This is a genomic window from Streptococcus sp. 1449 (assembly GCF_013276805.1).
In the GTDB taxonomy this organism is placed as follows: Bacteria; Bacillota; Bacilli; order Lactobacillales; family Streptococcaceae; genus Streptococcus; species Streptococcus pseudopneumoniae.
In genome coordinates this window covers 1-84,099 of record NZ_VMLS01000012.1, presented here as the reverse complement: position 1 = coordinate 84,099, position 84,099 = coordinate 1, and the positions used below count along the sequence as shown (strand labels likewise).

77 protein-coding genes, 5 pseudogenes and 1 other annotated feature are annotated in these 84,099 nt (G+C 40.5%); of the genes and pseudogenes, 10 read left to right on the top strand and 72 right to left on the bottom strand.

Going from position 1 to position 84,099, the window contains the following annotated elements; all coding sequences use genetic code 11:
* Nucleotides 1-13 precede the first annotated feature (13 nt).
* Nucleotides 14-183 (top strand): annotated as a pseudogene (locus HT687_RS04165) (AraC family transcriptional regulator).
* A gap of 51 nt (nt 184-234) precedes the next feature.
* Here HT687_RS04165 and HT687_RS04160 read toward each other — a convergent pair.
* Entirely contained in the window at nt 235-906 is a 672-nt protein-coding gene (locus tag HT687_RS04160; protein WP_023937542.1) for a CPBP family intramembrane glutamic endopeptidase, read from the bottom strand.
* Between the two features lie 218 nt (nt 907-1,124).
* On the opposite strand from HT687_RS04160, the gene HT687_RS04155 reads away from it, so the two are divergent.
* Nucleotides 1,125-1,934, top strand: coding sequence for a Cof-type HAD-IIB family hydrolase (locus tag HT687_RS04155; protein ID WP_023932748.1), 810 nt, complete (start codon nt 1,125-1,127; stop codon nt 1,932-1,934).
* Nucleotides 1,933-2,596: pseudogene (locus HT687_RS12315) on the top strand (choline-binding protein C); the annotation flags it as partial. The gene HT687_RS04155 and the pseudogene HT687_RS12315, both read left to right, overlap by 2 nt.
* 111 nt (nt 2,597-2,707) lie before the next feature.
* Here the strand turns inward: HT687_RS12315 and HT687_RS04140 are convergent.
* Both HT687_RS04140 and HT687_RS11790 read right to left on the bottom strand, forming a co-directional pair.
* Nucleotides 2,708-3,242 (bottom strand): annotated as a pseudogene (locus HT687_RS04140) (transposase); the annotation flags it as partial.
* Nucleotides 3,243-3,298: 56 nt separating this feature from the next.
* A pseudogene (locus HT687_RS11790) lies at nt 3,299-3,479 on the bottom strand (hypothetical protein); the annotation flags it as partial.
* Between the two features lie 203 nt (nt 3,480-3,682).
* Between HT687_RS11790 and gdhA the strand changes: the two are divergent.
* The gene (gene gdhA, locus HT687_RS04135; RefSeq protein WP_023937544.1) at nt 3,683-5,029 is read left to right on the top strand and encodes an NADP-specific glutamate dehydrogenase; all 1,347 of its coding nucleotides are present in this window, start codon (nt 3,683-3,685) and stop codon (nt 5,027-5,029) included.
* A gap of 418 nt (nt 5,030-5,447) precedes the next feature.
* On the opposite strand, the gene rplL is transcribed toward gdhA, so the two are convergent.
* The 28 genes from rplL to HT687_RS03995 all read right to left on the bottom strand — a co-directional run bounded on the left by rplL (nt 5,448) and on the right by HT687_RS03995 (nt 32,878).
* Entirely contained in the window at nt 5,448-5,816 is a 369-nt protein-coding gene (gene rplL, locus HT687_RS04130; protein ID WP_001196965.1) for a 50S ribosomal protein L7/L12, read from the bottom strand.
* A 72-nt stretch (nt 5,817-5,888) separates the two neighbouring features.
* Nucleotides 5,889-6,389, bottom strand: a complete 501-nt coding sequence (rplJ, locus tag HT687_RS04125) for a 50S ribosomal protein L10 (protein WP_001287278.1) — start codon at nt 6,387-6,389, stop codon at nt 5,889-5,891.
* Nucleotides 6,390-6,427: 38 nt separating this feature from the next.
* Nucleotides 6,428-6,563 (bottom strand) — a sequence feature (ribosomal protein L10 leader region).
* A gap of 75 nt (nt 6,564-6,638) precedes the next feature.
* Nucleotides 6,639-7,898, bottom strand: a complete 1,260-nt coding sequence (locus HT687_RS04120) for a TRZ/ATZ family protein (protein WP_000862496.1) — start codon at nt 7,896-7,898, stop codon at nt 6,639-6,641.
* A 256-nt stretch (nt 7,899-8,154) separates the two neighbouring features.
* Nucleotides 8,155-9,903 (bottom strand): ABC transporter ATP-binding protein, encoded by a 1,749-nt coding sequence (locus tag HT687_RS04115; protein ID WP_001254298.1) that lies wholly within the window; start codon nt 9,901-9,903, stop codon nt 8,155-8,157.
* A gap of 1 nt (nt 9,904) precedes the next feature.
* Nucleotides 9,905-11,629 carry an ABC transporter ATP-binding protein gene (locus HT687_RS04110; protein ID WP_023936095.1) on the bottom strand — a complete coding sequence of 575 codons (1,725 nt, stop codon included), beginning with the start codon at nt 11,627-11,629 and terminating at the stop codon, nt 9,905-9,907.
* A gap of 57 nt (nt 11,630-11,686) precedes the next feature.
* Nucleotides 11,687-12,625 carry a peptide-methionine (R)-S-oxide reductase MsrB gene (gene msrB, locus HT687_RS04105; RefSeq protein ID WP_000818203.1) on the bottom strand — a complete coding sequence of 313 codons (939 nt, stop codon included), beginning with the start codon at nt 12,623-12,625 and terminating at the stop codon, nt 11,687-11,689.
* 60 nt (nt 12,626-12,685) lie between these two features.
* Nucleotides 12,686-12,853, bottom strand: a complete 168-nt coding sequence (locus HT687_RS11785; protein WP_007285050.1) for a hypothetical protein — start codon at nt 12,851-12,853, stop codon at nt 12,686-12,688.
* Nucleotides 12,854-12,928: 75 nt separating this feature from the next.
* Entirely contained in the window at nt 12,929-13,798 is an 870-nt protein-coding gene (gene thrB, locus HT687_RS04095) for a homoserine kinase (protein ID WP_031233548.1), read from the bottom strand.
* A gap of 1 nt (nt 13,799) precedes the next feature.
* Entirely contained in the window at nt 13,800-15,086 is a 1,287-nt protein-coding gene (locus tag HT687_RS04090; protein WP_023936093.1) for a homoserine dehydrogenase, read from the bottom strand.
* 152 nt (nt 15,087-15,238) lie between these two features.
* Nucleotides 15,239-15,976: an adaptor protein MecA gene (gene mecA / locus HT687_RS04085; RefSeq protein WP_000782675.1), complete on the bottom strand. Its 738-nt coding sequence runs from the start codon at nt 15,974-15,976 to the stop codon at nt 15,239-15,241.
* A gap of 201 nt (nt 15,977-16,177) precedes the next feature.
* On the bottom strand, nt 16,178-17,212 hold the full coding sequence (locus HT687_RS04080) for a hypothetical protein (RefSeq protein WP_000461506.1): 1,035 nt from the start codon (nt 17,210-17,212) through the stop codon (nt 16,178-16,180).
* The gene (locus HT687_RS04075) at nt 17,205-18,674 is read right to left on the bottom strand and encodes an O-antigen polysaccharide polymerase Wzy family protein (protein ID WP_023936092.1); all 1,470 of its coding nucleotides are present in this window, start codon (nt 18,672-18,674) and stop codon (nt 17,205-17,207) included. Before HT687_RS04075 ends, HT687_RS04080 begins: the two co-directional genes overlap by 8 nt.
* A gap of 15 nt (nt 18,675-18,689) precedes the next feature.
* Complete coding sequence (locus HT687_RS04070; RefSeq protein ID WP_023936091.1) at nt 18,690-19,676, bottom strand: glycosyltransferase family 2 protein; 987 nt, start codon at nt 19,674-19,676, stop codon at nt 18,690-18,692.
* A 1-nt stretch (nt 19,677) separates the two neighbouring features.
* Nucleotides 19,678-20,781, bottom strand: a complete 1,104-nt coding sequence (locus HT687_RS04065; protein WP_023936090.1) for a glycosyltransferase — start codon at nt 20,779-20,781, stop codon at nt 19,678-19,680.
* Entirely contained in the window at nt 20,771-21,616 is an 846-nt protein-coding gene (locus tag HT687_RS04060; RefSeq protein WP_023936089.1) for a phosphorylcholine transferase LicD, read from the bottom strand. Before HT687_RS04060 ends, HT687_RS04065 begins: the two co-directional genes overlap by 11 nt.
* Before the next feature lie 250 nt (nt 21,617-21,866).
* Nucleotides 21,867-23,141, bottom strand: coding sequence for a polyisoprenyl-teichoic acid--peptidoglycan teichoic acid transferase Psr (gene psr, locus HT687_RS04055; protein WP_000032344.1), 1,275 nt, complete (start codon nt 23,139-23,141; stop codon nt 21,867-21,869).
* Complete coding sequence (pheA, locus tag HT687_RS04050; RefSeq protein ID WP_000686437.1) at nt 23,138-23,986, bottom strand: prephenate dehydratase; 849 nt, start codon at nt 23,984-23,986, stop codon at nt 23,138-23,140. Before pheA ends, psr begins: the two co-directional genes overlap by 4 nt.
* Nucleotides 23,983-24,459, bottom strand: a complete 477-nt coding sequence (locus HT687_RS04045; RefSeq protein ID WP_001151365.1) for a shikimate kinase — start codon at nt 24,457-24,459, stop codon at nt 23,983-23,985. The genes pheA and HT687_RS04045 overlap by 4 nt, the downstream gene beginning before the upstream one ends.
* Entirely contained in the window at nt 24,452-25,735 is a 1,284-nt protein-coding gene (gene aroA, locus HT687_RS04040; protein WP_000769893.1) for a 3-phosphoshikimate 1-carboxyvinyltransferase, read from the bottom strand. The genes HT687_RS04045 and aroA overlap by 8 nt, the downstream gene beginning before the upstream one ends.
* Before the next feature lie 90 nt (nt 25,736-25,825).
* On the bottom strand, nt 25,826-26,164 hold the full coding sequence (locus HT687_RS04035) for a YlbF/YmcA family competence regulator (RefSeq protein ID WP_000065969.1): 339 nt from the start codon (nt 26,162-26,164) through the stop codon (nt 25,826-25,828).
* Between the two features lie 53 nt (nt 26,165-26,217).
* Nucleotides 26,218-26,505 carry a hypothetical protein gene (locus tag HT687_RS04030; protein WP_000421417.1) on the bottom strand — a complete coding sequence of 96 codons (288 nt, stop codon included), beginning with the start codon at nt 26,503-26,505 and terminating at the stop codon, nt 26,218-26,220.
* A gap of 156 nt (nt 26,506-26,661) precedes the next feature.
* Nucleotides 26,662-26,811, bottom strand: a complete 150-nt coding sequence (locus tag HT687_RS04025) for a hypothetical protein (RefSeq protein WP_001124152.1) — start codon at nt 26,809-26,811, stop codon at nt 26,662-26,664.
* Nucleotides 26,812-26,821: 10 nt separating this feature from the next.
* Nucleotides 26,822-27,925, bottom strand: coding sequence for a prephenate dehydrogenase (locus HT687_RS04020; RefSeq protein WP_172924088.1), 1,104 nt, complete (start codon nt 27,923-27,925; stop codon nt 26,822-26,824).
* Nucleotides 27,926-27,934: 9 nt separating this feature from the next.
* Complete coding sequence (gene aroC, locus HT687_RS04015) at nt 27,935-29,101, bottom strand: chorismate synthase (RefSeq protein ID WP_172924087.1); 1,167 nt, start codon at nt 29,099-29,101, stop codon at nt 27,935-27,937.
* 9 nt (nt 29,102-29,110) lie between these two features.
* Entirely contained in the window at nt 29,111-30,178 is a 1,068-nt protein-coding gene (gene aroB, locus HT687_RS04010; RefSeq protein ID WP_000702126.1) for a 3-dehydroquinate synthase, read from the bottom strand.
* Nucleotides 30,179-30,196: 18 nt separating this feature from the next.
* Entirely contained in the window at nt 30,197-31,051 is an 855-nt protein-coding gene (locus HT687_RS04005; RefSeq protein WP_023932792.1) for a shikimate dehydrogenase, read from the bottom strand.
* Entirely contained in the window at nt 31,041-31,718 is a 678-nt protein-coding gene (gene aroD / locus HT687_RS04000) for a type I 3-dehydroquinate dehydratase (protein WP_000767767.1), read from the bottom strand. The genes HT687_RS04005 and aroD overlap by 11 nt, the downstream gene beginning before the upstream one ends.
* Nucleotides 31,715-32,878: a class I SAM-dependent rRNA methyltransferase gene (locus HT687_RS03995; RefSeq protein WP_031233545.1), complete on the bottom strand. Its 1,164-nt coding sequence runs from the start codon at nt 32,876-32,878 to the stop codon at nt 31,715-31,717. The genes aroD and HT687_RS03995 overlap by 4 nt, the downstream gene beginning before the upstream one ends.
* A gap of 149 nt (nt 32,879-33,027) precedes the next feature.
* Here HT687_RS03995 and HT687_RS03990 point away from each other — a divergent pair, with 149 nt between their 5' ends.
* Both HT687_RS03990 and HT687_RS11780 read left to right on the top strand, forming a co-directional pair.
* A complete protein-coding gene (locus HT687_RS03990) occupies nt 33,028-35,145 on the top strand; it encodes an LTA synthase family protein (RefSeq protein WP_031233544.1) in 2,118 nt (705 codons plus the stop codon).
* A 16-nt stretch (nt 35,146-35,161) separates the two neighbouring features.
* A complete protein-coding gene (locus HT687_RS11780; protein WP_023932766.1) occupies nt 35,162-35,422 on the top strand; it encodes a hypothetical protein in 261 nt (86 codons plus the stop codon).
* A 153-nt stretch (nt 35,423-35,575) separates the two neighbouring features.
* On the opposite strand, the gene HT687_RS12310 is transcribed toward HT687_RS11780, so the two are convergent.
* The 3 genes from HT687_RS12310 to HT687_RS03975 all read right to left on the bottom strand — a co-directional run bounded on the left by HT687_RS12310 (nt 35,576) and on the right by HT687_RS03975 (nt 38,272).
* Nucleotides 35,576-35,836, bottom strand: coding sequence for a hypothetical protein (locus tag HT687_RS12310; RefSeq protein ID WP_000590367.1), 261 nt, complete (start codon nt 35,834-35,836; stop codon nt 35,576-35,578).
* A 71-nt stretch (nt 35,837-35,907) separates the two neighbouring features.
* Entirely contained in the window at nt 35,908-37,542 is a 1,635-nt protein-coding gene (locus tag HT687_RS03980; protein WP_001237593.1) for a hypothetical protein, read from the bottom strand.
* Complete coding sequence (locus HT687_RS03975) at nt 37,523-38,272, bottom strand: ABC transporter ATP-binding protein (RefSeq protein WP_000569210.1); 750 nt, start codon at nt 38,270-38,272, stop codon at nt 37,523-37,525. The genes HT687_RS03980 and HT687_RS03975 overlap by 20 nt, the downstream gene beginning before the upstream one ends.
* Before the next feature lie 179 nt (nt 38,273-38,451).
* Between HT687_RS03975 and HT687_RS03970 the strand changes: the two genes are divergently transcribed.
* On the top strand, nt 38,452-39,906 hold the full coding sequence (locus HT687_RS03970; RefSeq protein ID WP_001181039.1) for an alpha-amylase: 1,455 nt from the start codon (nt 38,452-38,454) through the stop codon (nt 39,904-39,906).
* Between the two features lie 89 nt (nt 39,907-39,995).
* Here the strand turns inward: HT687_RS03970 and alaS are convergent, their stop codons facing one another.
* From alaS to HT687_RS03900, 14 genes are all read right to left on the bottom strand, one after another.
* Nucleotides 39,996-42,614 carry an alanine--tRNA ligase gene (gene alaS / locus HT687_RS03965; RefSeq protein ID WP_000811774.1) on the bottom strand — a complete coding sequence of 873 codons (2,619 nt, stop codon included), beginning with the start codon at nt 42,612-42,614 and terminating at the stop codon, nt 39,996-39,998.
* 21 nt (nt 42,615-42,635) lie between these two features.
* Nucleotides 42,636-43,121, bottom strand: coding sequence for an LURP-one-related/scramblase family protein (locus HT687_RS03960; protein WP_000847069.1), 486 nt, complete (start codon nt 43,119-43,121; stop codon nt 42,636-42,638).
* A 303-nt stretch (nt 43,122-43,424) separates the two neighbouring features.
* The gene (locus tag HT687_RS03955) at nt 43,425-43,760 is read right to left on the bottom strand and encodes a hypothetical protein (protein ID WP_000661302.1); all 336 of its coding nucleotides are present in this window, start codon (nt 43,758-43,760) and stop codon (nt 43,425-43,427) included.
* Nucleotides 43,761-43,845: 85 nt separating this feature from the next.
* A complete protein-coding gene (locus HT687_RS03950; protein ID WP_000129156.1) occupies nt 43,846-45,000 on the bottom strand; it encodes a GIY-YIG nuclease family protein in 1,155 nt (384 codons plus the stop codon).
* A complete protein-coding gene (locus HT687_RS03945; RefSeq protein WP_000203246.1) occupies nt 44,993-46,924 on the bottom strand; it encodes a DEAD/DEAH box helicase in 1,932 nt (643 codons plus the stop codon). The genes HT687_RS03950 and HT687_RS03945 overlap by 8 nt, the downstream gene beginning before the upstream one ends.
* Nucleotides 46,921-49,713, bottom strand: coding sequence for a DNA methyltransferase (locus HT687_RS03940; protein ID WP_023936086.1), 2,793 nt, complete (start codon nt 49,711-49,713; stop codon nt 46,921-46,923). The genes HT687_RS03945 and HT687_RS03940 overlap by 4 nt, the downstream gene beginning before the upstream one ends.
* 268 nt (nt 49,714-49,981) lie before the next feature.
* Nucleotides 49,982-51,052: an ABC transporter substrate-binding protein gene (locus HT687_RS03935; protein ID WP_000737940.1), complete on the bottom strand. Its 1,071-nt coding sequence runs from the start codon at nt 51,050-51,052 to the stop codon at nt 49,982-49,984.
* The gene (locus HT687_RS03930; protein WP_000712740.1) at nt 51,049-51,822 is read right to left on the bottom strand and encodes an ABC transporter permease subunit; all 774 of its coding nucleotides are present in this window, start codon (nt 51,820-51,822) and stop codon (nt 51,049-51,051) included. Before HT687_RS03930 ends, HT687_RS03935 begins: the two co-directional genes overlap by 4 nt.
* Nucleotides 51,819-52,625, bottom strand: coding sequence for an ABC transporter permease (locus HT687_RS03925; RefSeq protein WP_000753801.1), 807 nt, complete (start codon nt 52,623-52,625; stop codon nt 51,819-51,821). The genes HT687_RS03930 and HT687_RS03925 overlap by 4 nt, the downstream gene beginning before the upstream one ends.
* The gene (locus tag HT687_RS03920) at nt 52,606-53,763 is read right to left on the bottom strand and encodes an ABC transporter ATP-binding protein (protein ID WP_023936083.1); all 1,158 of its coding nucleotides are present in this window, start codon (nt 53,761-53,763) and stop codon (nt 52,606-52,608) included. The genes HT687_RS03925 and HT687_RS03920 overlap by 20 nt, the downstream gene beginning before the upstream one ends.
* Before the next feature lie 159 nt (nt 53,764-53,922).
* Complete coding sequence (murB, locus tag HT687_RS03915) at nt 53,923-54,828, bottom strand: UDP-N-acetylmuramate dehydrogenase (protein WP_023936081.1); 906 nt, start codon at nt 54,826-54,828, stop codon at nt 53,923-53,925.
* Between the two features lie 111 nt (nt 54,829-54,939).
* Nucleotides 54,940-55,692: a YhfC family glutamic-type intramembrane protease gene (locus tag HT687_RS03910; protein ID WP_023936079.1), complete on the bottom strand. Its 753-nt coding sequence runs from the start codon at nt 55,690-55,692 to the stop codon at nt 54,940-54,942.
* Nucleotides 55,693-55,701: 9 nt separating this feature from the next.
* The gene (budA, locus tag HT687_RS03905; RefSeq protein WP_023936077.1) at nt 55,702-56,433 is read right to left on the bottom strand and encodes an acetolactate decarboxylase; all 732 of its coding nucleotides are present in this window, start codon (nt 56,431-56,433) and stop codon (nt 55,702-55,704) included.
* Between the two features lie 482 nt (nt 56,434-56,915).
* The gene (locus tag HT687_RS03900; protein WP_000342870.1) at nt 56,916-57,290 is read right to left on the bottom strand and encodes a hypothetical protein; all 375 of its coding nucleotides are present in this window, start codon (nt 57,288-57,290) and stop codon (nt 56,916-56,918) included.
* A gap of 563 nt (nt 57,291-57,853) precedes the next feature.
* Between HT687_RS03900 and HT687_RS03895 the strand changes: the two genes are divergently transcribed.
* Complete coding sequence (locus HT687_RS03895; RefSeq protein WP_000744852.1) at nt 57,854-59,125, top strand: PLP-dependent aminotransferase family protein; 1,272 nt, start codon at nt 57,854-57,856, stop codon at nt 59,123-59,125.
* Between the two features lie 19 nt (nt 59,126-59,144).
* On the opposite strand, the gene HT687_RS03890 is transcribed toward HT687_RS03895, so the two are convergent.
* From HT687_RS03890 to hprK, 21 genes and pseudogenes are all read right to left on the bottom strand, one after another.
* Entirely contained in the window at nt 59,145-59,960 is an 816-nt protein-coding gene (locus HT687_RS03890; RefSeq protein ID WP_023936075.1) for an ABC transporter substrate-binding protein, read from the bottom strand.
* A gap of 118 nt (nt 59,961-60,078) precedes the next feature.
* Nucleotides 60,079-60,552 carry an NUDIX domain-containing protein gene (locus tag HT687_RS03885; protein ID WP_042758449.1) on the bottom strand — a complete coding sequence of 158 codons (474 nt, stop codon included), beginning with the start codon at nt 60,550-60,552 and terminating at the stop codon, nt 60,079-60,081.
* Between the two features lie 84 nt (nt 60,553-60,636).
* Nucleotides 60,637-61,290 carry a phosphate signaling complex protein PhoU gene (gene phoU / locus HT687_RS03880; protein WP_000946465.1) on the bottom strand — a complete coding sequence of 218 codons (654 nt, stop codon included), beginning with the start codon at nt 61,288-61,290 and terminating at the stop codon, nt 60,637-60,639.
* A gap of 11 nt (nt 61,291-61,301) precedes the next feature.
* Nucleotides 61,302-62,060, bottom strand: a complete 759-nt coding sequence (gene pstB, locus HT687_RS03875) for a phosphate ABC transporter ATP-binding protein PstB (protein WP_000128635.1) — start codon at nt 62,058-62,060, stop codon at nt 61,302-61,304.
* Nucleotides 62,061-62,072: 12 nt separating this feature from the next.
* Nucleotides 62,073-62,876, bottom strand: coding sequence for a phosphate ABC transporter ATP-binding protein PstB (pstB, locus tag HT687_RS03870; RefSeq protein ID WP_000109215.1), 804 nt, complete (start codon nt 62,874-62,876; stop codon nt 62,073-62,075).
* Nucleotides 62,877-62,886: 10 nt separating this feature from the next.
* A complete protein-coding gene (pstA, locus tag HT687_RS03865; RefSeq protein WP_023936070.1) occupies nt 62,887-63,771 on the bottom strand; it encodes a phosphate ABC transporter permease PstA in 885 nt (294 codons plus the stop codon).
* Nucleotides 63,761-64,678: a phosphate ABC transporter permease subunit PstC gene (gene pstC, locus HT687_RS03860; RefSeq protein ID WP_023936068.1), complete on the bottom strand. Its 918-nt coding sequence runs from the start codon at nt 64,676-64,678 to the stop codon at nt 63,761-63,763. Before pstC ends, pstA begins: the two co-directional genes overlap by 11 nt.
* The gene (gene pstS / locus HT687_RS03855; RefSeq protein ID WP_000746334.1) at nt 64,678-65,556 is read right to left on the bottom strand and encodes a phosphate ABC transporter substrate-binding protein PstS; all 879 of its coding nucleotides are present in this window, start codon (nt 65,554-65,556) and stop codon (nt 64,678-64,680) included. The genes pstC and pstS overlap by 1 nt, the downstream gene beginning before the upstream one ends.
* A 685-nt stretch (nt 65,557-66,241) precedes the next feature.
* The gene (locus tag HT687_RS03850) at nt 66,242-67,546 is read right to left on the bottom strand and encodes an RsmF rRNA methyltransferase first C-terminal domain-containing protein (RefSeq protein ID WP_023936066.1); all 1,305 of its coding nucleotides are present in this window, start codon (nt 67,544-67,546) and stop codon (nt 66,242-66,244) included.
* Entirely contained in the window at nt 67,547-68,320 is a 774-nt protein-coding gene (locus tag HT687_RS03845) for an inositol monophosphatase family protein (RefSeq protein ID WP_023936064.1), read from the bottom strand.
* Complete coding sequence (locus tag HT687_RS03840; RefSeq protein WP_023936063.1) at nt 68,310-68,588, bottom strand: UPF0223 family protein; 279 nt, start codon at nt 68,586-68,588, stop codon at nt 68,310-68,312. The genes HT687_RS03845 and HT687_RS03840 overlap by 11 nt, the downstream gene beginning before the upstream one ends.
* Nucleotides 68,588-68,989, bottom strand: coding sequence for a Spx/MgsR family RNA polymerase-binding regulatory protein (locus HT687_RS03835; protein WP_000631259.1), 402 nt, complete (start codon nt 68,987-68,989; stop codon nt 68,588-68,590). The genes HT687_RS03840 and HT687_RS03835 overlap by 1 nt, the downstream gene beginning before the upstream one ends.
* 210 nt (nt 68,990-69,199) lie before the next feature.
* Nucleotides 69,200-69,817 (bottom strand): TIGR01906 family membrane protein, encoded by a 618-nt coding sequence (locus HT687_RS03830; RefSeq protein WP_023936061.1) that lies wholly within the window; start codon nt 69,815-69,817, stop codon nt 69,200-69,202.
* Nucleotides 69,807-70,580 carry a TIGR01457 family HAD-type hydrolase gene (locus HT687_RS03825; RefSeq protein ID WP_023936059.1) on the bottom strand — a complete coding sequence of 258 codons (774 nt, stop codon included), beginning with the start codon at nt 70,578-70,580 and terminating at the stop codon, nt 69,807-69,809. The genes HT687_RS03830 and HT687_RS03825 overlap by 11 nt, the downstream gene beginning before the upstream one ends.
* 10 nt (nt 70,581-70,590) lie before the next feature.
* Nucleotides 70,591-71,328 carry an acyl-[acyl-carrier-protein] thioesterase gene (locus HT687_RS03820; protein WP_023936057.1) on the bottom strand — a complete coding sequence of 246 codons (738 nt, stop codon included), beginning with the start codon at nt 71,326-71,328 and terminating at the stop codon, nt 70,591-70,593.
* A gap of 4 nt (nt 71,329-71,332) precedes the next feature.
* On the bottom strand, nt 71,333-72,463 hold the full coding sequence (gene hemW / locus HT687_RS03815; RefSeq protein WP_023936055.1) for a radical SAM family heme chaperone HemW: 1,131 nt from the start codon (nt 72,461-72,463) through the stop codon (nt 71,333-71,335).
* A 175-nt stretch (nt 72,464-72,638) separates the two neighbouring features.
* Nucleotides 72,639-76,736, bottom strand: a complete 4,098-nt coding sequence (locus HT687_RS03810) for a YSIRK signal domain/LPXTG anchor domain surface protein (RefSeq protein WP_023936053.1) — start codon at nt 76,734-76,736, stop codon at nt 72,639-72,641.
* 358 nt (nt 76,737-77,094) lie between these two features.
* The gene (locus HT687_RS03805) at nt 77,095-77,490 is read right to left on the bottom strand and encodes a YtxH domain-containing protein (RefSeq protein WP_000517395.1); all 396 of its coding nucleotides are present in this window, start codon (nt 77,488-77,490) and stop codon (nt 77,095-77,097) included.
* Nucleotides 77,463-77,889 (bottom strand): annotated as a pseudogene (locus tag HT687_RS03800) (DUF948 domain-containing protein). The gene HT687_RS03805 and the pseudogene HT687_RS03800 overlap by 28 nt, the downstream one beginning before the upstream one ends.
* Complete coding sequence (gene lgt, locus HT687_RS03795; protein ID WP_000886657.1) at nt 77,890-78,678, bottom strand: prolipoprotein diacylglyceryl transferase; 789 nt, start codon at nt 78,676-78,678, stop codon at nt 77,890-77,892. It abuts the pseudogene before it with no gap.
* Nucleotides 78,671-79,606 (bottom strand): HPr(Ser) kinase/phosphatase, encoded by a 936-nt coding sequence (gene hprK, locus HT687_RS03790; RefSeq protein ID WP_000115147.1) that lies wholly within the window; start codon nt 79,604-79,606, stop codon nt 78,671-78,673. Before hprK ends, lgt begins: the two co-directional genes overlap by 8 nt.
* A gap of 96 nt (nt 79,607-79,702) precedes the next feature.
* On the opposite strand from hprK, the gene HT687_RS11775 reads away from it, so the two are divergent.
* On the top strand, nt 79,703-79,894 hold the full coding sequence (locus HT687_RS11775) for a hypothetical protein (RefSeq protein ID WP_023936048.1): 192 nt from the start codon (nt 79,703-79,705) through the stop codon (nt 79,892-79,894).
* A 38-nt stretch (nt 79,895-79,932) separates the two neighbouring features.
* On the opposite strand, the gene rpsU is transcribed toward HT687_RS11775, so the two are convergent.
* Nucleotides 79,933-80,109, bottom strand: coding sequence for a 30S ribosomal protein S21 (rpsU, locus tag HT687_RS03780; RefSeq protein WP_000048054.1), 177 nt, complete (start codon nt 80,107-80,109; stop codon nt 79,933-79,935).
* A gap of 138 nt (nt 80,110-80,247) precedes the next feature.
* On the bottom strand, nt 80,248-80,955 hold the full coding sequence (locus HT687_RS03775) for a glucosamine-6-phosphate deaminase (protein ID WP_000864588.1): 708 nt from the start codon (nt 80,953-80,955) through the stop codon (nt 80,248-80,250).
* Nucleotides 80,956-81,105: 150 nt separating this feature from the next.
* Here HT687_RS03775 and queA point away from each other — a divergent pair, with 150 nt between their 5' ends.
* On the top strand, nt 81,106-82,134 hold the full coding sequence (queA, locus tag HT687_RS03770; RefSeq protein WP_172924089.1) for a tRNA preQ1(34) S-adenosylmethionine ribosyltransferase-isomerase QueA: 1,029 nt from the start codon (nt 81,106-81,108) through the stop codon (nt 82,132-82,134).
* Between the two features lie 615 nt (nt 82,135-82,749).
* Here queA and HT687_RS03765 read toward each other — a convergent pair.
* Nucleotides 82,750-84,099, bottom strand: a 1,350-nt coding sequence (locus HT687_RS03765) for a PspC-related protein choline-binding protein 1 (protein WP_172924086.1), incomplete at its 5' end; no start/stop codon positions are given.

Sequence of the window (84,099 nt, the reverse complement as noted above, 5' to 3'; positions counted from 1 at the left end):
TGATAAAGTCGGGATTATACCATATTTTAGAAGTTTTCCAAAAAGGAAAAAAGAACATCCTATTCTTCTTAACCTTCTTAACTATCTTCACTATCTGCCTTTCTCAAGCCAACCTTATTTTCAAAATCAATTCAAAAAATAACTGGATACACACCACTCCAATATCGAAAAGAAAAACGTTGACTATTTGTGAAAAAAGAAAATGCCGGAAAGTTCCGACATTTTTTTAGTAAGCTAACTTCCTGAAAATAGGAGTAACCATACATTCCAGAAGGCAGTGATATTGATGAGAATATGAACTAGTATTGGATAGTAGAGATTTTTTGTCATGCGATACAGTAGAGCTAAAATGAGACCTCCACTAGCATAAATGAAAAAAGCAAGAGGAGTTAAAGCAAAATTGATATGAATATAACCGAAAATAATAGCAGAAAGCAAGACATCTCCGTACCAAGGCGAGTTTTTGAAAAAGGTTGTCATAAGCACACCGCGATAAATCAATTCCTCAGCAATAGGGCCGATGAAGCAAGCCATGAGCAAGAAATAGGGTAATTCCTGTCTCCCTATCATTTCTATCGTTTCATTCAAAGAAATTTGATTTGAAGACGAGGGTATGAAATAAGACAAGAGGACGTCAGACATATACAAAATGATGTAACCCAGTAAAAGGTAGATAAAGTGCCTCAGCTGCCATTTGAAATGAAAAGTCTTCTTTCCTGCAAAAACTAGTAGATAGATGACCGCTAATAAAAGAACTCCACTCTCCATCAAAAGCAGAATCTGAAAAAATTCACGACTTGCTGGTAGATAGGGCTTTGCGAGATAATTGAAAAGCCCCCAAAACCAAGTTGATTTGTAATAAATTAAGGACAATGCTAGTAAAATTTGAATAGCCCGTTTTTTCATATTGAATCCTCTGTTTTCCTTGACTAGCTTATTGAATAGAATGGTTTGCTTAATTGAATCACAAGTTTAGTATAGCATATCTTGGCCAAATATCCTCTTCAAATCATGAATTGTCATCAAAACATCCTAAACTGTAAAATCAATTAGCCCCAAGCTTCCTATCAATTTCTTCTCCAAAATATGCTATAATAATACCAAAAGATAAAGAAGGAAGTCTTATGATTAAACTACTAGCCTTGGATATGGACGGAACCCTCCTCAATGAAGCCAAGGAAATCCCACAAGCTCACATTATTGCTATTCACAAAGCCATTGAAAAAGGTGTCAAATTGGTTCTCTGTACGGGTCGCCCGCTTTTCGGTGTCCTCCCCTACTACAAAAAACTGGGGCTTGATCTCCAGAATGAGTATGTGATTGTTAACAACGGTTGTTCAACTCACCAGACTAGCGACTGGGGCTTGGTTGACTGGCAAGAACTTAGTCCAGCAGACATCGAATACCTCTATGACCTAGCTGAAAAAAGTGATGTTCAGTTGACTCTTTTTGATGAGGAACATTATTTTGTCCTCGGTGGCAAACCTAATGAAATCATTCAAAATGATGCCAAACTAGTCTTTTCAGACCTGACTGAAATTTCTCTTGAGGAAGCGACTAGTGGCAAGTTTCGTATGTTCCAAGGTATGTTTTTAGGAACAGAGAGCCAAACAGACGATTTTGAGCAGCGTTTTGCTGAAGAGCTTTGCCAACGATTCAGTGGAGTTCGTTCGCAGCCTGTCATTTATGAAGCAATGCCGCTTGGAACGACAAAGGCTACTGCTCTTTCACGACTAGCTGAGATTTTGAAGATTGATTCCTCAGAGATTATGGCCATGGGCGATGCTAATAACGATATCGAAATGCTCCAATTTGCAGGGCTTGGGATTGCAATGGGAAATGCCAGCGATTATGTCAAATCTCTTGCGGATGCCGTTACCTCAAGCAACGAAGAAGACGGCGTTGCGCGTGCTATTGAGAAATATATTCTATAAATCTCGTAGCGGAGCAAATGTCTCTGATCAAACTGGACACTACGAATCCTTAATCAATCCAGAATTGACCTATATGGGTTTGGCAGCCTTTGAAAACCCTGTTACTCAAAATGGATGGATTACCGTTGCACAAAGTTTCGGAACATCATCTGGTGGCTCTGAAGAATTAGCTGGTGGTTATGGAAAAGCCATTCAATACATAGAAGCCTACTCTTCTCAGATTCAAACATTTGCGACTAAGGCGAATCTTTTTGACAAAAATTTGAAGGCTATCGGAACTCATAAAATCAAAAATGAAAATAAGAGTACAACGAATAATTCCTACAATTTCTTTAACCAAATGCAAGAAGTAGGTAAAAGTATGGGTTTTTGGCGACAAGCTGGCTCGCGTTGGTAGTTTATGCAACTTGATGGGATCTTACCCTTACAATCAGTGGGCAAAATTAGATAATATCTGGTATCGCTTCGATAGTTCAGTCTGGATGCAAGCAGGTTGGTTGAAAGACGGTGAGACTTGGTACTATCTCGACGGTTCAGGTGCTATGAAAACAGGCTGGATGAAGGTATCTGGCAAATGGTACTATGCTTATAGCTCTGGTGCTCTAGCAATCAATACGACTACACCAGACGGTTACCGTGTTAATTACAATGGGGAATGGGTAGGATGGTTTAACTACAACAAAAATACTCTATACTATCTCACAGTGAGTAGTCTTCACTTTCAAATAGTATAGAGATTTTTATTTACCTAGTATAGCTCTTATCTTAGGTGTTTATAACAAACTGAAACAAGAGTGGGACAAAAGAGCCTCGTAAAAGGTATTGCAACTTGGTAATACCTTTTTGAGGTGCTTTTTGATATGAGCACATGTCTTCTCAATAGGATTGTACTCAGGTGAGTAGGGAGGAAGGGGTAAAAGTTTATGCCCAAACTCTTCACACAAGAATTCTATCCTAGCTATTCTATTGGAATCTTGCATTATCCATAATAATAACTGAGGGTGTGGTTAATGTTGGTAAGAGAAATTTCTGAAACCATGCTTCAAAAAAGTCGCTCGTCATCGTCTCTTCGTAGGTCATTGGAGCGATTAAGTCACCATTTGTTAGACCTGCAACCAAAGAAATCCCCTGATATCTTCTTCCAGAGACTTTACCTCCTATTAACTGACCCTTTGATGAGCGACCATATTCTCGATAAAAGTAAGTATCGAATCCTGTTTCATCAATATAAACAGGTGCTAAGTGCTTTAAACTATTAAAATTCTTAAGAAATAAGGCTACTTTTTCTGGGTCTTGTTCATAGATAGTATAGTACTTTATGGTTACCGAACAAGTCTAATGAAAAAATTCTGATGATAGTTCTAAATCTCAATAACCGCTTGGGTTCCATGATCCAACTCCAGCAAGACATCTATACTTGTATAGAAAATCCTGCCCTGAATAAGGAGATGTAAATATTTCTTTCCTCCAAAATGGTCATAGTTTTGCTGGCAAATCTAACATATCATGGATAAATTAACAAGTGATTTCTGAATTGCTAAACATTTTCTTTTCTTATAGCATATTTTCAGATTTTCTCTTTGAGAAAGATATTTACAAGAAAAAGGTTCGTTTTTTGTCTATTTTCAAAAAGTCTTAAAACTAAATTGAAAGAATTTTTAGAAAATTTTTGTTTTTCTCTTTACAGTTTAAAAAAATTCTGCTATAATAGCTCATGTAATAAACTATGACAACAAAAGGAGAACGATATGACATCTGCTAAAGAATATATCCAAAGCGTGTTTGAAACTGTAAAAGCTCGTAATGGGCACGAGGCTGAATTCCTCCAAGCTGTTGAAGAATTTTTCAACACTTTGGAACCTGTATTTGAAAAACACCCTGAGTATATCGAAGAAAATATCTTGGCACGTATTACTGAGCCTGAGCGCGTAATTTCTTTCCGTGTTCCTTGGGTTGACCGTGATGGAAAAATTCAAGTAAACCGTGGTTACCGTGTTCAATTCAACTCAGCTGTTGGACCATACAAAGGAGGACTTCGTTTCCACCCAACTGTAAACCAAGGGATTTTGAAATTCCTCGGATTTGAACAAATCTTCAAAAACGTCTTGACTGGACTTCCAATCGGTGGAGGTAAAGGTGGATCAGACTTCGATCCTAAAGGTAAAACAGATGCTGAAGTGATGCGCTTCTGCCAAAGCTTCATGACTGAGTTGCAAAAACACATCGGACCATCACTTGACGTACCTGCTGGTGATATCGGTGTTGGTGGACGTGAAATTGGTTACCTTTACGGTCAATACAAACGTCTTAACCAATTTGATGCTGGTGTCTTGACTGGTAAACCTCTTGGATTTGGTGGTAGCTTGATTCGTCCAGAAGCAACTGGTTACGGTTTGGTTTACTATACTGAAGAAATGCTCAAAGCTAACGGTAACAGCTTTGCTGGTAAGAAAGTCGTTATTTCAGGTTCTGGTAACGTTGCTCAATATGCTCTTCAAAAAGCAACTGAACTCGGTGCAACTGTTATTTCTGTTTCTGACTCAAATGGTTATGTCATCGATGAAAATGGTATCGACTTCGATCTTTTGGTTGATGTTAAAGAAAAACGTCGTGCTCGTTTGACTGAGTATGCAGCTGAAAAAGCAACTGCAACCTACCACGAAGGTACTGTATGGACTTACGCTGGAAACTATGACATTGCTCTTCCATGTGCCACTCAAAACGAAATCAACGGTGAAGCAGCTAAACGTTTGGTTGCTCAAGGCGTTATCTGTGTATCTGAAGGTGCCAACATGCCGAGCGACCTTGATGCCATCAAAGTTTACAAAGAAAATGGTATCTTCTACGGACCTGCAAAAGCTGCCAACGCTGGTGGTGTAGCCGTTTCAGCTCTTGAAATGAGCCAAAACAGTCTTCGCCTCTCATGGACTCGTGAAGAAGTTGATGGCCGTCTCAAAGACATCATGACAAACATCTTCAACACAGCTAAAACGACTTCAGAAACATACGGTCTTGATAAAGACTACCTTGCAGGAGCTAACATTGCTGCCTTTGAAAATGTAGCAAACGCTATGATTGCCCAAGGTATTGTTTAAGATTTATTTGCTTAATCCTCAATCACTACGATTGGGGATTTTTAGTTGAGTTAGACAGTTGGGAAATTCTAATTAAATGAAATAAAAACTGAACAAATTGATTGCGGAATTCAAACCAATTTCTAACAATGTTTTATAAAACTCAGTGGACTATTCTAAATTCAATCTATTTTATACTTTTCGAAAATCTCTTCAAACCACGTCAGCGTCGCCTTACCGTAGATATGTTACTGACTTCGTCAGTTCTATCTGCAACCTCAAAACAGTGTTTTGAGCAGCCTGCGGCTAGTTTCCTAGTTTGCTCTTTGATTTTCATTGAGTATTACTTACTCGCCAACTTCTTAAACAAAAAGAAAAACCACTACTCCTAAGAATAGCGATTTAATCATGTTTTTAAGCTACTAATGTAGTCGCTCTATTATTTAAGAGTAACTGAAGCTCCAGCTTCTTCCAATTTAGCTTTGATTTCTTCAGCTTCTGCAGTTGCAACGCCTTCTTTAACAAGTGCTGGTGCACCGTCAACAAGTTCTTTAGCTTCTTTAAGACCAAGACCTGTGATTTCACGTACAACTTTGATAACGCCAACTTTTTTGTCGCCTGCAGATGTCAATTCAACGTCGAATGAATCTTTAGCAGCACCAGCGTCAGCAGCACCAGCTGCAGCAACAGCTACAGGAGCAGCTGCAGTTACACCAAATTCTTCTTCGATAGCTTTTACAAGGTCGTTCAATTCAAGGATTGAAGCTTCTTTAATTTCAGCAATAATGTTTTCAATGTTCAATGCCATTGTTATTTCCTCCAAATATGTTTTAAATTTATAATAGATTTTCGTAGCTAGGCTACGCTACGTAGCTTAAGATTAAGCTGCGTCTTCTTTGCTTTCTGCAACCGCTTTGACTGCAAGAGCAACGTTGCGCACTGGCGCTTGAAGTACAGAAAGGAGCATAGAAAGAAGTCCTTCGCGGTTTGGAAGAGTTGCAAGTGCAAGAATCTCTTCTTTAGATGCGACAGCGCCTTCGATTGCACCACCTTTGATTTCAAGTGCTTCAGCGTTTTTAGAAAAGTCGTTCAAGATTTTCGCTGGTGCAATAACATCTTCGTTAGAAAATGCTACTGCAGATGGTCCAACGAATACTGATGCAAGATCTTCAAGACCAGCTTTTTCAGCTGCACGACGCAAGATTGAGTTTTTAATGACTTTATACTCAACTTCGCTTCCACGAAGCTCACGACGAAGAACTGTATCTTGCTCAACTGTCAAACCACGAGCGTCTACAACGACGATAGATGCAGCAGCTTTCATTTTTTCAGCTACTACGTCAACTAGTTCCGCTTTTTTAGCAATAATTGCTTCACTCATTAGTGTGTTCACCTCCGTAATTATTTTGCTTGGGGAATTTTTCCAAAAGAAAAACGCGCCCAAACCTAGACACGAAAGTACAATACGCTTCTTTTTACATGATACGTTTTGTCCTCGGTAGGATATTTATGAGTCGAGCTCCCCTACTGTCTTAGGCAGTTTTTTCAAACCGTATATAAGTATAGCATAGTCAAAAAAAGAATGCAAGATTTTTACAAACTTTTTTTAAAATTTTTCGTGATTTTTCTTCTAAAGTTCTACTGTCAGAACTTGACCTTGCTTAACAACCTGTTCTCCAGCAATATAGACATCATCAACATCACTGGATTTGACAGCATAAACTAGGTGAGAGAGCATATTTTCTTGAGGTTGGAGATGGATTTTGCCTTGTGGTTGAATAACGAGAAAATCTGCCTGCTTGCCGACTTCTAGACTTCCTATCTGATTTTCCATTCCTAGAACCTTAGCCCCTTCGATTGTCAGTGCCTTGAGAGCTGTTTCGATAGGAAATTGGCTGGCATCTCCACTTTTCATCTTCTGAAGAAGGGCTGCAGTCCGTCCCTCCTCAAACATATCAAGATTGTTATTGGAAGCGACCGAGTCAGTCGCAATTCCGACTGCTACTCCTGCTTTTTGGAGCTGGATAATTGGAGCAATTCCTGATGCCAGTTTGAGATTACTGATAGGATTGTGAGCAATAGCCACTTGAGAAGTTGCCAAGCGTTCAATTTCTCGCTCGTTTAATTCGACCCCATGAGCAAAGACAGACGGATGATCTAAGTAACCCAGTTCTTCTAGAAAGGCGAGGGGGCGTTTGCCGTATCGTTTCAGGATAATGCCTGATTCTTCCTTGGTCTCCGCCACATGGATATGGATTGGAATAGCAAGCTCTTTTGCCATTTCCAAACTCGCTTCCAGCAAGTCTCTACTGCAGCTATAGGGAGAATGAGGTGCTACCATAACCTTGAAATTTGGATTTTTATATTTTAAGATTTCGTCTATGATGGATCGAGTTCTGCTTATAGTCTCAGCAGTTGTTTCTGTCTCTGAAGAAAAAAGAGTCGGAGAAAAATAACAACGCATCTTGGAATCTTTCACTGCCTGATAAATCTGCTCAATATTCACACCATTGGGATTATACATATCATTAAAGGTTGTTGTTCCTGACTGGAGTATCTCTGTCAGAGCTTCTTTGACCGCCTTAGTAGTCATGTCGGGAGTAAACTCAGCTTCTGCTGGCCAGATATAGTCATTGAGCCATTCATGGAGATTGCTATCATCCCGAATTCCTCTCAAACCTGTCATAGCAGAATGGGTGTGGCAATTGACCAACCCAGGCATAATCCAAGCTCCCTGATAGTCTATAATCTGCTCAGCTTGCTCTAAAAACGCTGGCTTATCTTGACCGACATAGACGATTTGAGAATCCTTGACTGCTAAGATTCCATCAAGATAAACATGGAAATCTTGATCACAAGTCACGATATTTACATTCTGAAAGACTTTCATTATAGGCTCCTTTTCTAAAAGACAAGTTATACTCTCTTCAAACTACTTCAGATTCACTTTGCCGTAGGTGTGGTTACTGACTTCGTCAGTCTTATCTACAACCTTAAAGCAGTGCTTTTAGTAACCTGCGGCTAGCTTCCTAGTTTGCTCTTTGATTTTCATTGAGTATTACAGTGAACAATTTTTCTAGCTATTGTAACAAAAAAGTCACCCGAAGGCAACTTTTTTCGTCCATAAACTTTCAAAAGAGAATGGCTTATTCAGAGCTAAAAGCTGCTGCTTGCTGCATTTGGTAATACTTACCCTTTCTAGCCATGAGATCCTGATGATTGCCATGCTCCACGATGTCGCCATCTACCAAGACAAGAATCAAATCCGCATCCTGAATGGTTGACAAACGGTGGGCGATGATAAAGCTTGTGCGCCCCTTCATGAGTTTTGCAAAGGCATCCTGTACTAGCACTTCTGTCCGTGTATCGATGGAGGAAGTTGCCTCGTCTAAGATAAGAATCTTTGGAATAGCCAAAAAGACTCGCGCTATAGTCAAGAGCTGGGTCTGACCGACAGAGAGAGATTCTCCTGCATTTTCTAACTTGGTATCGTATCCCTGTGGCAACTGTTGGATGAAAAAATCTGCATTGGCTGCTTTGGCAGCAGCAATCACCTGCTCCCGACTGGCTTCAGGATTTCCAAAAGCAATATTGTCATGAATGGTTCCTTGCTTGAGCCAGGTTTCTTGGAGCACCATGCCAAACTGCTGTCTCAATGATACTAGGGTATAATCATAAATGGATTGCCCATCCAGCAAGATATCTCCTGAGTTAATAGGATAGAAACGCATAAGAAGATTGATAAGGGTTGATTTTCCTGCACCTGTCGGACCAACGATGGCTACCTTGCTACCAGCTGGAATATCAATAGATAAATCCTTAATCAAAATCTTTTCAGGATGGTAACCAAAAGAGACATGTTTAAAGGAAATAGCTCCCTTAACTTGGTCACTGGTCAAGACTTCCTTGCCTGTTTCAGCAACCTCAGGACTTTCTAAGACAGCATAGACGCGCTCTGCGCAAGCCAGAGCACTTTGCAACTCAGCTAGCACTGAAGAAATATCGTTAAAGGGCTTGGTATACTGTTGGACATAGTTCAAAAAAGTCACTAAACGCCCAATGGTCAAGGTTGACCCCATCATGATACGATAAGCTCCTACTCCAGCTAGAATCGCATAAATGAGCGCATTGACAAAGCGAGTCGAAGGATTGACCGTTGAAGAATAAAAGATGGCCGACTGCGAATAGCCTGCGTAGTTGTCATTAGCCTCACACAGTCTTTTGATAAACTCTACCTGAGCATTAAAAGATTGAATAATAGTCTGCTGGCTAAGCGATTCTTCAATCAACTGAGTCTGAATTCCCCTTGTCTCTGTTTGCTTCTGGAAGAGATGATAGGAGCGTTTGGCAATAAAGCGTGAAACCACCATGGAAAGTGGCGTCAACAGCAAGACTAAGAGAGTCATGAGGAGGTGAATTTGCAGCATGGCTAGAATGCTAACCAAAATCATCAAGACACCAATGAAAAATTGGTTAAAAATCATGGTCAAGCCAGCTGCTAACTGTTCGATGTCCGTGGTTACCCGACTGACCATCTCTCCACTTCCTTGCCGCTCCACAAAAGCAATCGGTAAACGATGGAGCTTATAGATGATTCGCTCTCGCAAGTCTCTGGTATAAGAGAAGATTAGGCGATTATAAAGAAGAGGATTGGCCCATTGTACCAGAGTATTTCCTATAACTACCAAGATCATCTGGAGAAAAATCTGCCAAAAAACTGGTGAAGAACCAGCCACTAGGACTTGGTCGATGACCTGCCCAATCAAGATAGGTAGGTAGATTGATAAGCCAACCTGGGTAATAGTTCCTAGAAAGGCTAGGAAAAGGAGGAAGGGATTGCTTGCTAAATCTTTTGCCAAGCGTGTGAGCGTCTGGTTTGCAGTTTGTCGTCTCATGCTAGTCCTCCTTTCCATGTTGGGATGCATTGATTTCGCGATAAACTTGACTAGATTTCATCAAGTTCTCGTGCTTGCCGATAGCTAGGAGCTCTCCTTTTTCTAAGAGGAGAATCTGGTCAGCCATCTGTAAAGTCGAGGTTCGTTGAGAGATCAAGATTAAGCTCGTATTTAGCAAATTTTCTCGGATAGCTTTCAAGAGCTTAGACTCGGTAATGGTGTCGAGGGCCGAGGTCGCATCATCTAGGATGAGAAATGGAGCTTGGCGCAAGACTGCGCGAGCAATAGACAGCCTTTGTTTTTGTCCACCTGAGAAATTTCGACCTCCTGCCTCAACAGTGGCATCCAAGAGCCCTTCCTTTTCACTAACAAAATCCTTAGCTTGCGCAATCTCCAAGGCCTGCCAGAGTTCCTGGTCAGATACTTCTTGATGTAAACCTAGAGTCAAGTTAGAACGAATGGTTCCCTTAAAGAGTTCGACTTTTTGGGGCACATAGGCAATCCAAGACCGCCACTGCTCCAAATTAAGAGGACTACGTCCATTTCGATAAAGGTCTATACTCCCCTTGTCTGCTGGATAAAGTCCAAGTAAGACTTGCACCAAGCTTGATTTACCAGAACCAGTTCCTCCGATGATACCAAGGATTTGCCCTTGCTTCATATTAAAGGAAATGTCTCTCAGAGAAGGCTGGGCCGCATCAGGATAGGTAAAGGTCAGTTCTTGAACTTGTAAAACCTGATCACTGCTAGCTTGCTTTTGTTCTAATTCTGAATGAATATCTTCTGGAGCCTCAGCAAAAACTTCCTCGATTCGCTTAGCTGAGATGTAGGACTGGTTGAGGGAATTGATCAGCATGGCTAGCTTGACCAATTCCACCAAAATCTGTAAGAGGTAATTGATAAGAGCAATGAGAGCACCTTGACTGAGCACTCCTCCTTGAATTGAAATATAGCCTTGCCAGATAATAACGAGAAGAGTTCCATTGACAATCAGATAGGTCAGAGGTGTTAATAAACTAGACCAGAAACCTGTCTTTTCTTGTAATCTAGCATAAACTTGGTTAAGGGTTTGAAAAATCTGTAACTCTCGTTTTTCTTGACCAAAAGCACGAATAACCCGCATCCCTTGCAATTGCTGGCGCGTTTCCTGAACCAGTTGGTCCGTTTTCTTTCTGAGACTACTGTAGAGAGGATTGACCAATCGAGATAACCCTACAATGACAATGGTCAAAATGGCAACCATGACTAAGAACCAGAAAGTCAACTCAGCTGAGATTCGATAAGCCATAAAAATGGCACCAAAAACGATAATGGGCGCTCGCAAAAAGAGACGCAGGAATTGATTGATACCAGTCTGAATCTGGTAGGTATCCGAAGTCAAGCGAGTGACCAAACTAGAAGTTGTCAGACGGTCTCTGCTGTCCTTGGACAAGGAAAGAATATGACGATAAAGATCGTTTGTCAATTCCTTAGCAAAGCCTACTGCTGCCTTTGCTGAGTAAAATTGAGCTATCAAGGCCACTAAAACGCCAATTACTGCAAAGATAAGGAGCAGGCCAATCTGCATCCAGAGATGACCTTGATCTCCCTGAGGTAAAGATTGGTCAACAATCCCAGCAATCACCATGGGAACCAAGAGCTCAAAAACAGCTTCTAACAGCTTGAACAAGGGGGCTAAAATTGATTCCTTGATGTAGGGTTTGAAGTAAGATAATAGGTGTTTCATAAATCCCTTCTATTCATATTCTAGAAATGAAGAAAGTGGGAAGCCCCACTCTCTGTTTTATTTGTTTAAGTAAGGCAATAGATAGCCATATCCTGCTTTTTCCATCTCATCCTTGGCCACAAAGCGTAAAGAAGCAGAATTGATACAGTAACGGAGGCCGCCTAACTCCCGCGGTCCATCTGTGAAAACATGACCCAAGTGAGCGCTGCCTGAACGAGAACGAACTTCAATTCGCTCCATTCCATGGCTCAGATCCTTGTAATAATGAATCAACTCTTTGGAAATCGGACGGCTAAAACTTGGCCAACCACAACCTGAAGCAAACTTATCCTTGGCAAAAAAGAGTGGCTCACCCGTCGTAATATCTACATAAATCCCCTCTTCAAAGGTTTGGTCATAGGCATTGGTAAATGGAGCCTCTGTAGCAGCTTCTTGTGTGACACGATAAGACTCTTCAGATAGACTGGCCTTCAACACCTCTTGACTAGGCTTTTCATAGTTTGCTGCATCAATCAATGGCTTATCAGCATCGGTCACATCGATATGACAGTAACCTGAAGGATTCTTCCTGAGATAATCTTGGTGGTAGTCTTCAGCCAGAATGTAGTGGCGTAATTGCTCCACTTCTACTGCAATCTTTCGACCCAGCATGCGTTCCTGCTCCTGTACCACTGTGTAGATAGCTGGCAAATCTGCTTCATCCTGATAATAAATCCCAGTTCGATATTGGCGACCACGGTCATTCCCTTGTTGATTGATAGATAGAGGATCGATAACTCGGAAATAATAAAGTAAAATCTCTCTGAGTGACACTTCCTTCTCATCGTAAATCACTTGGACCGTTTCTGCATGGTCTGTTTCCTTGATCAACTGGTAATTGGTCGTTTCGACTTGACCATTAGCGTAGCCAACACTGGTTTCTAGCACTCCAGAAATGCGTGAAAAATATTCCTCTAGGCCCCAAAAACAACCACCTGCTAGATAAATTTCTGCCATCTTTATTTCTCCTTTATCACGTTTTTAACTAATACTCTTCGAAAATCTCTTCAAACCACGTCAGCTCACATCTGCAACCTCAAAACAGTATTTTGAGCTAACTTCGTCAGTTCTATCCACAACCTCAAAACAGTGTCTTGAGCTGACTTCTTCAGTTCTATCCACAACCTCAAAACACTGTTTTGAGCAGCCTGCGGCTAGCTTCCTAGTTTGCTCTTTGATTTTCATTGAGTATAAACTTCTTTTCACAAAAAGGATATGAAACCCTCTGGTCAAGAGTTTCCCCATCCTATCTTCTATTCTTTATTTTGCTTCTACACGGACACCTTGGGTATCAACTCTCAAGTCATGCAGTTTTCCTTTGAAAGGTTGCTTTTCCAATTCTGACTTAATCCTTGGCATCTTGTCATGAGAAGCCAGAACCATAACTGTCGGCCCAGCACCAGAAAGGTAGGTTGCATAGGCCCCATTTTCTTTGGTCACTTGCTTAATCATCGCAAATTCTCTTACCAAGTCCTGACGATAGCGCTCATGGAAGAGGTCTCCCTCGATTGCTTGCCCAGCGGTCACCATGTCTCCTGCCAACAAGGCAGCAACCGCTACATTGGCGATAGAACTTGCAGCAACAGCTTCCTTATAAGACAATTTTTTAGGCAAGACACTACGGCTGTCGCGAGTACGTAATTCATAGTTTGGAATGTAAGCTAGAAAATCACACTCTGGAAAGTCTGCTACGATAGCAGAGACTTGCCCTTCAACAGAACTTGCAATAACGAGATTACCATAAATGGCTGGAGCCACATTATCAGGGTGTCCTTCAATCTTGGTCGCTAACTGCAATTTTTCATGATCAGACAAGTCGAGTTGCCCCAATTGGTTGGCTAGTTCAATCCCAGCCACAATAACTGAGCTGGAAGAACCCAAACCACGCGCCAAGGGAACATCACTGGTCATTTTCAAGCGTCTAGGTTTCAAATCTGGTACAATTTGCAAAGCGATTTTGAGCAAGAGATTACGCTCATCATGTGGAATCCATTTGCCAATCTGGTGTTCAATCAACCACTCATCTCCTTCTTCGCAGACCTCAATTTGAAGATACTTGGTTACAGCTACACCGACCGAGTCAAAACCTGGCCCGATATTGGCACTGGTTGCAGGTACAATAATCTTCATCTTATTCTCCTAGCACCTTGAAGGTATTCAAGAGGTCGAATTCTGAAACCTTCTTCAATTCAGCTGAGACATTTTCAAGCTGGGCTTTATTAATCTTGTGTGTGATGATAACGACACGCGCCTTGTCACCCTCTTTGCCATCTTGAAGGATTTGCTTAAAGGAAATATCTTGAGCATTGAAGATTTCAGCCAACTTCAAGACCTGACCTTTTGAGTCTGGAGCCAAGATTGAGAAATAGTAGTTTGCTTTGACATCTTCAGGATTTGCCAAGACCAAGTCACGGCTATATTCGTTGAAGTCTTTGCCAATAGTACCATCATTCAAACGACGAACGATACGGACAATATCAGCTACAACACTTGTTGCAGTTGGTTTTTGACCCGCACCTGGTCCGTAGTACATAGACTCACCAATACCGATAGATTCTACAAAGACAGCGTTCATTACGCCATTCACACTAGCAAGTGGGTGCGCTTTAGGTAGGAAGGTTGGAGTCACTTCTGCAGCAATACCTGAAGAAGTTTCCTCAATAGAACCAACCAATTTCACTACGTAACCAAGCTCTTGAGCTACAGCTACGTCTTCTGGTGTGATATTGCGGATTCCCTTGTGGGCTACATCATCAAAGGCAATCTTCATGCCAAAGGCAAATTGGCTCAAAATAACCATCTTGTAGGCTGCATCAATCCCATCTACGTCATTCGTCGGATCGCTTTCTGCAAATCCTAGACGTTGTGCTTCCGCAAGAGCATCATCGTAAGACCAGCCTTCTTCCACCATCTTGGTCACCATGAAGTTGGAAGTTCCGTTGACTACTCCAAGCACGCGCGTAATTTTATCAGAAGCCAAGGAATTTGCTAAAGTACGAAGAATTGGAATCCCACCAGCAACTGCTGCTTCGTAGTAAAGTGCTACCTTGTTAGCTTGAGCGATTTCTAGCAATTCTGCGCCATGGACAGCCAAAAGGTCCTTGTTAGCAGTAACAACGTGTTTTCCAGCTTCCAAGGCACGAGTGATAAAGGTTTTAGCAGGTTCGATACGCCCCATCAATTCCACTACGATTGTAATGTCTTGATCTGATAAAATATCATCCACATTGGTTACAAAGTTAAAGTCATTCCCTGCTGCAAGTAAGCGATTCTTTTCATCTTCATCCTTGACCAATACCTTAGCAACTTCAATCTCTGAATGTGCTGATTGATTGATTTTTTCTCCATTTTCCTTTAGGAGGAAAGGCACACCACTTGCAACGGTACCAAATCCTAGTAAAGCAATTTTAACTGTCATCTTTATCTCCTCGAAATTTTCTAATATAGCCATTATAACAGAATTTTGTGAAAATTCCTATCATAGTAAATCACTATTTCAGTCTAGAAAAGAAAAAAACGAATCTGATGATTCGCTCTTCCTAAAATCTAGAAATAATTTTCCAGAAGTGATTATCCAATCTTTTGCAGATTGGTCACTGCATCGTGATTCATCAAGACTTGGCCATACTCCTGCAAGACTGAACGACTGATGTCACTATCGTCCGCAAACTCGCGCATACGGGCCAACAGCCAAGCTGGATATGGACTTGGATGATTTTCAATATCCACTAAAATGGTCAAATAATAGCGCTCATTCATCTTGTAGAGTTCAGAAGTTTCCATCTCAAAAGTCACTGTCTTAGCAAAAGCCACCAAGTCAGCCAACTTAGCAAAAGAAAGGATGTAGTAGATGTAAGGTTCTTTCTTACTCTCAGCTTCTTGTTCAGCCTGCTCCTGCTCTTCTTCCTTGGCTTCGACTTGCTCTAAAGATTGAATCGCTTCGATATCATCCTTAGTTTTGTCTGCGATGCTCTTTTCTAAGGTTTTAATAAACTCATCTGGCGACATTTGAGCCAATTCTTCCATATCTGGTAAATCCGATAAATCTTCAAAATCTAGATTTTGGTCAATCTTTGATTTGGTTACAAAGACATCAACCTTATCAGGTTTTGGAGTCACACGGAAGCTCAACATACCTGTATCTAGAAAGCTATCAGGCATCTCTAACTCATCCAAGATAGCATAAAAAAACTCTTCTGTTTTTTCTTGAGGGACAAGAAAGTCAGCAATCTCCATGCCACGATCCATCAAATCCTCTAAAGACATCGTGATTTTCAAAGTTGTATCACTAATTTGTTTCATTTTCATTGCTAGTAACCTCATACTTTCAGTTCTATCTATTATACTAGATTTTTACGATTTTATCAAAAGAAGGCTCCTCTATACGGATAGATTTTCCCTAGGGTCTTTCTATAGGAGACTCCAAGAGAAAATTTCTGCAGACAGATAGAAAAAGCCTTCAAAATCAAACTTCTTGTTCGACTTTGAAGACCTAATACATCAGAAAGCTTATAGTTTAAAGGTTGCTACACCGAGGATAGAACGATTTAAGTTTCTAAGAATTTGAAGACTTTGTTCAAATTTCTTATAACGAGTCACTCCGTACTCTTCAACAAGAAGGACTGTATCTCTTTCCAAAAGAGATGATACATCCTGTAAATCTACAAAATGCATTCCTTTTAAAGCCTCTTGACTCTGTTTCAATTTATCTAGGATAGCTTTATTTGAGCTAACGATTGTTAATTCTTGTCCAGCATTTTTGTATGACAAGACATCTGCTAGGTTAGCAATTGTTGTAATCTCTGTTACAAAATCAATTTGATACTGAGAAAAATCACCTGCTCTATTGATTGTTGGATTAAAGAGATAAATCAATACATTCCCCATCACAACCAAAATCACACAAACTACTCCAATAACAGCTAAACGGAGAATCAAGTTTTTCACATTCAATCCAAGTGCTGTCTCACCATTTGCATTCAATTCTTTAGAGTTGATGGTTTCCAATTTTTCAATTTTTACATTTGCAAAAGTGTGTTTAAATTTCTCAATCAATCCATCAATTTTTCGCTCTAACAAATCATTAGCATCTTTACTTGATGTCAAAATTTTCACACCAACCCCTGCATCGTCAATCATATAGTAGACGGTCAATTTTTTCCACCAATAATCATTCGTTGAATTTTTCAAGGTTGTTTCTGTCGTGTCTAATTCACTGGCAATTTTTTTCAACTCACTGGGTTCTACATCATTGAAAAGATAAGCTCCATTCAAATTCCCATCAATCAATTTCCCATAAAAATCACTATAACCACCAATTTGATGATTCAAAATTGTTTTAGCTGAGTCTTCTGGAGGAGTGATTTTATAGCTAAGATAAGTTGAATAACTTGTTGTATCTTTGACAGTGTTTTTATTCCTAACTGCTTTAATTGTAAATGGTACAGCAATGAGAGCAAATAAAGCGATGAGAGCTAAAATATTTGCTTTTCGTTTTTTGTAAAGATTTGCAAATAAATCAGCTACTGAATAATGTTCAAACATGATTTTTTTCCCCTTTGTTTAGTAGATACTGGTTCTCTTTTGTAAGCATTTTTGCTACAAATATAATCACAAGAACAATTCCCCAGAATTGCATTGTAAATAAATTGAAGAAACTTTCTGAAAAGCTACTTCTAGGCATAAAGAATAGATTATTCAAGATGAGTAAAGACAAGGCAAATAGGATTGTTTTTGAACGATAGGCTACTTGCAGCATGGCTATGAATAACATACCTAGCAAGAGACTAAGTAGAAAGACTCCTATCATACCATAGTCTGTATACAACTCCATGATATAACTACTTCCGATACCATGTCCTTTCAAATATTCCTTGTTCAAAACAAGATAGGATAGATTGTGGGCATAACTATTACTATCAATAGCTAGCTCTACACTATTGGTTGTATGCTCAAAGGCTTTTCCTCCGAAAATGGCCCCCAAACTTCCCCTTGCAAAATAATCAAGAACAGGACCAAAAGTAAAATTACGGAAATCTCTGTAAGGTAGGCTACTGTTAAATAGAAAACCTCGAGCCAGAACGCCAAAACTAGTCCCTTGTTTATAGATAAAGTCAAGCAGGATATCCCAGAAACCTGTATGGGAAACTTGAACATTATCCCGTACATAATTGAGCACTCCCATCGCTAACATGAGAATAGGAGAACCTACAAAAATCGCTAACTTTTCTTTAAACCCAATCCATTTTCCCTTTTCTGTTTGCTCCCGCATAAAGTAATAAACAAAAGCAAATAAAATACTTAAAATAAAGGGATTGCGTGTCCCAATTGCCAAATGAATAGTATTAGCTGCAATAAAGGAGACAAGCACTGCTGTTGCCTGCAATTTCTTTGGCTTGGTTGCCAAATACATACACATTGCGTAGACCGTAAATGTTGATAAGATATAGGTAAAATAAGGAAGTTTACTTTCAAAATTTGCATAGTAGGCATAGTAGGAAGTCTGCAAGCGATACAGGAGTCGTTCAAATAACCGAATGAAATAGAAAGGATAGGTGAGAAGAAAAACTCCTAGCGAAACAAAGCGTAACCGCTTGATATAAACCTCTTTTAGAGAACTTCCTATATTTGCTACTTTTATTTTCTTCCTAGCTATGAAGTAACGAGCCAGTACGCCTCCTGTGGTCAAGCCCAGAATCGAAACCATGACAACTATAAAGGCAAAACGATAGGCTATGGGATGATAGGTATCCAAAGCACCATCCCTAAAATAATCAATGGTTGGCCTTGATACCAGAAAAACAAAAATGGTTAAATAGAAAATAAAATGGATTAAGTAATACTTGATATCATTCCAACAAGCAATTAAGCTACTAACCAGTAAGAACAATAAAGTAGAAAGCAAGCTAACATTGTTATTATTAAACAGATATACAATTCCACTTACTAGCGTCAAGGCATAACTGACTATGGTCAAACTAAATAACAATCGTTTTCCATCAATCACTTGCTCACCCCCGTTCTAATGTAATTTTTTAGATTTTTCAATATTTTTTAGTAATAAGAATCGGTATAAGGAAATATTTATGAATAGAGCCAAAGCACTAATTCTTCTCCCCTTACGGAAAATTGAATTCCTAGCAATAGCAAAGGCATGGCCTTTTAAAAAACGATGAATCTGAGAATAGGCTTCAAACTGTTTATACTGATCATCTAGCAACATCTTATCCAGAATAAAAAAGTAGGCATAGGCTAATCTGAAAAAAGCAACCTCTTTCAAATCTGGATAGTTTTTCACAACTTCATTGTAAAACCTTTGGTAGATATCAATATAGGCTAAATCCTTCTCTACATAGGGTTTGGTCGTAATACTATCCCCTCTATGGAAATAGTAATAATAGGGTTTAGTATTAACCACATACTTCTTGGCCAACTTGATTAAATCAAAATGGTAATAGGCATCTTCGTAAATCAACCCCTTAGGAAAGGATAGGGCAGTTGCAATCTGTCTCTTGATTAGCTTATTGCAAATCGTCCCAGGTATTTTTTCACCTATGAGGTATTCCTTTAGAAATGTTTGAGAATCACAGACAAAATAGTCATCCTGATTGGCTGACTGTGGGCTTTCATCATTAGCATAGACATTCATGACACCACAGCTTGAAACATCCGCATCTTCTTGAACTAATTGCTCATATAAGCTCTGAATCATTTCTGGATGGATATAATCATCTGAGTCAATAAAAATCAGATAATCCCCGTGAGCCTGCTTCATCCCATCATTTCGTGCTTGCGACAATCCTTCGTTCTTTTTATGAAGCACTGACACCCTATCATCTAGTTCAGCGATTGAATCACACAAGCGACCACTTTCATCCGTTGCTCCATCATCAACAAGAATGATTTCCAGATTTTGATAAGTCTGCTTCTGAATGGAAGCTATCGATTTTTCTAGGTACTGCGCCACATTATAGACTGGCACAATGACACTAATTAATGCAGTTTCCATGCTACTCCTCTAATAGTTTTTCTACTTGTTCGATTTGTTTTGTAATTGTAAATTGTTGAATGAATTGGCTAGCCTCATCGACATCAAAGTTTGAGGCAGAAGTCATGTAATTAGTAATCGCCTGAGCTGCCTCTTGATTGCTCTCAATGATTTGTCCAAATCGTCCTTCTTGGGATAATTCCTCAGCCCCTCCAACGTCCGTAGAGATAAAAGGGAGTCCCAGACTCAAGGCCTCCACATACACTCCAGGAAAACCTTCTTGTTTAGACATAGACAAGAGAACTTTCGTCTGAGATAGATACTGATAAGGATTTTTTTGATAACCAAGGAAATGTACATAGTCCTCAATCCCATACTCTTTGACTCGTTTTTTCAGTTCCTCTTCCATATCACCAGCCCCGATAAAATAGAGATGATAGTTTTTTCCCTCTTGGTGTAATAATCGTATCACTTCCACTACACGGTCAGAACCCTTATTTTCCTCAATCCGTCCGATAGTACAGATACTTTGAGGAGCAATCTCGATATCGATCTTCTCTTGAGATTTTTCTAGAATAGTCTGAAAATCATATCCATTGTAGATTGTCTGTAATTTAGAAGCATAATCTGGATAAACTTCCTTGATAGAATTGCTGGTCTTTTTTGAAATCCCTACAATTGTATTCGCAGCATCCAACTGGCTTCTATGTGATTCTCTTTTAGAGCTATCCTTAAGAAGTTCTTCGATACTTCCATGAATCCAAGAGATTTTCTTGACTTCTTTTCTTTTAGAAAACAACAGTGGTGGATTCATAATGGTAAAAGAAACTTCAACATCATAATCATCTTTTACAAGCAAACGACGAGTCAGTCTTGGAAAATAAATTCTCATTCTCCACAAAAAAGCTCGTAACCATCTGGTTTGGCGATAATCTTGAAGGGATTTTAAAATGCCTACATGCTTTGGAACAGATTCATATCCCTTGTCAAAGTGCTCCATTTCAAGAATATCAATATCATACTTTTCTGGATCCAGATTTGAAACAATGGTTGATAGAATCTTCTCTGCACCACCTCCAAGAGAAAAAGACCACATAAAAAATAAGATTTTTTTCTTAGCCACCATATTCTCCCTTGTATTCTGTATAAGACTTATCCATATCAGCGATGACAGCATCATGATGCGGTAGCTGCTTATCTGCTGGTGGAGGCGTCATATAATCCCCAAAAGCAGTTCTGAGATAGACATCATAGCCGATTGGAATAGGCATCTCTGTTCCTTCAAATGGCAAGAAAAGATTATCTTCAAAAGATTCGATTAGGTACTTGTTTCTCATGTAGCCAGGACCTGAGCATAGTTCCGTGATTCCATCGCTCTCAGCCAAATCATACTTAGTCATTTCTTTCTCAGCTTTTTTCCAGATGCGATAACGGAGAGATTTTGGAGTCAAACCCAGTAAAATGCGACTTCCCCATTTCATGAGAGCACCATGCTTTTCTGGAATAGTTTGCGCACAAAAGAGTGAATAAATCAAGGCCCAACGAACCTGTTTTTTCCGCTCAGCTGAATCTTTCGGATAATAATCCAAAGGCAAAACATCCAAGGCCAGACCATGTGGCAAATCCAAATCCTGCTGATAAGGCTTGATACAGGTGGTTTCCTTGTCACGAATGGTAATAAAAAGATTACGATCAACAAAATCCTTGTAACTCTTTGACAAGAAATAACGTTCATCTGCATAACGAGGCCATAATTCTGCTAATTTCTCATAATCTTTACGAGGCATAAAAAAGTCTAGGTCGTCGTCCCAAGGAATAAATCCCTTGTTTCGAAGGGTACCAATAGCGCCTCCGCCACAGAGATAACAGAGCAAATCATGTTCTTTACAAAAGGCCACAAAATATTCAGCCATCTCCAGACTACGAGCCTGAATTGCTTTTAAATCAGTCATATTGTTCATTATTCTTTCTATCGTATCGTTTCATTATACCACAAACAAGGGGTGAAAATCTATTGCAGACTGTAAAAAATCAAAGCCTGACTGCTATCCAAATAGCTATCAAACTTTGATTTTTCTGTCTTATACTCTTCGAAAATCTCTTCAAACCACGTCAGCTTCACCTTGCCGTAGGTATNNACCTCAAAACTGTGTTTTTAGCAGCCTGCGGCTAGCTTCCTAGTTTGCACTTTAATTTTCATTGAGTATTATCTTATCTCAAGCCCATTTGAGCGAGCTTGGTTTGATATTTGTTTTGATCAACCAGCAAGCCCAAGCCTCCATAAACATCATAGGCATCTACCCAGTCACCCAGTTCTGGAATCGTCAATTTTTCAATACCATTTTTTGCTCCATCCAAAACAGATAAACCGTTTGTTAGGAGGAAAGTATAGGGTACGTTGGTTGAGGTCATAGCAAAAACCTTTCCAAGAGCTTCAGAACCAGTGAAAAGTTTAGTGGGATCTTTAATTTGCTCTAAAATTGCTGTTAAAACTTGTTGCTGTCTTTTTGTACGGCCGTAATCCGCCTCATCATCATCACGGAAACGAGCATAATTGAGCAGGGTCGAGCCATTCATCTGCTGTTTTCCGACTTTAATGGTTTGGGTTGGAGACTCAGTCTCGGTAGCATATAAATCATCTCCGACTGTAGCTTCTGTTAGGGGACGCCCATTCAATGTTGAAAATTGAGCATCAATCGTCACCCCATCAGGGAAAAGCGTGTCAATCGCTGTGGCAAAGGCCTGGAAATCAACCAAGGCGTAGTACTTAATGTCCAAGTCAAAATTATCTTTCAAGACTTGGCGAACCATTTCTGCCCCTTTTTGCCCCTCTTGTTCTCCTAACTCGTAGGCTACGTTTAACTTGTTATCTGTCTGTTTTCTACCATTAATCACTTGACTATAACCATCTATATAGACCAAATTATCACGCATGAAACTGACTAGCTTCATTTTCTTATCTGAGCCCCCGACATTTAATACCATAATAGAGTCAGTTCGTGTCTCAACACTATTTTGACCGATTCGACCGTCTGTCCCCATGATCAAAATATTAACTCCATCTCTAGTGTCCTGACCATTAAAGACTTGAACCTGTGCTGCCTTAGCATCAGCAGTTTTCTTTGCGCTAGCATCTTGGTAACCACGCAAAAACATGAATACCATGGCCAAAGCCACACAGACCAAAAGTGAAAAAATCACCATAAAAATTCGTTTAAGACGGAGCTTCCGTCTTTTCTTTTTTGGAGGGAAAGAGAGTGCTTGTGATTTGGATTGTGAGCGACTCCGGTTCGCATAGCTTGGTAAGTCAACCTGCTCTTCTCTTTCTTGTTCCAAGCTAGAGCTACTATTTCCCCTAGCAAGAGTTAGCTTTTCTTGCAAATAGGCAAACTCATTTTTTTCTCTCTCATTGAGATAATGAATATTTTTTAGCAAATAATCATAACGCAACTGCTCATGATGACTTAAGGGATTTTCTTTACTCATCTTCTCTCCTTTCCATGGTCTGATATTGGATAAATAGGATAGGCACCCAGAATTTTATACTGGATTCCAATCGCTTCTAATTCTTTTTGGGCAAAGTGGACCAAGTCCTTATCGGTATAATCCACATCGATAATGAAAAAGTATTCACCCAGTGCTGTCTTGAGTGGACGACTTTCAATTTTTGTCAAGTCAATTCCTCGCCAAGCAAAGGTCGACAGGGCCTTATAAAGTGCACCTGGAAGGTTGTCAGGTAATGTCAAGGCCAAACTCATCTTTTCAGTTTGTGCTTGCAAGGGAATAGAAGGCTTTTCAGCTCCTAGAACCCAGAAACGTGTGAAATTGGCTTCCATTTCCTGAATATCCTCGGCAATCAGTTCCAATCCATATTCTTCAGCAGAACTTCTAGGTGCAACTGCTGCAAAGGGCTGGTCTGGATGTTCGGAAATAAAACGGGCCGCATAAGCTGTACTAGCTGTTACCTCGATTTGAGCCTCTGGATATTGTTCATCGATGAATTTCTTTCCTTGAGCCAAGGCCTGTGGATGTGAAAAAATCTTTTCAATCTTAGTATGGCCTGGAACCACCATCAACTGCTGATGAATAGGCTGAACGATTTCTGCTACTGCTTGGATGTGAGCCTGATGAAAAAGATAGTCCAAGGTTTCATGAACACTACCCTCAATAGAGTTTTCAACTGGCACCACAGAATAGTCCACTAATCCTTGCTCATAAGCCTTGATGACATCTGTAATGTTGGCAAAAGCCTGCAATTCCTCATTAGGAAAAGCTGTCTGCACAACATGGTGTGAAAATGATCCCTTGGGACCTAGATAAGCAATTTTCATCTTAGTTCCTCTATAATTTCCTCCGGACTTAGCTTGGTCACATCCAAAATCCGACTAGCCACTTCCTCATACCAAACCTGTCTTTCTTGGAAAATAGCTGCAAGTTCTTCCTTGCTATTATTTAGAAAAAGCGGGCGCTGATTATCCTTATCAGCTGCGATACGTTGGTAGAGGGTTTCAAAATCTGCTTTCAGGTAGATGTTATCTGTATTAGTCTTGAGTAAGTCACGATTTCTCTGAGAAATAACCACTCCTCCTCCAGTTGACACGACTTGGTCTGTTTGTAGTAAATTAGCTAGGACTTCTGACTCTACCTGACGAAAGGCCGCTTCGCCCTTTTCCGCGAAAAATTCCGCAATGGACATACCTAAACGCTTCTCTATCAGAGCATCCATATCAAGGTAGTCTGGGTCTAAACCTCTTGCAATAGTCGATTTGCCAGCACCCATAAAGCCTAGTAACACCTTAGCCATGAGTCAAGTTCTCCAAATCATCAAAGAAGCTAGGATAGCTGGTATTGATGGCTTCTGCCCGATCAAGTTCCACTTCTCCATCTGCAACCAAGAGAGCTGCGATGGCTGTCATCATGCCAATTCGGTGGTCTCCAAACGTATTGACTCTAGCACCGTAAAGAGCGGATTTTCCTTTGATAATCATTCCATCTGCTGTAGGTGTGATATCTGCTCCCATACTATTCAGGGCGTCTGCCACCACCTGAATGCGGTCTGTTTCCTTGACCTTAAGTTCCTCAGCATCCTTGATAACTGTTACACCTTGGGCTTGGGTCGCAAGTAGAGCGATAATGGGCAATTCATCAATCAAACGTGGAATCAAGGCACCGCCAATCTCTGTTCCTTTCAAGTCTGAAGACTCAACAGTCAAGGTAGCAGATTTAGCGACTGGGTCAATTTCAGTCATTTCCAATTTTCCACCCATGGCGCGAATGACATCAATAATACCGGTGCGCGTTTCGTTGATACCCACATTCTGCAGCACTAGACGAGAGTTTGGAACAATCAAACCTGCGACTAACCAAAAGGCTGCACTGGAAATATCTCCTGGTACGACCACCTTCTGTCCTGTCAATTTTTGTGGCCCTTGGACTGTGATTTTCTTGCCCTCCACACTTAAATGGCCACCAAATTGTTGCAACATATCTTCAGTATGATTACGGGTGCACTCTTTTTCGATAATCACTGACTCCCCCTGAGCCTGCAAGGCCGCAAAGATCAAGGCTGACTTGACTTGGGCAGAGGCAATTGGCAACTCATACTGAATAGGTCTTAGGGTTTTCGTCCCTTTTAAGTGAAGAGGAGGCAGGTCTCGCTCAGTTTGTCCCGAAATGCTAACGCCCATTTTTTTCAGAGGAATCGTCACACGATCCATAGGACGTTTGGAAAGACTGTCGTCTCCAAACATTTCTACTTCAAAATCTGCACCTGCAAGGACACCTGAAATCAGGCGAATCGAGGTACCAGAATTTCCCATATCAAGGGCATTTTGCGGAGCTTTTAAGCCTTCCATACCCACACCTTGAATGGTAATAACCCCATCTTTGTCCTCAATTTCAACACCAAGGTCACGAAAAACCTGCATGGTCGAAAGAACGTCTTCACCTCGCAGAATATCATAAACCTTGGTCTCACCCTCAGCCAAACTTCCAAAGATAATGGAACGGTGGCTGATAGACTTGTCACCTGGAACGCGGATACTGCCATGTAAGTGGCGAATGTTTGTTTTTAGTTTCATACTGGACCTCATACTTGCAATACTTTTACCTATTTTATCATAAAAAGCCAGAAATTCCTTAAAAATTCTGACTTTAGGATAGTTCTTTTCTTATTTTAGCAATTCTGAAACTGGTTCGAAAACAATTTTTTCAATGTCAGAAAGGTAAATGGCCAATTGTTGTTGCTTAGTAAAGAATTCTGACAAGAGGCTGTTCCCTTGAATCTGTTTACCAAAGCCTTCCATTTTCGCTTGGAAGGATGCGTCTGGCATTTGCCCTGTCTGGGCTAGTCTTTGAATTTCTTCTTGGAAGGCAACATATTCTGTAAAGATTTTACTTGCCTCAGCATCTGCTGCAATCGCATCTTTAGCTGCTTTAACAGCCTTGTATTCTGGTAATTCGCGTAAACCGCGACTGAGTTCGTTTGCACTATCGTAAATATTTGACATGATTTTCTCCTTATTCATTTCTTTTTAAATTACTAGTCACTCTGTGGTCTTTATTATTGTGCAATCACTTTTATATGACCTCTTGAATGTCCATTGCTTAATTCCTTATCTGGTATATACTCTATCTTCAAAGTTCCTAAATTAGAACCTGTTTTTATTTCATTTGACATAAGATTATCAAAATAGTTCTCTATCTCATCATCAGATAAGGATGATTCAATCGATTTAACAATATCATGAAATACTTCTTTCATTCCTGCAACACCAGATTCACTATTTTCATTTGTCTGATTTATTGTTACATTGATTTTATCAGTATCATTTGCATGTAAAAGCTCCAAGTAGTATCCGTAGCTTGATGCGAAATATTTACTTTTATATTTTATTTTTATATTTCCTTTTTTGATATTTTCTAATGGGCTATTAGAATTTTGATTATAGCTATTGATAAACTCATTAATAATTCTATCGTCTACATACTTTGAATTGGTTTTCTCTTAACTTATTTCCTTGTTGGATGGTTCATTTTTTGTCTCAACACTGGCTTCTGAAGTAGTTTTCACATCTTTTTTAACAGCGTAAGCTCTAAGTAAGATAAAAGAAATAAAGATAACACCAAATATGAATTTAAGCTCTATTTTAGGCATATTTTTCTCCTTATTTGATGACGACTGTGTGGTCGGTATTTTCTATTATGAGATGCTCGGCTCTTTCCAAGTCTTGAGCATTTTTAAATGAAATTTGTAGGATTCCGTGAATATCTTCACGATTTTCCTCGTTGATGTGGATGTTAACCAAGGAAGTTCCACGTAGCAGTTCCAAAATCCGCAGGATGACATCTTCTTCATCAGGAACGTCAACATAGAGGTCGTAAGAGCTATCCACACCACCACGCTTATGGATTTCCATGGTCTGGCGTTGTTCACGCGCTTGGTTAAAAAAATTCCAAATTTGCTCTTCATCCCCCTTACTAATGGCCTGACCAATCGCTTCCAAACGTTCCTTAAAATCCTCAATTCGGTCTAGAATAGTCTCACGATTGGACAAGAGAATAGAGGTCCACATACCCGGCTCGCTTTCCGCAATTCGGGTCATATCTCGAAAACCACCGGCCGCAAAGCGCCTTACCATCTCATGTTCTTGAGCATAGACCGCAGTCTGCTCCATGAGACTAGAAGCCAGAATATGAGGGAAATGGCTAATCTGAGAAGTCACACAATCATGCTCCTGGGCATCAATCTCGATAAAACGAGCATGAAGACCTGAAAGCAGATCCTTCATTTCCTTAAGCGTGTCCTGACTTGTCAGCCTCGAAGGTGTGAAGATATAATAGGCGTTTTCAAAAAGATTGACATCCGCAGAAGCTGCCCCTGTCTTGTGACTACCAGCCATGGGATGGGCCCCGACAAAGCGAACAGACTTGCCAGCCAAATACTGCTCCGCCGCATCCACAATGGCTGACTTGGTCGAACCAGCATCTGAAATAATGACCCCTTCTTTCAAGTTCAAACCTGCCAACTCCTGTATAAAAGCAATGGTCTGCTTGATTGGCAAGGTCAAAATGATGACATCAGCCAGAGGAGCAAAACTGGCAAAATCATCCGTTGCTCGGTCAATCATGCCTTCTTTCAAGGCAATATCTCTCGAAGCTTGACTGCGATTATACCCTAAAATTTCATAATCTGGATGATCGCGTTTGATACCAAGTGCCATAGAGGCTCCAATCAAACCAAGACCTGCGATATAGATTGTTTTTGCCATAGGAACTCCTTAATAGTTCTTTGTATAATCTCGGTGTTGGGCTACCGCTTCTTTTAATTCCTCTAGATTGTCTGATGAGAATTTTTCAAGGATTTCTTGTGCCAGAACCGTTGCCACAACGGCTTCCATAACCACTCCTGCTGCTGGAAGAGCGGTCGGATCACTTCTTTCGACTGTTGCCTTGTAGGGTTCATGGGTTTCGATATCCACACTCATAAGTGGTTTGTAGAGAGTAGGGATGGGCTTCATCACGCCGCGAACAACGATGGGTTGCCCATTAGTCATACCACCTTCAAAGCCACCTAGATTATTGGTACGGCGGGTATAACCGTCTTCTTTAGACCAGAGAATTTCATCCATGACTTGGCTGCCTTTACGATAACCAGCTTCAAATCCAAGACCAAATCCCACCCCTTTAAAAGCATTGATAGAAACAATTGCTTGGGCCAATCTTGCATCCAATTTTCTGTCCCATTGGACATAGGAACCAAGACCAACTGGAACACCTCCAACGACTGTCTCCACAACCCCACCGATGGTATCACCGTCACGTTTGATTTGGTCAATGTAATCCTTGATTTCCTGTTCCCGTTCTTGGTTGACAATAGAAACGTCAGACTGGGCAGCTCGTTTCTTAATCTCAGCAACTGTGAGATTCTCAGGAACATCGATTTCCTTGCCACCAAAAACCACGACATGATTAGCAATCTCCATACCCAGCTCAGCCAAGAGGCGTTTGGCCACTGCCCCCACTGCTACCCGCATGGTGGTTTCACGAGCTGATGAACGCTCCAAAGAATTTCTTAAATCATCAAAACGGTACTTGATGCCCCCAACCAAGTCGGCGTGACCTGGACGAGGATGGGTGATTTTTCGTTTGCTTTTAAGGCGGTCTTCAATGTCCTCTGCAGACATGATGTCCAGCCATTTCTGGTGGTCCTTATTGACGACATCCATGGTAATAGGCGCCCCTGTCGTCTTCCCGTGGCGAACGCCCGAAGTAAAGATAACTTGGTCGCTCTCAATTTTCATACGACCACCGCGGCCGTAGCCACCCTGACGGCGTTTAAGGTCGCCATTGATATCCTCAGCTGTCAAAGGAAGCCCAGCTGGAATTCCCTCAATGATAGCTGTCAGACGGGGGCCGTGTGATTCTCCTGCAGTTAAATATCTCATACACTCTCCTTATTTTACCAAGTAGTCTTTCATCTCTTCCAGAGAAACTGGGTGAATGGTCGCTGAACCAAGCTCTGGCACCAAGACCAATTTCAAGATGTTGCCACGCGCTTTCTTGTCATGAGTCAAAGCCTGATAAAGCTTGTCAACATCCCAGTTTTCATAGTCAACAGGCAAGCCAAATTTCTGACACATAGCTGTAATGGACTGAGTTATTCCTTCTGGCATAAGGCCTTTTTCCTCAGCCACCTTGGAAATCTGCACCATTCCCATGGCAACAGCTTCACCATGCATGACTTTCCCATACCCAGCCGTCGCTTCAATGGCATGACCAATGGTGTGGCCAAAATTGAGGTAAAGGCGAACACCATTGTCCAACTCATCCTCAACTACCATCTTGCGCTTGACCTGACAAGAATGTTCAATCAAGGTCTCTGCATGTTCCAGAATGCTCTCAACAGAACCATCCAGCTCCGTCAAAAGAGCCCACAGTTCTGGATCCTCAATCAAGCCATACTTGATGACCTCCCCCATCCCTTCAATCAACTCTCTTTTTCCAAGCGTTTCAAGGACAAGCGGGTCAATCAGAACCCCATCTGGTTGGGCAAAGGTACCCACCATATTCTTAGCAAATGGAGTGTTAACGCCTGTCTTTCCACCGATAGACGAATCCACCTGGGCAGTTAAACTGGTCGGAATCTGAACAAAGTGAATACCCCGCATATAGGTAGAGGCTACAAAACCAGCCAGGTCCCCAACGACACCACCGCCGAGAGCCACGATTCCATCGCTACGAGTCAACCCCTGCTTAACTAGAAATTCATATACTTTCTGAACAGTAGTTAAATTCTTTCTTTCTTCCCCTTCTAAAAAGTCAAAAACAGCTACCTGAAAACCAGCATCTTCTAGGCTGAGTTTGACCTTCTCAGCATAAAGAGAAGCTACATGGTTGTCTGTTACGATGAGCACTTTTTGTGGTTGCCATAGTTCTCGCAACCATTGACCAGCCTGAGCCAGACAACCTTTTTCAATCTGAATATCATAAGGATGATGAGGAATATCGATTCTGATTTTCATAGGAGAGTCTCCCTTTCTTTATTGGTATTTTTCTGTTAAAGACTGCCAAATCTCTTCTGTCGGCATTTCCTTGCCTGTCCACAGTTGAAAAGCTTCTGCAGCTTGATAGAGCAACATTCCCAGACCATTGACTGCTGGATTGCCCTGACTTCTAGCCCATTTCAAAAATGGCGTTTCAAAGGGTTGGTAAATGATATCTGCGACCAAGAGAGTCTCTGTCAGATTGATGTTTTCTGGAACTGGGGATGATTGACCATCCATGCCCACACTAGTCGCATTGACCAGTAAGCCCGAATCGGCAATCCTTGCTTGCAGTTCCGAAACATCTTCTAAAGCATACAAGTCCACTTTAAAGCCTGTCTGCTCCTGTAACTTGTCTAGGTGAGGTCTTGTTTTTTCCATAGAAACGGAACGAACAAAGACCGAAATCTGACTGACACCATCCAAAATGGCTTGCGCTATAATGGACTTGGCCGCACCACCTGCACCCAGCAGGGTCATCTTCTTACCTGTAATTGTAAAAGAAGGCAAACTCTTAAAGAATCCCTTGCCATCTGTATTATATCCAATCAAATTCCCATTCTCATTGACAACCGTATTGACCGCACCAATCAAGCGCACCTCATCGCTCAGCCCGTCCAAATAAGGAATCACCTGCTCCTTATAGGGCATGGACAGATTGATGCCAAACATCTGGTAGCGACAAATATTGGCTACTGTTTCTGCCAAATCACCCGCTTCAATCTCCCAAGCAACATAAACACCATTGGTAGCTGTCGCCTCAAAGGCCCTATTGTGGATGAAGGGAGAAATAGAATGTTTAATAGGATTGGCAACAACTGCAGCTAAACGTGTATAGCCATCAAGCTTCATCCAAAATCTCCCTGATTTTTTTCATGCTAGCTAGAGAAATCTGACCAGGGGCACTAGCCTCATCCAGACTGGCAAAAGACCAACTCGAACCAGTCACATCCGCAGTGATACGAGAAACCTTGCCCACCTTACCCATAGAAATAGTTACATATTCCTGCTCAGGATTGAGAGTTTTAAAGCCCCGTGTATAGTTCATCAAGTCTAGCACATCCTGCTCCGTATGAGCCATCACCGCAACCTTGACAAGTTTTGGATTTAGGCTCGTCAACTCTGACAAGATTTCCATCATATTTTCAGGTGTTTCTTGGAAATTGTGGTAACTCAAAACGAGATTTGGGAAGTCCAGCATTTCCTCAAAAACATCCTTGTAGCTATAGTACTCAAAATCAATATAGTCTGGTTGATAGAGTTGCACCACTTCCTTGATTAAATGGATATATTCTTCTGAAGAAAGGTCAATTTCTCCCCCTTCAGAGCGAGTTCGTAGCGTGAAAACCAACTCACGACCTGCGAATTTTTCAAAAATAGCTGGAGCCACCTGCAAAATCGCTTCTTTAGGCAGATAGTCGGCACGCCATTCAATGATGTCGGCATCCAGGTACCTCGTGGCATCCAGAGCCTGGGCCTCCTCTAAACTTCTTGGCATTACTGAAACGATTAATTTCATTTACTAACCTTCATACTAATCACCTTGAGGTAATTACTACTTTCATCTTTTTTATTATAGGCGAAGTCTGCTGGAAGACCGTATTTATTTAAAATCTGGTAACTTCTTCCTGCAAAGCCTTTATCAATTTGTTCTGTAAATTTCTGACGGGAAACATTGGCAGCATTGGTACTGGCAATGATAATCCCTCCAGGATTTAAAATCTCAAGACTCTGGGAAATCAACTTGTGATAATCCTTGGCCACAGAGAAGGTTTGTTTTTTGTTCCGAGCAAAGCTAGGCGGATCTAGGACAATCACATCGTAGGTCAAGCCTTTTCGTTTGGCATACTTGAAATATTCAAAGACATCCATGACCACAAAACGATGGTCGTCTGTGCTGATTCCATTTGCCTGAAAATGCGCTTGAGACAATTCTCGTGAACGTTTGGCTAAATCAACCGAAGTTGTCTGGTTTGCTCCTCCCATGGCCGCAGCTACTGAAAAAGCTGCTGTATAAGAAAACATATTGAGCAAGGATTTACCCATAGCCAATCCATCCACCAAGCTACCACGAACCTCGTGCTGGTCTAGGAAAATCCCTGTCATCAAGCCATCATTCATAAAGACTTGATACAAGACACCATTTTCCAAAACAGTGAAAAAGTCAGGTGCTTCTTGACCATAAACATGGGTAGATTCATAGTCCAAACCCTTAAAGCGGATCTTCTCATAGGCCCCTAAAACCTCAGGAAAAACCTGTCTAAAGGCTTCTGAGATGGTCTGACGAATCTGATAAACATAAGAGTTATACCAAGAAAAGACAGCATAGTCGCCATAAAGGTCCACTGTCAGACCCCCAAAGCCATCTCCCTCTTGGTTGAAGAGACGAAAGGCAGTTGTCAAATCATCTTGATAGTAGGCGCTTCTCTTTTCTTTGGCTTGTCTAAACAGCATTTCAAAGAAAGCTTGATTGAAGGCCACCTTGTCCTTACTAACAAACCAGCCCAAGCCCTTGTTTTGCTGAGAAAGGTAGGCAGTCCCAAGAAAGGTTCCTTCTTGACCCTGCACTTCTACTTCCTGATCCTTAAGATTGACATTCTCAAGATCACTGGCTTCTAGTAAAACTAGCCCCTTAGCAAGCTTCTTTTCAACCCTTTTGCTAACTCTTATTCTATTCATAACTACCATTATATCAAACTTTTAGCCAATTCTCAAAAAAGAAACTACCCTTGCTTTTTTACTCTTCTTTTAAAAAATGGTATACTAATACTAATAAAAATTTAGGAAGTAAATGTGTGAGAATTAATTTTAACAAAATCCAAAAAGCCATGGGTACCAGACTGGGTTTTGTCCTAACCCTTTTAATCCTCTATTGGCTCAAAACCTTATTAGCCTATGCCGTTGACTTTAATTTAGATATTCAAGTGGGCAAGTTGCAGGGAAATTACCTTGCCTTTATCGCCTTTTTCAATCCCCTTCCCTTGGGATTACTCCTGCTAGCTCTAGCCCTCTATGCTCGGTCAACCAAAATCTTTTATGGTCTGAGTATAGCTATTTATAGCCTGTTATTCATTTGGCTTTATTCCAACGTCTTTTACTATCGAGAATTTAGTGACTTTATCACGGCTAATACCATGAAGGTGGTCAGCAAGGTGTCTGTTGGTACTGCAGAATTAGAGTTACTGCGCTTTTGGGATTTCATCTATTTTATGGATTTCCCACTGCTGGCTTTCCTTTTCTATAAAAAATTCATCCAGCTGGATAGGAGACCTTTCAAATTCCGCTCCAGTGTTGCCATCACTGCTCTCTCTGCCCTGCTCTTTTCAGCTAACCTTTTCTTGGCTGAAATTGAGCGTCCCGATCTCCTATCGCGAGGATTTTCGAATTATTATGTTGTTCGCGCCCTTAGTTTACCCGCCTTTTTAGGCTATAGTGCCAACCAATCATACAGTGCCAACAAGGAACGTGCCAAGGCCTCTGAGACCGACCTGCAACCTATTACAGATTATATTCAAGAACATTCGGCTAAACCTAATCCAGACTATTTCGGCTTAGCCAAAGGGAAAAATGTGATTTATCTCCACTTGGAGAGTTTCCAACAGTTCCTGCTGGACTATAAACTCAACCTAGATGGAACTGAGCATGAAGTCACTCCCTTCCTCAACTCCCTCTACCATTCGCAATCAACCCTAGCCTTTTCGAATATCTTTAACCAAGTCAAGGCTGGTAAGACCTCAGATGCAGAAACCATGCTGGAGACTGGTTTGTTTGGACTTGACCAAGGTTCCTTTATGGTCAACTATGGAGGTACCAATACCCAGCAAGCTGCGCCTTTTATCCTATCAAAAAATGGCTACCAATCCAGTGCTGTCTTTCACGGCAATATTGGGACCTTCTGGAACCGAAATACGACCTACAAACAATGGGGCTATCAATACTTCTTTGATGCATCCTACTTCACCAAGCAAGACAGTAGCAATTCTTTCCAATATGGTTTAAATGATAAAATCATGATGAAAGATTCTATTCAGTATCTGGAGCATTTGCAGCAGCCTTTTTATGCCAAGTATATCACGGTGTCCAATCACTATCCCTATGCTAGCAATCTGACTGGCGATGAGCTTGGTTTCCCACTGGCTAAAACCAAAGATGAAACAATCAATGGCTACTTCCAAACAGCCAACTATCTGGACAGTGCCATTAAAGCCTTCTTTGACTATCTCAAAGAAAGTGGCCTCTATGAAAAATCCATCATCGTCATTTACGGAGACCATTATGGTATTTCCAACTCCCGCAATCCTGACCTGGCACCCTTGATTAGCAAGACTTCTGAGAACTGGTCGAATTACGACAATGCCATGTTGCAACGAGTGCCTTTTATGGTGGTCATGCCTGGCTATGAAAAAGGACAAATCATCAATACCTACGGTGGACAAATCGATATCTTACCGACTCTCGAACACCTCCTTGGTATTGAGTCCAGTTCCTTCCTTCAAGTTGGGCAAGACCTTCTGTCTCCAGACCATCAAGAAATCGTTGCCTTTCGAACTGCCAATTCCTTCGTCACACCCAAATATACCAGCTACGACGGACGAACCTACTACACTGAAAGTGGTCTTGAAATCAGCAATCTTGATGAACAAACTCAGACTGAACTAGAAATTGTTCGTCAAGCAGCTAGTCAACAGCTGAAAATCAGCGACCAGATTCAAACTGGCGATTTGATCCGTTTCTACCAAGCAGATCATCTTGGAAAAGTTGATACAGAAAGTATTTCTTACCTCAATTCCTTGCCCATTCTGCAAAAGATTGAGCAAGAAAAAGGAAGTCAGTCAACCAGCCTCTTTAGCCAACGACAAGGCAAAACTAGTACTGACCTTTTCAAGGCACCAAGTTACCAAGAACTCCACCCAGAGTCGGCTGAAACCGAATCAAAATCACAATAAAAAATGCTCTTCCGTCTTGGAGGAGCATTTCTTTTTATCAACAAAAATCAAAGAGCAAACTAGGAAGCGATCTGCAGGCTGCTCAAAGCACTGCTTTGAGGTTGTAGATAAGACTGACGAAGTCAGCTCAAAACACTATTTTGAGGTTGTGGATAGAACTGACGAAGTCAGCTCAAAACACTGTTTTGAGGTTGTGGATAGAACTGACGAAGTCAGTAACCATATCTACGGCAAGGCAAAGCTGACGTGGTTTGAAGAGATTTTCGAAGAGTATTAACTTTGAGATTGTAGCTGGAGAGGCTGTACCTGCAATATGTGTCTGTCAAGTTTAGTGACGTAGATAGTAGAATAAAGATGAGAAGGCATAGAGAGAAGATAAATCAGCCTCAGCAGGTATCTGGAAAATTTGATTCTATAGAGAAGACTTTTGTTACAAACTCAATATACTATCAATAAATAATATCATAGAAGCAACAATAATTAAAATTTCACCTATTTGCATCATTCTATTTCGAACTTTAAATATATGTTCTATCAAAAATACTTGGATCACACACATTATAGGAATGAAAGTTTTTGAAATTGAAAAATATCCCAATAAATAAACTATAAACAACAAAAATAGAACTATGTTATATTTCTTATTCAAAACATTCCTCCCTATATATTTTTGATTACCAATCTTAATCATTTACAACTACATTCTAACAAACTATAAAAGCGTTTGTCGAATTGAATTTATCAAGCAAGCGACCAACTAGCTCATCTTTTTTCTATTTCTGCCAATATGCGTGACAGGTAGTAATGATAGCCAAAAATAGCAAGAGCAAGCAAGAGGATAAGAACTCCTACTCCCAAGCTGATGGCAAGGACAGGGACGAGAGACCGAACCAAGAATAAGCTCCCTATTACAAGGGCCATTAAGATTGCACTATAAATAAAAATCAAAACTATTGCTACTATACGATTTGAACGGTTTACCAGGTCCGTAATGCTACTCCAATTGGTTGACAGATTTTTCACGTCCTTAAAGTAATTGTGGCAAGAAAGGATGACACTGGCAAGGATCCATGCCACAAGGAGGTAAATCATCGAAAGGATGGGCAAGCCTAGATATAGAGAAAGTCCAAATAAAGTCAGAACTGGTAAAAAGGACTGGACAGCAAATATAATCCAAAATTTCACTTTCACATAACAAGCAAAATCAAAGGGTAAACTCTTAAGAAAATCAACATTTTCTCTCTCCAAGGACAAGGCAATTGAATGTAGGCTGGTGATATTGTTATTGACAACTGCTATAAACACTCCTACAAAAAACAAGGGTAACCAGTATGGAGGATGAATGTCTGGAACTATCTGAGAATCTCGGATTTTGGAAATCAGACCGATCATCATGAGATAAGGAAGGAAAGCACTTGTAAAAAGCACTGTAATCACGCCAGTCCCCTGTCCCAAGAGGGTGAGGTGGTAGCGTAAAACCATACGGAAAAATCCCTTTTTAGTAGTTGAAATTCTCTCCTTACTGCGACGTTCTTTCTTGACCTTCTCCTCACTGTTAAGCAGAATCACGTCATAAAAACGAGGAAAAACCTTCTTTTTGCTCAAGTAAAGCACGAAGACAGTTAGTCCTATCCAAGCGAGCAGACCCAGGATGGCTTCTGTCGAAAAAGGCTCCACTGCTATTTTGTAAAAGAGATGAATAGGATAAAGGAGAAATGGAATGTCTCTAACTTTGTCAACAATACGTCCAGAAGTCGACTGTAGAAAGAAGACATATATTAAAGGTATGAGAACTCCTATCCCAATCATCACATTCGAAAAAATAGACTGATACTTTCTGAAGACCCTAGTCTGAGCCAAGAAATGTACTGCCACTACCATCACTAAAGTAACAGAGACAAATAATAGGGTCAAGGACAGTAGCATCAAAGGCAAACCCAGCCATAGAGAAGGAGCTAGCCTAATATAGAGGACTAGAAAATAAGCTAGGATTGGTACAATTCCAGTTAGAGCTGGCAAGAGAACAGACAGTCCTTTAGCAATTATAATCTCTGATTCTTTAAAGGCATAGGGCCTATACGATGCCAAGTCCTTACTCTCATAAAAGACATTGTAAAATGCAGTGAAAGAAGTTGAAAAGGCAAGCACCAGTAAAATAGCAACCATGCTACTAAAAAAACTTGGTATTTCCTCAAAAGGAAAATGAATGGCTATATTTATAAACATGATGAGCATCAAGAGACTGGAAAAAATGTAAGAACTTAGGACTCTAGCGGAAACATTTACTTTTTTTCCAGGATTTTTAGCTTGCTTCTTTCGTAGGTTAGCCAGATTAGCTTCTTGAGATGAATAGAGGATATTGATATCAACTAATTTTTTAATGACCTTGAGACGCATCTGAAACCTCCTCTTTTCTACCAGCAAGGCTAAGATAGATACTTTCTAAAGACTGGTCTGGATGGTCTTTTCTCAAGTCCTCTACGCTACCACAATAAATCAAATGTCCCTTTTTCAAAATGGCAATCCGATCACAGACTTGCTCAGCTACCTCTAGGACATGGGTTGAAAACAAGACCGTCTTGCCTTTTTGTACATGTTCCTTCATCATTTGCTTCAAATCAAAGGCAGCCTGGGGATCCAAACCAGTCAAGGGTTCGTCCAAAACCCAAATATCAGGATCAGACAAAAGTGCCCCGATGACAAAGACTTTCTGACGCATTCCGTGAGAAAGGGTTTCAATAACCTGATAGCGATTTTCAGCAAAATCAAAAACGTTCAATAGCCTAGCTAGATTAGCCTCCAAGTCAGAGCTAGTCAGACCATAGGATGAAGCAATCAATTCCCAAAATTCATTGGCCGTTAAACGTAAAAATAAGTCAGGCGAGTCTGCTACGTAGCCAATCTTTCGTTTAATAGCCAAGCGATTTTCCGATAACTCCTGACCATCTACCAAAATACGACCACTGCTGGGCGAAATGATACTGACTAGGGATTTTATGGTGGTCGATTTCCCAGCACCATTATGGCCAATCAAGCCCATAATCTCCCCATTTTCAATCTGCAAATTGAGATTGCTCAAAGCCTCTTTATCACCATACAACTTACTAACATTTTGAAATTCAATCATGGGATGACTCCTATCTTTATCTATATCACATACTATTATACTAGCACTTTGATACAAAAAAATCAACACTTTATTTTAAGTAGATACAATAGTTTCCTTCTATTCTTACGCAAACGTTTGCGCCAAGAGATACTTTATGATAGAATAAAGAACAAGATTGACAAGTAAGAGGAAACATCATGCAAAATCAAACACTCATGCAATACTTTGAATGGTATCTGCCCCACGACGGTCAGCACTGGACGCGTCTGGCTGAAGATGCTCCACACCTAGCTGATCTCGGTATCAGCCATGTCTGGATGCCACCAGCTTTCAAGGCTACCAATGAAAAAGATGTCGGCTATGGGGTCTATGACTTATTCGACTTAGGAGAGTTTAACCAAAAAGGAACTGTCCGCACCAAGTATGGTTTTAAAGAAGACTATCTTCAAGCTATTCAAGCTCTAAAAGCACAGGGAATTCAACCTATGGCTGATGTAGTTCTCAACCACAAGGCTGCTGCCGATCACAGGGAAGCCTTTCAGGTTATTGAGGTGGATCCTGTTGACCGTACAGTCGAACTCGGAGAACCCTTCATCATCAACGGCTGGACTAGCTTTACCTTCGATGGTCGCCAAGATACCTATAATGACTTCCACTGGCACTGGTACCACTTCACCGGTACAGACTATGATGCCAAACGCCGAAAGTCTGGGATTTATCTGATTCAAGGGGATAACAAGGGCTGGGCTAACGAGGAATTGGTCGATAACGAAAACGGTAACTACGACTACCTCATGTATGCTGATCTAGACTTTAAACATCCTGAAGTCATCCAAAATATCTATGACTGGGCTGACTGGTTCATGGAGACGACTGGTGTAGCTGGTTTCCGCTTGGATGCCGTTAAGCACATTGATTCTTTCTTTATGCGCAATTTTATCCGTGATATAAAGGAAAAATACGGTGACGATTTCTACGTTTTTGGTGAATTTTGGAACCCAGACAAGGAAGCCAACCTAGACTATCTTGAAAAAACGGAAGAACGATTCGATCTTGTCGATGTTCGTCTCCACCAGAATCTCTTTGATGCTAGTCGAGCAGGTTCCAACTACGATCTTCGTAGCATTTTCACAGATAGCTTGGTTGAACTCAAACCTGACAAGGCTGTGACTTTTGTCGACAACCACGATACACAACGAGGTCAGGCTCTTGAGTCTACCGTTGAAGAATGGTTCAAACCAGCAGCCTATGCCCTCATTCTGTTACGCCAAAATGGCCTTCCATGTGTCTTTTACGGCGACTACTATGGGATTTCAGGGCAATATGCTCAACAAGATTTCAAAGAAGTCCTTGACCGTCTCCTAGCCATCCGAAAAGATTTGGCCTATGGAGAGCAAACAGACTACTTTGATGACGCAAACTGTATCGGTTGGGTACGTTCAGGTGCTGAACATCAATCCCCAATCGCAGTCCTTATCTCAAATAACCAAGAAAACAGCAAGTCAATGTTTGTCGGCCAAGAATGGGCTAACCAAACTTTCATAGACTTACTTGGAAACCACCAAAGTCATGTTACAATCGATGAGGAAGGTTATGGACAATTCCCAGTCTCAGCTAGATCCGTAAGTGTCTGGGCAGTCAATACCATCTAATAGTTCATAATAACCAAGCCAGGTCCAATCGGATTTGGCTTTTTTGCATTCACAAAAAGACCTACCCAAATGGATAGATCTTTACTCAATTACAATTTACCTGCTACTGCATCCAACAATTCTTGGATTTTAGCTTGGTTGCTTCCTCCTGCCATGGCCATGTCTGGTTTACCACCACCACGTCCATCAACGATTGGTGCTAATTCTTTGACAAGGTTTCCTGCATGAAGGTCTTTTGTCTTGCTTGCTACAAGGACATTGACTTTATCACCAATAGCGGCAACTAGGACAAGAAGATCAGAGTAGTCTTTTTGTTTCCAGTTATCTGCAAAAGTACGAAGGGCACCAGCATCAGATACAGACACTTGACTAGCAATGTAACGGTGACCGTTGACTTCCTTAACATCCTTGAAGATGTCGCCTGCGGCTGCAGCTGCGGCCTTTTCTTTCAATTCAGCATTTTCTTTTTGCAATTGACGAAGTTGTTCTTGAAGTCCTTCTACCTTGTGAGGTACTTCTTTAAGTTGAGGTGCTTTAAGAGTTGCTGCGACTGCTTTAAGAGCATCTTCTTGTTCACGGTAGGCTTCAAAGGCTTCCTTACCAGTCACTGCCAAGATACGGCGAGTTCCTGATCCAATCCCTTCTTCTTTGACAATCTTGAAGAGGCCAATTTCAGAAGTGTTGCCAACGTGGGTACCACCACAAAGCTCGATAGAGTAGTCACCGATAGTAACAACACGGACTTCTTTACCGTATTTCTCACCAAAGAGGGCCATAGCTCCCATTTCTTTGGCAGTGTCAATATCCGTTTCAACTGTCTTCACTTCAAGAGCTTCCCAGATTTTCTCGTTGACTTGCTGTTCAATCGCGCGCAATTCTTCAGCAGTCACTGCTTGGAAGTGGGTAAAGTCAAAGCGAAGGAATTCAACTTCGTTAAGAGATCCTGCTTGTGTCGCGTGGTTTCCAAGGATATTGTGAAGGGCAGCGTGAAGCAAGTGAGTCGCAGTGTGGTTTTTCATGACACGGTGACGGCGATTGCTATCAATTGCCAAGGTATATTCTTGGTTCAAGGCAAGCGGTGCAAGGACTTCAACTGTATGAAGGGCTTGACCATTTGGGGCTTTCTGAACATTGGTCACAGTAGCCACAACCTTACCTGACTCATCCAAGATTTGTCCGTGGTCAGCTACCTGTCCACCCATTTCAGCATAAAATGACGTTTCCGCAAAGATAAGAGAGGCAGTTCCTTCTGAAACAGCTTCTACTTCTGCATTGTCCGCCACGATAGCTACCAATTTAGAAGACAATTGGCTAGCATTGTAGTTGAAGACACTTTCTACAGTGATGTTTTGAAGAGTTTCATTTTGCATACCCATTGAGCCACCCTTGACAGCTGACGCACGCGCGCGTTCTTGCTGTTCTTTCATGGCTGCTTCAAAACCTTCACGGTCCACAGTCATACCAGCTTCTTCAGCAATTTCTTCAGTCAATTCAACTGGGAATCCATAAGTATCATAGAGTTTGAATACATCTGAACCAGCGATGACCGATTGACCTTTTTCTTTCAAGTCAGCTACAATGCTTTGGGCAAAGTGTTGACCTGAGTGTAGGGTACGAGCAAATGACTCTTCCTCGCTCTTAACGATTTTTTCAATAAAGTCACGTTTTTCAAGCACTTCTGGGTAGTAGCTTTCCATGATTTTTCCAACAGTTGGAACGAGTTTATAAAGGAAAGGCTCGTTGATGCCCAATTTTTGACCATGCATAGAGGCACGACGAAGGAGACGACGAAGGACATAACCACGACCTTCATTTCCTGGAAGGGCACCATCACCGATGGCAAATGACAAAGAACGGATGTGGTCAGCGATAACCTTAAAGCTCATGTTATCGCCATCTTGGTCATAGACCTTACCAGACAATTTCTCCACTTCACGAATGATCGGCATGAATAGGTCCGTTTCAAAGTTGGTCTTAGCCCCTTGGATAACCGCCACCAAACGCTCCAAACCAGCGCCCGTATCAATGTTCTTGTGTGGCAATTCCTTGTATTCGCTACGAGGAACAGCAGGGTCTGCGTTAAATTGTGACAATACGATGTTCCAGATTTCGATATAACGGTCATTTTCGATATCTTCTGCAAGCAGGCGAAGACCGATATTTTCTGGGTCAAAAGCCTCTCCACGGTCAAAGAAAATCTCTGTATCTGGTCCAGAGGGTCCCGCACCAATTTCCCAGAAGTTATCTTCGATTGGAATCAAGTGACTTGGATCCACTCCCACTTCAATCCAGCGGTTGTAAGAATCCTTATCGTCTGGATAGTAGGTCATGTAAAGTTTTTCAGCTGGGAAGTCAAACCACTCAGGGCTTGTCAAAAGCTCATAAGCCCAAGTGATAGCTTCATCACGGAAGTAATCCCCGATTGAGAAGTTACCCAACATTTCAAACATGGTATGGTGACGCGCAGTCTTTCCTACGTTTTCAATGTCGTTGGTACGGATAGCCTTTTGGGCATTGGTAATACGTGGATTTTCAGGAATGATGGTCCCATCAAAGTATTTCTTAAGGGTTGCTACCCCAGAGTTGATCCACAAAAGTGTTGGGTCATTTACAGGAACCAAGCTAACTGATGGTTCTACAGAGTGACCTTTGGTCGCCCAGAAGTCAAGCCACATTTGGCGTACTTGTGCACTAGATAGTTGTTTCATATTGTCTCCTTATTTACTTGTTTAATGTGATTGGCTTTCCAGCATTTCCACATAGTCAATCGCGACACAGAGGGAAATGACTAGGTCTGCATAAGTGTCCTCAAGAACCGTTACGGTATAGGTAGAGGTCAGATGGAAGAGTTCCTTCTTAATTTCTGCAATCATCTGATCACGATCATCCAGCAATTTGAAATTCAAGTCCCAGATATTGCCCTCAATACGAAGACCCAGATTATCAAACTCATACTTATTTCGCCAGAAGGTCAACTTCTTACGAATAACGAAATTTGAACCGTCCCTAAGCTGAATCTCGAAACGTGGAAGCAAGGTCAAGATTTCTTTACTGATCTGACTGACTTGTTCACCATTAACATCATAGATGGTAAAGGTTTTAGGAATCTTAAAGAATGATCCCTCCACCTGATAGGCGATTTCTCCCCTGTCATCCTTGATAGCGAAGCGTTCGCCTCCAAGACGAAACTTTTGTTTGACAAGAAATGTTTTCATCAACACCTCCAAAAACTAAAAGACAAGCTCATATCACGAAGGGCGAAAAACCGCGGTACCACCTTCATTCAATGAACTTGTCATTCTCTTATTCTTATGCAATTGTTAAATTGAGTAGCATGACTTTCTAGCTTAGATGGCTCGCAGCACCGCCATTTCTCTGGACTAAGACAAGTGAAAATCAATTCTCAACTTTCTTATTATAACGTTTTTTTAAGCTTGCGTCAACTGGAAATGATCTTAACTAATAGCACTTTTATTCTAATACATCTCAGAAGGCTCTATTTTGCCTTCTAACACTGTTTAATAGGTTTCCCCTATACTCATACGTTTCCACTCAGAAAACTCTACCTTGAACAATTCTGGAGCTTTTGTAGTCTTATCATACACCACAATATAGTAACCTTTTTTATTCCAGAACTTACCCAAAATCTCAGCGTCTTCCAGTTCAGCCTCATAGTCTAACATCTCATATCGTTGTGTCTCTTTGGCTGTTTCTACCTTTTTACCTATTTGTTGCTCTGTTTCTATTTCATTACTTCTTTGAGTTCCTAAGATATAACCCCCAAAGCTTACCCAAAAGAAGATAAAAACCATAAATACAATTGTAGCATATTTCAATAATTTCAGTTCTTTCATTTTCCTATTATTCCTTTTAGTTTAATCAGTCTAAAATATTTTGTGTTCTCTAAATATTAAATAATCTTATAAATAGTGTCTTTCTTTATTTGAATCTAATTTCAAATCCAATTTTTTCAATCACTTCTTGGATTTCATCTAGCGATACTAAAAACCATTCTTTAGGAACAAAGCTCTCTCCATTTGGTGCTATTAATTCTATGTCTAACTGTTTGTCTGCAAAATAATGATGAAGAGTCGTTTCTAATTTTAGAGCGCTGAAATTCTGAACCTCAAAACTAGCTACTAAACGGACAGGAGCATAAAGATAGGTTCCTTCTTTTTCTGCATTTGCTAACCGTTTTTCAATTTGATCCTGTGTAAAACCGATTTTATAGAGATTACGGATGTTAGCAATTTGAGGATTGCTACTCAAGGATTTCACTACATAGATATATCCAGTTGTAATGCGTTCACTCGGACTAATGCCAGTCATCACATCTTCTATCAATTCTGTTACCATTCGTCCATGTCGGGTTCTATCGTGTAAATTTGAGACAAAAGAACGGAGTAAGGCCTTCTTATTTTCTGTACCATTTTCATATACGAGATGAAGTTCAGCGTTTGTATAGCCATTCTTGTCAGTGAAGTCTTCTCCTTTAGAAGCAACATAAACCATTACTCCATTATCAACATAGAACATACCAGGTTTAATTTCTTTTTCTTTTATTACATCAGAATTTCTGACTTGACGGCGACCTTCACTAATTTCATCATGAACACGAGTAAATAATCCTTGATAATCTTCAAAATTGCCCATCCGTTTACGTGTTCGTATTTTATCACGCGCTTGAATCGTTCGTTTATAACGTGAGACATCAAATAACGATTTTTCAGCACTATTTACCGACTCAAACAATTCATCTGATAAAATATCTGTTAAACTAGCAGGACTTGAAATAGGGGTCTCGGACTCAACGATATCTATTTTTAGTAGCCCAAATTCATCATAAGGTTCTAACTTTCGGATGCTATCAGGAGATTTTCTAATACCATTCAATCGAGAAAATAAACTGCGTTCTTTAATATTTCTAGACTTTTGTGGCTCTTGCCCATTATTTTCTCTCACCCAATCTATAATTTCTAAAAATTTCTCTACTTCATGATCTGTAACTATTTTTTTCTTAGGTTTTAAAGGAGCTATTAAATGTTCAAAATCAGAATCGTTAAATATGTCATTTAAGTTTTTAAAATCAGTCATTACCACTCTCCATCTTCAGCTTCATCTGAGACAATTGTAACAAAGCATAAGCAAGTCTCTGTTCGTACTTATCATGACTTGATTTATCTGGATGACGACCATTTTCATTTAAAAACTGCTTAATTTGAGGATAAAGAATTAACAGTTCTTCTTCAGAAAACTCCATCTTCTGACCATCCATATAATCTTGTATTAGACGCAAAGTCGGAGCATCAATTTCACGTGATATAACTTCGTAAGCTCTCTGGAAAGGATTAATCTGATCAATCAAATCAATGGATAAGTCATCAATATTCACAAATTTATCTGCCATTTTTAGAAAGTCTGTTTGCCCTACTCCCTCTTTCCGTTCAGCTGATTGAACTACCGATTGACTAATAAACTGTTGACGAACTTCTTCAACTTCAGCCCCACTTAAGTCAGGATAGATTTGTTTAATGATGGCTGGAATCATTTGCTTATTAATGACTTCTGCATCCGTTCCCGCAGCAATTGCAGTTTGGATACGCGGTTCTTGCAATATACTAGCACGTAAGTCATTCAAATCATTTTCTATGATATCCTTTGTTCTTTGAGTGCTAGGCTCTTTTAAGCCTTTCACAAACATTTCGGCACCAGAAGATTTCTGATCTTCTCGATCTTTTCGTTTGAACTTAAAATTTGGTGCTAAAACAGACTCCATCAATAGGCTAGCTGTAATAACCTTCATAACATTATTCACAGCAAAGAAAACTTCATCATCTTGAGCATCTGGTTGAGAAATGAGATTGGTAAATTGAGCATGTGACTTATTGGAACTATCCCGTGTTACTCGACCTATAATCTGAACAATTTCTGTCAGCGACTGACGATAGCCAATCGTTAAAGCATACTCAGCATAAGGCCAGTCAAAACCTTCTTTAGCCATACCAAGTGCGATAATGATATCGAGATCATCTAAACTGGTCATCTTGTTTAGATAATCCTGTACTTTTTCACGCCCTTCTTCTGTGACAAGGTCAGCGACCTTCAATACACGACCTGTTTCCTCAGTAACCAACCATAATCCAGTCTTAGGGTCTGGAACGGCTTGCCCCAGTTCGTCTAAAATTCGGTCAACTTCATCATACTTATCCTTGGTTGATTCACCTGAGTTTACATTGGGAATATGAATAATAGTTTTCTTGCTTGTGTCCAGTACTTCGTGCAAAGCATCCGTGTAACGACCACGATAAAAGTTATAACCCATAGCAAAACTTTTCAGATATTTGTACCCCTCCAACTGTTCATAATAAGTATAGGATACCTTATCAAATTTTTGCTCATCTTCAGGTGCCAAAATAGGGACAGAATCTCCACGGAAGTAAGATCCTGTCATAGCCACTACATGAGCTGTTGAATTGGCTAATATGTTTCTCAAAGCATTCCCTAAAACTGAATTATCATCTTGAGATACATGATGAAATTCATCGATAGCTAAAAGAACATCATTAAAATCACTATCAGCCAGCTGTTCAAAGGCAAAACGCAAGGTGGCATGCGTACAGATTAGAACTCTATCGTCAGGCGACTCTGAATGCATAAAGTCTACAAACTGTTTTACCTTACTTTTGCTGGTTCCTTGTTCAGTCAAATTATTTTTTGGAAGCACTTCCCAGTCCCAGTAAAAACCATATTCAGTCAATTTTGTTGAACGAAAGGATTTTCCGATAGATCTTTCTGGGACTGCTATAATAGCTTTTTTCAGGCCTTGAGCATGTAGTTTATCAAGAGCAATAAACATCAGAGCTCTCGACTTACCAGAGGCAGGAGGAGCCTTAATCAATAAGTGTTGAGAAGTTCTCTTAGCATATACACGCGCCTGCATTTCACGCATTCCAAGTGCATTATTTGATTGACTAGCACCTGTACCATTGTAATTGATTTCAAATATATTTGAGGTCATTTCGCTTCCTTTTCTGTCATTTCTTTGTACAGATTCAATAAGACACTGAGCCTTTCTTCATCTGATTCAAAAGTTTTTTGCTGGTAGGCACGTTCTACGATACCATCAATTTTTTCATGTGCTTGGCGAAGACGTTCGTTCATCGGCTTATTGGCTCCACCGTACAATTCAGCCAAGGTTCCACCTTCTTCTTCTCGAACATCCAGCATTTCAAAAACAGCATCCTCAAGCATACTTTTCCGAGATTCCGAAAGTTCTGGAATTGGGAATGTATTATAGACCAACCCAGCTGAATAACGATAATCTGTCTTTAATTTACCACCAATTGAACGAAGCCAAACCATGTGCATTTTGGATTCTAAGATACCAAGAAGCCAGATAGGAGCATTGTAAATAACCATGGCAGAATCTGATACAATTGTGTCATCTTCAATAAATCCCATAGGTACATAAGTACGAGATTCTGATGATACACGTGGAACAATAATGGCTTGACAACCTTCTATATCGCCTTTTTCATATGCTTCGTCCCATTCACCTCGTTGTACAAATTTCCATGGTGTGGATGCAGTTTCTCTTGTTCCAGCAGCCTGAGAATTCAGGCGTTCTTGTCTTACATTTTCAAATAATTGATGGAATTCCTGGATCTTATCTAATTTAGTATATTCATCTTGATCAATCCAAATAGTATATCTAAAATTTCCATTGATATACTCATCTGCTCCAATATACTTTTTAAAATACACTTCAGTTTCAGGATATCTTTGAACTAATTTATTTTTATCATCATTTGTCAGTATTAGATATTTACTTCTTGGCATATTCCCAAAGACTATTTTTGGAAAATTATTTAACTTCTCTGCATCATTGTGATTAGATACAATAATATCATCTGCAAAAGTTAGGTAGGGATTTATATTCTTTCCATAACTTTCTCCCTTATCACTATATATAATTCTTTTCTTATCATTTTTATTTGAAAATCCAATAATCGTAACTGTAACCCCTGCATTATGGGCCGCGCTATTGTTCCATTTAAAAGATTGATACGCAAAGGAAATTTGACCATATCGTAGAAGAACACTCCACAAAATTGAAACTTGTTCACCTTGATTTATTGAATTTGTTGTTACAAAAGCATATTGAGCATTTTTACCATAAATAAGGTGAGTTGCCTTATAAAACCATCCCGAAATATAATCTAATTTTTTAGAAGAAATTTCTGAACAAATCACATTTTCCAGTTCCTTCTTTTGTTCCAAGGTCATTTTTTTAGAGCCTATATACGGCGGATTTCCAAATATATAAACTTCGTCATCTGCCTTGACATTCAACACAGTTTCCCATTCAATTCTTAGAGCATTCCCACAAACGATATTTCCAGCTTCTCTTAAGGGGAGTAGCCTTGGATGGACATCAGCAAGAGCTTCTTCCATTTCCACATTCATCTGGTGTTCTGCTACATACAAGGATAGCCTTGCTACTTCATGAGCGAAATCATCCAATTCAATTCCTGAAAACTGGGATAGAGAAATCTTAGATGCATCAGCAATCAATTCTCCTTGATAAACAGCTTTTTCATTCAAGGAGTCACGAATTTCACGCTGTTTGACTAAGATATTAATTTCTAAACGACGAAGTTCTTTATAGGTAATGATGAGGAAATTTCCAGAACCACAGGCAGGGTCTAAAAACTTGATAGAGGCCATACGAGTGAGTAAATCTTCTAACTTAGGTAAGATTTGTCGTAATTCCTTGCGACGATGTTCCTCGCTAAAGTCACCACCTCCTATATAGTAATCAGCTCGTTCTTCTAATTCCGTAAATGCTGCTCGTAAATTATCTAAAAATAGTGGTTTGATGACCTTCATAATATTGGGCACGCTAGTATAGTGCATACCCGATGTTGATCTCGCTTCTGCATTTGCCACGGTTTGAATCATTGAGCCCAAAATATCTGGATTGATTTCATTCCAGTTTAGCAATTCCCCTGCTTCAATGAGTAATTGACGAGTTCTTTTATTGAAAATAAGGTCATGATGTGGCTCTGAAAAAAGCTTACCATTTACATAGGGAAAATCTGATAACCACGACTCCAAATCCTGACGACTACATTCAGGCATATCTAAAACAGTAAATAACTTTCTAACACACTCATTTAAGTCAGAACCATCTTCGGATGTCCTCATCTTAATAACATTTGTGAAAGCTCCCTTGGAGATGATATTTGTATCTTCTGCAAATAGTAGAAAAAGAACACGGATCAAAAATAGATTAAATGATTTACCATCAGTTTCAGTGATGGCTAGTTCAGGATTGATAGAAATTAGTTCGTCATAAAGTTTGGTGAAACGCTCTGCCGCTTTTACATCAGCTGGATTTTCCTTATCATAATCAATCTTTTCAATACCATTCCAAGGTAAGAAGAAGTCACAATGGGCTGGTAAATCATTAAAAGAAATTGCAAGAGTCAGCCCTGTCTGTGTATCCTTTGCATATAATTCTTGAAAATCTGTTGTAATAATAAATCGAGATTTACGAACCTGACCCTCCAACTCTTTATCAATCTCAGTCAGAGCAAGTAATGGCTGATTTTCAACTTTACGAAAATACAATCTGTTTTTTATTATAAAATCATCAGTTGCCACTTTACTTGCTCTTGTTATAGTCGTTTTAGTAATGTCAAACAATGAAACAAAATCAATAATAAATGTCGATTTATTAAGATTTTCTACTAAAACCTTAGTTCTATCCTCAATCTCAGTGATATTTAATAACTTTTTAGCCATTAGATACCTCCAAGAAACGCAAAAAGCCTACTGAATTTTCAGTAGGTTTCAATATATATATTTTTGCATTTTTTATTAGGTTATATATATATATATATATATATATGCATTTGCGTAGTCTGGCTCATTTTGAACTCCTTTGGAATTAAATTTTCAGAGATGCTATAAACAATACTAATAACTCTCTGCCTAAAACTATTATACCATAATTTCTATTTTTTCTAAAAAACGAACCAGCTTAACTGATTCGTCTTCTTACGTTTATCTCCTACTTCCGATACATTTTAAACTGTAGGAAGAGGTCGCTATATTTCCCTGTCCATTTATAGTCAAATTTCTCATAAATTTCTAGGTGTTTCATGGTTTCAACATCGGGATAGAAGGCCTTATCTTCCTTTGTTTCCTCTGGGAGCAATTCCTTCGCTGGTAGGTTTGGTGTTGAATAGCCGACATACTCCGCATTTTTGAGAGCATTTTCAGGTTTCAACATAAAGTTGATAAAGGCATAGGCTGCATCTTGGTTTTTGACTGTTTTGGGAATGACCATATTGTCAAACCAAAGGTTGCTGGCCTCAGTCGGAACCACATAGCGTAGATTTTCATTTTTTTCTAGCATTTGGCTGGCTTCCCCAGAGAAGGTCACACCGATTGCAGCGTTATTCTGAATCATGTATCCCTTCATCTCGTCCGCCACAATAGCCTTGATATTTGGAGTCAACTTGTAGAGCTTATCCACTGTCTCTTCCAACTGCTGCGGATCCTTGGAATTGAGGCTGTAACCAAGCGAGTTAAGCCCGAGTCCCAACACCTCACGCGCCCCATCAAAGAGCATAATAGAGTTCTTATACTCTGGCTTCCAGAGGTCATCCCAATGCTCAGGCGCTTCCTCTACCATGGTTTCATTGTAGACAATTCCCAAAGTCCCCCAGAAGTAAGGGATGGAGAATTTATTGCCTGGGTCAAAGGACTGGTTGAGGAACTCTGGTCCGATATTTTCAAGACCTTCAAGTTTTGAATAATCAAGCGGAACCAAGAGGTCTTCGTCCTTCATCTTATTAATCATGTATTCACTAGGAATGGCAATATCGTAGGTCGTTCCACCCTGCTTGATCTTGGTATACATGGCTTCGTTGGAGTCAAAAGTCTCGTACTGAACTTGGATTCCTGTTTCTTCTGTGAATTGCTCCAAGAGTTCTGGATCGATATAGTCTCCCCAGTTATAGATAACCAGTTTTTGACTATCTCGGCTATTGATTTTACTGTCTAGATGCGTCGCAATTCCCCACAAAACCAGGATAATAGCTGCAATTCCTGCTAAAAATGAATAGAGTTTTTTCATGCTTGCTCCTCCTTCTCACGTGAGATAAAGTAATAGCCAACAACTAGGATAATACTAAAGAGAAAGACAAGGGCAGACAGGGCATTGATTTCTAGCGAAATCCCCTTACGAGCACGAGAGTAAATCTCAACTGATAGGGTTGAAAAGCCATTTCCAGTCACAAAGAAGGTCACGGCAAAGTCATCTAACGAATAGGTGAAGGCCATGAAATAACCAGCAATGATAGACGGAGTCAGGTAAGGAAGCATGATTTCCTTAAACATCTGAAATTGACTAGCTCCCAAGTCATAGGCCGCATGAATCATGTCGCCATTCATTTCCTTGAGTCGAGGCAAGACCATCAAGACCACGATAGGAATGGAGAAGGCCACGTGACTAGATAGAACGGTCAAAAAGCCAAGTGAAAACTTGAGTTGGGTAAAGAGAATCAAGAAGCTAGCACCAATCATAACGTCAGGCGCAACCATGAGGATATTATTGAGTGATAGAAAGGCTTCTTGGTATTTCTTACGAGACTGGTAGATGTAAATGGCACCAAAAGTCCCGATAATGGTCGCTATCAAGGCTGATAGGAAGGCCAAGAAAAAGGTCTGAGTCACAATCAACATGAGACGACCATCGCCAAACATGGTTTTAAAATGGCTCAAGCTAAAGCCTGTAAAGCTATTCATGTCGTTACCTGCATTAAAGGCATAACCAATCAGGTAAAAGATAGGCAGGTAGAGGACAAGAAAGACCAGTCCTAGATAAAGGTTGGCAAATTTTTTCATCGTTCTCTCCTTTCCTTAGTCACCCACATGGTGATGAACATAGTCAGGATGAGAATCACACCGATGGTTGAACCCATACCGTAGTTGTCATTGGTCAGGAAGTTCTGCTCAATGGCTGTCCCCAAGGTGATAACACGGTTCCCACCAATCAAACGGGTCAGCATGAAGAGACTCAAGCTGGGAATAAAGACAGATTGGACCCCACTTCTCACTCCATTCATCGATAGAGGGAAGATGACATGACGGAAGGTCTCCCACTTGGTCGCACCTAGGTCATAGCTGGCATTGATAAGATTGTTATCCATATCGTCCAAGACATTGAAAATCGGCAAAATCATAAAAGGAAGCTCGATGTAGCTTGCAACAAAGATAAAGGAGAAATCGGTAAAGAGCAACTGCTGTGAACCGATTCCGATAAATTCCAAAAATTGGTTAATAGAGCCATTTTGACCAAAAATTCCGATAAAGGCATAGGCTTTAAGGAGCAAATTGATCCAGGTAGGCAGGATAATCAGCATAAGCCAGAGTTGACGGTGCTTGAGACGGGTCAAAAAGAGGGCTGTCGGATAGCTGATAAGCAAGGTCACAAAGGTCACAATTCCTGCATAAAGCACTGAGTTGAAACTCATTTTGAGGTAGGTCAAGTTTTGTGACGCAAAGTAAGATTTGTAATTTTCTAAACTGAACTGGCCTTCAATGTTGAAAAAGGATTGTCCGAAAATCAAGACCAAGGGTGCGAGTACAAAGAGAGCAATCCAGAGCATGTAGGGCACTACAAAGAGTTTAGAGCTTGTTTTCTTCATCTCTTTCCTCCTCGATTGCATTGATCAAACCTGCTTCTTGCTCTTCGATTTCCACGTATTCTTCGATACGGGCATCGAACTCTTCTTCTGTTTCATTGAGACGCATGATGTGGATATCTTCTGGTTCAAAGTCCAGACCGATTTCCTCACCAACAATAGCCTTACGGGTTGAGTGGATCATCCATTCATTCCCAAGTTCGTCATAGGCGATAATTTCATAGTGCACCCCACGGAAGAGCTGGGTATCGACCTTAACTTGGAGCTTGCCTTCTTCAGGAAGGGTAATCCGCAAGTCCTCTGGACGAATAACAACCTCAACAGGCTCATTTGGTTTCATCCCACCATCGACCGCTTCGAAGCGTTTGCCGTTAAACTCAACCAAGTAGTCCTCAATCATGGTTCCTGGCAAGATATTTGACTCACCGATAAAGGTAGCAACAAAGTGGTTGATCGGCTCATCGTAGATGTCCACAGGTGTTCCAGACTGGACAATCTCGCCATCATTCATAACAAAAATCCAGTCACTCATGGCCAGGGCTTCTTCCTGATCGTGAGTGACAAAGACAAAGGTAATGCCCAATCGTTGTTGCAATTCACGGAGCTCGTACTGCATGTCTGTCCGCAATTTCAAGTCCAGAGCTGACAGAGGCTCGTCCAACAAAACCACACGGGGTTGGTTGATGATAGCACGGGCAATGGCTACACGCTGACGTTGTCCTCCAGAGAGTTTACGGATGGAACGTTTTTCATAACCTTCCAACTGAACCATCTTGAGAACTTCCGCTACGCGTTTCTCGATTTCTTTCTTGTCAATCTTGCGCAAGCGGAGCGGAAAGGCAACATTTTCAAACACATTCATATGTGGAAACAAGGCATAGGATTGGAAGACCGTATGGACGTCTCGCTTGTTGATTGGGATGTCATTGATGCGGACACCGTCCAGTAAAATATCTCCTGTCGTCGCATCCAGTAAACCTGCAATGATGTTTAGGATAGTTGATTTCCCTGAACCAGATGCGCCTAGAAGGGTATAGAATTTCCCTTCTTCCAACTCAAAGTTGATGTCTTTGAGAACCTTGGTGTTGCTGTCTTCAAAAACTTTAGAGACGTTTTTGAATTCAATAATTGGTTTTTTCAATTGTCATTTATTCCTTCTTTTTCATAGATTAACAGATCAGGGCTCTGTCAGGCCGCCACTACCTCGTGTAGGAGATTGAACTGCCTACATTCTTCTGCACTAACGATAGGCTTTCACCCCCTTTCCATGACATAGCAGCAGCTTTTCAACTACAGCTTCCTACTTGCTTTCACCTAAAATACGGACTTCTCTCTCAAGAGTGACGCCAGAGTGTTCCTTTACTTTTTCGATAACAGACTCAATCAAGTCTTCGTAGTCTTTAGCCGTTCCGTCAGCAACATTAATCATAAAACCTGCGTGTTTTTCAGACACTTCAACACCACCGATACGATAGCCTTTCAAGCCAGCTTCTGAAATTAATTGACCTGCAAAATGCCCGACTGGACGCTTAAAGACCGAGCCACAAGATGGATATTCTAAAGGTTGCTTGAGTTCACGTAGGTGCGTCAAGCGGTCCATTTCCTGCTTGATAACCTGATGGGTTCCTGGGGCTAGGGCAAATTTAGCTGACAAGACAACTGCACCAGACTCTTGAATGGCTGAGTGGCGGTAACCAAAAGCCAAATCTTTAGCAGACAGGGTCTCTATTTCTCCATCCTTGGTCAAGACCTTACAAGACTGCAAGATGTGAGCAATCTCGCCACCATAGGCACCCGCATTCATAAAGACAGCACCACCGACGCTTCCTGGAATGCCACAAGCAAACTCAAAGCCAGTCAAACTATGACGAAGGGCAATGCGAGTTGTTTCAATCAAGTTAGCACCAGCTTCAGCTTCGATGGTATAGCCATCAACGGAAACATTATTGAGCTTGTCGCACAAGATGACAAATCCACGAATTCCACCATCACGAACGATGATATTGCTGGCATTGCCAAAAACCATCCAAGGAATATTTTCTTGATTGGCAAATTTTACAAGGCGCGCCAACTCAAAACGATTTCGTGGAAAGACCAAATAATCGGCCTCTCCACCTACTTTTGTATAACTATAGCTATGCAAGGGTTCCTTAAAACGGATATCAATTCCTTCTAAGATTTCAAGCATTTTTTCTCTTACAGACATGTCACTCTTCCTTTTACAAAATTCATTCCATTATACCATTTTTAAGACCATTTGACGACCCTAAAAAAATCTTAGGCTTATTTTAAACAAAAAAAGAGGTTTCCCCTCTTTTTATGATTTTTTGCAAAAGATAGCCTTGGTTCCATAGGTAACCAGAACGAGCTCAAGTGCTAGGACAACTTCCACCAAGACTGGATTTGTCAACCAGCCAACTTGGACTAGAGATGGTGCTAGGTCAAAGAAGGCATGTAGGCCATAGGCTGCTAGGAGATAAATCCATTTCTTCTGGCGAACAGCTTGGTAAACCCAAACAGTCAAGAGTAATTGGAAACCTAGCGCCAAGATTCGCTCAAAACCAAGCAAATAAATCTGCCAGACTGATAGCGACTGAATAGTTTTCAACATATTTTCAGACAGTAATTGCATGACCTGTGGATCCTGCGTTTGAACTGCTGAGAGAACGAAGTAGAGATTAAGCAAACTAGTAAGACCTAGGAAAATCAACTCCAAGCCACCATGCCCTAACCCATAGGCCAAGGCGTCTGCCTTTTCCAAACTTCTCTTTTTCTCCAACCATTTGAAGAAAATAAGACGAGCAGTTTCCTCAAAAAATGCTGCCATGGCTAGGCCATAGATGATATAGACAAGCGGATGATCTTGCAAGAGAGCAATACTACCGTCTTTTTGAGGATGTAAAACTAAGATATGCACCAGTTTTTCCAAAATCTGCGAAGAAACAAAGAAAGCGACTGCACCCAATCCCAAGGCAGCTAGATTAGTCTGGTATTTCTTTTTGGCATACCAAACGCTCCCTAGCAAGAAAGCCAGCAACAGCACCATGGTAATGATAATATGAATGATCATTTTCTTCTCCTATTCTGCCTTTTCAATATCTTTTTTCATCTCGTCAACATTGAACTTAGCAAACAAGTATTGACGGTCTTGGACTGGGAAACGTTGGTCCAACTGGTCAATAGCTCCCACCTCGATAATGCCTTCCTTGATAACAAAGTCCATAACATGCCCACCGAAGGTCAAATCATCTGAGATAAAATGTAGATGATATCCTGCCAAACTGACCCCATTGAAAATCTCTGGCGTCCAGAAACCAACGATGGTTCCTGCCACATTGTCACGACTATATTCAGGTTGATGGGTTGCGACATCAGCAAACTTGGTATCTGGTGCCGACTTAGGAATCATGCGCACATGCATATGTGAAAATTCCCCACGAATCTTGATAGAGCGGAAAAGATTTTCCCCGTCATAATAAGACTCAATCCGTTCTTCCAATTCCTTGTCTGTCATCTCAAAGCGCTGGCGGAAAATGACCTCTGCCTGATGTGGTACTACTGCTGCGTAAGGAATAAGGGCATCTGGTGATACTTCTACAATTTCCGGTTGCTCTCCTGAGCCTTTGGCTTGATAAGCCTTGCCATCCAAGACAATCAATTCCCCATCAATGGAATCCAAGGTTCCCAAACCAAGGTCTCCATGCTCTAGCAATTCTCCTACTGTCATGGTGCCACCATAAAGGCCAGCCATCAAGGCTCCAAGGGTATTGTATTGAAATAATTTCACTGGTTCCTGCACGTTCTTATCCATTCTCTTTCTTGTTTGTTATTCTATAAATGTTACTCCTAAGTATACCACATTTAGCTTTATATGTGAACGAGAGAAACACCTTAGACATTGCCAAGAAAGAAAAAAAGGGTACAATGTAACAAAATCAAGGGAGGTCTGGAATGAAGAAACAAAGCAAGTACCAAGAGGTCGTAGCTTATCTGAAAAATGCATCGAGTCTGGACGCTTTCCGACGGGTAGCCTGAGATTTTGACAGAAACAAAACTTGAACTGGCACAACAACCCCTAAGGAACACACTTCCCTAGGGGCCTTTTTTTATTTAACTAAATCATTATTTATTTTTTGTTCCTAGCAAACATAAATATTGTATTAATAATTGCAAAAATAAATGCAAACAAAAGGATTTTCCAAAGGATAAATTTTTGTAACACTAAATATGCATATACAAATCCAATCAAAAAGCTAATAATCCCATCTTTTATTAAAAAGTTTTTATCACGCATTATTCCAGACCACACTGAACTGCCCAAATAGCCAACTGACCAGCAATGATATAAATATTTGTTTTAAGTCCATTAGCTTTAACAAATCTTAGTACCACTTTAGCTAATTCTAACCAAGCCTTTTTCTGCGCATACTTAACAATTAGCGAAACATTGGTCATAGCAAAAAATTCTTCTCGTATTTTTCTCGCTATACATCCTCCCATCTCATCCCAAGGGACTCTGTCATAGAGATTATTAATATTAGTTTCTAATTTATTTTCCGCAAGAGCAATATCTTTTTGAGAAAAGTTTTTATAAACATATTCAGTAAAATTTTTTTCATTAACTCCATTTCTAAACATTTGATCAAGAACATTAGCTACATCATCCATTTATTTTTGTTCTTGGGTACTAATTTCAGAAACTTCCGTAGTAGTTACATCATCAGCAAATACTCTAACAGAAACTATAGAAGGAGACATAATAGAAAATAGTGATAATACAACAAGAGCTGAAGTTACAGTTTTTTTTAAATTTCATAAAAAACACTCCTTCAAGTCACAAATATATATTACTGATAAAATAACTTGATTTTCTGATTTAAAACTCCTTTCTAACAAGTCATTCGTATACTTTTATTTTCCAATTCTATTATACCACAACTAGAAAACGGTTTCAAGCTTTTTCCTAAAAATATGTGCAAGTAATACGGGGAAATTAGCATGAAAACTTTTTAAAACAAACCAACCCCAGATAAAAATACATATTTTGTTTTAAAGAGAAAAAAGTTCCGAAAAACTGTCACATCTGCATTTGGTTGCTCTTTGATTTCAAAAAAGTATTAAAGATGGGAATATACCACATTTGCTCTTAGATGTGAACGAGAGAAACACCCTAGATATTGCCAAGAAGGAAAAAAAAGGGTACAATGTAACAAAATCAAGGGAGGTCTGGAATGAAGAAACAAAGCAAGTACCAAGAGGTCGTTTCCTATCTGAAAAATGGTATCGAGTCTGGACGCTTTCCGACGGGAAGTCGCCTGCCTTCTATCCGTCAACTAAGCCTTGACTTTCACTGTAGCAAGGACACCGTTCAGCGCGCCCTGCTGGAATTACGGCACGAACAATACCTCTATGCCAAGCCCCAGAGTGGCTACTATGTCCTAGAACAAGGGCAACACCAAGACCTCGAAATCGAGGTTACGGATGAACACGCCAGCGCCTATGACGATTTCCGACTCTGTGTCAATGAAACTTTGATTGGCCGGGAAAACTACCTCTTCAACTACTATGAAAATCAAGAAGGTTTAGAAGACTTAAGACAATCCATTCACCAACTCCTCTTTGACCAAGCCCTCTACTGCAAGGCTGACCAACTGGTACTGACTTCTGGAACCCAACAAGCCTTGTTTATCCTTTCTCAAATTTCCTTCCCTAGCCAAGCCAAGGAAATCTTGGTGGAACAACCGACCTACCATCGAATGAATCGCCTCTTGATTGCTCAGGGTCTGGACTATCAAACGATTGAACGAGGCATTGATGGGATTGACTTGAAGGAACTGGAAGGCCACTTCAAAACAGGAAAAATTAAGTTTTTCTATACCATTCCTCGATTTCACTATCCTCTAGGCCATTCCTATTCTGAGCAGGACAAACGAGCTATTCTTGACTTAGCAGCCAAGTATGATGTCTATATCGTAGAGGACGATTATCTGGGTGATTTGGACTCCAAGAAGGGCCAAACCTTCCACTATCTTGATACAGAGGAGCGTGTCATTTATATCAAGTCCTTCTCGACCAGCCTCTTTCCAGCCCTTCGTATTACAGCACTCATTCTTCCAAATGCTATCAAAGAAGCATTTGTGGCCTACAAAAATATCCTAGACTACGACAGCAACCTCATCATGCAAAAGGCCTTATCACTCTATATCGATAGTCAATTGTTTGAGAAAAATCGTCTGACTCGCTTGAATAATCAAGAAACTTACCAAAAACAAATCAAGGAAAGACTAGCTTACAGCCCCTGTCCTCTTCCTCATTTTCCTCTTCACGATGGTTTATTGCTAGACCTGAGACAGTATCCTAAAATCGCCAATCTCAAACACAGTCAACTAGGCTTGGACTTCTTTGAAGAGGCCTATTTAAGCACCTGTCCTTATCAATTTGCCAAGGTGTCCCTAGACAATCTGGAAAAGGTTTTAAACTATTTAAAAGCAGAATTGGAATGACATCCAACTCTGCTTTTTCTTATTCTTCAACTTCAGTTAGACTTGCTGCTTTTTCAAGATAGCTTTGGTAAGTTCCTTCATCCTTGAGTTTTTGGATGACCTTGTCTACCACTTCTCTCAAATCATCACTATTTTTTCTAAGAGCAACGGCATTGGCGTCGCCGTCCTTCATCTTCAAGCTGACAATTGCGACAGCTAAGTCAGCGTTTTTAGCAGCATAACTAAGTGCAACAGGCTCATCCATATGAACAGCATCTACTTTTCCAACCTGCAATTCATTGACTGCTTCACCCATATTAGTTAGGGAAGTTAATTGAGCTTTTGGCAATTGTTCCTTGACCATTGATTCTGGAACAGTCCCTTTTTGAGCCGCAATATTAGCACTTTCAAGGCTAGTTAAATCCTTGTATTTTTCTACATCAGCCTTACGAACCAAGAAACTAATCTTGTTTTCATAGTAAGGGATTGAAAAATCAAAGACTTCTTTTCTCTCGTCAGTAGCGCTAATTCCCGCAACTGCTAGGTCAGCCTTCCCAGTTTGAAGACTGGTCAAGACATTGTCAAAACTCATGCTTGAAATTTCCAACTTCACCCCAAGTTCATCAGCGATAACTTGAGCCATATCAATGTCCGCACCGACTACCTGATTTTTCCCGTCAACTAAAGACTGAAATTCAAAAGGTGCATAGTCAGGACTTGTCGCCACAACCAATTTCCCCTTTTGCTTAATGGCCTCAACAGCTGACTGAGAACCATTCGAACCTGACTGGCAAGCTACTAAGAAGAAACTTGCAAGAAAACTACATAAAACAAATATCCATTTTTTTGATTTCATAAATAAACAACCCCTCTGTTAATTTTGTATAATTATAACGATATCTAAGTTACTTGTCAAGTGTTTTCTTGCATTTTCATAAAATATATTTACTAAAAATAGAAATACAGTGGTTAGTTTATCTATCTATTGGGAACTTATTTTCAAAAAAATCATTTATCATATCTTGATGCTGCTGGTTTACAATTGCAATATTTTGTATGTCACTATGATCAAAAAATCCTAATTCTAAAGTTTCATCACTTGTAAAAAAATTTGTAGAGATAGAAGTTTCAGATGAAACTAAATACAAGATTGTAAGAACTTGAGCCTCATCACCATTCGGATAACTGTCTGAATATTTTGTATAAACATTTAAGAGTTTTTCCACCCTCACTTCGACTCCTGTTTCTTCATAAAACTCTCGCACTAAAGCTTCTAAAGCCGATTCTCCTAATTCAAGAGCACCACCTGGTAATCCCCACGTTCCTTCATCTGCTCGTTTTTGTAATAAAATTTTTCCTGATTGACTTAATATTCCACAGGTAAAATTTAAAATAATTTTATCTTTTCCAACTTTTTTCTGATATTCCGTATGTAGTTCATTATTCACCTCTGACAAAGTAAACTATCTATACAATGAAAGCTTACTGTATTAAAAAGTAAGCTTTCACAATAATTTTATCCTTTGAATACTTTATAATTCGACAATCTTACCTGTTTCAAAGTAAACAACCCATTCACAGATATTTTTAGCATAGTCACCGATACGCTCCAAGTAGGAAATAACTTGGAAATAATCACGACCCGTAACAATGGCTTCTGGATTTTTCTTAATCTCTTCAGTCGCAAGGTCACGGATAGTTTCAAAATAGTGGTTAATTTGCTCATCCATGGAGGCTACCCGGTATGCGTCGTCAACAGAACCATTAAGATAAAGATCAAGTGCTGCTTCAACAACGCTTTTAACTTCACGTCCCATTTTTTGAATTTCTTCCTCTACAGCTGGGATGCGCTCTTCCCCCTTCATACGGATGGTTGCCTGGGCAATGGCTACAGCGTGATCCCCCATACGCTCCACATCTGATACAGCCTTAAGGACAGTCAAGACTGTACGCAAATCTTGAGAGACTGGTTGTTGGAGTGCAATCATTTCAAATGATTTCTTTTCCAGTTTCACTTCGTATTCATTTACTTCTGCGTCATCTTCGATGACCTCTTTTGCCAGGTCACGGTCATGCGTGACAAAGGCACGCACCGTACGATTGATTTGTGAGAGCACTTCTTGTCCCATAGCGTAGAACTGGTTATGTAATTTCTCTAAATCTTCTTCAAATTGAGATCGTAACATCTTTCATCTCCTTATCCAAATTTTCCTGTAATATAGTCTTCCGTTTCCTTGTGTTGGGGATCAAGGAACATCTGCTTGGTATCATTAAATTCAATCAAATCTCCATCTAGGAAAAATCCTGTCTTATCAGAGATACGTGAAGCTTGTTGCATGGAACGGGTTACCAGAAGCATGGTGTACTTGTCTTTTAGACCATACAAGGTTTCCTCAATTTTACCAGCTGAAATCGGATCCAAAGCCGAAGTTGGCTCATCCAAGAGGATGATTTTAGGACTGGTTGCCAAGACACGGGCCACACAGACACGCTGCTGTTGACCACCTGACAATCCAATAGCTGAATCATGTAGACGATCCTTGACCTCATCCCAGATAGAGGCACCTTGCAAGGCTTTTTCTACGGCTTCATCCAGAACCAGCTTATCCTTAATTCCATTGATACGAAGCCCGTAGACAACATTCTCATAGATAGTCATAGGGAAAGGATTAGGTTGTTGGAAAACCATTCCGATTTCCTTACGTAATTCAACCGTATCTGTACGCGGACTGTAGATGTTGTGACCATTGTACACCACGGATCCAGTTGTGGTCACCTCTGGATTGAGATCTCCCATGCGGTTGAGAGACTTGAGGAGGGTTGACTTCCCTGATCCAGATGGACCAATCAAGGCTGTAATTTCCTTAGGTTGGAAAGATAGGGAAACACTATTCAAAGCCTTCTTTTTATTATAATAAACGGACAGGTCTGATACCTGTAAAATAGCATCTGTCATACGGTTTCCTTTCTAACCAAAGTGACCAGATACATAGTCATTGGTGGACTGTAGCTTGGCATTTTGGAAAATAGTTGCAGTTTTGTCATACTCAATCAAATCACCCAAGTAAAAGAAGCCTGTATAGTCACTTGCACGAGCAGCCTGCTGCATATTATGCGTTACAATGATGATGGTAAAGTCTTTCTTGAGCTCAAACATGGTCTCTTCTAGTTGCATGGTCGCAATCGGATCCAAGGCTGAGGCTGGCTCATCCATTAAGAGGATATCTGGCTTAACAGAGATGGCACGAGCAATACAGAGACGTTGTTGCTGACCACCTGATAAGGTCAAGGCTGACTTGTGGAGATCGTCTTTAACCTGATCCCAGAGGGCAGCCTGACGAAGGGAGGTTTCTACGATTTCATCTAGGACTTGCTTATCCTTAACTCCAGCACGTTCATGCGCAAAGGTAATATTACGGTAAATTGACTTAGCAAATGGATTAGGGCGTTGAAAAACCATTCCAATGTGTTTACGCATTTCATAAACGTTGATTTCTGGACGGTTGACATCAATTCCACGATAGAGAATCTGCCCAGTTACTTTAGCAATATCAATAGTATCATTCATGCGATTGAGACTGCGTAAGTAGGTAGATTTCCCCGATCCCGACGGACCAATCAAAGCTGTAATTTTATTTCTTTCAAATTGCATATCAATCCCCTTAATGGATTCATTTTTACCATAGTAAACATGGACATCCTTAGTAGAAAGGGCTACTTTTTCTTCAGGAAAGGTAAGGATATGCTTCTCATCCCAGTTATATGTTGACATGGCTTCTCCTTTAGGCAGCGGTTAATTTCTTGTGTAGATAGCTTCCGAACTTACGAGCTCCAAAGTTAAAAATCAGGATAAAGATCAGGAGCACAGCGGCAGAACCTGCTGATACAATTGTTCCATCTGGAATAGTGCCTTCACTATTGACTTTCCAGATATGGACAGCCAAGGTTTCTGCTTGACGGAAGATAGAGATGGGGCTAGTCACACTGAGGATATTCCAGTTAGACCAGTCAAGAGCTGGCGCCGATTGCCCTGCTGTATAGATCAGAGCTGCAGCTTCGCCAAAGATACGACCAGATGCCAAGACGACACCCGTTACAATACCTGGAAGCGCTTCTGGAATAACAACATGAACCACTGTCTCCCAGCGAGAAATCCCAAGAGCCAGACCAGCCTCACGTTGGGTATGGTGAACGTGTTTCAAACTATCCTCTACATTACGCGTCATCTGAGGCAAGTTAAAGACTGTCAAGGCCAAGGCACCTGAAATGATTGAAAATCCATACTCAAACTGGACTACAAAGATCAAGTAACCAAAGAGACCCACCACCACTGATGGTAAAGAGGACAAGATTTCAATACAAGTCCGCACAAAGTTGGTAACAGAACCTTTTTTAGCATACTCAGCCAAGTAAATCCCAGCTCCCATAGAAAGAGGTACAGAAATAATCAAAGTAATGACCAATAGGAAAAAGGAATTGTAAAGCTGAATGCCAATCCCACCACCTGCTTGAAAAGCAGAAGACCTTCCAGTCAAGAAAGACCAAGAGATATGGGGCAAGCCCCGAACCAAGATATAGAGAATCAAGGAAGCCAAGATTGTCACAATGATGCTAGCAATCGTATAGAGGACAGCTGTTGCAAGTTTATCTAATTTCTTAGCGCGCATAATTTTTCTTTCCTCTTTCTTTCGTAATCAATTTAATCACACTGTTAAAAACTAAACTCATCAAGAGCAGTACCAAGGCCAGTGACCAGAGAACATTATTATTTACAGTTCCCATGACAGTGTTCCCAATTCCCATAGTTAATATAGAAGTTAAAGTTGCAGCTGGTGTGGTCAAGGAAGTTGGGATAACAGCTGAGTTTCCGACAACCATCTGGATAGCTAGAGCCTCACCAAAGGCACGCGCCATCCCAAAGACCACTGCAGTGAAAATACCAGAACGGGCCGCCTTCAAGATCACACGCCAGATAGTCTGCCAGCGAGTGGCCCCCATAGCCAAACTAGCTTCGCGGTAGTGACGAGGAACCGCACGCAAGCTATCCGTTGTCATAAAGGTTACGGTCGGCAAAATCATGACAAAGAGGACGGAAATCCCTGACAAAATCCCAAAACCAGTCCCACCAAAGACACTGCGAACAAAGGGAACGACGACTTGCAAGCCAATAAATCCGTACACTACTGAAGGAATCCCAACCAGGAGTTCAATAGCTGGTTGCAAAATCTTCGCCCCTTTTGGTGATACTTCGGTCATAAAAACTGCTGCACCAATAGCAAAGGGTGTTGCGATAAGGGCTGAGAGAATGGTAACGATAAAGGAACCCAAAATCATAGGAAGGGCACCAAATTCTTTACTAGAAGGATTCCAAGTTCCTCCCAAAAGAAAGTCAAAGATATTCACACCATTGACAAAGAAGGTCGACAAGCCTTTTTGCGCTACGAAAACCAAAATCATGGCCACAAGGATGACTATCAAAGAAAGACAGGCAAAGGTCAAACCTTTTCCTAATTTCTCCAGACGAGAATTCTTTGATGGAAGCAACATTTTCTTAGCTAATTCTTCTTGATTCATTATTGTCTCCCTTCCAACACTGTCACAGTTCCGGCAGCATCTTTTTCAACCTTCATTTCCTTAATCGGAATATACTTCAATCCTTTGACAATCCCTTCTTGGGTCTCATCCGAGAGAACAAAATTGAGAAATTCTGCAGCCAACTCATTGGGCTGCCCCAATGTATACATATGCTCATAAGACCACAAGGGCCAATTATTGCTACTTATATTTTCTGGACTTAAGTCATAGCCATTCAACTTCATGCTTTTGACTGAATCATCTATATAGGTAAGAGATAAATAAGAGATAGCTCCTGGACTTTTTGATACGATTGATTTTACCGCTCCATTTGAATCCTGCTCCTGACTTTGCATGGCGGACTGACCTTCCATAATGACAGTATCAAAGGTAGCACGAGAGCCAGAGCCGGCTGCCCGATTGATAACAGAGATGGGTAAGTCCTTACCACCAACCTCTTTCCAATTGGTTACCTCACCTATGAAGATTTGACGAAGTTGCTCTGTCGTTAGGTTATCAACATCAACCTCCTTATTGGCAATCAGAGCCAAGCCAGCTACCGCGACCTTGTGGTCAACAAGAGCAGAAGCATCAATTCCGTCTTTTTCCTCAGCAAATACATCTGAGTTTCCTATATCAACTGCCCCAGACTGAACCTGGGACAAGCCTGTACCAGAACCTCCCCCTTGGACATTGACCGTTTTTCCAACATGGATCGTGCCAAATTCATCTGCCGCTACTTCAACCAAGGGTTGCAAGGCAGTTGAGCCAACAGCCGTTATGGATTCTCCACGATCAATCCAGCTAGCACAGCCTACTAAACAAGCCGTCAGCCAAAAAGCGATAAGAGACAGAGCAAGCTTTTTTCTTTTTTTCACTGTTTTTCTCCTCGAAAATAATTATGAATACTGTGAATTTTTTAAGTAGTTCTTTATGAGTTGACGCATGAATTCTTACCAAATTTCTGCGCAATTGATTATTTATATAATATAGGCTATATTACTCTTTTCTAACCTCCTTTTTTCATATGTGGATAAAATCTCTTGTCTATCCCTTCCCCCATTGTCACCCATTATAGTCATTTCGTGTCTCTTTTTCCCCTTTTTAATGCAAGGAAAAGGTTACTCTCCTTAGATGATAATCCAAAAGCTAGAAAGGTATCTCAAACCTCTCTACTCTCCCAGACTAGTTTACAACTAAAAGGAAAAGATTCTATTTTATGGGAAATCTAGTTTACAAGCGGTAAGAACGCTAATAACTAAACTTCTTGTACTCTTTGAAAATCTCTTCAAACCAGGTCAGCCTTGCCTTGTTATAGGTATGTACCTATTTGGTCAGTCCTATCTACAACTTTAAAGCAATGCTTTGTAACTGACTCCGTCAGTCCTATTTGCAACCTCAAAACAGTATTTTGAGCTATCTTTGGCTAGCTTCCTAGTTTGCTCTTTGATTTTCATTGAGTAGTAAAACTACATGTGATGGCAATCAAGATATCAAGAATCATCCTACTAAAAAAATCCATACTTTCACTATAACATAGAATAAGATATTTGACTAGCATTTTCACTTGAATCTGAGGCCTTTTGGAAAATAATTTTTCAAAACATTTCCAGTAACCTTTGCAAAGCCCAAGCCATTGCCTTTAACCAAAACTTGGTACCAACCATTTGGCAGACTTTCTGCCAGCTGAACAGTTTCTCCAGCCACATACTTGACAAACGCTTCTTGGTCAATTTCAACCGACTGCTTGATCTGACTCGGTTTCAAGGCTAGACCAAGAGCAAAACTGGGCTCAAAGCGTTTCTTCTTAAAAGTGCCCAGATGTAGTCCATTGCGAGCAATCTTGAGCTTACCTAAATCTGGCAAGAGTTCTGGTAAGAGATAGAGTTGGTCCCCAAAAGTCTGCAAGATTCCCGGTAGATTGACCTTCAAATGGTTTTGGGCAAATTCTTGCCACAAGGCAACTTGTTCTCGACCAAGATTGCTCTTACTTGCCTTACATTTAGGAGTTGGATTGTTACCCTTAAACTGTAGATGGGCTACAAACTGACCCTCTCCCTTAAACTGATGAGGGTACATCCGAGCCGTTTCTGGCAGGTCAATACCAGCTACCATTCCATTGATATGCTCTACTGGCAACAAATCAAAATCATACTCTTCCAGTAGCCAATTGACAATCTCTTCGTTTTCCTCAGGTGCCCAGGTACAGGTTGAATAAACTAAACGACCACTTTCTGCTAGCATGGTCACTGCATCCTCCAGAATTTCTCTTTGCAAGCTAGCACATTGACTCGGATAATCTAAGCTCCAATAGTCCATAGCATCTAGTTGCTTACGGAACATCCCTTCCCCTGAGCAAGGGGCATCAAGGACAATAAGGTCAAAATAGCCTTTAAAGACCTTGGCCAAACGATCAGCAGATTCATTGGTCACCACGACATTTGTCGCTCCAAATCGCTCCATATTTTCTACTAAAATCTTAGCCCGTTTGCTTGAAATTTCATTGGAAACAAGTAGCCCCTCCCCTGCTAGATAGGCTGCCAGTTGAGTTGATTTGCCCCCCGGTGCAGCAGCCAAGTCCAAGACCTTCATACCAGGACTGGGTTGGGCTACTTGAGCCACCATTTGAGCAGCAGGTTCTTGCGAATAAACTAAACCTGTAGCATGCTCAGGCGATTTCCCTGAAACCTTCCCATAGTGGCCCCAAGGGGTTTGAGTAATGGCATCAGAAAAGGAAAGTTGCTCTTCTTTTAAGGGATTGACCCGAAAGGCCGAAACCGCTTCCTCCTCAAAAGAGGCAAGAAAATCTCTTGCCTCATCTCCTAGTATCTCTTTATATTTTTCAACAAATCCTTCTGGAAATTGCATTTAAGTTCTTTTCCTTTCGTAAATATAGGACTGAATTTCCTCCTGCATCTCAAGAGGCACCATCATGACAGGCTGTCTGGTTTGAAAATCAGGAGCTTCACCAAAAAGGGTCACAACCCGATAGCCCAGACTTTCCCCTAAAATACTAGCTGCGGCATAATCCCATGGTTGCAGATAGGTGAGATAGGTCAACAAATGCCCTGACAAAATCTTGGCAAAACTAATGGCCGCACTTCCATAGACACGAACACCAAGAACCGCTCGGCTCAAATCAGCCAGCCCCCATTCATTGGTTTCCAGCATGCCACTATTTCCCGCAATAAGAAAATCTCCAAGTGGTTTGGCTTTAAAGGGAGCTAGGGGCTTATTATTTCGACAAACTGGAAAGACCCCACCACCGTGGTAACAATCCCCTTTGACCACATCATAAATTAGGCCAAACTGTCCCTGACCATTTTCAAAATAAGCCATCATAACAGCAAAATCTTCCTGCTGGGCTACAAAGTTATTGGTACCATCAATGGGATCAATGACCCAAACCTTGCCCTCTTGAACCGAAGCTCGCAGACACCCTTCTTCAGCACAAATCTTATCCTCAGGATAACGGGACAAAATCTCACCAACCAAGAGTTCCTGAACTTCCTTGTCCAGTCTGGTCACCAAATCTGTTGGAGAGGACTTGGTCTCAACACGCAAGTCTTCCTGCATGTGGTCAAGGATGTACTGACCCGCTTTCTTAATTAGCTCTTTAGCAAATTCAAATTTACTTTCCAAGAGAAATCTTTCCTTCCCCTTTTTCCTTAGCCGCCTGAACTGCTCGGTAAAGCGAATAGCCACTGACTGTTTCAAATTCTCGTCCCAAACGTTTTTCTTCACTCTTGCTTGGCACAACCGCCTTGAATCGCTTATAGGAGTCCAGTAACTTTTTAGCCTCTACCTTGCCTTCATAGGCAGCTTCAACATCATTAAAAAAAGAAAGCACTGAAGCAAGTTCTTCAGTGCTCCACGACAAATCTAGTGGGTAACTATACTGTTTGTTCATTAACTAATACCAGCTCTCATTCTTGCTTCTTTTAGTTCTTGCTTACGGTAACTACGAGGGAGAAAAGCACGAATCTCATCTTCATTAAAACCGATTTGCATGCGCTTGGCATCAATAATAATTGGACGACGCAAAAGACTAGGATACTGCTCAATCAAATGAAGCAATTCCGATACCGAAATACTCTCTACATCAATATTCAATTTTTGAAAAATTTTTGAACGAGTTGAAATGATGTCATCAGTACCATTTTCGGTCAAGGAAAGGATGTGTTGCAATTCTTTTCTTGTTAAAGGACTGGTCATAATATTGTGTTCCACAAAGGGAACCTTATGTTTTTCTAACCAGGCCTTAGCCTTACGACATGATGTACAGCTCGGTGATAGAAATAGTGTAATCATGCTTTTCTCTTCTTATCTATACTTTGCTACTTCTATTATACAAAAAAATAAAGCGCTTGACTAGAGATTTTTAGAAAAAAAGCCTATTTTTTCAAGAAAAATAGACTGTTCGCGAACGATTGCCTTTGTTTGAATTTGATTAATTCCTTCTTAACCATGGTTTCAAACAATATGCATTTTTATATACGTAAATTAAAAACAGCTTTCATTTCACTTCCTACGACTTTTCAGATAAAGATAGCCAAAGAAGCTTTCATATAGGGCAAAAAAGAGGAGGAAGGCATGAAGGAAGAAGGTCTCTGGCAAAATCAGAATCACTGGATCCTTGGCTGGGTCAAAAAGCCAGGTATCATCTCCCACAAAGAGAATTTGATGGAAAAGAGTAAAGAATTGGTCAAAACCAATCAAAACTCCCCCAAGACCAATCAGCAAAGGAAAAACCACTAGGGTCAGGAGCCCTTTACTAAATAAAGATAAAAAGCCCTTTTTTACAATCTTATTGACAAAGAAATAGAAACTTGGAAGTGTCACTAGAGCTACTAGCTGAACCAAGTGAAAGAGGTTCTTGACCACCTCAAAGTGGTGCAGACCAGCTGCTGACGAACGAAAATCTGGCATCTCTAGGACCTGACTAAAAGGATTGGTCAGGTAATTCATCAAGATATGAAAGTTGTACTGAATGGTTTCTGGTTTTAGATAAACTCGATTCGTTAAGTTTAGCCACTGAATTTCCAGCGGATAAAAAATCCAAGCCTGATAAATGGTCATAAGGATTGAGAGGGAGAGGAGAAAGAGCATAGAGGCCCAAAAGGTCAGTTTAGTTTTCATCAAAATCCCACTCCGCAAGGCTAGAAACCACATGTGTCGGTGCAATTGGCAGGTCTGCTACTTCTTCTTCCTTAGTAAAACCAGTCGTTACTAGGAGCGTTGGAATGCCATTGTCAATCCCTGCTCGAATATCAGTTAAATAGTTATCTCCAACCATAATCAACTCTTCACGTTCCAAACCTAAATGCTCAACCGCCTTGTCCATAATGATGGCATTTGGTTTTCCGATATAAACCGGCTTCACTCGTGTCGCTACGTCAAGCAGCGTAATCAGCGAACCAGCACCAGGCAAAAGACCACGCTCTGTCGGGATATTGAGGTCAGGATTGGTTCCGATAAAATGGGCACCCTTTTGGATAGCTAGAGTTGCTGTCGCAAATTTTTCATAGTCAACTTGCCAGTCCAGACCTACTACCACATAGGCAGGATTTTCCTTGTCTTCCACATAGCCAGCCGCCTTGATGGCTTCCTTGAGCCCTGATTCTCCGATAACATAGACAGTCTTTTTCAGTCCCAAGTCATTCATATAGTCGATAGTTGCCAAAGTCGCTGTGTAGACAGTCGATAGAGGCGTATCGATATTAAAATTCTGAGCCAACATTTCTTGAACACTCTCAGGAGTACGGGTTGTATTGTTGGTCACAAAGAGATAGGGGATGTCTCGCTTTTGCAATTCATGGACAAAAGCCTCTCCTGCTGGGATTCTGTCTTTGCCCTTATAAATGGTTCCGTCTAAATCAATTAAATAGCCTTTATATTTCATCTATTTCTCCCTAAGCCTTTTTTATTTCTTGCCAAGTAATAATAGCCTGTGCATTGGTAGCCCCGTCGCTTGTAATCTCATGCTTGCTTTCCAGTCCAGTCCTTTCAACAGCCGATGTAATAAACCCACCTGGTCGAACTTCCTTGACATACTTGAGATTGATTTTCTTGGGAATATAGTGGGTCAAAAAGTCCGCTCCCATGACCTCAAAAATCCAATCCAAGTATTTACTGTTATTGACATGACCATTCATATCCAAGTCGTAAAAACGGACATGGTAATCCTTGCTAATTGGATTTTCCAAGAACTCATACTTTGGCCCGCGGATAAGCTTTTTATTAAATTCAGACTGGTAAGGAGCCACAATCTCAGGTTCGACAGCATGGATTTTTCGACTGTCTCGGTCCATGAGAACAAAGGTCGCCATCATGTGGATGAGTTCCTGACCTGCTTCATCATAAATGGTAAAGCGACGGTAGCAAAAGAGCAGATTGTAGCTCAGGGCTTCCGTTTCGATGGTAATTTCTTCCGCAAAACGAGGCAAACGAACCACCTCAATATCGTATTCTGTGATAATCCAGACCAGATTATGCTCTTCTAAAATGGCCTTATCACTAACTCCCAGTTCAATCGACTGCATCCCTGAAACTTGTAGGGACAGCAAAATCACATCTGGAAGTTTGATATGACCGTTCATGTCAGCCATATCAAAAGGAATTTTCATTTTCATTTGATAAGTTAAGCCCATCATCCTACTCCAAAATAAATCGTTCTGCTACGGTGTCTCCTAAGAAGAGACCTCTTTTTGTCATGCGAACTCGGTCACCCTCTATTTGCATGAGACCCTGTTGAACCAAGTCTCTGACAATTTCTCCATAAAGTCCATCAAAAGAGCATCCAAATTTTTCCTCAAATCGCGCCATAGAGACCCCTGATTTCTTGCGGAGTCCCAGGAACATTTCTTCTTCCATTTGCTCTTTTTGGCTCAGGTACTCCTCTGTGATACGAGCATTGCCTTCCTCAACTGCACTGAGATAATGGCGAATGGGACCATGGTTTTTATAGCGAATACCATTGACATAACCAGAGGCCCCAGCACCGATGCCATAGTATTCAGCATTATCCCAGTACATGAGATTATGACGACTTTCAAAGCCGGGTTTGGAGAAATTAGAAATCTCATAATGCTCAAAGCCTGCTCGCTCAAGCTCAGTGATGATGTACTCAAACATCTCAGCTTCCAGCTCCTCCTTAGGCAGAGGCAATTTTCCTCGCCGCATGCGGTTCATAAAGACCGTATGGTTTTCTAAAATCAAACTATACAAACTCATATGGGGAATATCCAGTCCAATGGCTTTAGCCACATTTTCCTTTACTTGCTCCATGGTCTGACCAGGCAGCGCATAAATCAAATCAATGGAGATGTTGTCAAAACCAGCCAGTTTCAGGCGATCGATATTTTCATAAATATCCTTCTCCAAATGACTGCGCCCAATCTTTTTCAACATCTTATCATCAAAGGTCTGGACACCTAGCGAAACACGATTGACAGCCGAATTTTTCAAAACAGCTATCTTATCCGCATCCAAATCTCCTGGATTGGCTTCAATGGTCAACTCTTCCAAGGCAGACAAGTCCAAGTTTTTAGTCAAGCCATTCAGTAAAACCTCCAGTTGCGGAGCCGACAGGGCTGTCGGTGTTCCACCACCGATGTAGATGGTCCGCAACTTTTGAATATCATAAGAACGAAACTCTTCTAACAGATGCTCCAAATAGCTATCAACTGGCTGATTCTTGATAAAAACTTTTGAAAAATCACAATAATAACAAATCTGGGTACAAAATGGGATGTGCACATAGGCTGACGTTGGTTTTTTCTGCATAGTACTTATTATACCACAAAAGCGAACAATACTTAGAATTCCCTTTAACAAAATCCTAGCATTGTTCGCTTTCTTTATCTAAACATTCTTTGTATTTTATGACGAACACGATTCCCAGAACCAATCTAGTTTGTCTTTACAATACAAAAGAATGAATGTTCATTTGACTAAATTTTTAGTCTTCTTTTTTCTTTCCAAGAGCAAGTCCGAGACCGCCTAGCAGACCAAGAAGTCCTAGAGATGCAAGAGTCGCATTTGATTCTGTTCCTGTATTTGGCAATACATTTTGAGAATCATTTGACTTAGCTCCACTATCACTATCACTAGCATCTGTAGTATCTTCATGATTTTCATTCGGAGTAACTGCATCTGGAATTGGAGTTATTGGTGCAGGTGTATCTTGATCAGAACCTCCATTAGTAGCAGGTGTGACTGGAGTTGCTGGAGTGACTTTACCTGGTGTTACCTTAGCTGGTGTTGTTATATTATTAGCAATGTGTTCTGTGATATGACCGTCCTTTGAGTCTACATCATAAGTGGTTGTAGTAACTGTTTTACCTTTAGCTCCTTCAATACGTTCATTAGGTGTGTCAACTTCTCGTTCACCATCTCTAACATATCCAACTTCAGGTTCAATCGGGGTTTCTACTACTTTGTCCTTGGCTGCGACTTTGACGACTGTATTCGTTGGTTCTTTCGTTTTCCCATAAGTTAGCACGGTTGTTGGAGTTACCTTACCTGTTTCTGGATCAACTTCATAGGTAGTGGTCTCAATCACATCGCGACCTTCAGAATCTTTAGATTGTTCAACCTTAGTTTTAGCTCCTACTTTAACGATTGTCTTACCTGCTGGGGTGACGACTGGGGTGCCAACGTGTTCTGTGATATGACCGTCCTTTGAATCTACATCGTAAGTGGTTGTAGTAACTGTTTTACCTTTAGCTCCTTCAATACGTTCATTAGGTGTGTCAACTTCTCGTTCACCATCTCTAACATATTCAACTTCAGGTTCAATTGGTGTTTCTACTATTTTGTCCTTGGCTGCGACTTTGACTATTGTTGCTGTTGGATTTACTACTACTGGTTTTTCTACTGTTTCTGTAATAGCGCCTGTAGTAGAATCAACACTATATGTTGTTGTGATAGTACTTGAACCTGCTTGGCCTGCTTCTTCCACATTTGGTTGATTTTTGTCGCGTGTATCATCTTTCACATATTTCTTAGGTGATGAGATTTCTGTTTTTTCTACTTTGTCCTTGGCTGCGACTTTGACGACTGTATTCGTTGGTTCTTTCGTACGAACTGGTTTACCTTCACTTGCTGTAATCTTTCCAGTATTAGTGTCCACAGTGTAAGTTGTTGTGATAGTGTCTTCACCATCTTCACCTTTAACAGTAGTTGGGACTGTACCTTTTTCTTTCGTATCATCTTTTTCGTAAACTACTGGAGATGGTACTACCATCTTCTCAATCGTTAGTTCTTTCCTTGTCCCGTAAGTAGTTACTGTTGTAGAAGTTACCTTACCTGTTTTTGGATCAACTTCATAAGTTGTAGTGTTGATAACTTCACGACCTTGGTCATCCTTGCTACTCTCAACCTTAGTTTTAGCTCCAACCTTAACTATTGTTTTACCAGCTGGGGTGACCACTGGCTTACCAACCTGTTCTGTGACTGTTCCATTATTTGGATTAACGTCATACCTTGTAGTCGTTACAGATTTTCCTTTTGCTCCTTTTCTAGGCTTGTCTGGTGTACCGAAGTCACGAGTGTCATCTTTTTCATAAACCACTGTGGGCTCAATTGGTGTTTCTACTACTTTATCCTTAGCCGCGACTTTAACGATTGTTTCTGTTGGATTTACTATGACTGGATTTCCTTCATTTGGAGTAACTTCCCCACTGTTTGGATTTACTGTATAAGTCGTTGTGGTTGTCTTACTTCCAGCTTTTCCTGGGACAGTAATATTGTCTTGGCCTTTTTCGCGACTAATATCTTTTTCGTATGTTACTGGGGATGGGATTGTTTCTACTTCTACTTTATCCTTCGCTCCCACTTTTACAACTCTAGCTATTGGTAGAGTTACGACTTCTGGTTTGCCTTTTGATGGAGTTAGGGTTCCATTTACTGGATTTACGCTATAGGTTGTGGTGACTTTAGTTTTTCCTGATTTCCCTGGAAATTGAACGGTATTCGTACCTTTTGGACTGTTCACATCTTTTAAATAAACTGGTTTGGGTTCAACTGAATTATACTCAACTATATCCCTCGCGCCACCTCTATTGACTACTTCTTCCTTCTCAGTCGAAGTAAGACTGCCAGTTTTTGAGTTTACTGTGTAACTTGTTGTCTTCTTAACAACGTCGTCTCCTTTTTTAATGTATTCTACTTCATCCTTGGCTGCGACTTTGACAACTGTTTCTATTGCCGGTTGCTTAACTACTGGTTGTTCTATATGTGCAATCAGATCTCCAGTGTTAGGATTTACACTATAAGTTGTTGTTACTGTACTAGTACCTGAAGTACCAGCTGTTGTTACATTAGCTTCACCTTTAGCTCTTGTGGCATCTTTTTCATAACGTACACTTGGCTCAAGTTGGGTAACGACAACTGTAGATTTGGCTCCATCTTTCTTAAACACTTCATCAATTGTATTGTTAGTAATCTGTCCTGTATCGAGATCTTTCATACTCACAGTTATTGACTTAATGATGTCATCTCCGCGTTTACTATATACAACAGTTTCTCCAACTTTTTCTACAGATTTAACTGTTGCAATGTTTTTATCTTGATAACCTGTCCCATCTAAGGAAATTCGTTTCCCAGATATAAACTCTGATCGTCTATTAATCATATCAGCTTCAAAATAAGAACGTGAACTGTGACCTCCACTGGTTCGTCCAACATTTATAACAACATCACTATCATTGCTGACGCCTTTTCTTATCGCCAAATCATTATCAACAATATAATGAGTCATTTTACCAGACTTGGCTATTTTTTTGCTATCTAAACCTTTTTGCCAAAATTCACGACTGGAAAGCAAATTGGTCACAACTTTTGGAGCATTAAAGGTTGTGCCTTTTTTTAATACATTATTATAAACGTTTCTATAAGCCAACTGTTCTTTAGGAGACATGACTCTGCTGTCAGAATATGCCAACTGATAAGCTTCAACCATTGCCCGTTGTACTAAATATCCTCCTAAAGAATGACCTGTCAAATAAAGATTAGTAATACTCTTATCTTTAGCTAGTTCATGCATAATATTTTCTGCATCTATCCCTTGTTGAGGATTGCTTCCTAATCCAAGTGTTATATCAGCTCCTATATCTTTCGCATCACTTGTTCCACGAAAGGCTAATACTTGTGCAGTTCCATTTGGTAAATATAAGAAATCACTCTTCGTTTCATACAAGACAGCATCTAGTCCACTGGAGGTATGGTAACTTTTCTTCCTTTCCCAATAAGGCCCCAATTCCTTATTCATCATCATATACTCATAACGTGGTTTACTGTCACCATTCTTTTTATATAACTCTGACTCTGTTAAGGGTCTCTTATGATCCAGCACTCTATCAATATAATTATCATCACGGTAGGATAATTCCATGAACATAATCATATCGCGCTCACTTACATTCCATTTTAATTTTTCATCTGGCTTTTCTTTACTGTCAATAATACCATCACCGTCAGTATCTTCTAATAAGGGATGACTATTATAACCTACATACTTTTTCCCACCTTTTTCATAAATATAAAGTTCTTCTTTATCCTTCAAGTAATCATCATCTGTATAGGCTTCTGGACTTAACTTAGAGCCGTTTAACAATAAACTATCAAGCTTATTACCTTCTGAACCGATTACTCCTGCTTTTATTTGCTTAGCATACTCATCAGTTAATTCATACTTTTTAACCTCGGAAGGATTTGATGCTGCTCTCACCGCTGGAGTGCTTGATCTGTCTTCACCCGCCACGAAATCCCTTGTGGTCAAGCTATTATTTTCCTTATTCCCAGATCTGACGGGTTCTGTAGTCCTTGTAGATCCTATTGGAACATCTCTGGTATCTAACTCAGAAGAAGGATTATTTTGATTATCTAGTATAGGTTGAACTTCTTCTCTTTTATCCACAGAAGATGGAGAATTTTCCGTAGAAGCAAGTACTCCCTGGGATGGTGTAAACAAAGCAATGCCTATTAATACAGAAGCCACTCCAACAGAAAACTTTCGAATCGAAAAACATTGACGTTTATTAAAAATATCTTTCATTTTACCAACTTTCTTTCTAGCTATTTTTTACAAAATAGAGAGTTCTACTATTTTCCCTTGACAAAATACTAAACCCTTTCTTGACTAAAATTTTAGAACTTTTCCTCTGCTTGATTATAAACTACCACATTGATTTCTAATCATAAAAAAATGAATTGCTTAATATTAATAAAATATCAGTAAAATATAAAAAATGTAAATATTTCACTTTCAACACTGCCATTATACCATAATACTCAATGAAAATCAAAAAACGCATAATATCAGGCCTTGAAAAACCTTGATACTATGCGTTTGATTATGGGAAGATCTACTTCATTTTCTCCTAGAATTGAGTTTTTGCCCAGTCTCATCAAATCTAGATTTTTTCTTCTTTGATATCAATCACAATCTCTTCTGATTCATCAAGAATTTCGGCCTTTTCTTGCCATTGCTCTTTGAGATTATTGAATCGATATTTTGATACTTCTGTCGCTTGACGAGCACATGATTTGGCTTGAGCAAGGACGCTGTCCACAGTGATTTCACCCGACTCAACCTGTTCTTTGGTTTTAAGAACAAAATCTGTAGCCTGCTCCTTGACTTCTGTCAGTTTTTCACAGACCTGCTCCTTGGCATACTCTGGATTTTCTCTCAAATCATCCAGAAAATCTTGAGCCTGACTGCAAACTTGTTTGCCCTTGTCGCTTGTTAAAAACAAGGCAAGAGCTGCACCTGAAACGGTTCCTAAAAGGATTGAGGATAATTTACCCATAAGGATTCTCCTTTTTTATTTTTTTAAAAATTTACTTGCAAGACGAAGAGCTGATAAACTTGCCCCAGTCTTGAGTGTTTTTGAACCAGCTGATGAAGCTTTCTTGCTCAAGACACGCGCATGGTCATTGAGGTCTGAAACAGATAGAGATAAATCTGCAACAGCACTAAAGAGTGGATCAATCGTTGCCACCTTGACATTAATATCATCTGCCAAGACATTGATCTTAGACAGCAATTCATTGGTATGATGCAAGGTCACATCCACATCTGAAGTCAAGGTTTTAATCGTCTTCTCTGTTTCATCGATAACACGGCCAAGCTTTTGTACAGTAATGATTAGATACACTAAAAATACAATCAAAGCAAGGGCAACAAAAATATATGCAACTTCTAACATTTAGTTTTCCTCCTCTGTAACATAGTAAGGGGCCTTCTTTCGATTTTGATATAGAATGATAAAAATACCCAGTCCGATAAGGACAACTGATAGCCATTGAGACACTCGAAGGCCAAAGAACATGAGACTATCTGTTCGCATGCCTTCGATGACCATACGACCGAAACCATACCAAATCAAGTAAAAGGCCGTGATATGACCTCGTCTGAGACTTTTCCATTTTCGTCTAAAAATCAGAATCAAGGCAAATCCAAGTAGATTCCATAGGGACTCATAAAGAAAGGTCGGCTGACGGTAGCTCCCCTCAATATACATCTGGTCACGAATAAAGACAGGTAGATAATCCAAATTATCCACTGCTGCACCATAAGCTTCTTGGTTAAAGAAATTGCCCCAGCGACCCAAACTTTGGGCAATCATGACGCTAGGCGCCGCAATATCTAGAAAATCCCAAGTGTTAATGAGTTTACGATCAGCAAAGATATAGAGTACAAGTGCCCCAGTTATCAAACCACCGTAAATGGCCAAACCACCATTCCAAATGGCAAAAATCTCTCCCAAATTCTGACTATAATAATCAAAACGGAAAATGACATAGTAGAGACGAGCTCCTAAAATAGCCAAGGGAAAGGCTATCAAGATAAAATCTAAAATATCGTCTGGTATGATCTTCTTTCTAGGCGCTTCTTTCATGGTCAAATAAACCGCAAGAATCAAACCTGTAACAATACACAAGGCATACCAACGAATGGCTAGAGGGCCTAGTTGAATAGCAATTGGATCAAGCATTAGGCACCTCATTTCGAGCGATGAGACTTGTCAGTCGTTCTTCGAACAAACGGGTCGCATCAAAGCCCATTTCCTTGGCACGATAATTCATGGCAGCTGCCTCAATCACGACAGAAATATTACGACCTGTTTTAACTGGAATGCGGATACGAGGAATGGCTACGCCAGAAATTTCTATTTCCTCTGCATTGTTTCCAAGACGATCAAAAGTCTTATGTGTATCATAGTTTTCCAAATAGACAGCAAGTTGAACCTGTGAAGAATCCTTGACGGCACTGGCACCGTAGAGGCTCATGACATCGATAATCCCAACCCCACGAATTTCAATCAGGTGTCTCAAGATTTCAGCCGGTTCACCCCAAAGAGTAATCTCATCCTTGGCAAAGATATCGACCCGGTCATCAGCTACCAAGCGGTGACCACGTTTGACAAGTTCCAGACCTGTCTCACTCTTACCAATTCCACTATCTCCCTGAATCAAGACGCCCATCCCATAGATATCCATCAAAACCCCATGAACACTGGTACGTTCTGCCAAACGAGAATCCAGATAGCTAGATAACTCTCCAGATAAACGACTTGTCGCTGTACGGCTGGTTAAAATAGCAATCTTACATTCTCTGGCTGCTTTTAACATCTCCTCTGGAACCACCAAACCACGGGCAACAATGACCGCTGGTGTCTCAGGTAGAAACATTTTTTTCAAAACTTCATAACGGCTGTTGGAAGGCATGCTGATCAGATAAGACCACTCCTTCATCCCCAAAAGTTGAATCCGCTCTGGCGTGTAGTAGTCAAAATAACCTGTCATTTCAAGACCAGGTCGCGTAATATCTGCTGTATTGATTTCCTTTTCAAGCAATTCTGGTTCGCCATAGACAATGTCTAGTCTAAGCTTTTCAATCACTTCTTTTACTAAAACCGACATCATTTCCTCCTTCAATCGAGTTCTTCTCTCTATTATATCAAATTGTAGGAGGAAGTTTCAGATTTTTGCAGGCTTTGGAGTATTTATTTATACTCAATGAAAATCAAAGAGCAAACTAGGAAACTAGCCACAGGCTGCTCAAAACACCGTTTTGAGGTTGTAGATGGAACTGACGAAGTCAGCTCAAAGCACTGCTTTGAGGTTGTAGATGAAACTGACGAAGTCAGTAACCATATCTACGGCAAGGCGACGTTGACGTGGTTTGAAGAGATTTTCGAAGAGTATTAAAAGAAAAAGGACTAGATTTCTCTAGCCTTTCATTTCAATTAGAATTTTTTACGTTTACGAGCTGCTTCTGATTTACGTTTACGTTTTACAGAAGGTTTTTCATAGAATTCACGTTTGCGTGTTTCTTGAAGAGTACCAGCTTTAGTAACCGCACGTTTGAAACGACGAAGTGCGTCGTCAAGAGATTCATTCTTACGTACTACTGTTTTAGACATTTTTTTCACTCCCTTCAAGTTCAATATCTATTTTATTCTACACGTAAAAGGAATAATTGTCAAGCAAAAATGCGGTTTAATTTTGATTTTTTCTTCCATTTATACAAGAGTTGAAAGCGTTCAACAGAACATTGCTTTTTATTTTTCAAGTAAGCTAAGCGCTTCAGCATCCGCAATAATGGTCACATCAGGGTGATTTTGGAGACTACTTGCAGGTAGATTCTCAGTCACTGGGCCAGACACTGTTCCGGCAATGGCTTCTGCTTTCGACTCACCGTAGGCAAAGAGAAGGATTGACTTGGCATCCAAGATGTTCTTAATCCCCATTGAAATAGCTTGGGTTGGGACGTCTTCAATCTTGTCAAAAAAGCGCGCATTGGCTTCAATAGTAGACTGGTCAAGTTCTACTAGATGCGTTTGACTGTCAAATGGAGTACCAGGCTCATTAAAGCCGATATGCCCATTGCGACCGATTCCCAAGATTTGCAGGTCAACTGGATGGTCAGCCAAAATTTGGTTGTAGCGTTCAACTTCAGCTTCAGCATGATCCTTAACACCACGAGGCAAGAAACTTTCTTTAAATGGTTTTTGGTTGAACAAGTTTTCTTGCATGAAGTGACGGTAAGACTGTGGATTGTCGCCATCAAGGCCTACATACTCATCAAGGTTGACACTGGTTAGATTTGAAAAATCGAGGTCACTTTCAACAATTTCCTTATAAAATTCAAGTGGACTACTTCCTGTCGCAAGCCCTAAGGTTTGAGCGCCATTGGCTAATTTTTCCTTCAAAATCTCAAAAGCAACTTTTCCACCTTCGATTTGGTTTTCAACTTTAATAACTTTCATCTTTTCATCCTCCATTTCTATCTATTTTTATTATATGGTATAGACCAATTTTTGTCAAGTGAAAACGATTTAATTTCTAAAAAAAGAGCGTCTATACTTGAAACATGTTATAATGGATAGGATTAGAACTTAGAAAGAATGAACAGATATATGAATACAGCTGATTTTGACTTCCACTTACCTGAGGAATTGATTGCCCAAACACCCCTTGAAAAACGAGATGCCTCTAAACTCCTCATCGTCAACCGTGAGACAGGAAAAATGCAGGACAAACACTTCCACTCCATTATTGATATGCTGGAACCTGGTGATGCCCTCGTTATGAACGACACCCGCGTTCTCCCTGCCCGCCTCTATGGTCAAAAGGAAGAAACTGGAGGCCATGTGGAACTTCTCCTGCTCAAAAATACTGCTGGAGATGAGTGGGAAGTTCTGGCTAAACCTGCCAAACGCCTCAAGGTCGGTACTCGTATCAGCTTTGGTGATGGTCGCCTCAGCGCTGTCATTACAGAAGAATTGACCCACGGAGGCCGCATTGTCCGCTTCGAATACCACGGAATTTTCCTAGAAGTTTTGGAAATTCTGGGAGAAATGCCATTACCACCTTATATCCATGAAAAACTAGATGACCGTGAACGCTATCAAACCGTTTACGCCAAGGAAAGTGGCTCTGCTGCTGCACCGACTGCTGGTCTTCACTTCACCAAAGAACTGTTGGCAGAAATCCAAGCTAAGGGTGTTCATCTAGTCTATCTGACTCTCCATGTCGGACTCGGTACCTTTAGGCCCGTTTCTGTTGATAATCTGGACGAACACGAAATGCACTCAGAATTCTACCAACTTTCTGAGGAAGCTGCTGCCACCCTTCGCTCTGTTAAGGAAAATGGTGGTCGCGTCATCGCTGTCGGAACCACTTCTATCCGCACCTTGGAGACCATTGGTTCCAAGTTTGATGGGCAAATCCAAGCAGATTCTGGCTGGACCAATATCTTTATCAAACCTGGATATGAATGGAAGGTTGTTGATGCCTTCTCAACTAACTTCCACCTGCCAAAATCAACTCTGGTCATGTTAGTTTCTGCCTTTGCTGGCCGCGAATTAGTCTTAGATGCCTACCACCATGCCATCCAAGAACACTACCGCTTCTTTAGTTTTGGCGATGCCATGTTTATTTATTGAGAAAGAATTTCTCTAAATCTTCTAATACCAATAAATCGCTAAGATATTATTTCAAAGAACATCTACAATTGAAACTCTAGCTAGCTGTAGAGGACGCCTAGTACATTGAAATTAAAATGCTTCCCCCTAGCTTCGAAAATATTGCCATATATTGCGTTGACTCTCCAAATTGATTCATCTATATTTTATTTCAGCTTCCTATATTTTCTTCGCTGTTTGTAAATCAAAATGCAAGACACATGAGTAGCACCATATTTGTTACTCTTATCTGTCCTCTCAAGAGACTATTATGAGTTGTTTCAGAATCATTCACTACTTTGACCCTGACTCTCCTTAGTCTCAAAATCAAAGACTTATACTCTTCGAAAATCTCTTCAAACCGCGTCAGCTTCATCCACAACCTCAAAACAGGGCTTTGAGCAACCTGCGGCTAGTTTGCTCTTTGATTTTCATTGAGTATTAAACAAAAAGTGAACAAACCTGAATTCTAATGTACAGAAGACTAGGTTTGTTCACTTTTTTATAGTCGCTATAAGATGAGCTTATCTATAGCTTTTTATACATAATTATATATCCAGACATACTATTATCAATTGTGTCGCAGGGAGGAATCTGTTAACGCACCCATTCACCATTATCATTGACTCTATAGCCATCTATACTTGTATTGATCGCTAGCTCACCCGATGCATTTACATAATACCATTTACTGCCAACTTGGAACCATTGATTGGCTTTCATAGAACCGTTGCTGTTGAGGTAGTACCATGAACCATTATTTTGTAGCCAACCTATCTCCATAGAACCATTATCGTTGAGATAGTACCATGAACCATCAACTTGCTCCCAACCTGTTGCCATGGAACCGTTAGAGTTGAGATAGTACCATGAACCATTCACTTGTGCCCAACCTGTTGCCATGGAACCGTTAGAGTTGAGATAGTACCATGAACCATTCACTTGTGCCCAACCTGTTGCCATGGAACCGTTAGAGTTGAGATAGTACCATGAACCATTCACTTGTACCCAACCCGTTACCATGGAACCGTTAGTATTATAAAAATACCACATACCATTTTCTTGTTTCCAGCCTGTTGTTGCAGCAACTGGTTTAGCTGGTTCTAATGCTGAATCTGTTCCTTGATTAGATGTAACAGATACAGGATATGAAGGAATAGATGACTTCTTAGGAACAACAACTTTTTCAGGTTCTCTCGTCCCTCTCCTTATACGTCTTTTTACCATCTCTTTAGTAATTTGACGAGAAGTAGTTTCTTCAATTGTTCCATCACGTTCATCTACAGTATAGATTGTAGTAAGCGTAATTTCACCAATTTCTCCTGCTTCTTCTATTTCTTGACCTATATCAAGAGTTGAGTCATCGAGATATTCTGTTTCGATTGGAATTTCTTGGACAAGAACTTGGGGCTTGGTTCCTTTTTTAACAACTCTTGTTTGAGAGTCTTCTTTTTGACTTAAAGTACTCTCAGTTACTTGTCCACTCTTTCCATCTACATCATAAGTTATCGTTGTAACTGTTTTCCCATTCTTTCCTAGAGTAATCTCTTGCTCCTGTCCTGCAGAAAGGTCATTGTCTGCTTCATATTTAGTAGCAAATGGAACAAGAACTTCTTCAACCTTGCTTTTGGCTGGAACTTTGATAACTGTATCCGTAGCTTCTTTTCTATCAACAGTAACCGTTTCGCTAACCTTACCAGTCTCTGGATTAACATCGTAGGTCGTCGTTGTGGTTACATAGCCATCTTCTCCGTCAACCATCTCAATAGAAGCTCCTCGGTCTCTACTTTCATCTTTTTCATAACGGATGACACTTGTAGGAAGGACTTCGCGGTCAACCTTGCTTTTGGCTGGAACTTTGATAACTGTATCCGTGGCTTCTTTTCTATCAACAGTAACCTTTTCGCTAACCTTACCAGTCTCTGGATTAACATCGTAGGTCGTCGT

Bases quoted from the DNA above. Each gene is read 5' to 3' on its own strand.
- HT687_RS04160 (WP_023937542.1), bottom strand. From the start codon at position 906: ATGAAAAAACGGGCTATTCAAATTTTACTAGCATTGTCCTTAATTTAT.
- HT687_RS04155 (WP_023932748.1), top strand. From the start codon at position 1,125: ATGATTAAACTACTAGCCTTGGATATGGACGGAACCCTCCTCAATGAA.
- gdhA (WP_023937544.1), top strand. From the start codon at position 3,683: ATGACATCTGCTAAAGAATATATCCAAAGCGTGTTTGAAACTGTAAAA.
- rplL (WP_001196965.1), bottom strand. From the start codon at position 5,816: ATGGCATTGAACATTGAAAACATTATTGCTGAAATTAAAGAAGCTTCA.
- rplJ (WP_001287278.1), bottom strand. From the start codon at position 6,389: ATGAGTGAAGCAATTATTGCTAAAAAAGCGGAACTAGTTGACGTAGTA.
- HT687_RS04120 (WP_000862496.1), bottom strand. From the start codon at position 7,898: ATGAAAGTCTTTCAGAATGTAAATATCGTGACTTGTGATCAAGATTTC.
- HT687_RS04115 (WP_001254298.1), bottom strand. From the start codon at position 9,903: ATGAGACGACAAACTGCAAACCAGACGCTCACACGCTTGGCAAAAGAT.
- HT687_RS04110 (WP_023936095.1), bottom strand. From the start codon at position 11,629: ATGAAACACCTATTATCTTACTTCAAACCCTACATCAAGGAATCAATT.
- msrB (WP_000818203.1), bottom strand. From the start codon at position 12,625: ATGGCAGAAATTTATCTAGCAGGTGGTTGTTTTTGGGGCCTAGAGGAA.
- HT687_RS11785 (WP_007285050.1), bottom strand. From the start codon at position 12,853: ATGAAAATCAAAGAGCAAACTAGGAAGCTAGCCGCAGGCTGCTCAAAA.
- thrB (WP_031233548.1), bottom strand. From the start codon at position 13,798: ATGAAGATTATTGTACCTGCAACCAGTGCCAATATCGGGCCAGGTTTT.
- HT687_RS04090 (WP_023936093.1), bottom strand. From the start codon at position 15,086: ATGACAGTTAAAATTGCTTTACTAGGATTTGGTACCGTTGCAAGTGGT.
- mecA (WP_000782675.1), bottom strand. From the start codon at position 15,976: ATGAAAATGAAACAAATTAGTGATACAACTTTGAAAATCACGATGTCT.
- HT687_RS04080 (WP_000461506.1), bottom strand. From the start codon at position 17,212: ATGTTTGAACATTATTCAGTAGCTGATTTATTTGCAAATCTTTACAAA.
- HT687_RS04070 (WP_023936091.1), bottom strand. From the start codon at position 19,676: ATGGAAACTGCATTAATTAGTGTCATTGTGCCAGTCTATAATGTGGCG.
- HT687_RS04065 (WP_023936090.1), bottom strand. From the start codon at position 20,781: ATGGTGGCTAAGAAAAAAATCTTATTTTTTATGTGGTCTTTTTCTCTT.
- HT687_RS04060 (WP_023936089.1), bottom strand. From the start codon at position 21,616: ATGAACAATATGACTGATTTAAAAGCAATTCAGGCTCGTAGTCTGGAG.
- psr (WP_000032344.1), bottom strand. From the start codon at position 23,141: ATGAGTAAAGAAAATCCCTTAAGTCATCATGAGCAGTTGCGTTATGAT.
- pheA (WP_000686437.1), bottom strand. From the start codon at position 23,986: ATGAAAATTGCTTATCTAGGTCCCAAGGGATCATTTTCACACCATGTT.
- HT687_RS04045 (WP_001151365.1), bottom strand. From the start codon at position 24,459: ATGGCTAAGGTGTTACTAGGCTTTATGGGTGCTGGCAAATCGACTATT.
- aroA (WP_000769893.1), bottom strand. From the start codon at position 25,735: ATGAAACTAAAAACAAACATTCGCCACTTACATGGCAGTATCCGCGTT.
- HT687_RS04035 (WP_000065969.1), bottom strand. From the start codon at position 26,164: ATGTCAAATATTTACGATAGTGCAAACGAACTCAGTCGCGGTTTACGC.
- HT687_RS04025 (WP_001124152.1), bottom strand. From the start codon at position 26,811: ATGCCTAAAATAGAGCTTAAATTCATATTTGGTGTTATCTTTATTTCT.
- HT687_RS04020 (WP_172924088.1), bottom strand. From the start codon at position 27,925: ATGGCAAAAACAATCTATATCGCAGGTCTTGGTTTGATTGGAGCCTCT.
- aroC (WP_172924087.1), bottom strand. From the start codon at position 29,101: ATGAGATATTTAACTGCAGGAGAATCACACGGCCCCCGTCTGACAGCT.
- aroB (WP_000702126.1), bottom strand. From the start codon at position 30,178: ATGAAAATCAGAATCGATATTCCTCATCATCCTTATGATATTCAGATT.
- HT687_RS04005 (WP_023932792.1), bottom strand. From the start codon at position 31,051: ATGAAGCTTGATGGCTATACACGTTTAGCTGCAGTTGTTGCCAATCCT.
- aroD (WP_000767767.1), bottom strand. From the start codon at position 31,718: ATGAAATTAATCGTTTCAGTAATGCCAAGAAGTTTAGAGGAGGCCCAG.
- HT687_RS03995 (WP_031233545.1), bottom strand. From the start codon at position 32,878: ATGAATAGAATAAGAGTTAGCAAAAGGGTTGAAAAGAAGCTTGCTAAG.
- HT687_RS03990 (WP_031233544.1), top strand. From the start codon at position 33,028: ATGGGTACCAGACTGGGTTTTGTCCTAACCCTTTTAATCCTCTATTGG.
- HT687_RS12310 (WP_000590367.1), bottom strand. From the start codon at position 35,836: ATGATTAAGATTGGTAATCAAAAATATATAGGGAGGAATGTTTTGAAT.
- HT687_RS03980 (WP_001237593.1), bottom strand. From the start codon at position 37,542: ATGCGTCTCAAGGTCATTAAAAAATTAGTTGATATCAATATCCTCTAT.
- HT687_RS03975 (WP_000569210.1), bottom strand. From the start codon at position 38,272: ATGATTGAATTTCAAAATGTTAGTAAGTTGTATGGTGATAAAGAGGCT.
- HT687_RS03970 (WP_001181039.1), top strand. From the start codon at position 38,452: ATGCAAAATCAAACACTCATGCAATACTTTGAATGGTATCTGCCCCAC.
- alaS (WP_000811774.1), bottom strand. From the start codon at position 42,614: ATGAAACAACTATCTAGTGCACAAGTACGCCAAATGTGGCTTGACTTC.
- HT687_RS03960 (WP_000847069.1), bottom strand. From the start codon at position 43,121: ATGAAAACATTTCTTGTCAAACAAAAGTTTCGTCTTGGAGGCGAACGC.
- HT687_RS03955 (WP_000661302.1), bottom strand. From the start codon at position 43,760: ATGAAAGAACTGAAATTATTGAAATATGCTACAATTGTATTTATGGTT.
- HT687_RS03950 (WP_000129156.1), bottom strand. From the start codon at position 45,000: ATGACTGATTTTAAAAACTTAAATGACATATTTAACGATTCTGATTTT.
- HT687_RS03945 (WP_000203246.1), bottom strand. From the start codon at position 46,924: ATGACCTCAAATATATTTGAAATCAATTACAATGGTACAGGTGCTAGT.
- HT687_RS03940 (WP_023936086.1), bottom strand. From the start codon at position 49,713: ATGGCTAAAAAGTTATTAAATATCACTGAGATTGAGGATAGAACTAAG.
- HT687_RS03935 (WP_000737940.1), bottom strand. From the start codon at position 51,052: ATGAAAAAACTCTATTCATTTTTAGCAGGAATTGCAGCTATTATCCTG.
- HT687_RS03930 (WP_000712740.1), bottom strand. From the start codon at position 51,822: ATGAAAAAATTTGCCAACCTTTATCTAGGACTGGTCTTTCTTGTCCTC.
- HT687_RS03925 (WP_000753801.1), bottom strand. From the start codon at position 52,625: ATGAAGAAAACAAGCTCTAAACTCTTTGTAGTGCCCTACATGCTCTGG.
- murB (WP_023936081.1), bottom strand. From the start codon at position 54,828: ATGTCTGTAAGAGAAAAAATGCTTGAAATCTTAGAAGGAATTGATATC.
- HT687_RS03910 (WP_023936079.1), bottom strand. From the start codon at position 55,692: ATGATCATTCATATTATCATTACCATGGTGCTGTTGCTGGCTTTCTTG.
- budA (WP_023936077.1), bottom strand. From the start codon at position 56,433: ATGGATAAGAACGTGCAGGAACCAGTGAAATTATTTCAATACAATACC.
- HT687_RS03900 (WP_000342870.1), bottom strand. From the start codon at position 57,290: ATGGATGATGTAGCTAATGTTCTTGATCAAATGTTTAGAAATGGAGTT.
- HT687_RS03895 (WP_000744852.1), top strand. From the start codon at position 57,854: ATGAAGAAACAAAGCAAGTACCAAGAGGTCGTTTCCTATCTGAAAAAT.
- HT687_RS03890 (WP_023936075.1), bottom strand. From the start codon at position 59,960: ATGAAATCAAAAAAATGGATATTTGTTTTATGTAGTTTTCTTGCAAGT.
- phoU (WP_000946465.1), bottom strand. From the start codon at position 61,290: ATGTTACGATCTCAATTTGAAGAAGATTTAGAGAAATTACATAACCAG.
- pstB (WP_000128635.1), bottom strand. From the start codon at position 62,060: ATGACAGATGCTATTTTACAGGTATCAGACCTGTCCGTTTATTATAAT.
- pstB (WP_000109215.1), bottom strand. From the start codon at position 62,876: ATGTCAACATATAACTGGGATGAGAAGCATATCCTTACCTTTCCTGAA.
- pstA (WP_023936070.1), bottom strand. From the start codon at position 63,771: ATGCGCGCTAAGAAATTAGATAAACTTGCAACAGCTGTCCTCTATACG.
- pstC (WP_023936068.1), bottom strand. From the start codon at position 64,678: ATGAATCAAGAAGAATTAGCTAAGAAAATGTTGCTTCCATCAAAGAAT.
- HT687_RS03850 (WP_023936066.1), bottom strand. From the start codon at position 67,546: ATGCAATTTCCAGAAGGATTTGTTGAAAAATATAAAGAGATACTAGGA.
- HT687_RS03840 (WP_023936063.1), bottom strand. From the start codon at position 68,588: ATGAACAAACAGTATAGTTACCCACTAGATTTGTCGTGGAGCACTGAA.
- HT687_RS03835 (WP_000631259.1), bottom strand. From the start codon at position 68,989: ATGATTACACTATTTCTATCACCGAGCTGTACATCATGTCGTAAGGCT.
- HT687_RS03830 (WP_023936061.1), bottom strand. From the start codon at position 69,817: ATGAAAACTAAACTGACCTTTTGGGCCTCTATGCTCTTTCTCCTCTCC.
- HT687_RS03825 (WP_023936059.1), bottom strand. From the start codon at position 70,580: ATGAAATATAAAGGCTATTTAATTGATTTAGACGGAACCATTTATAAG.
- HT687_RS03820 (WP_023936057.1), bottom strand. From the start codon at position 71,328: ATGGGCTTAACTTATCAAATGAAAATGAAAATTCCTTTTGATATGGCT.
- hemW (WP_023936055.1), bottom strand. From the start codon at position 72,463: ATGCAGAAAAAACCAACGTCAGCCTATGTGCACATCCCATTTTGTACC.
- HT687_RS03810 (WP_023936053.1), bottom strand. From the start codon at position 76,736: ATGAAAGATATTTTTAATAAACGTCAATGTTTTTCGATTCGAAAGTTT.
- HT687_RS03805 (WP_000517395.1), bottom strand. From the start codon at position 77,490: ATGGGTAAATTATCCTCAATCCTTTTAGGAACCGTTTCAGGTGCAGCT.
- lgt (WP_000886657.1), bottom strand. From the start codon at position 78,678: ATGCTTGATCCAATTGCTATTCAACTAGGCCCTCTAGCCATTCGTTGG.
- hprK (WP_000115147.1), bottom strand. From the start codon at position 79,606: ATGTCGGTTTTAGTAAAAGAAGTGATTGAAAAGCTTAGACTAGACATT.
- HT687_RS11775 (WP_023936048.1), top strand. From the start codon at position 79,703: ATGAAAATCAAAGAGCAAACTAGGAAACTAGCCACAGGCTGCTCAAAA.
- rpsU (WP_000048054.1), bottom strand. From the start codon at position 80,109: ATGTCTAAAACAGTAGTACGTAAGAATGAATCTCTTGACGACGCACTT.
- HT687_RS03775 (WP_000864588.1), bottom strand. From the start codon at position 80,955: ATGAAAGTTATTAAAGTTGAAAACCAAATCGAAGGTGGAAAAGTTGCT.
- queA (WP_172924089.1), top strand. From the start codon at position 81,106: ATGAATACAGCTGATTTTGACTTCCACTTACCTGAGGAATTGATTGCC.